This window comes from Cupriavidus sp. 05N40 (genome assembly GCF_056397305.1).
Window position 1 is genome coordinate 1 of record NZ_JBFTND010000002.1, and the last position, 112882, is coordinate 112882.

108 protein-coding genes and 3 pseudogenes are annotated in these 112882 nt (G+C 66.9%); 48 read left to right on the forward strand and 63 right to left on the reverse strand.

The window, feature by feature from the left end; genetic code table 11:
* The 3 genes and pseudogenes from AC1DO7_RS00585 to boxA all read left to right on the forward strand — a co-directional run.
* Positions 1-722 (forward strand): annotated as a pseudogene (locus AC1DO7_RS00585) (2,3-epoxybenzoyl-CoA dihydrolase); the annotation flags it as partial.
* Between the two features lie 103 nt (positions 723-825).
* Entirely contained in the window at positions 826-2253 is a 1428-nt protein-coding gene (gene boxB / locus AC1DO7_RS00590; RefSeq protein WP_441614070.1) for a benzoyl-CoA 2,3-epoxidase subunit BoxB, read from the forward strand.
* A 116-nt stretch (positions 2254-2369) separates the two neighbouring features.
* Positions 2370-3647, forward strand: coding sequence for a benzoyl-CoA 2,3-epoxidase subunit BoxA (boxA, locus tag AC1DO7_RS00595; RefSeq protein WP_441649795.1), 1278 nt, complete (start codon positions 2370-2372; stop codon positions 3645-3647).
* 100 nt (positions 3648-3747) lie between these two features.
* Here boxA and AC1DO7_RS00600 read toward each other — a convergent pair whose 3' ends face one another.
* The 3 genes from AC1DO7_RS00600 to AC1DO7_RS00610 all read right to left on the reverse strand — a co-directional run bounded on the left by AC1DO7_RS00600 (position 3748) and on the right by AC1DO7_RS00610 (position 5851).
* Complete coding sequence (locus AC1DO7_RS00600) at positions 3748-4542, reverse strand: HpcH/HpaI aldolase family protein (protein WP_441613907.1); 795 nt, start codon at positions 4540-4542, stop codon at positions 3748-3750.
* A 149-nt stretch (positions 4543-4691) separates the two neighbouring features.
* A complete protein-coding gene (locus AC1DO7_RS00605; protein ID WP_441649796.1) occupies positions 4692-5387 on the reverse strand; it encodes a fumarylacetoacetate hydrolase family protein in 696 nt (231 codons plus the stop codon).
* 41 nt (positions 5388-5428) lie between these two features.
* Positions 5429-5851: a VOC family protein gene (locus AC1DO7_RS00610; RefSeq protein ID WP_441613909.1), complete on the reverse strand. Its 423-nt coding sequence runs from the start codon at positions 5849-5851 to the stop codon at positions 5429-5431.
* A 143-nt stretch (positions 5852-5994) separates the two neighbouring features.
* Between AC1DO7_RS00610 and AC1DO7_RS00615 the strand changes: the two genes are divergently transcribed.
* On the forward strand, positions 5995-6870 hold the full coding sequence (locus tag AC1DO7_RS00615; RefSeq protein ID WP_477115675.1) for a LysR family transcriptional regulator: 876 nt from the start codon (positions 5995-5997) through the stop codon (positions 6868-6870).
* 227 nt (positions 6871-7097) lie between these two features.
* Here AC1DO7_RS00615 and AC1DO7_RS00620 read toward each other — a convergent pair whose 3' ends face one another.
* On the reverse strand, positions 7098-7823 hold the full coding sequence (locus AC1DO7_RS00620; RefSeq protein WP_441649798.1) for a Coq4 family protein: 726 nt from the start codon (positions 7821-7823) through the stop codon (positions 7098-7100).
* 203 nt (positions 7824-8026) lie between these two features.
* Here AC1DO7_RS00620 and AC1DO7_RS00625 point away from each other — a divergent pair, with 203 nt between their 5' ends.
* Positions 8027-8731 carry a Crp/Fnr family transcriptional regulator gene (locus AC1DO7_RS00625; RefSeq protein WP_441649799.1) on the forward strand — a complete coding sequence of 235 codons (705 nt, stop codon included), beginning with the start codon at positions 8027-8029 and terminating at the stop codon, positions 8729-8731.
* Positions 8732-8743: 12 nt separating this feature from the next.
* Here the strand turns inward: AC1DO7_RS00625 and AC1DO7_RS00630 are convergent, their stop codons facing one another.
* Both AC1DO7_RS00630 and AC1DO7_RS00635 read right to left on the reverse strand, forming a co-directional pair.
* Positions 8744-9112 carry a c-type cytochrome gene (locus AC1DO7_RS00630; protein WP_441613913.1) on the reverse strand — a complete coding sequence of 123 codons (369 nt, stop codon included), beginning with the start codon at positions 9110-9112 and terminating at the stop codon, positions 8744-8746.
* The gene (locus AC1DO7_RS00635; RefSeq protein ID WP_441613914.1) at positions 9109-9651 is read right to left on the reverse strand and encodes a hypothetical protein; all 543 of its coding nucleotides are present in this window, start codon (positions 9649-9651) and stop codon (positions 9109-9111) included. The genes AC1DO7_RS00630 and AC1DO7_RS00635 overlap by 4 nt, the downstream gene beginning before the upstream one ends.
* Positions 9652-9921: 270 nt before the next feature.
* Between AC1DO7_RS00635 and AC1DO7_RS00640 the strand changes: the two genes are divergently transcribed.
* Both AC1DO7_RS00640 and AC1DO7_RS00645 read left to right on the forward strand, forming a co-directional pair.
* Positions 9922-10566 (forward strand): carboxymuconolactone decarboxylase family protein, encoded by a 645-nt coding sequence (locus tag AC1DO7_RS00640; RefSeq protein WP_441613915.1) that lies wholly within the window; start codon positions 9922-9924, stop codon positions 10564-10566.
* Between the two features lie 198 nt (positions 10567-10764).
* Positions 10765-10986, forward strand: coding sequence for a hypothetical protein (locus AC1DO7_RS00645; protein ID WP_441613916.1), 222 nt, complete (start codon positions 10765-10767; stop codon positions 10984-10986).
* A gap of 252 nt (positions 10987-11238) precedes the next feature.
* Here AC1DO7_RS00645 and AC1DO7_RS00650 read toward each other — a convergent pair whose 3' ends face one another.
* The 3 genes from AC1DO7_RS00650 to AC1DO7_RS00660 form a co-directional block, all read right to left on the reverse strand.
* Positions 11239-13476: an NADP-dependent isocitrate dehydrogenase gene (locus tag AC1DO7_RS00650; protein ID WP_441613917.1), complete on the reverse strand. Its 2238-nt coding sequence runs from the start codon at positions 13474-13476 to the stop codon at positions 11239-11241.
* A 957-nt stretch (positions 13477-14433) separates the two neighbouring features.
* Positions 14434-15129: a glutathione S-transferase family protein gene (locus AC1DO7_RS00655; RefSeq protein ID WP_441649800.1), complete on the reverse strand. Its 696-nt coding sequence runs from the start codon at positions 15127-15129 to the stop codon at positions 14434-14436.
* Between the two features lie 48 nt (positions 15130-15177).
* Positions 15178-16419: an MFS transporter gene (locus AC1DO7_RS00660; protein ID WP_477115676.1), complete on the reverse strand. Its 1242-nt coding sequence runs from the start codon at positions 16417-16419 to the stop codon at positions 15178-15180.
* A gap of 254 nt (positions 16420-16673) precedes the next feature.
* Between AC1DO7_RS00660 and AC1DO7_RS00665 the strand changes: the two genes are divergently transcribed.
* Positions 16674-17240, forward strand: a complete 567-nt coding sequence (locus tag AC1DO7_RS00665) for a hypothetical protein (RefSeq protein WP_441613920.1) — start codon at positions 16674-16676, stop codon at positions 17238-17240.
* Positions 17241-17261: 21 nt separating this feature from the next.
* Here the strand turns inward: AC1DO7_RS00665 and AC1DO7_RS00670 are convergent, their stop codons facing one another.
* Together AC1DO7_RS00670 and AC1DO7_RS00675 are read right to left on the reverse strand one after the other, a co-directional pair.
* Positions 17262-18686 (reverse strand): cytochrome-c peroxidase, encoded by a 1425-nt coding sequence (locus tag AC1DO7_RS00670; RefSeq protein WP_441649802.1) that lies wholly within the window; start codon positions 18684-18686, stop codon positions 17262-17264.
* A gap of 62 nt (positions 18687-18748) precedes the next feature.
* Entirely contained in the window at positions 18749-20290 is a 1542-nt protein-coding gene (locus AC1DO7_RS00675; RefSeq protein WP_441613921.1) for a metallophosphoesterase, read from the reverse strand.
* 392 nt (positions 20291-20682) lie between these two features.
* On the opposite strand from AC1DO7_RS00675, the gene AC1DO7_RS00680 reads away from it, so the two are divergent.
* Complete coding sequence (locus AC1DO7_RS00680; RefSeq protein ID WP_441613922.1) at positions 20683-21615, forward strand: fimbrial protein; 933 nt, start codon at positions 20683-20685, stop codon at positions 21613-21615.
* Between the two features lie 36 nt (positions 21616-21651).
* On the opposite strand, the gene fliR is transcribed toward AC1DO7_RS00680, so the two are convergent.
* The 8 genes from fliR to AC1DO7_RS00720 form a co-directional block, all read right to left on the reverse strand.
* Complete coding sequence (gene fliR, locus AC1DO7_RS00685) at positions 21652-22437, reverse strand: flagellar biosynthetic protein FliR (protein ID WP_477115677.1); 786 nt, start codon at positions 22435-22437, stop codon at positions 21652-21654.
* Between the two features lie 37 nt (positions 22438-22474).
* On the reverse strand, positions 22475-22744 hold the full coding sequence (fliQ, locus tag AC1DO7_RS00690; RefSeq protein ID WP_043353410.1) for a flagellar biosynthesis protein FliQ: 270 nt from the start codon (positions 22742-22744) through the stop codon (positions 22475-22477).
* 45 nt (positions 22745-22789) lie between these two features.
* Positions 22790-23629, reverse strand: a complete 840-nt coding sequence (gene fliP, locus AC1DO7_RS00695) for a flagellar type III secretion system pore protein FliP (RefSeq protein WP_477115678.1) — start codon at positions 23627-23629, stop codon at positions 22790-22792.
* Entirely contained in the window at positions 23626-24204 is a 579-nt protein-coding gene (gene fliO / locus AC1DO7_RS00700; RefSeq protein ID WP_441649803.1) for a flagellar biosynthetic protein FliO, read from the reverse strand. Before fliO ends, fliP begins: the two co-directional genes overlap by 4 nt.
* Positions 24201-24653 carry a flagellar motor switch protein FliN gene (gene fliN / locus AC1DO7_RS00705; protein WP_441613926.1) on the reverse strand — a complete coding sequence of 151 codons (453 nt, stop codon included), beginning with the start codon at positions 24651-24653 and terminating at the stop codon, positions 24201-24203. Before fliN ends, fliO begins: the two co-directional genes overlap by 4 nt.
* Positions 24646-25650: a flagellar motor switch protein FliM gene (gene fliM, locus AC1DO7_RS00710; RefSeq protein ID WP_441613927.1), complete on the reverse strand. Its 1005-nt coding sequence runs from the start codon at positions 25648-25650 to the stop codon at positions 24646-24648. Before fliM ends, fliN begins: the two co-directional genes overlap by 8 nt.
* A 149-nt stretch (positions 25651-25799) precedes the next feature.
* Complete coding sequence (fliL, locus tag AC1DO7_RS00715; protein ID WP_441643205.1) at positions 25800-26285, reverse strand: flagellar basal body-associated protein FliL; 486 nt, start codon at positions 26283-26285, stop codon at positions 25800-25802.
* A 315-nt stretch (positions 26286-26600) separates the two neighbouring features.
* Positions 26601-27626 (reverse strand): GlxA family transcriptional regulator, encoded by a 1026-nt coding sequence (locus AC1DO7_RS00720; protein ID WP_477115679.1) that lies wholly within the window; start codon positions 27624-27626, stop codon positions 26601-26603.
* A gap of 256 nt (positions 27627-27882) precedes the next feature.
* Between AC1DO7_RS00720 and AC1DO7_RS00725 the strand changes: the two genes are divergently transcribed.
* The 3 genes from AC1DO7_RS00725 (at position 27883) to AC1DO7_RS00735 (ending at position 31994) form a co-directional block, all read left to right on the forward strand.
* Complete coding sequence (locus tag AC1DO7_RS00725; RefSeq protein WP_441649805.1) at positions 27883-28569, forward strand: M24 family metallopeptidase; 687 nt, start codon at positions 27883-27885, stop codon at positions 28567-28569.
* Between the two features lie 240 nt (positions 28570-28809).
* Positions 28810-31395: a bifunctional aconitate hydratase 2/2-methylisocitrate dehydratase gene (gene acnB / locus AC1DO7_RS00730; RefSeq protein ID WP_477115680.1), complete on the forward strand. Its 2586-nt coding sequence runs from the start codon at positions 28810-28812 to the stop codon at positions 31393-31395.
* A 146-nt stretch (positions 31396-31541) separates the two neighbouring features.
* Positions 31542-31994, forward strand: coding sequence for a thioesterase family protein (locus AC1DO7_RS00735; protein ID WP_441649806.1), 453 nt, complete (start codon positions 31542-31544; stop codon positions 31992-31994).
* A 36-nt stretch (positions 31995-32030) separates the two neighbouring features.
* Here the strand turns inward: AC1DO7_RS00735 and alkB are convergent, their stop codons facing one another.
* From alkB to fliF, 7 genes are all read right to left on the reverse strand, one after another.
* Positions 32031-32687, reverse strand: coding sequence for a DNA oxidative demethylase AlkB (gene alkB / locus AC1DO7_RS00740; RefSeq protein WP_441649807.1), 657 nt, complete (start codon positions 32685-32687; stop codon positions 32031-32033).
* A gap of 154 nt (positions 32688-32841) precedes the next feature.
* The gene (locus AC1DO7_RS00745) at positions 32842-34362 is read right to left on the reverse strand and encodes a flagellar hook-length control protein FliK (RefSeq protein ID WP_477115681.1); all 1521 of its coding nucleotides are present in this window, start codon (positions 34360-34362) and stop codon (positions 32842-32844) included.
* A 20-nt stretch (positions 34363-34382) separates the two neighbouring features.
* Complete coding sequence (gene fliJ, locus AC1DO7_RS00750) at positions 34383-34838, reverse strand: flagellar export protein FliJ (RefSeq protein ID WP_441613935.1); 456 nt, start codon at positions 34836-34838, stop codon at positions 34383-34385.
* Positions 34831-36294, reverse strand: coding sequence for a flagellar protein export ATPase FliI (gene fliI / locus AC1DO7_RS00755; RefSeq protein ID WP_477115682.1), 1464 nt, complete (start codon positions 36292-36294; stop codon positions 34831-34833). The genes fliJ and fliI overlap by 8 nt, the downstream gene beginning before the upstream one ends.
* The gene (fliH, locus tag AC1DO7_RS00760) at positions 36287-37141 is read right to left on the reverse strand and encodes a flagellar assembly protein FliH (RefSeq protein WP_441613937.1); all 855 of its coding nucleotides are present in this window, start codon (positions 37139-37141) and stop codon (positions 36287-36289) included. Before fliH ends, fliI begins: the two co-directional genes overlap by 8 nt.
* Entirely contained in the window at positions 37128-38120 is a 993-nt protein-coding gene (gene fliG, locus AC1DO7_RS00765; RefSeq protein ID WP_441613938.1) for a flagellar motor switch protein FliG, read from the reverse strand. The genes fliH and fliG overlap by 14 nt, the downstream gene beginning before the upstream one ends.
* Positions 38110-39816: a flagellar basal-body MS-ring/collar protein FliF gene (gene fliF, locus AC1DO7_RS00770; RefSeq protein WP_441613939.1), complete on the reverse strand. Its 1707-nt coding sequence runs from the start codon at positions 39814-39816 to the stop codon at positions 38110-38112. Before fliF ends, fliG begins: the two co-directional genes overlap by 11 nt.
* Positions 39817-40316: 500 nt before the next feature.
* On the opposite strand from fliF, the gene fliE reads away from it, so the two are divergent.
* The 14 genes from fliE to AC1DO7_RS00840 all read left to right on the forward strand — a co-directional run bounded on the left by fliE (position 40317) and on the right by AC1DO7_RS00840 (position 53888).
* Positions 40317-40643, forward strand: coding sequence for a flagellar hook-basal body complex protein FliE (fliE, locus tag AC1DO7_RS00775; RefSeq protein WP_441613940.1), 327 nt, complete (start codon positions 40317-40319; stop codon positions 40641-40643).
* Between the two features lie 157 nt (positions 40644-40800).
* Positions 40801-43047 carry an O-linked N-acetylglucosamine transferase, SPINDLY family protein gene (locus tag AC1DO7_RS00780; protein WP_477115683.1) on the forward strand — a complete coding sequence of 749 codons (2247 nt, stop codon included), beginning with the start codon at positions 40801-40803 and terminating at the stop codon, positions 43045-43047.
* Positions 43044-43814 (forward strand): glucose-1-phosphate cytidylyltransferase, encoded by a 771-nt coding sequence (gene rfbF / locus AC1DO7_RS00785; protein WP_441613942.1) that lies wholly within the window; start codon positions 43044-43046, stop codon positions 43812-43814. The genes AC1DO7_RS00780 and rfbF overlap by 4 nt, the downstream gene beginning before the upstream one ends.
* On the forward strand, positions 43805-44887 hold the full coding sequence (gene rfbG, locus AC1DO7_RS00790) for a CDP-glucose 4,6-dehydratase (protein ID WP_441613943.1): 1083 nt from the start codon (positions 43805-43807) through the stop codon (positions 44885-44887). The genes rfbF and rfbG overlap by 10 nt, the downstream gene beginning before the upstream one ends.
* Positions 44884-45435 carry a dTDP-4-dehydrorhamnose 3,5-epimerase family protein gene (locus AC1DO7_RS00795; RefSeq protein ID WP_441613944.1) on the forward strand — a complete coding sequence of 184 codons (552 nt, stop codon included), beginning with the start codon at positions 44884-44886 and terminating at the stop codon, positions 45433-45435. Before rfbG ends, AC1DO7_RS00795 begins: the two co-directional genes overlap by 4 nt.
* Positions 45432-46667, forward strand: a complete 1236-nt coding sequence (locus AC1DO7_RS00800) for a methyltransferase domain-containing protein (protein ID WP_477115684.1) — start codon at positions 45432-45434, stop codon at positions 46665-46667. The genes AC1DO7_RS00795 and AC1DO7_RS00800 overlap by 4 nt, the downstream gene beginning before the upstream one ends.
* A 23-nt stretch (positions 46668-46690) precedes the next feature.
* The gene (locus AC1DO7_RS00805; protein WP_441613946.1) at positions 46691-47449 is read left to right on the forward strand and encodes a WbqC family protein; all 759 of its coding nucleotides are present in this window, start codon (positions 46691-46693) and stop codon (positions 47447-47449) included.
* 19 nt (positions 47450-47468) lie between these two features.
* Entirely contained in the window at positions 47469-48188 is a 720-nt protein-coding gene (locus AC1DO7_RS00810) for a class I SAM-dependent methyltransferase (protein ID WP_441613947.1), read from the forward strand.
* Positions 48185-49168 (forward strand): ATP-grasp domain-containing protein, encoded by a 984-nt coding sequence (locus AC1DO7_RS00815; RefSeq protein ID WP_441613948.1) that lies wholly within the window; start codon positions 48185-48187, stop codon positions 49166-49168. Before AC1DO7_RS00810 ends, AC1DO7_RS00815 begins: the two co-directional genes overlap by 4 nt.
* Positions 49149-49850 carry a metallophosphoesterase family protein gene (locus AC1DO7_RS00820; protein ID WP_441613949.1) on the forward strand — a complete coding sequence of 234 codons (702 nt, stop codon included), beginning with the start codon at positions 49149-49151 and terminating at the stop codon, positions 49848-49850. Before AC1DO7_RS00815 ends, AC1DO7_RS00820 begins: the two co-directional genes overlap by 20 nt.
* 1 nt (position 49851) lies before the next feature.
* Positions 49852-50664, forward strand: coding sequence for a cephalosporin hydroxylase family protein (locus AC1DO7_RS00825; protein ID WP_441613950.1), 813 nt, complete (start codon positions 49852-49854; stop codon positions 50662-50664).
* A gap of 39 nt (positions 50665-50703) precedes the next feature.
* Positions 50704-51546, forward strand: a complete 843-nt coding sequence (locus AC1DO7_RS00830) for a phytanoyl-CoA dioxygenase family protein (RefSeq protein ID WP_441613951.1) — start codon at positions 50704-50706, stop codon at positions 51544-51546.
* Positions 51547-51629: 83 nt separating this feature from the next.
* Positions 51630-52709 (forward strand): class I SAM-dependent methyltransferase, encoded by a 1080-nt coding sequence (locus AC1DO7_RS00835; protein ID WP_441613952.1) that lies wholly within the window; start codon positions 51630-51632, stop codon positions 52707-52709.
* Between the two features lie 48 nt (positions 52710-52757).
* On the forward strand, positions 52758-53888 hold the full coding sequence (locus tag AC1DO7_RS00840) for a DegT/DnrJ/EryC1/StrS family aminotransferase (RefSeq protein ID WP_441613953.1): 1131 nt from the start codon (positions 52758-52760) through the stop codon (positions 53886-53888).
* A gap of 45 nt (positions 53889-53933) precedes the next feature.
* Here AC1DO7_RS00840 and AC1DO7_RS00845 read toward each other — a convergent pair whose 3' ends face one another.
* From AC1DO7_RS00845 to AC1DO7_RS00880, 8 genes are all read right to left on the reverse strand, one after another.
* A complete protein-coding gene (locus AC1DO7_RS00845) occupies positions 53934-54224 on the reverse strand; it encodes an EscU/YscU/HrcU family type III secretion system export apparatus switch protein (RefSeq protein ID WP_441613954.1) in 291 nt (96 codons plus the stop codon).
* Positions 54221-55549, reverse strand: a complete 1329-nt coding sequence (fliK, locus tag AC1DO7_RS00850; RefSeq protein ID WP_441613955.1) for a flagellar hook-length control protein FliK — start codon at positions 55547-55549, stop codon at positions 54221-54223. Before fliK ends, AC1DO7_RS00845 begins: the two co-directional genes overlap by 4 nt.
* 43 nt (positions 55550-55592) lie before the next feature.
* Complete coding sequence (locus AC1DO7_RS00855; protein WP_477115685.1) at positions 55593-55925, reverse strand: flagellar protein FliT; 333 nt, start codon at positions 55923-55925, stop codon at positions 55593-55595.
* A 1-nt stretch (position 55926) separates the two neighbouring features.
* Positions 55927-56361, reverse strand: coding sequence for a flagellar export chaperone FliS (gene fliS, locus AC1DO7_RS00860; RefSeq protein WP_441613957.1), 435 nt, complete (start codon positions 56359-56361; stop codon positions 55927-55929).
* A 22-nt stretch (positions 56362-56383) separates the two neighbouring features.
* The gene (gene fliD, locus AC1DO7_RS00865) at positions 56384-57883 is read right to left on the reverse strand and encodes a flagellar filament capping protein FliD (protein WP_441613958.1); all 1500 of its coding nucleotides are present in this window, start codon (positions 57881-57883) and stop codon (positions 56384-56386) included.
* A 62-nt stretch (positions 57884-57945) separates the two neighbouring features.
* Positions 57946-58320 carry a flagellar protein FlaG gene (locus AC1DO7_RS00870; protein WP_441613959.1) on the reverse strand — a complete coding sequence of 125 codons (375 nt, stop codon included), beginning with the start codon at positions 58318-58320 and terminating at the stop codon, positions 57946-57948.
* Between the two features lie 117 nt (positions 58321-58437).
* Positions 58438-60162: a flagellin N-terminal helical domain-containing protein gene (locus tag AC1DO7_RS00875; RefSeq protein ID WP_441643209.1), complete on the reverse strand. Its 1725-nt coding sequence runs from the start codon at positions 60160-60162 to the stop codon at positions 58438-58440.
* A 235-nt stretch (positions 60163-60397) separates the two neighbouring features.
* On the reverse strand, positions 60398-60721 hold the full coding sequence (locus AC1DO7_RS00880) for an RNA chaperone Hfq (RefSeq protein ID WP_441613961.1): 324 nt from the start codon (positions 60719-60721) through the stop codon (positions 60398-60400).
* 953 nt (positions 60722-61674) lie between these two features.
* Between AC1DO7_RS00880 and AC1DO7_RS00885 the strand changes: the two genes are divergently transcribed.
* Positions 61675-63756 (forward strand): methyl-accepting chemotaxis protein, encoded by a 2082-nt coding sequence (locus tag AC1DO7_RS00885; RefSeq protein WP_441613962.1) that lies wholly within the window; start codon positions 61675-61677, stop codon positions 63754-63756.
* A 368-nt stretch (positions 63757-64124) separates the two neighbouring features.
* Positions 64125-65609 carry an MDR family MFS transporter gene (locus tag AC1DO7_RS00890; RefSeq protein WP_477115686.1) on the forward strand — a complete coding sequence of 495 codons (1485 nt, stop codon included), beginning with the start codon at positions 64125-64127 and terminating at the stop codon, positions 65607-65609.
* A 24-nt stretch (positions 65610-65633) separates the two neighbouring features.
* On the opposite strand, the gene AC1DO7_RS00895 is transcribed toward AC1DO7_RS00890, so the two are convergent.
* Both AC1DO7_RS00895 and AC1DO7_RS00900 read right to left on the reverse strand, forming a co-directional pair.
* Positions 65634-65972, reverse strand: coding sequence for a DUF190 domain-containing protein (locus AC1DO7_RS00895; protein WP_441613964.1), 339 nt, complete (start codon positions 65970-65972; stop codon positions 65634-65636).
* A gap of 306 nt (positions 65973-66278) precedes the next feature.
* A complete protein-coding gene (locus tag AC1DO7_RS00900; RefSeq protein ID WP_477115687.1) occupies positions 66279-66797 on the reverse strand; it encodes a MarR family winged helix-turn-helix transcriptional regulator in 519 nt (172 codons plus the stop codon).
* 136 nt (positions 66798-66933) lie between these two features.
* On the opposite strand from AC1DO7_RS00900, the gene badH reads away from it, so the two are divergent.
* From badH to aliA, 4 genes are all read left to right on the forward strand, one after another.
* Positions 66934-67701, forward strand: a complete 768-nt coding sequence (gene badH, locus AC1DO7_RS00905; RefSeq protein ID WP_441613966.1) for a 2-hydroxycyclohexanecarboxyl-CoA dehydrogenase — start codon at positions 66934-66936, stop codon at positions 67699-67701.
* Between the two features lie 37 nt (positions 67702-67738).
* A complete protein-coding gene (gene badI / locus AC1DO7_RS00910) occupies positions 67739-68521 on the forward strand; it encodes a 2-ketocyclohexanecarboxyl-CoA hydrolase (protein ID WP_441613967.1) in 783 nt (260 codons plus the stop codon).
* Between the two features lie 89 nt (positions 68522-68610).
* Positions 68611-69762, forward strand: a complete 1152-nt coding sequence (gene aliB / locus AC1DO7_RS00915; protein WP_441613968.1) for a cyclohexanecarboxyl-CoA dehydrogenase — start codon at positions 68611-68613, stop codon at positions 69760-69762.
* 48 nt (positions 69763-69810) lie between these two features.
* On the forward strand, positions 69811-71430 hold the full coding sequence (aliA, locus tag AC1DO7_RS00920; RefSeq protein ID WP_441613969.1) for a cyclohexanecarboxylate-CoA ligase: 1620 nt from the start codon (positions 69811-69813) through the stop codon (positions 71428-71430).
* A gap of 35 nt (positions 71431-71465) precedes the next feature.
* Here aliA and AC1DO7_RS00925 read toward each other — a convergent pair whose 3' ends face one another.
* The 5 genes from AC1DO7_RS00925 to AC1DO7_RS00945 all read right to left on the reverse strand — a co-directional run bounded on the left by AC1DO7_RS00925 (position 71466) and on the right by AC1DO7_RS00945 (position 74590).
* Positions 71466-71774, reverse strand: a complete 309-nt coding sequence (locus AC1DO7_RS00925) for a hypothetical protein (RefSeq protein WP_441613970.1) — start codon at positions 71772-71774, stop codon at positions 71466-71468.
* A gap of 128 nt (positions 71775-71902) precedes the next feature.
* Positions 71903-72874, reverse strand: coding sequence for a LysR family transcriptional regulator (locus tag AC1DO7_RS00930; RefSeq protein ID WP_441613971.1), 972 nt, complete (start codon positions 72872-72874; stop codon positions 71903-71905).
* Between the two features lie 43 nt (positions 72875-72917).
* Positions 72918-73343 (reverse strand): cupin domain-containing protein, encoded by a 426-nt coding sequence (locus AC1DO7_RS00935; protein ID WP_441613972.1) that lies wholly within the window; start codon positions 73341-73343, stop codon positions 72918-72920.
* Between the two features lie 4 nt (positions 73344-73347).
* The gene (locus AC1DO7_RS00940) at positions 73348-73827 is read right to left on the reverse strand and encodes a carboxymuconolactone decarboxylase family protein (protein ID WP_477115688.1); all 480 of its coding nucleotides are present in this window, start codon (positions 73825-73827) and stop codon (positions 73348-73350) included.
* A 301-nt stretch (positions 73828-74128) separates the two neighbouring features.
* Positions 74129-74590 carry a carboxymuconolactone decarboxylase family protein gene (locus AC1DO7_RS00945; protein ID WP_441613974.1) on the reverse strand — a complete coding sequence of 154 codons (462 nt, stop codon included), beginning with the start codon at positions 74588-74590 and terminating at the stop codon, positions 74129-74131.
* Positions 74591-74785: 195 nt separating this feature from the next.
* Between AC1DO7_RS00945 and AC1DO7_RS00950 the strand changes: the two genes are divergently transcribed.
* Entirely contained in the window at positions 74786-75658 is an 873-nt protein-coding gene (locus tag AC1DO7_RS00950; RefSeq protein ID WP_477115689.1) for a sigma factor-like helix-turn-helix DNA-binding protein, read from the forward strand.
* A gap of 16 nt (positions 75659-75674) precedes the next feature.
* Here the strand turns inward: AC1DO7_RS00950 and AC1DO7_RS00955 are convergent, their stop codons facing one another.
* The 21 genes and pseudogenes from AC1DO7_RS00955 to AC1DO7_RS01055 form a co-directional block, all read right to left on the reverse strand.
* Positions 75675-76682: a bestrophin family protein gene (locus tag AC1DO7_RS00955; RefSeq protein WP_441613976.1), complete on the reverse strand. Its 1008-nt coding sequence runs from the start codon at positions 76680-76682 to the stop codon at positions 75675-75677.
* A 119-nt stretch (positions 76683-76801) separates the two neighbouring features.
* Positions 76802-77797, reverse strand: a complete 996-nt coding sequence (locus tag AC1DO7_RS00960) for an alpha/beta fold hydrolase (RefSeq protein WP_441649728.1) — start codon at positions 77795-77797, stop codon at positions 76802-76804.
* A 375-nt stretch (positions 77798-78172) separates the two neighbouring features.
* Positions 78173-78799 (reverse strand): FMN-dependent NADH-azoreductase, encoded by a 627-nt coding sequence (locus AC1DO7_RS00965; protein WP_441614072.1) that lies wholly within the window; start codon positions 78797-78799, stop codon positions 78173-78175.
* A complete protein-coding gene (locus tag AC1DO7_RS00970; RefSeq protein ID WP_441643211.1) occupies positions 78799-79251 on the reverse strand; it encodes a GNAT family N-acetyltransferase in 453 nt (150 codons plus the stop codon). The genes AC1DO7_RS00965 and AC1DO7_RS00970 overlap by 1 nt, the downstream gene beginning before the upstream one ends.
* Positions 79252-79354: 103 nt before the next feature.
* Positions 79355-80254 carry an IclR family transcriptional regulator gene (locus tag AC1DO7_RS00975; protein ID WP_441613979.1) on the reverse strand — a complete coding sequence of 300 codons (900 nt, stop codon included), beginning with the start codon at positions 80252-80254 and terminating at the stop codon, positions 79355-79357.
* A 43-nt stretch (positions 80255-80297) separates the two neighbouring features.
* Positions 80298-81425 carry an FAD-dependent monooxygenase gene (locus tag AC1DO7_RS00980; protein ID WP_441613980.1) on the reverse strand — a complete coding sequence of 376 codons (1128 nt, stop codon included), beginning with the start codon at positions 81423-81425 and terminating at the stop codon, positions 80298-80300.
* A gap of 249 nt (positions 81426-81674) precedes the next feature.
* On the reverse strand, positions 81675-82649 hold the full coding sequence (locus AC1DO7_RS00985) for an oxygenase MpaB family protein (RefSeq protein ID WP_441613981.1): 975 nt from the start codon (positions 82647-82649) through the stop codon (positions 81675-81677).
* 62 nt (positions 82650-82711) lie between these two features.
* Positions 82712-83734 (reverse strand): cytochrome d ubiquinol oxidase subunit II, encoded by a 1023-nt coding sequence (locus AC1DO7_RS00990; RefSeq protein ID WP_441613982.1) that lies wholly within the window; start codon positions 83732-83734, stop codon positions 82712-82714.
* Positions 83731-85107, reverse strand: a complete 1377-nt coding sequence (locus tag AC1DO7_RS00995) for a cytochrome ubiquinol oxidase subunit I (protein WP_477115703.1) — start codon at positions 85105-85107, stop codon at positions 83731-83733. Before AC1DO7_RS00995 ends, AC1DO7_RS00990 begins: the two co-directional genes overlap by 4 nt.
* 4 nt (positions 85108-85111) lie before the next feature.
* A complete protein-coding gene (locus tag AC1DO7_RS01000; protein ID WP_441613984.1) occupies positions 85112-85753 on the reverse strand; it encodes a GbsR/MarR family transcriptional regulator in 642 nt (213 codons plus the stop codon).
* A gap of 131 nt (positions 85754-85884) precedes the next feature.
* A pseudogene (locus tag AC1DO7_RS01005) lies at positions 85885-86043 on the reverse strand (MFS transporter); the annotation flags it as partial.
* Positions 86044-86089: 46 nt separating this feature from the next.
* Entirely contained in the window at positions 86090-86854 is a 765-nt protein-coding gene (gene arsH / locus AC1DO7_RS01010) for an arsenical resistance protein ArsH (RefSeq protein ID WP_441613985.1), read from the reverse strand.
* Positions 86851-87273: an arsenate reductase (glutaredoxin) gene (gene arsC / locus AC1DO7_RS01015; RefSeq protein WP_441613986.1), complete on the reverse strand. Its 423-nt coding sequence runs from the start codon at positions 87271-87273 to the stop codon at positions 86851-86853. The genes arsH and arsC overlap by 4 nt, the downstream gene beginning before the upstream one ends.
* A 9-nt stretch (positions 87274-87282) precedes the next feature.
* Complete coding sequence (gene arsB / locus AC1DO7_RS01020; protein ID WP_441613987.1) at positions 87283-88347, reverse strand: ACR3 family arsenite efflux transporter; 1065 nt, start codon at positions 88345-88347, stop codon at positions 87283-87285.
* Positions 88348-88375: 28 nt separating this feature from the next.
* Positions 88376-88705, reverse strand: coding sequence for an ArsR/SmtB family transcription factor (locus AC1DO7_RS01025; protein WP_441614073.1), 330 nt, complete (start codon positions 88703-88705; stop codon positions 88376-88378).
* 141 nt (positions 88706-88846) lie between these two features.
* The gene (locus tag AC1DO7_RS01030) at positions 88847-89188 is read right to left on the reverse strand and encodes a copper-binding protein (RefSeq protein ID WP_441613988.1); all 342 of its coding nucleotides are present in this window, start codon (positions 89186-89188) and stop codon (positions 88847-88849) included.
* Positions 89185-92352 (reverse strand): annotated as a pseudogene (locus AC1DO7_RS01035) (efflux RND transporter permease subunit). Before AC1DO7_RS01035 ends, AC1DO7_RS01030 begins: the two are co-directional and overlap by 4 nt.
* The gene (locus AC1DO7_RS01040) at positions 92349-93878 is read right to left on the reverse strand and encodes an efflux RND transporter periplasmic adaptor subunit (RefSeq protein WP_477115690.1); all 1530 of its coding nucleotides are present in this window, start codon (positions 93876-93878) and stop codon (positions 92349-92351) included. The pseudogene AC1DO7_RS01035 and the gene AC1DO7_RS01040 overlap by 4 nt, the downstream one beginning before the upstream one ends.
* Positions 93875-95176 (reverse strand): TolC family protein, encoded by a 1302-nt coding sequence (locus tag AC1DO7_RS01045; RefSeq protein ID WP_441613991.1) that lies wholly within the window; start codon positions 95174-95176, stop codon positions 93875-93877. Before AC1DO7_RS01045 ends, AC1DO7_RS01040 begins: the two co-directional genes overlap by 4 nt.
* A 72-nt stretch (positions 95177-95248) precedes the next feature.
* The gene (locus tag AC1DO7_RS01050; protein WP_441613992.1) at positions 95249-95521 is read right to left on the reverse strand and encodes a hypothetical protein; all 273 of its coding nucleotides are present in this window, start codon (positions 95519-95521) and stop codon (positions 95249-95251) included.
* A gap of 344 nt (positions 95522-95865) precedes the next feature.
* Positions 95866-96780, reverse strand: a complete 915-nt coding sequence (locus AC1DO7_RS01055) for a LysR family transcriptional regulator (protein WP_441613993.1) — start codon at positions 96778-96780, stop codon at positions 95866-95868.
* 144 nt (positions 96781-96924) lie between these two features.
* Here AC1DO7_RS01055 and AC1DO7_RS01060 point away from each other — a divergent pair, with 144 nt between their 5' ends.
* The 10 genes from AC1DO7_RS01060 to AC1DO7_RS01105 all read left to right on the forward strand — a co-directional run bounded on the left by AC1DO7_RS01060 (position 96925) and on the right by AC1DO7_RS01105 (position 106919).
* A complete protein-coding gene (locus AC1DO7_RS01060) occupies positions 96925-97977 on the forward strand; it encodes a TauD/TfdA family dioxygenase (protein WP_441613994.1) in 1053 nt (350 codons plus the stop codon).
* Positions 97978-98031: 54 nt separating this feature from the next.
* The gene (locus tag AC1DO7_RS01065) at positions 98032-99024 is read left to right on the forward strand and encodes a Bug family tripartite tricarboxylate transporter substrate binding protein (RefSeq protein ID WP_441613995.1); all 993 of its coding nucleotides are present in this window, start codon (positions 98032-98034) and stop codon (positions 99022-99024) included.
* Positions 99025-99038: 14 nt separating this feature from the next.
* Positions 99039-99821: a class II aldolase/adducin family protein gene (locus AC1DO7_RS01070; RefSeq protein ID WP_441613996.1), complete on the forward strand. Its 783-nt coding sequence runs from the start codon at positions 99039-99041 to the stop codon at positions 99819-99821.
* Between the two features lie 111 nt (positions 99822-99932).
* Positions 99933-100727, forward strand: a complete 795-nt coding sequence (locus tag AC1DO7_RS01075; protein ID WP_477115691.1) for an enoyl-CoA hydratase/isomerase family protein — start codon at positions 99933-99935, stop codon at positions 100725-100727.
* Between the two features lie 33 nt (positions 100728-100760).
* Positions 100761-101939, forward strand: a complete 1179-nt coding sequence (locus AC1DO7_RS01080) for a thiolase family protein (RefSeq protein ID WP_441613998.1) — start codon at positions 100761-100763, stop codon at positions 101937-101939.
* 26 nt (positions 101940-101965) lie between these two features.
* On the forward strand, positions 101966-102973 hold the full coding sequence (locus tag AC1DO7_RS01085; RefSeq protein ID WP_441613999.1) for a Bug family tripartite tricarboxylate transporter substrate binding protein: 1008 nt from the start codon (positions 101966-101968) through the stop codon (positions 102971-102973).
* Positions 102974-103100: 127 nt separating this feature from the next.
* Positions 103101-104333, forward strand: coding sequence for a CaiB/BaiF CoA transferase family protein (locus tag AC1DO7_RS01090; protein WP_441614000.1), 1233 nt, complete (start codon positions 103101-103103; stop codon positions 104331-104333).
* Between the two features lie 31 nt (positions 104334-104364).
* Complete coding sequence (locus AC1DO7_RS01095) at positions 104365-105363, forward strand: tripartite tricarboxylate transporter substrate binding protein (RefSeq protein WP_441614001.1); 999 nt, start codon at positions 104365-104367, stop codon at positions 105361-105363.
* A 225-nt stretch (positions 105364-105588) separates the two neighbouring features.
* Positions 105589-106416: an AraC family transcriptional regulator gene (locus tag AC1DO7_RS01100; RefSeq protein ID WP_441614002.1), complete on the forward strand. Its 828-nt coding sequence runs from the start codon at positions 105589-105591 to the stop codon at positions 106414-106416.
* A 77-nt stretch (positions 106417-106493) separates the two neighbouring features.
* On the forward strand, positions 106494-106919 hold the full coding sequence (locus AC1DO7_RS01105) for a cupin domain-containing protein (RefSeq protein WP_441614003.1): 426 nt from the start codon (positions 106494-106496) through the stop codon (positions 106917-106919).
* A 33-nt stretch (positions 106920-106952) separates the two neighbouring features.
* On the opposite strand, the gene AC1DO7_RS01110 is transcribed toward AC1DO7_RS01105, so the two are convergent.
* Positions 106953-107717, reverse strand: coding sequence for an IclR family transcriptional regulator (locus AC1DO7_RS01110; protein ID WP_441614004.1), 765 nt, complete (start codon positions 107715-107717; stop codon positions 106953-106955).
* A gap of 148 nt (positions 107718-107865) precedes the next feature.
* On the opposite strand from AC1DO7_RS01110, the gene AC1DO7_RS01115 reads away from it, so the two are divergent.
* From AC1DO7_RS01115 to AC1DO7_RS01135, 5 genes are read left to right on the forward strand one after another with little or no spacing between them, the layout of a single operon-like run.
* A complete protein-coding gene (locus tag AC1DO7_RS01115) occupies positions 107866-108870 on the forward strand; it encodes a Bug family tripartite tricarboxylate transporter substrate binding protein (RefSeq protein WP_441614005.1) in 1005 nt (334 codons plus the stop codon).
* Between the two features lies 1 nt (position 108871).
* Positions 108872-110440: an AMP-binding protein gene (locus AC1DO7_RS01120; RefSeq protein ID WP_477115692.1), complete on the forward strand. Its 1569-nt coding sequence runs from the start codon at positions 108872-108874 to the stop codon at positions 110438-110440.
* A gap of 11 nt (positions 110441-110451) precedes the next feature.
* Positions 110452-111618, forward strand: coding sequence for a thiolase domain-containing protein (locus AC1DO7_RS01125; RefSeq protein ID WP_477115693.1), 1167 nt, complete (start codon positions 110452-110454; stop codon positions 111616-111618).
* 4 nt (positions 111619-111622) lie between these two features.
* Positions 111623-112024 (forward strand): Zn-ribbon domain-containing OB-fold protein, encoded by a 402-nt coding sequence (locus tag AC1DO7_RS01130; protein WP_441649729.1) that lies wholly within the window; start codon positions 111623-111625, stop codon positions 112022-112024.
* Between the two features lie 32 nt (positions 112025-112056).
* Positions 112057-112875 (forward strand): SDR family NAD(P)-dependent oxidoreductase, encoded by an 819-nt coding sequence (locus AC1DO7_RS01135; RefSeq protein WP_441614009.1) that lies wholly within the window; start codon positions 112057-112059, stop codon positions 112873-112875.
* Positions 112876-112882: the final 7 nt, after the last annotated feature.

Below are 112882 nucleotides of genomic sequence, written 5' to 3' on the forward strand. Positions count from 1 at the left end.
TCCTGTCGATGCGCACCAACGAGCTCGACATCGGCACCTGGCTGATCAAGACCGAAGGCGAGGCCGCCAACGTGCTGGCGATGGACGCCACGCTGCTGGCGCACAAAGACCACTGGCTGGTGCGCGAGACCATCGGCCTGCTGCGCCGCACGCTGTCGCGCCTGGACGTGTCGTCGCGCAGCCTGTTCGCGCTGATCGAGCCGGGCTCGTGCTTTGCCGGCACCTTCCTCGAGCTTGCGCTGGCCTGCGACCGCAGCTACCACCTCGCGCTGCCGGACGATGAAGCCCGCGCGCCGAAGATCACCGTGGCCGAGACCAACTTCGGGCTCTACCCGATGGTGACGGGCCAGAGCCGCCTGGGCCGCCGCTTCTACGACGAGCAGCCCGCGCTGGAAGCGGTGCGCGCCCGCGCCGGCCAGGCGCTCGACGCCGACGCCGCCCATGCGCTGGGCCTGGTCACTGCCAACCCGGACGACATCGACTGGACCGATGAAGTGCGCATCGCGCTGGAAGAGCGCGCGGCCATGTCGCCCGACGCGCTCACCGGCATGGAAGCCAACCTGCGCTTCAACGGCCCGGAGAACATGTTCACCCGCATCTTCGGCCGGCTGACTGCCTGGCAGAACTGGATCTTCCAGCGCCCCAACGCTGTCGGCGAGAAGGGTGCGCTCAAGGTCTACGGCAAGGGCGACAAGGCGGCATTCGACTGGAACCGCGTCTAGACCTCACGCCCCCGCGTCGCGGCGCGTTTCCCGGTGGGGGCGCCGCGACCGACACCGCCCCTGCTCCACCAATGCCAATGCACAGCCAGCCACGGAGACCATGATGTCCGGCATCAACTACAGCGAAAAGATCCCCAACAACGTCAACCTCAGCGAAGACCGCACCCTGCAGCGCGCGCTGGAGCAATGGCAGCCGAACTACCTGAGCTGGTGGAACGACATGGGCCCGGACGGCTCGCAGAATTTCGACATCTACCTGCGCACGGCCATCAGCGTGGACCCGCAGGGCTGGGCCCACTTCGGCCACGTGAAGATGCCGGACTACCGCTGGGGCATCTTCCTCAATCCCGCCGAGGCCAACCGCAAGATCCATTTCGGCGACCACAAGGGCGAGGATGCCTGGCAGGACGTGCCCGGCGAATACCGCGCCAACCTGCGCCGCATCATCGTCACCCAGGGCGATACCGAGCCCGCCTCGGTGGAGCAGCAGCGCCATCTCGGCCTGACCGCGCCGAGCATGTACGACCTGCGCAACCTGTTCCAGGTCAACGTGGAAGAAGGCCGCCACCTGTGGGCCATGGTCTACCTGCTGCACAAGTACTTCGGCCGCGATGGCCGCGAGGAAGGCGAGGCACTGCTGGAGCGCCGCAGCGGCCAGCAGGACAACCCGCGCATCCTGCAGGCGTTCAACGAGGAAACGCCTGACTGGCTGTCCTTCTTCATGTTCACCTACTTCACCGACCGCGACGGCAAGTTCCAGCTGTGCGCGCTGGCGGAGAGCTCGTTCGATCCGCTGGCACGCACCACCAAGTTCATGCTGACCGAGGAAGCGCACCACATGTTCGTGGGCGAGAGCGGCGTGTCGCGCGTGATCCAGCGCACCTGCCAGGTCATGAACGAACTGAAGACCGACGACCCGGCCCGCCTGCGCGCGGCCGGCGTGATCGACCTGCCCACGCTGCAGCGCTACCTGAACTTCCACTACAGCGTCACCATCGACCTGTTCGGCGCGGACGAGTCCAGCAACGCCGCCACCTTCTACAGCACCGGCCTCAAGGGCCGCTACGAAGAAGGCAAGCGCACCGACGACCACGTGCTCAAGGGCCAGAGCTACAAGGTGCTGCAGGCCGTGGGCGGCCAGCTCGTGGAGAAGGAAGTGCCGATGCTCAACGCGCTCAACGAAGTGCTGCGCGACGACTACATCAAGGACAGCGTGGGCGGCGTGGAGCGCTGGAACAAGGTCATCGAGAAGGCCGCGATCCCGTTCCGCCTGAAGGTGCCGCACAAGGCGTTCCACCGCAATATCGGCGCGCTCTCGGGCGTGAAGATCTCGCCGGACGGCCGGGTGATTTCCGAGGCGGAATGGAAGGCCAACGTGGACCACTGGCTGCCGAGCGAAGCCGACCGGCTCTTCGTGGCCAGCCTGATGGGCCGCGTGGTCGAACCGGGCAAGTTCGCCAACTGGATCGCGCCGCCGGTGATGGGCATCAACCGCCAGCCGGTGGACTTCGAATACGTGCGTTTCAACTGAGCGAAGCATCGCCCGCGCGCACGAGCGGTACCCACGACAGGCGCCCGCATGGCGCCTGTCATCGAAAGGAAAGGGGAAGGCCCTGGCTACAGGGGTCGCATCACCCGGAGATCGCCATGGACATGTCCGACATCCAAGTCATCAGGCAGCACCTGATCGACCCCGAGATCTGCATCCGCTGCAATACCTGCGAGGCTACCTGCCCGGTTGCGGCCATCACCCACGACTCGCGCAACTATGTGGTCGATGCGGATAAGTGCAACGGTTGCATGGCCTGCATCTCGCCGTGTCCCACTGGCTCGATCGACAACTGGCGCACCATGCCGCGCGCCAAGGCCTACGGCGTCGGCGAACAACTCGGCTGGGACGAGCTGCCGGCCGAACTCACGCCCGAGCAATTGTCCGCGGCCGGCGTGGCCGCCGGTGCGCAGATGCCGGCCGAACCCGTGGCCGTGTCGCTGCCCGCCGCCGCCAGCGGCGAAGACGCCTTCGACAGCGCGCAGTTCGGCGCCACCGTGCCGCCGTGGTCGGCCGCGCATGCCTACACCAACCTGTATGGCGCCAAGGCCGCCAGGACCGTCACGGCCACCGTGACCGGGAACGTACGCGTCACCGGGGTGGGCCGCGACTACGACACGCACCACATCGTGCTGGACTTCGGCACGGCGCCGTTCCCGGTGCTCGAAGGCCAGTCCATCGGCATCGTGCCGCCCGGCGTGGATGCCAGCGGCCGTGCGCACCACGCGCGCCAGTATTCGCTGGCCAGCGCGCGCAACGGCGAGCGGCCCGGCTACAACAATATCTCGCTGACCATCAAGCGCGTGCTCGAAGACCACCAGGGCAATCCGGTGCGCGGCGTGGCGTCGAACTATATGTGCGACCTGCAGGTGGGCGACAAGGTGGAGGTGATCGGGCCGTTCGGCAGCAGCTTCCTGATGCCCAACCACCCGCGCTCGAATATCGTCATGATCTGCACGGGCACGGGCAGCGCGCCGATGCGCGCGATGACCGAATGGCGCCGCCGGCTGCGCAAGTCGGGCAAGTTCGAGGGCGGCAAGCTGATGCTGTTCTTCGGCGCGCGCACGCGCGAAGAACTGCCTTACTTCGGCCCGCTGCAGAACCTGCCGAAGGATTTCATCGACATCAACATGGTGTTCTCGCGCACGCCCGGCCAGCCCAAGCGCTATGTGCAGGACGCCATGCGGGAGCGCGCCGCCGACCTGGCCGCGCTGCTGGCGGACGCGAACACGTATTTCTACGTGTGCGGGCTCAAGAGCATGGAGGAAGGCGTGGTGCTGGCCCTGCGCGACGTCGCGCAGCAGGCCGGGCTGTCATGGGAGACGGTGGGCGCCGACCTGAAGCGGGAAGGGCGGCTTCATCTCGAGACGTATTAGACGTATTAGACGTATTCGACGTATTCGACGTAATAGACGTATGGAATGAGCGAGGCACGCCGTTGCCGGTGCGAGCCGACGCAAGCGGCCGGCGCTCTGCTCAATAGCCGTGCGACGTGCCGCCTGCCGGCGCCTTGCCGGCCCGCATCTGCGTCACCACCTGCCTGGCCCCGGCTGCCATCAGGCGGGCATCCGAGCCCACCGTGACAAAGCGGAAGCCCTGCTCGATGCGGCGCAATGCCGCCTCCGGCGCGCCGTTGTGGATGCCGGCGACCACGCCGTGCGCCTTGGCGCGCGCCACCACGTGCGCGATCGCGTCCGCCACCGGCTGGTCGACATCGTCGAAGGTGGGCCGGCAGCCAAGCGCGAGCGACAGGTCGGACGGGCCGATGTAGACCGCGTCCAGTCCCGGCACGGAGAGGATCTCGTCGAGGTTGTCCAGGCCTTGCCGGGTTTCGATCATGGCGAAGGTGACGATGGTCTCGTTGGCGCGCTCCGGATAGTCGGCGCCGCCGTAGAGCAGCCCGCGGATGGGGCCGAAGCTGCGCGACCCCTGCGGCGGGTAGTGCGTGGCGGCCACGAAGCGCTGCGCATCCTCGCGCGTGTTGATCATGGGGCAGATCACGCCATACGCGCCTGCATCCAGCACCTTCATCAGGATGCCGGGTTCGTTCCAGGGCACGCGCGCCACGGGCACGGTGTCGGTGGTCGAGACGGCGGTGAACAGCGCCAGCGCATCGCGATAGTCGAGCGCGCCGTGCTGCAGGTCGACGGTGAGGGAGTCCCAGCCCTGGTGGGCCATGGTCTCGGCCGCGAAGCTGCTGGGAATGGAGAGCCAGCCATTGACGACGGCCTGGTCGGCCGCCCACATTTTTCGAATCCGGTTTTCGCGCATGGGCTTTGTCTCCTGTCTTGTCCTCGCCGGGCAGCGTGCCACCTTGGTCTATAGGTTGTCGTACAAGGTTGGGCAAGTATAAGCCCACAAAGCAAAGGCGGGCCCACTTGTGTATCGGGGCCCGCCTTGGTTCCTGCCGTGGTCCGGTACTAGCGCTTGCCGACCGTGAACGCGATCTCGCCGATGCCTTCGATACCCGCGGTCACCGAGTCGCCAGGACGCAGTTCGCCCACGCCGGCCGGCGTACCGGTGAAGATCAGGTCGCCGGGAGCCAGGGTCACACTTTGCGAGACATAGGCAATCACGTCGGCCACCGGCCAGATCAGCTCGTTCAGGTCGCCGTCCTGGCGGGTCTCGCCATTGACCGCCAGCCAGATGCGTCCCTTGGCGGGATGCCCGACGCCGGCCACCGGGTGCAGCGGGCCGCACGGGCCGGAAGCATCGAAGCTCTTCGACCAGTCCCACGGCCGGCTCATCTTCTTGGCCACGTCCTGCAGGTCGCGGCGCGTCATGTCCACGCCCACGCCGTAGCCCCACACCAGGTCCAGCGCCTGTTCGGGCGTGACGTTGGCGCCGCCCTTGCCGATCGCCACCACCATCTCGATCTCGTGGTGGAGGTTTTCGGTCAGCGGGGGATAGGCCACCGTGCCTTCGGCCGGCACCACGGCATCGGCCGGCTTGGTGAAGAAGAAGGGCGGATCGCGGTCCGGGTCATTGCCGAACTCGCGCGCATGCGCCGCGTAGTTGCGGCCCACGCAGAACACGCGGCGGATGGGAAAGCGGGCGTTGCTGCCGGCCACGGCGACGCTCGCCTGCTCGGCGGGCTGGATCACGAAATCGGTCATCTTTGAATCCGTAGTGAGGGGCGTGAAAAATGGCTGCGTGCTTACTTGGCAAAAACCTGGCTCAGATCGCCGAAGGCCTTGAACTCCAGGGCATTGCCCGACGGGTCGAGGAAGAACATGGTGGCCTGCTCGCCCACCTGGCCCTTGAAGCGCACATGCGGCTCGATCACAAAGCGCGTATTGGCCGCGCGCAGCCTGCCGGCCAGCGCTTCCCATTCTTCCATCGGCAGGATCGCGCCGAAGTGCCGTACCGGCACGTCGTCGCCATCCACCGCGCTGGTGGCGCGATGGCCGCATTCCTCGGGCGCCAGGTGCGCCACCACCTGGTGGCCGTAGAAATTGAAATCGATCCAGGCGTCGGAGCTGCGGCCTTCGGGGCAGCCGAGCAGGCCGCCGTAGAAACGGCGCGCCTCTTCCAGGTCATTGACGGGAAAAGCCAGGTGGAAAAGCGGGGTGGCGCTCATGGGAGGGCTCTCTTGGGGGAGGGATTGTCGGACTCAGCCGCGCGCAGGAAAAACCGCGGCGGCGCTGGTGCGTTGATTGTAATCAGCAGAACTCGTAATATGAAACGAATGTTTTACGCGCTAAGCATCAAAAATTAAGATATATGATCCGCTACTTCCAGACCTTCCTCGTCGCCGCGGAGACGGCCTCCTTCTCCGCTGCCGGGGCGCGGCTGGGCCTGACCCAGTCGGCCGTCAGCACACAGATCCGCCGGCTCGAGGAAGACCTTGGCTGCACCCTGTTCGACCRTGCCGGCAAATCCGTCACACTCAGCGAGGAGGGCCGCAAGCTGCTGCCGGAAGCCCGGCGCTTCATCGAACTCTATGCATCGATGAAAGGCCGCGCGCAGTCCGCCTCCGACACCACGCCGCTGGATCTCGGCGCGGTCTCCACGGTGCAGGCCACGCTGCTGCCCAAGGCGATGAAGCGCTTTCGCGAGGGATTTCCAAAGACCCATGTCAACATCATCCCCGGCATGTCCACCCAGCTGCTCACGCAGGTGGACGCCCGCGAGCTAGATATCGCCGTCCTGATCAAGCCGCGCCTGGGCATCCCGCCTGAACTCAAATGGGTCCACCTGATGCGCGAGCGCTTCGTCGGCATCGTCCCCAAGGGCGCCCCGCGCGAACTCAAGGCCGCGCTGGCCGCCTTGCCCTTCATCCGCTACAACCGCCACTCCATGGGCGGCCAGCTGGTGGACCGCTACCTGCGCCGGCACCGGCTCTGGGTCGAAGGCGGCATGGAGCTGGACGAACCCGCGGTCATCCTGCAGATGGTCAGCGAGGGCCTGGGCTGGGCCATCATCCCCGCCGAGCTGGTGCCGCTCAGGCAGACCCGCAACGTGGTGGAGATCCCGTTGCCGGGCGAGCCGATCTTCCGGGAGATCGGCGTGCTGGTGCGGCAGACGGCGCTCAAGCGGGCGCCGGTGGCGGGGCTGATCGAGGCGCTGGTGGGGGAGGCGGCGGGGCGGGAAGGTTAGTACAGGCAGCACAGGCGGCAATCGCTGCCGGTTCGAAGAGGCGCTCTGCGTGGCGTCGCGTCACCACGACGTCTGGTGTCGCCGGCCGTGCTGCGCGTCCGGGCGGACGGGCGGGTGGAAGTGCAACGATGATCATGCCGCGGCGGCATGATCGCAATCGCTGTCGCAATCACCGTCGCAATTCCTCCCGTATGCCGCGGCATCGTCCGGCGCGCGTGGCTTGCGTCCTACCGCTCCCATTTTCCCGTGGGACTTGACGCCAGGTACCTGTCGGGCCTGGCGATGCCCAGCCGGGCGCGCGCCGCATCGAGCGGTTCGTGCAGCAGGGTCTCGTAGTCCTCGCCCAGCAGCCACTTTGCCTTGCGGCCATGCCGGTAGCCCTCGATCACGGCGCGGGCAAAGGCGGTGCTGCGGGTAAGGCGCAGGCTGTGCAAGGTGGCGGAGACCGCGATGAAGCCCCAGCCGAGACCGCCGGTCTGCGCGTAGCTGAACGCAACCAGCGCCGCTTCGCCCAGGGTCTCGTCCGCGCTGTAGCCTGTCAGTACGTGCCAGATGTCGTGGATGTCGCGCGTTCGTCTGCCGAACCAGGCGTAGGGGTCTTCGACCAGCGGCTCGCGGTTGAGGTTCGAGATCTTGGCGAGGTCGGCGGCGCTGTATCCGGTCTCCTCGAGGAACGAGCGATAGGCTGCGCCGAGCGTGCCCGGCGCGAAGCTTGCGACGAATGCCGGGTCGGAGAGGCGCTCCGCCAGCTCCACGCGCAGATAGGCCAGCCGCCGCCCGGCCGGGGTCTTCATGAGCCGGGAGAAATTCCTTGGCGCCGCCGGCCCGTTGAGGGCGCGCATGATGAGAAACACCTGTGTGGTGTCGTCTCCGTTCGCGAGCAGCTTGCGGATCGCGCGGAACGCGGTCGGCAGGTCACGCTTGTACAGATCGGGGGAGGTCGCGATAGCCATTGGCTCGTTCCTGTTGACGAGGTGGTTGTCATGACGGTGGGGACTGGTCAGTCCACGCAGGCCAGCGTCGGAGCCGGGTCGGTCAAGTGCAGCGCCCCGCATACGAGGGTATTCATCTACACCACCGGGCTCCAGGGGAAGATCTTTGCAGCGAACGGCCGATTACAATGTCGTCTTCCCGACATAAGTCCACGATTGACGCTGTGTCTAAGCCATTCACCGCTCAGGACCGCCTGCCTGCCCTGAAATCCAGTGCCTGGTTTGCCGGTCTTGCGCCGGCGCTGCAGGCATGGATTGCGCAAGCCGCGAGGGTCAGGACCCTGGCGGCGGGCCAGCGGCTCTTTGCGCCTGGAGACGTATCCGACGGGCTCTATTTCGTCGTGAAGGGCGCAATCCGGATGACAAGCTCGTCGGCGGACGGCAGGCAGGCGCTGCTGGCGATTGCCGAGACACCGCAGTGGTTCGGCGAAGCCAGCCTGTTCGACGAACTGCCGCGCACCCACGATGCCTGGGTGGAGAGCGACGTGCTCCTCCTCCACTTGCACCAGCATGACCTGATTGAATTCCTCGAGCAGAACCCTTCGCACTGGCGGGCGTTCGGGCTCTTGCTGACGCAGAAGCTTCGCCTGGCATTCGAAGCCATCGAAGGGTCGGTGTTGCTGCCCGTGGCGGTCAGGCTGGCCCGCCGCCTGCTGGCCATCGCCAGCGGCTACGGCGAGCGCAGCGGCAGCAGCAAGCGCGTGATCAGCGTGCAGCAGGAACAGCTCGGCTCGATGCTCTCGATATCCCGGCAGACCGTGAACCAGATTCTCAAGGATTTCGAGGAGCAGGGCTTTCTGCGCCGCACGCGAGGCGCGATCGAGATTCTGGACATCGATCAATTGCGCTCGTTCGCGGCGACCCGCTAGCGAGCCGTGCCGCTACTGGTACGAATGCAAATAGGCCAGCAGGTTCTCGATTTGCTGCTTGTCGCTGATGCCCCAGAAACGCATCCTGGTGCCCGGCACGACCTTGCCGGGCGCTTCGATGAACGCCGCCAGTGTCTGTTGAGACCATACGATGCCCGACTGCTTCATCTGCGCGGAATACTTGTAGTCGCTGGTGGCGCCGGCCACCCTGCCAAAGATGGCATTGAGCTGCGGGCCGAACGCAGCGCGCGCGGAGGGTCCCACGCTGTGGCAGGACGCGCATTTCGAAGCGAACACGGCCTTGCCGGCCTGTACGTCCCCGGCAGCGTGCGCGGCTGCATGGAACGCCGATGCGAGAATCAACAATGCCGCTTTGTTCATGCGCGGCCCGGGAAGGTATCGTCGCGCCGGACGGCTTCGAGCAGGCGCTCCTCTTCATCGGTGTCCGCGTCGATCTGGGTGACCAGCGTCCAGAGCCCGTCGTCCGCGCCGATGGCCGCGAACGCATGGCTTTGTTCGAGGCGCACCATCACGCGGCGCAGGCTTTGCAGGAAGCCCTCTTCGAAGGCGTCGAGCGCGTCGTAGTCGTCGCCGAAGTCTTCCACCTGCTGCACATAGGCGGTCTCCACCGCCGCGTACCCGGCTCTCCAGAGCGCGGCGATCTCGGGCACGTCGCTCTCCACCAATTCGTAGTCCCAGTCGGGCGGATACAGCTTCTGTTCGCGGCGATCCGCCTGGGTAGACAGGCTGAGCAGGACGGAGCCATCTGCCGCGCCCACGTTGAACGCAAAGCAATGGACCGGCTCGTCGCCCAGCGCCGACTGGGCGATCAATGCCAGCGACTGGCGAGTCAGGTCGAAGACGGTCTGTTCCACCTGGTAGTTTTGTTCGAAATCGTTCCAGTACATTTTGCGGTCCATGGTCAGTGCCGGGCGTGCCGCGTCGATCCGTCGTGCCCGCTGCGGGGCGTGGACCAGCGTCACCGCTAGCGGGCGCGCGGCGGGAAAAACGCAGGAATTGTACTTTGCCCGCGGAACCGCCGCCGCAAAAGGGGGCCGGCCCGGGCCTCCCTCGTGAAAGCGGTGCATCCCGCGCCGTTCGATGCTATTTTCCAGCCTCGGCCGGCCGGCGCGTCGCCGGCCTCGAGTCGCATCCGCTTTCCCTATCCGGCTTTCCTTACCCGAACAGAAATGACAATCCAACGCGTATTCATGACCGCGGTGCTCGCCGCGCTGGTCGGCAACGCCATTGCCGCCGACGACCGCATGCCACCGATCCCGGCCGACAAGCTGACCGACGCACAGAAGAAATCGATCGAACTGCTGTCCGAAGGCGCGCCCGCGGGCGGCGCGCCGCGCAATATCGGCGCGGGTCCGTGGGTGCCGCTGATGCGCAGCCCCGAGCTGCTGAACCGGCTGCAGCGCATGGGCTCGTACCTGCGCTACGAGAGCGCCTTCGAGCCGCGCCTGAGCGAGTTCGTGATCCTCCTGACGGCGCGTGACTGGGGCAACCAGTACGAGTGGTACGCGCACCAGAAGCTTGCGCTGAAGGCCGGTGTCGCACCGGCGGTCGCGCAGGCCATCGCCGAGGGGCGCAGGCCGGCGGGCATGAGCGCCGAGGAGGAGATCGTCTACGACTTCATCGACGAGCTGATCCGCAACAAGAGCGTGAGCGACCCGACCTATGCGCGCGTCAAGGACAAGTTCGGCGAGCGCGGCGTCATCGACCTGATTGCGATCAACGGCTATTACAGCATGCTGGCGGCGGTCCTGAACGTGGCGCAATCGCCATTGCCGGGCAACGCGCCGCAGCAGCTCCCGGCACTGCCGCGCTGAAGCAGGGCGAGGCCGCTTCCAGAACCCTCCGTGCGGCCTGGCGGCATCATCGTTTCCACGCGATGGCCGGCCGTTCCCCGCGGTGTCCCGGACGGTACATGCCTGGCCTGCCGGCCGGACAATCGGCATGCAAGCCGGCGCGGCGCTGGACTAGACTAGGTAAACCGGAAGCCCGTCACGACTTGCTTCGGAGGTGACATGAACGCGCCTATTACCAAAGAACGGCGGACACCAAGACGCCCTTCCGAGCGGATGCTGAACGTGCTCGCGGTGCTCGTCGGCCTGCTCACCCTGATACTGGGTATCGCCTGGCTCATCTACACGCACTACGTCGACCGGGAAGTGCCGATGTTCGCGATTCCGCTGGTGCTCTCCATGCCGGTGATCGTCGCTGCGGCGTTCCGATGTCTGTGGGATTGACGGGCTGGCCGGCGCAAAGCCGGATGCCGGCAGCAGCGCAGGCAGGCTGTCTGCGGCGTTCCCCGGAACTGGCGTTCGGGGAGTGGGCGGCGCGTGTCATGGGAAGCACATCGCGGCCGCCTCGATACTGCAGGAATTGCCCGCCGGCAGGGAGCCGGCGGGGACGCGCCCGGACAGGCAGCGCTGGATCAGGCAACGCCCGGACAGCATGAGCGCGGGTGCCGCCCCGACTGGCGGGGCGGCTTGTTCGCCTTAGGCCTGCACTGCATCCAGCGCGGCATTCAGCGTCTTGCTCGGGCGCATCACGCTTTCCAGCTTTGCGAAGTCGGGCCAGTAGTAGCCGCCGATGTCCGCCGGCTTGCCCTGCACGTCCGACAGCTCGCCGACGATGGTCTTCTCGTTGTCGGTCAGCTTCTTGGCCAGCGCCTTGAACTGCTCGGCCAGTGCCGCGTCGCCCGTCTGTGCCGCGAGTTCCTGGGCCCAGTACATGGCCAGGTAGAACTGGCTGCCACGGTTGTCGAGCTGGCCGGTCTTGGGCGACGGGCTCTTGTTGTTGTCGAGCAGCTTGCCGGTGGCGGCATCCAGCGTCGTGGCCAGGATCTTGGCGCGAGCGTTGCCGGTCTTGATGCCCAGGTCTTCCAGCGACACGGCCAGCGCGAGGAACTCACCCAGCGAGTCCCAGCGCAGGTGGTTCTCTTCCACCAGTTGCTTGACGTGCTTGGGAGCCGAGCCGCCCGCACCGGTTTCGTACATGCCGCCGCCGGCCATCAGCGGGACGATCGACAGCATCTTGGCGCTGGTGCCCAGTTCCATGATGGGGAACAGGTCGGTCAGGTAGTCGCGCAGGATGTTGCCGGTCACCGAGATGGTGTCCAGGCCGCGGATCACGCGCTCCAGCGTGTAGCGCATGGCGCGTACCTGCGACATGATCTGGATGTCCAGGCCCTTGGTGTCGTAGTCCTTCAGGTAGGTCTCGACCTTCTTGATCAGCTCGGCTTCGTGCGGACGGTACGGGTCCAGCCAGAACACGGCCGGCATGCCCGAGTTGCGCGCGCGGGCAACGGCCAGCTTGACCCAGTCGCGGATCGGCGCGTCCTTGACCTGGCACATGCGCCAGATATCGCCTTCTTCGACGTTTTGCGTCAGCAGCACTTCACCGGTGGCCAGGTCGACAATGTTGGCCACGCCGTCTTCCGTGATCTCGAAGGTCTTGTCGTGCGAGCCGTATTCCTCGGCCTTCTGGGCCATCAGGCCGACGTTCGGCACCGTGCCCATGGTGGTCGGGTCGAAGTTGCCGTTGGTCTTGCAGAAGTTGATGATCTCCTGGTAGATGCGCGCGAACGTGCTTTCCGGGATCACGGCCTTGGTGTCCTTCGGACGGCCGTCGGCACCCCACATCTTGCCGCCGATACGGATCATGGCCGGCATCGAGGCGTCCACGATCACGTCGTTGGGCGCGTGCAGGTTGGAGATGCCCTTGGCCGAATCCACCATCGCCAGCTCGGGGCGGTGCTCGTGGCAGGCGTGCATGTCGCGGATGATTTCTTCGCGCTTGGAGCTGGGCAGCGTTTCGAGCTTCTCGTACAGGTTGACCAGGCCGTTGTTGACGTTCACGCCCAGTTCGTCGAACAGCGCGCCGTGCTTGGCGAAGGCTTCCTTGTAGAAGATCTTCACGGCGTGGCCGAACACGATGGGGTGCGAGACCTTCATCATGGTGGCCTTGACGTGCAGCGACAGCATCACGCCGGTCGTGCGCGCATCTTCGAACTGCTCTTCATAGAAGTCGCACAGCGCCTTCTTGCTCATGAACATGCTGTCGATGATCTCGCCGTCCAGCAGCGAAACCTTGGGCTTGAGCACGATGGTCTTGCCGCTCTTGGTGACCAGCTCCATCTTCACGTCGCGTGCGCGGTCCAGGGTCATGGACTTTTCGCCGTGGTAGAAGTCACCGTGCTTCATGTGCGCCACATGGGTGCGCGAGGCCATGCTCCACTCGCCCATGCTGTGCGGGTTCTTGCGCGCGTAGTTCTTCACGGCGGCGGGAGCGCGGCGGTCCGAGTTGCCTTCGCGCAGGACCGGGTTCACGGCGCTGCCCAGGCATTTGGAATAGCGCTGGCGGATGGCCTTTTCTTCGTCGGTCTTCGGGTCTTCCGGGTAGTCGGGCACCTTGTAGCCCTTGGCCTGGAGTTCCTTGATCGCGCTGCCCAGCTGGTGCACCGAGGCGCTGATGTTCGGCAGCTTGATGATATTGGTGTCCGGCAGCAGCGTCAGGCGACCCAGCTCGGCCAGGTTGTCCGGCACGCGTTGCTCTTCGGTCAGGAATTCGGGGAATTCGCCCAGGATGCGCCCAGCCACCGAGATATCGCTGGTCGTGACGTTGATACCTGCCGGCGCGGTGAAAGTGCGGATGATGGGCAGGAAGGCACTGGTCGCCAGCAGCGGGGCTTCGTCGGTCAGCGTGTAGATGATGGTGGGTTGCTGGGTACTCATTGCTTACCTCAAGGTCAGAAATAGTAGGGAAACGCTGCCGCCTGGATCGCAAACCGGCAGTAAGGATCGAATTTTGCCTGATTTTGCTTTCATCAGTCTGTCGAGGGCGCGGTTTTCCTGTTCTGTAATCGAATAATTGCCGCTCCCGGAAGCAGGCGGTCGCGCTCCTCGCGCAGGTTTTCATTCCTAACGTCCTGTTTTTTCTGGATTTCCCGTTAATGCTTCGGCTGCGGCTGCCAATTGACCTTCCGGCCATCGGGGGGCGTCAAGCGTGCCCTTGCCGCCGGACAGCCGGCCGGGGTGACCGGCGCGTTCCCAGCCCCGATGCGATATCTCCGGGGCACTTCGCCGCCCGGAGGAGGCCGACGGCGCACTTGGGTCAATCGCGCGCCATGCCGGTGGCGTTCGATCGCCTTGGCAAAAAGTGCGGCATGCGCCTGCTGGCATTGGGTGCGTTCATGGCGGAAGGCGGGGGGGTGCGCCGCGCCGGCAGGATAAAAAAATCGCCCTGCGCAGCGGGAACGGGCGCAGGGCGATTCAGGACCACAGAAGCATGAACAAAAGCACCGGAACGTACTGCCGATGCCGGCGCGGCGCCGGGAGCGCAGTGCAGCTTGTCCTCCCGTGCGGCACGGCGCCGTGCCGGACAGCATTGCGCAATGGATTGCCGGGTGACATTGCAACGGGTTGCATGGCCCGCGGGACTGCAGCGATGCGTGCCGTGCCGCGTTTGCGTTTCGACAGGTACATCGCAATCTTACGCAGCGGCGCTGCGCTTCAAAACGCGGAGGACGGCGGGCAATGCGGCCCAATCCCGGCGTTGAAAAAAATACCGGCGGGCTGGTCGCCAGAGGTATTTTTTGCGACGCGGCAGGCGGCCATCGCGGGGCGGGGCGCGCAGCGCCAGCCAGCCCTTCGGCCTGCCTTGGTCATGTCGCAGCGTATGTCCGGGGCAGCTCAGGCGGGCGGCGGCGTGTTGCTGGTGAAGCGGGCCGGCATCTTGTCCGCCAGCGGGAACAGATGGAAGTAGGGGCGCGCTTCGGCAAGGACGCGCTGCACGCTCGGCCGGCTCAACAGCCGCTCGAAATAGGCGGCGAGGTGCGGGTGCGTATCGGTGAACGGCATCGCGATGCCCGCGTAGAACAGCGCCGGCGTGGCCGCGCAGTCGGCCAGCGTGAAGTCTTGCCCGGCGGCCCAGGTGTGGTCCGCCATGTGCTTGTCGACCAGATCGTAGGCCGTGCGCAGGGTGGCCCGCGCGTCCGCCACGCCGCGCGGGTCGCGCTCGGCCTCGGGCCGCAGGCGGTCGTTGACGATCTTCTGCATCTGCAGGTGCACGTAGAGATCGAAGAGGCGGTCCCACAGGCGCGCTTCGCGTTGCGCGTCCTCGGCGGCGGGCAGCAGCGGCCGGGCACCCGGGTAATGGCGATCCAGATATTCGATGATGGTGGTGCTTTCCGGCACGGTCAGCCCGCGCGTGTCGTCGCGCAGCACCGGGAACTTGCCGAGCGGCCACAGCGCCGCGAAGGCGGCACGGTCGGCGGGGTCGCCAAGGTCGACAATGCGGCCGGTGAAAGGGGTGGCGTTCTCGTAGAGCGCGATCAGCACCTTGTGGCAGAACGAAGACAGGGGATGGTAGTGCAGCGTCAGGGCCATTGATGACTCCTCCTTTTCGTTCAGCGCAGGCGGGGCTTCCGGGCGCCGTTATGTCGCCGCCATCTGCGGCGGGCGCGGCCGCGTGACGACCGCAAAGGTGATCTGTACCAGCCCGGCGGCCAGCCCCAGTGCCACGCCGATCTGCCAGGCCAGGGTGTAGGACCCCAGCCTGTCATAGACCAGCCCGCCGCCGAAGGCCCCCACGAAGCTGCCGATCTGGTGGCTGAAGAAGGCTACGCCGCCCAGCATGGCCTGCCAGCGCAGGCCGAAGGTCTCGGCGATCCAGCCTGCCACCAGCGGCGCCACGCCCAGCCACAGGAAGCCCATCACGGCGGCGAAGACCAGCGTACTGCCTGGCGTGGGCGGCGAGGTGAAGTACCAGGTCAGCGCGAGCGAGCGGATGGTGTAGATGCCGCCGAGCAGCAGCAGCTTGTTGACGCGCCCGCCGGCCCAGCCGAAGAACAGGCTGCCCAGCACGTTGAAACCGCCGATCACGCCCAGCGCCTTGGCGCTGAGCATGGGGTCCATGCCGCAGATGTCCAGGTAGGAAGGCAGGTGCGTGGTGAGGAAGACCAACTGCATGCCGCACACGAAATAGGCCGCGCCCATGACCAGGAACGGCGTATGGTGCAGCGCGGTGCCAAGCGCCTCGCGCGCATTCTGCTGCACGCCGCCGGGCGGCGTGGGCAGCGGCATCCGGTCGACGCGCCCGGCGAACCACGCCGCCGGCAGCATTACCAGGGCGAGCACCACGAAGGCCGCCAGCCCCACGCGCCAGCCATGGGATTGCGCCACCACCTGCCCGATCGGTGCCGCCACCAGTGCGCCCAGCGAACCGGCGCCAGACACGATGCCGAGCACCGTGCTGCGCAGCGCGGCCGGCACCGGCCGCGCCGAGACCGCCATGGCGATGGCGCTGCCGGTGCAGGCCATCGAGGCGCCGATGGCCACGCCCGCGCCGAGCGTGACGCCGACAATGCCTTGCGCGGTAGCCAGCATGACCAGCCCGAGCACGTAGAGCAGCGAGCCGGCCATCATCAGCGGCCGGAAGCCCGTGCGCGCGGCCCACGCGCCCGCGATGGGCTGCAGCAGGCCCCAGGCCAGGTTCTGCACCGCGATGGCGGCCGTGAAATYGGACACCGAGATGCCGATGCCCTTGGTCAGCGGTGGCATGAAGATGCCCAGGCTCTGCCGCAGGCCCATGGCCAGGCTCAGCATGACGGAGGCGCCGAGGAGGATCGGCAGGACCGGGCGAAGTTCGGAAAGGCGGGATGGCGCGGGGGTGCTCACGAGGATTTTGTCTCTGTCTTTGTATTGTTCTTATTGTTTTGTTCTTGTGTCCCGGCGCAGCGCGCCGCGCGCGCCGGAGGCTCAGGCGAGCGTAAGCCCGAACCAGGTTCAAGTCAATGCGGGGGCAAAGCCGCGCCGGCCCCGGGCATCGTCGTGTGCGGTCGGGCGGCGGCGCCCGCTCCGGGTTTTGCCCGGCGGCGCGGCGACCGGCAAGGCGCGTATGCTTTGCAGACTGCCCATTCATCCGCATCCCCATGCCGATCGTCCGCAAATCCACGCTTGTCCTGGGTCTGGCGCTGGCCGTGGTGCTGGCCGGCTGCGTGACCCGCTACCGGGTCGAGACCGGTACGCCAGCCTCGCGCGTGCGACTGGTGACCAATACCGACGACAACACGACCTTCAGCGTGGTGGACGCCGGCAAATGTCCCAAGCCGCCCAAGCCGGCGCTGCTTGCGGCCACCGGGCTCCAGGCCACGGCGATGGGCAAGGAGGCGGATCTGGGCATGTGGGGCATCTCGCCGGAGCCCGCCGGCCGCACGCGCGAACGCTGGCTGGTGGCGAGCCACCGCATCTACCTGACGGCCGCGGCGACCTCGGCGGCGGGCGACGAGCCGTACCGCTGCGCGATCGGCGTGTCCTTCGTGCCGCTGCCGGGCTGGCAGTACGAGTTGCGCTACCAGCGCAACGCGCAGACCAGGAATTGCGCCGCACAGGTCCTGCGCCTGTTGCGCGCACCGTCGGGCGAGATCGTGACCACGCCCGACCCGACACAGCAGACCTTCCGCGGCTTCGAGCCCGATGGCGTGTGCGCGTCGCTGTGAGCCCCGGGGCGGGCCGCGCACTCAGCGTCCGTTGGCCACCGGCATCGCATTCGCCGGCATCGCGTTGACATAGGGCGCATCCGTCAGCGTGCGCAGGAAGACGGTGATGTCGTCGATCTCCGCTTCGGTCAGCGCGGGCGTGCTTCCCGCGCGCAGGTTCATCGGCATCGAGTTGATATTGATATTGCCGCGGTAGGCGGCGGGCACGTCGTCGAATGGCTTGCCGCCGCGGTACCACTTGCCCGGATCGGTCGAGCGCGTGTTGTAGAACGCGACCGCATCGCGCAACGTGGTGAACACCCCGTTGTGCATGAAGCTCTGGCGCACCGCCACGTTGCGCAGGCCGGGGGTGCGCAGGTAGCCGCACCATTGTTCCGGTTCCGGCCAGCGCAGGCGGCGCGCGGTGTCGCACAGGCCGTTGTCGAAATGCCCGGGGTCTCGGTTGGCGGGCAGGGCCCGGTTGCGCGGCACGGCGATGGCGTCGTAGCCGAAGTCCGTAAACAGGGAGCGCTCGGGCCGGCTGGCGGTGTCCGCCAGCGTGTGGCAGCTCATGCAGTTGCCCTTGTCGGGATTCTTGAACAGCGCCAGGCCGCGCGTTTCCTGCGGCGACAGCGGCGTGCGCCGGCGCAGGTAGTCGTCGAAGCGCGAACTGAAGGGTGCCATCTCGTCGCTTTGCAGATAGGCCTCCAGCGCGCGGCCCAGCGCCACCATCATCTGCCCGGGATCGCGCTGCGCCGCCGCGCCGAAGCGCGCGGCCAGCGCGGGCGCCAGCTCCGTGCCCTTTACCTTGCGCAGCAGGCTGGCCGGGCTGCCGTTATTCATCTCGCCGGGATCGAGCAGCGGGCCGCGCACCTGCTCGGCCAGGGTATCGGCACGGCCGTCGGCGAACAGGCCGCCGAACGGCGAGGCATATGGCGCGTCGTCGTCCTGGTAGAAATGCCGGCGCGGGATATAGCGCACGTACAGCAGCGAGGGCGCGTTGCGCAGGCTGAAGTGCCCGGGCCGGCTGCCCTGCGGCACGTGCGGCCCGGCCAGCGCGGCGGGCGAGAGCGTGGGCGCGAACGCACGCGCGGGGTCGTGGCAGCCGGCGCAGGACATGCCGCGCGGCTCGGACAGGCGCGTGTCGAAGAAGATGCGCTTGCCCAGCGCGGCGAGCGCCGGGTCGGGGCGGAAGACGGCGGCGGTGGGGTCGACCTTGGCGGAGACCTTGGGCGTGCCGTTGCCGATGGTATCCACCACGGTGGCGGGCGGCGCGCCCGGCGTCAGCACGGTAGTGGCCACGGTGGCTGGAAGGGCCGGCGGGGCCGGCGGGGCCGCTGGGGCCGGAGGGGCCAATGAGGCGGCCGGCGCTGGCGCGCTGGCGCAGAGGCCGGCGGCCAGGACGGCGCAATGCACGGCGCAAAGTACGGCAAAGCGGGCGGCAATCCGCGCCGCCGCCGGCGCCATGCGGAGGCTTGCCGCGCGCCACCCTGCGAGCCAGGCTGCGCAGGCAGCGGGGAACGCTGCCATCACGGCGTCAGGAAGCCCGTCTTGTCGCAGGCCAGCGTGGTGCCGGTCTGCGCGCAGGAGGCCATCAGCTTGCCGGCCACGCTGTAGGCCTTGAAGGTCCAGCCGGTGGCGGGCGCCGGGCTGCGCTCCATCATCAGGAAGCCGAAGGTGCTGTGATGGGTGATCTTGTCGATGACGGTGCCCGGCGCGGGCACGGCGCCCGGCGTCAGCGGGTCGGGCAGCGCCACGTCCAGGTTGTCGCCGCCGTTGCCGGATACGATGGTGGCCGGGTGGCTGGAGGCGAAGCTGATGGCCTGGAAGTCATGCACGTGGCCGTGCAGCGCGACCTGGATGCCCGGCGGGTAGTAGGCCTGGGCGTTCAGGTTGCTCATCACCGACTGCAGCGCCAGGTTGCCCGGCGCGGGCGCGCTGCCGGCCACCGGGGCGAAGCCCAGCACCGGATGATGGTTGGTGAACATGGTATTGACCATGCCCGGCTTGCCGGCCAGCCAGCCCACCGTCTGGAACTGCTTCTGGTAGGCAATGAACTGCGGGTCGTTGGTGGGCAGCGCGGCCTTGCCGGCCTTGGCCGAGTCGAACACGATGACCTGGGAGCCGGTGCCGAGCGCCACCGTGTAGGGCTCGGAATAGTTGGCGTTGCCGTCGTTGGCCGGATCGTTGCACGAGCGGGCGTCGGCGTACGGGCGCGGGTCGAGGAAGCGGAACCAGCCCTGGCCGGCGCGCGCGCACTCTTCATGATTGCCGCGCACCATCACCCACGGCGCCTTGGCCATCAGGGCGGCGGCGGGCTTGAACAGGTCGGCCTGCCAGGTGTCCCAGCCATAGCCCCACGGCGTGCCCTGGCAGCCGGCGATATCCGGCGGACATGCGTTTTCGCGGTAGTGGTAGTCGCCGATATGCAGCACCAGGTCCGGGTTCATGGCGGCAGCGGTGGCGGCGAGCGTGGCGAACGGCCAGGCGGCGGCGTCGCTGCAGGGCTGGTAGGCGTTGTCGGCTTTCTTCAGGCGGCAGCCGGTATCGGCCAGCACCAGCACGCGCTGGGGATTGGCCTTGGGCAGCGGCAGGGTCTGGCCGGCGACGCTGGCGGCAGCGGCGTTGGCCGGCAGGGTCGTTTCGCACACCGAGACGGGGAAATCCGAGGGCTTGGAATCGGCGGCGGCGCTGGCGGTGGTGCGCAGCGCCATGGTGCCGCTGCCTGCGCGCAGCGCCATGCGTTGCTGCACGCCGTCGACTGTCAGCAGCGGGCACAGGGTATTGGAGGGCAGCGCGCTGCCGGCGGCGGCGGCCGGCGCCACGTAGCCGGTGATCACGCGGGCGATGGCCTGGTTGCTGTCGCCGATCTCGACCCAGGCAGCCTGGATATTGGCGCTGGCGCTGGCGGCGTCGCCTGCCGGCGTGACCGGTGCGGCGGGGGTGGCCGGCGCGGGGGCTGCATCGTTGCCGTCGCTGCCGCAACCGTGCAGCACCGCGGCGGTGGCCAGCACGGCCAGGATGGCGCCCATGCCGAGGCGCACATGGTGATTTCTCTTGCAAGTGCCCATTGTTATCTCCCTGTTGGTGGCGAGCCGGACTATAGGGAGGGGATATTGCGCAGCGATGACGCTTCTATGTCAGCGGGGTGGGTCGGGGGCACGATCCGGGCCATCGGCGCGCCGACCTGGTCGGAGTACAGGCGGCATACCGGGGGGGCGAGCCGATCGGGATAGGGCCATCAAGCGGCGTATCCGGCCAGGATGCCGCCGCCCTGCGGGTCCTGAATCACATACCGGATCATGAGTGCGATGCCTCAATGAATTTGGTACTTGTCCCATATATTGCATCTGATTATTTCCCGATACTGGCGGCATTCATCGCTCGTGGAGAGGCACGAGCCAATTAACAGGGGATCCCGACAATGCAATTCGATAGGCGAGGGCACAGGCGGAGCGGCCCATTGGCGTACACGATCGTGGTTGCCTTTGCCGCCATGTTGCTGTCACCGGCGCACGCCCTGGCAGCACACACCGAGATGACGGCATTCGGATCGGACATGGCCCTTCCGGCCAGCTCGGGCGAGGGGACGGTGCTGGCACGTACCAGTTTCTCGCCGCAGCAGCTTTGCGGTGCGCCCACCTGTCCTTCTCCCGTGGCATCGATATGGGTCTGGGATGGTCAGAATATCCAGCCGGGCCCGGTTACCCGCACAGGTGTAGCGGGCGTTGGCGTCCGTTTCGTGGTCAACGGGTCTCCTCTGCTCAGCGGCATGCAATCCCCGCCGACGATTTCCCAGCCCGTGGAAGTGCAACTGGTACGCACCTCGGGCGCGATGGGTGCTGGCAGTCTTGCGGGAGGTGCCTCGACGTTCCTGAACCTCTGCGCTAGTGTCAACCCGGGCTTCGGTGATTCCTGCTATGACGCCTCGGGCGCCAACTATGCCAAGATCAGGCTCGGGGGCACCATCAAGCCCATCGCCCTCACTTGCCAGACGCCCAACCAGAGCGTCAGCCTGCCGCCGGCGCAGAGGGGAGGGCTGACGGGCGTCGGCAGTTCGACCGGCGAGATCGGTTTCACCGTGCGGCTGAATAACTGCCCGCCCGGCTACAACCGGATCGGCTATACGCTTGATCCGGTCGGCGGCATGGTCGCCAATGCCCCCGGCGCGCTGCCCGCGCGCCCGGGTTCCACCGCGAGCGGGATCAACATCAGGCTGACGGACGATGCCGGCACGCCGGTGACATTCGGGGCGTCGACGCCGGTGGGCGCTTACGACAAGACTACCGGGGGATCGTATTCGATCCCGATGAGGGCGGCCTATCTCCAGACCGGCGCTTCGGTCACGGTGGGCCGCATCATTGGTGCCGCCACCGTGCTGGTCAACTATCAATAGCTACGGCACCCCGGGAGCGCTGAACGAGGGCAAGCCTCACTGCCCCAGCTGCCYCAGCAGCGTGCCAACGGTGGCGAGGCTGTCCTCGACCAGCCGCGCCATATACGTACTCATCTGCGGCATCACCAGCGTCATCATCAGGAAGCCGCCGGCCAGCGTGACCGGGAAGCCGACCGCGAACACCGACAACTGCGGCGACGCGCGGTTGAGGATGCCCATCGCCAGGTTGAGCGTGAGCAGCGCGGCGATCAGCGGCAGCGCCAGCAGCAGCCCCGAGGAAAACACACTGGCGCCGGCCGCCGCCACCGCGGACCAGCCGGCTCCGGAGAGCGGCTGCGGCGAGATCGGCAGTGCGGCAAAGCTGTCGGCCACGGTGGCCAGCAGCATCAGGTGGCCGTCCATGGCCAGGAACATCAGCATGGCGACCACGTTGAGGAAGCGGGCCAGCACCATGGTCTGCCCACCGGAAGAGCGGTCGTAGAAGGACGCGAACGACAGGCCCATCTGCAGGCCGATGGTTTCGCCGGCGAACTGCACGGTGGCGAACGCGAGCCGCATGGTGAAGCCCACCGCCAGGCCGATCCCTACCTCATTGAGGATGATCAGGAAGCCTTCGAAGGAATACACCGGCGCCAGCGGCAGCTTGTCGATGGTGGGCGAGATCACCATTGCGATCAAGGCCGCCAGGCCAACCTTGGCACGACGCGGAATGGTGGATTCGCTGAACAGCGGCGCGGTGCCGATCAGTGCCAGCAGGCGGAACAGCGGCCACAGGAAGGCCGCGATCCAGGCATAAAGCTGGGCGGAGGTGACGGACAGCACGGCTGGCGGGCGCGAGGCGGGCGAGCGCGACGGCGCTTCAGTGCACCAGGGCGGGAATGCCCTGGAAGACTTCGCGCATGTAGTCGACGAAGGTATTGATCATCCACGGGCCGGCCAGCACCATGGTGGCGAACAGGGCCAGCAGCTTGGGGATGAAGGACAGCGTCATTTCGTTGATCTGCGTGGCGGCCTGGAACAGGCTCACCACCAGGCCAGCCACCAGTGCCACCAGCAGCAGCGGCGCCGACAGCATCAGGGTCATCTTCATCGCCTGGGTGGCGATGCTCATTACGGTTTCCGGAGTCATGGCGAAGGCCTAGGTTGGGATGCGCGGGGGATGCGCGGCCCTTGGTCAGTTCAGGAAGCTCTGCGCCAGCGAGCCCAGCAGCAGTTGCCAGCCGTCCACCAGCACGAACAGCATCAGCTTGAACGGCAGCGAGATGGTGGCCGGCGGCACCAYCATCATGCCCATCGCCATCAGCACGCTGGCGACCACCAGGTCGATGATCAGGAAGGGGATAAAGACGGTAAAGCCGATCTGGAATGCGGTCTTGAGCTCGCTGGTGACGAAGGCCGGCACCAGGATGCGCATCTGCACGTCTTCCGGGCCCTGCATCTCGGGGGCCTTGGCCATCTGCGCGAACAGCGCCAGGTCCTTCTCGCGGGTCTGCTTGAGCATGAAGGTCTTGAGCGGCGCGGAGGCCTTCTCGGCGGCGGCCTCCAGGCTGATCTTGTTCTCGGACAGCGGCTTGTAGGCGTCGGTGTAGATGCGGTCGAACACCGGCGACATGACAAAGAAGGTCAGGAACAGCGACAGCCCCACCAGCACCTGGTTGGGCGGCGAGCTGGCCGTGCCCAGCGCGTTGCGCAGCAGGCCCAGCACGATCACGATGCGGGTGAAGCCCGTCATCATCAGCATGGCCGCCGGCAGGAATGACAGCGAGGTCAGCAGCACCAGCGTCTGCACCGACAGCGACCAGGTCTGGCTGCCGCCGGGGCCGGCCTTGCTGGTCAGCCCGGGCAGGGCCTGGGCTTGCGCGATGGCGGGCAGCAGCACCAGCGCCAGGCAGGCGCAGGCCAGCACGGCCGCGAAGGCGAGCCGCGACGGCTGGCCGGCGCAGGCGCGCAAGGCAAGAAGCTGGCGCTGCAGGTGGCGCTGGAGGGCGCGCGAGGCGCCGGGCAGGAAATTCATGACTTCAGGTTGTGTTGCATGGCGCGCAGCAGCTTCTGTCCGAAGCTGCCGGTGCCCGCCGGATTGACCGGGTTTGCCGGAGGCTGCATGCCGCCGCCCGGATTCTGGTCCGGCTTGTGCGCGGCTTGCGCTGGCAAGGTATGGAGCGTACGGATCTCGCCGGCGCTGACGCCGAGCACCAGGCAGGTATCGCCCACCTCCACCATCACCAGGCGCTGGCGCGGGCCGAGCATGGTGCTGCCGACGACCTTCATCGCGCCGGCCTGGCCATGGCGGACCAGCCCGGCGCGGCGCGCCAGCCAGGCCAGCAGGAGGATCAGGGCGACGATGGCGAACAGGCCGAGGCCGGCCTGGGCCAGGCTTGCCGCCCCGCCGGGGCCGACGTGGCCGGGGGCGGTGCTGGTGGCACCGATGGCACCGGTGGCACCGGTGGCATTACCGGCAACCTTGGCGAGCGTGCCGGCGAGAGGACTGCCGGCGGCCACGCTGGCTTGCGCCGCTGCCGGCGCGGCTTGCGCCAGCGCCAGGCCGGCGACGAGCCCGGCGGTGGCCATCCGGCGCAGGCTGGGGTTCATCTGTTGAGCTTCCGGATACGTTCGGACGGCGTGATGATGTCGGTCAGGCGGATGCCGAATTTGTCGTTCACCACCACCACTTCGCCCTGGGCGATCAGGTAGCCGTTGACCAGCACGTCCATCGGCTCGCCGGCCAGGCCGTCGAGTTCCACCACCGAGCCCTGCGCGAGCTGCAGCAGGGTCTTGATGGGCACCTTGGTGCGGCCAAGTTCCACCGTGAGCTGCACCGGGATATCGAGGATCATCTCGATATCATTGTGAAAACCGCTCGGCGTATCCTTCTCCAGCGGCTGGAAGACCTTGGATGCGGCCGGGGTGGCGGTGGCGGCTGCGACCGCCGGGGCCGGCGCGGCAGCGGCGGCGATATCCTCGGCGCTGGTCTGCTCCGCCAGGGCACTGGCCCAGTCGTCCATCGGGTCGGCCGGCTTGTCCTCTTTGCCGTCAGTCATGGTCGGTATCCTTGGAATCGCTTTCTTGGTGATTGATCATGCGTTCTACCCGCAGCGCGTACTGGCCGTTCATGGTGCCGAAGCCGCACTGCATCACGGGCACGCCATCGACCTTGCCGAAGACCTGCTCGGGCAGCTCGATGGGAAGTACATCGCCGGCGCGCAGCGACAGCACTTCGGCCACGGTGCTCTCCAGGTGGGCGAATTCCGCCACCAGGTCGACCTCGGCCGAGCGGATCTGCTGCGACAGCTGGGAGACCCAGCGCTTGTCCACTTCGACCTCGTCCTGCAGCGGGTTCATCAGCAGGTCGCGCACCGGCTCGATCATCGAGTACGGGAAGCAGACATGAAGCTGGCCGCCGACGGCGCCCAGTTCGATATGGAAGGCCGTGGTCACCACCACCTCGTTGAGCATGGCGATGTTGGCGAACTTGGTGTGCATCTCCGAGCGGACGTATTCCAGCTCGATCGGGTGCACGGCATTCCAGGCGTTGCTGTAGCTGTTGAGCGCAAGGTCCAGCAGGCGCCGGATGATGCGCTGCTCGGTCTGGGTGAAATCGCGCCCTTCCACGCGGGTGTGGAAGCGGCCGTCGCCGCCGAACAGGTTGTCGACCACCAGGAACACCAGGTTGGGGTCGATCACGAACAGTGCCGTGCCGCGCAGCGGCTTCATGTGCACCAGGTTCAGGTTGGTCGGCACCGGCAGGTTGCGCACGAAGTCGCCGTACTTCTCGATGCGGATCGAGCCGACCGAGATGTCGGCGCCGCGGCGGATGAAGTTGAACAGCGCAGTGCGCAACTGGCGGGCGAAACGCTCGTTGATGATCTCGAGCGTGTGCAGCCGGCCCCGCACGATGCGTTCCTGCGTGGCCAGGTTGTACGGGCGCACGCCGTCCTCGGCGACCGGCGCGGCGACTTCGGGCACGTCGGTCTCGCCCGACACGCCTTTCAGTAATTCGTCTACCTCGTCCTGCGAGAGGAACTTGTCGTAGGCCATCTAGTGTCCTGCCCCGTGAATGCCGTGATGAATGAAAGCGACCATGTGCCGATCAGCCGGCGCGCTGGCGTAGGCGCGCATGCTGAAGTACGGGCAAGGCAGGCAGGGACGGATTCATGTCGGATTTGCTGGTGGGGCAGGGCTAGCGCTTAYTGCACCACGAAGGATGTGAATAGGACGTCCACGACCTGCTGTGCCGGCAGGCTGGGCGCGAACGGCTGGTTGATGACGCGCAGGATTTCCTGCGCCAGGAGGCGCTTGCCCTCCACCGTCGCCAGCTCGGGCGGCTGCTTGGCCGACAGCAGCAGCAGGATGCGGCTGCGGACTTCCGGCAGGTACTCGGTGATACGCGCCTGGTCCTTCGCGTCCGCCACCTTCAGCGACAAGCCGGTATGCAGGAAGCGGTCGCCGTCCTCGCTCTTCAGGTTGACGGTAAACGGCTCGAGCGGCACGAAGATCGGCGGCGGCACCACCGGCGCGGCGGGTGCCGGCGGCTGGCGGTTGCTCAGGATGTTGCCCAGGAAGAAGCCCCCGGCACCCAGCGCCGCGACGATCACGACGCCGAGAACCAGCAGCAGTCGCCCGCGCTTGCTCTTGTTGCCGTCAGCCTGGGAAGAAGTGAGCGTATTCGCCATGAGATGCCTGTATCGGAATGCCTTGCCATTCTTGGGCGAAGGCAGGGCAAGCAAAGGGCCGAAAAAAAGGGTGAAACCCGCTCAGCTTGGCCATTTGAGCCGAACGGGTGCGTCATCCGAGCGATGCGGATGGTCTTACTGGGGGTTAACGAATGGCGTGCACGGAACTTGAGCCGGAGTTTGAGGAAAACCCGCGCCCCGGGCTGCCGGGCGGGCAGCGGCATGGGGCGCGTGGCGGCCCGCGCACGCGTCCATGGGAAGACTGCCGTGAGGCGCACCTGGCGCGGGTCCGTGCGGCGCCCGCGTGCACAAAGGCTAACTGCTTGATTCCATTGGTTCTTGTGCTTCCCCGGGGCGGCTGAAACTGTGCCGGTATTGTTGCGGCGAGACCCCCAGCCGGCGACGGAACACCGCGCGCATATGATGCGGATCGCGAAACCCGCATTCGTAACATACGGCCTTCAGCGGTACCGTGCCGCGCTCCAGCATCACGCGCGCGGCATCCAGGCGCGCACTTTCCACGAACTCGGYTGGCGTGATTTTTGCGTCGCGTGCAAATATGCGGGAGAAGTTGCGGCTGCTCATCCTGGCCACCGCCGCCAGCTTTTCGAGGGTGAGATCCTCGGTGAGGTGAGCCAACACATACTGCTGAACCTGTGCCACAGGCGACGTCGGCTCCACGAACGGGGTGAGGTAGGGGCTGAACTGGGACTGGCCGCCGGCGCGCCGCACGAACACCACCAGCCGCTTGGCCACATTGAGCGCGACCTCCTCGCCATGGTCCTGGGCCAGCAGGAAGAGCGACAGGTCGATGCCCGCGGTGACGCCGGCCGAGGTGTAGAGGTTGCCATCCTGCGCGTAGATACGGTCCGCTTCCACCTGGGCGCCAGGGCAGCGCGCGGCCAGGGCGGCCACGTCGTTCCAGTGGGTGGTCACGGTGCGCCCGTCGAGCAGGCCCGCGCCGGCCAGCAGGAAGGCGCCGTTGCAGATCGAGCCGAAGCGCCTCGCGCGCTGGCTGGCCTGGCGCAGCCAGGTGTACAGCGCCGCCGGGAACGCCTTGGTCGGGAGCACCGGGCCGCCCGCCGCGAGCAGCAGGTCCCACGCGGGACCACCGGCACCACTGGCATCCGCGGCACCCGCTGCGTCCGTGAAGGTCCGGTGCGGCTGCAGCAGCATGCCGTTGGAGCAGGCAAGGGGGCCGGGCTCGGTGCCGATGATTTCGAGCTGGTAGTGGTCTTCGGGCAGCAGGAAGCGGTTTGCCTCGGCAAACACGTCGAGCGGGCCGCTCACGTCCAGCGCTTGCGCGCCAGGAAAAACGAGGATGGCGACGGATCGGTGCATGGGGCGGGTCGAAGGCGGCAGGATGGGGTAAGTATCCACGGGAGATGGCGCCATGTTATCCGAGCGCCGCCGCCTCGGGCGACGCTTTTGCCCCGCCGGGCGGGCGCTGGCACGAAAGCACCGCCGATTGGCGCCACGGCGCCGCGCGGCGCGGTTCAATCCGGGCCGGCGGCTCTCCATACTGCTTCGTGTCGGCGCGGCACCAGGCAGGCGCCATCAATCCGAAACCGACCCCGACCCCATCCGGAGAGACCCCATGACAATGACCGATGCCACCGCCGCCGAACGAGTCGGCCCCGCCTTTTCCGTTAACGGCATGCTGCTGGCCCGCGACAAGACGCGCCAGGCCATCCGCGATATCGCGGCCCGCGTGGCGCCCGGCATGGTCGAGGAAGACGCGGTGGCGATGGCCCGCTCGGTGCTGCTCGACGCCGGCCTGGCGCTGAGCTGGCATCCCACCCGCGTGCGCTTCGGCAGCAACACCACCAAGCCGATGAAGCTGGCCTCTGCGCCCGGCGTGGTGCTGCAGGAGAACGACATCTTCTTCATCGATATCGCGCCGCGCGTGGATGCCTGGGAAGGCGACGGCGGCGCCAGCTTCACCGTGGGCCACCATGCCGAATATGCCCGCTGCGCGCACGACGCCGAGGCGCTGTTCCACGACGTGCGCGCGGTCTGGTCCAAGCAGCATCTGACCGGCCACGCGCTCTACGACTACGCCGAGCGGGCCGCGCGCAAGATGGGCTGGGAGCTGAACTTCGACCTGCCGGGGCACCGGGTCTCGGATTTCCCGCACGCCACGATCTACACCGGTTCGCTGGCCGACCTGGAGAGCTGCCCCTCGGCCATGCGCTGGATCCTCGAAATCCACCTGCGCGATCCGCAGCGCCGCTTCGGCGCCTTCTTCGAGGACATGCTGCTGGGCGACGCGTACTACGGCTGAGCGGCCTCGGCCGGGCCAGCGCATGCCGTGGCCCGGCTTGGCGGGCGGGCATTGCCCGAGCAAATTGGTCAAGGATTTATGTTGTGATTTTGCGATGCGGGGTAAAGCTATCCCATTGTTTTATATGGGATTCGCAAAATTCACTCTTATATAAGATATAAGACATTTGACCGCAGAGGCACTTCACCTTACAATCGCGGCACAACTGGTCTTTACAACCCTATTACCCCGCAGGAACCCATGCTTGATAACTATCGCGCCCATGTTGCCGAACGCGCCGCGCTTGGCATTCCCCCTCTGCCGCTGACCGCGAAGCAAACTGCGGAGCTGATCGAACTGCTGAAGAACCCGCCCGCCGGCGAAGAGCAGGTGCTGGTCGAGCTGATCACCAACCGCGTGCCGGCCGGCGTGGACGATGCCGCCAAGGTCAAGGCCTCGTACCTGGCCGCCGTGGCGCTGGGCACGGAAGCCTGCCCGCTGATCTCCCGTGCCAAGGCAGCCGAGCTGCTGGGCACCATGCTCGGCGGCTACAACATCTCCCCGCTGATCGAACTGCTGGACGACGCCGAGATCGGCACCGTTGCCGCCGCAGCGCTCAAGAAGACGCTGCTGATGTTCGACGCCTTCCACGACGTCAAGGAAAAGGCCGACAAGGGCAACGCCAACGCCAAGTCCGTGCTGCAAAGCTGGGCCGACGCCGAATGGTTCACCAGCCGTCCCGAAGTCCCGCAAAGCCTGACCGTGACCGTGTTCAAGGTCACCGGCGAAACCAATACCGACGATCTCTCGCCGGCCCCGGACGCCACCACCCGCCCGGACATCCCGCTGCACGCGCTGGCCATGCTGAAGAACGCGCGCCCGGGCATCACCCCGGAAGAAGACGGCAAGCGCGGCCCGGTCAAGTTCATCGAATCGCTGAAGGACAAGGGCAACCTGGTCGCCTACGTCGGCGACGTGGTCGGCACCGGTTCCTCGCGCAAGTCGGCCACCAATTCGGTGCTGTGGTTCACCGGCGAAGACATCCCCTTCGTGCCAAACAAGCGCTTCGGTGGCGTGTGCCTGGGCAGCAAGATCGCCCCGATCTTCTACAACACCATGGAAGACGCCGRCGCGCTGCCGATCGAGCTGGACGTGTCGCAGATGGAAATGGGCGATGTGGTCGAGCTGCGCCCCTATGAAGGCCGCGCCCTGAAGAACGGCCAGGTCATCGCTGAATTCCAGGTCAAGTCCGACGTGCTGTTCGACGAAGTGCGCGCCGGCGGCCGCATTCCCCTGATCGTCGGCCGCGGCCTGACCGCCAAGGCCCGCGAAGCGSTCGGCCTGGCCCCGTCCACGCTGTTCCGCCTGCCGCAGAACCCGGCCGATACGGGCCGCGGTTTCACGCTGGCCCAGAAGATGGTCGGCCGCGCCTGCGGCCTGCCCGAAGGCGAGGGCGTGCGCCCGGGTACCTACTGCGAACCGAAGATGACCTCGGTGGGCTCGCAGGACACCACCGGCCCGATGACCCGCGACGAGCTGAAGGACCTGGCCTGCCTGGGCTTCTCGGCCGACCTGGTGATGCAGTCGTTCTGCCACACCGCCGCGTATCCGAAGCCGGTCGACGTCAAGACCCACCACACGCTGCCGAAGTTCATCAGCACCCGCGGCGGCATCTCGCTGCGCCCCGGCGACGGCGTCATCCACTCGTGGCTGAACCGCATGCTGCTGCCCGATACCGTGGGCACCGGCGGCGACTCGCACACCCGCTTCCCGATCGGCATCAGCTTCCCCGCCGGCTCGGGCCTGGTGGCCTTCGCCGCCGCCACCGGCGTGATGCCGCTGGACATGCCTGAATCCGTGCTGGTGCGCTTCAAGGGCAAGATGCAGCCTGGCGTGACCCTGCGCGACCTGGTCAACGCCATCCCGCTGTACGCCATCAAGTCGGGCGAGCTGACCGTGGCCAAGCAAGGCAAGAAGAACATCTTCTCGGGCCGCATCCTGGAAATCGAAGGCCTGCCCGACCTGAAGGTCGAGCAAGCGTTCGAACTGTCCGATGCCTCGGCAGAGCGTTCGGCCGCCGGTTGCACGGTGCACCTGAACAAGGAACCGATCATCGAATACATCAACAGCAACATCACGCTGCTGAAGTGGATGATCGCCGAAGGCTACGCCGACGCACGCAGCCTGCAGCGCCGCATCAAGGCCATGGAAGCCTGGCTGGCCGACCCGCAGCTGCTGCAGCCGGACGCCGAYGCCGAATACGCTTCGGTCATCGAGATCGACCTGGCGGACATCCACGAACCCATCCTGGCCTGCCCGAACRACCCGGACGACGTCAAGACCCTGTCCGACGTGGCCGGCGCCAAGATCGACGAAGTCTTCATCGGTTCGTGCATGACCAACATCGGCCACTTCCGCGCGGCTTCCAAGCTGCTCGAAGGCAAGCGCGACATCCCGGTCAAGCTGTGGGTTGCCCCGCCGACCAAGATGGACGCCAAGCAACTGACCGAGGAAGGCCACTACGGCGTGTTCGGCACCGCCGGTGCCCGCACCGAAATGCCGGGCTGCTCGCTGTGCATGGGCAACCAGGCACAAGTGCGCGAAGGCGCCACGGTGATGTCGACCAGCACGCGTAACTTCCCCAACCGCCTGGGCAAGAACACCAACGTGTACCTCGGCTCCGCCGAACTGGCCGCCATCTGCTCGCGCCTGGGCCGCATCCCGACCAAGGAAGAGTACATGGCCGACATGGGCGTGCTGAACGCCAATGGCGACAAGATCTACAAGTACATGAACTTCGACCAGATCGAAGACTTCAAGGAAGTGGCGGACACGGTGTCGATGTAAGTCGCGCCGCGCTGCACGCGCAGTACTTTCGGAAAGGCCCCTTGCGGGGCCTTTCTTTTTGCTTCACGCCTTGCCGTCTTCCGTCTTCCGTCTTCCGCCTTCCGTCTTCCGCCTTCCGTCTTCCGCCTTACCGCTCCCATCGCATCATGGCCCGTCTCAAGCTCGACTTCCCCGAAGACCAGTACTACTACTCCACCCACCTCACGGTGCGCGTGACCGACATCAACTCGGCCAACCACCTCGGCAACGATTCGATGATCTCGATGATCTCCGAGGCAAGGGCGCGCTTTCTGTTCGACCTGCGCACCGGCGACGACGCCGAGGCCGACCAGGTCGGCATCATCGTCACCGACCTCGCCACCACTTACCGCAACGAAGCCCATGCGCGCGACCAGCTGCTGTTCGAAGTGGGCGTGATGGACTTCAACCGCTACGGCGGCGATATCACCTTCCGCATCACGCGGCCGCAGGACGGTGCCCTGGTCGCCATGGCCAAGTCCGGCTTTGTCTTCTTCAGCTACGAGCGCAAGGAAGTGATGCCGATGCCGGAATCGTTCGCGCGCAAGTTTCCGAAGGTCAACTGGGTGGATCGCGGCTGAGTGGCCCGCATGGCGCGGCCGATGCGGCGGCGCAGCCTAGCGCGTCTTGCGGAAGGTCAGGTTGATGCGCTCGTGTCCGGTCAGCGCGTGATCGCCGTCGGCCAGCGGTGCGATGCCGTGGAATGCCAGCCGCGACGGTCCGCCCCATACCACCACGTCGCCATGGGCCAGGCGCACGCGCTGCGGACGCTGGGTGCGCAGCGCGCCGCCGAACAGGAAGATCGCCGGCAGGCCGAGCGAAACCGAGACGATCGGCGCGCGCAGGTCGAGTTCGTCGCGGTCCTGGTGCAGTGAAAGCCGCGTGCCGGGGGCATAGCGGTTGAGCAGGCAGGCATCCGGCCTGAAATCGGCATAGCCCGCATCGTCGGCCGCCGCGCGTGCGAGCGAGAGGAGGGCTTCGGGCATGGGCGGCCACGGCTTGCCGCTGAGCGGATCCGCCGGCTCATAGCGGTAGCCGGTGACGTCGGATACCCAGCCGAGCTGACCGCAATTGGTCATGGCCACCGACATGCGCAGGCCGCCCGGGGTGATCAGGTGGCGCCACGGCGCCTGCGCGGCGATGTCCCGCACGGCGCCAAGCAGGGTCTGCTCATGCGCGCGGGCAAAGCCGCGCAGGATCGTCGCGCCGGGCGCGAGCGGCTCGGCGTGGGGCGGGTCTTCCTGCGGGAGGGAGTCGAAAAGGTCGAAGGTCATGACGTTGCGGGAAGCAGGCGATGGACGCCTGTGCGGCGAGCCTGTTCTCAAACGACATGGTATGCGCGATTGCAGCCGGCCGTCGCCGACGTTGCCGGCGTTGCCACCGGCTGGCAAGCGCGGCAGCGCGTTTGCCAGCCGTGCGCGCCCGGGGTCAGGCGAACGTATCGACTTCGCCGCGGGCGAGCGTACGCGCGGGGGCAGCCACGGTGCTGCCTGCGCCGGCCGGGGCGGCCGTGTTGCCCGCCAGCGCGCCAAAGCTGGCTTGCTGGCCGCCCGACTGGCGCTGTTGCTGCGGCTGGCCATTGCCGGGCTGGCCGGCAAAGCTGTCGGCGCCGACCGACGCCTGGCCAAGCTGGATGCCGCTGTCGGCCATGGCGGTACGCAGGTGCGGCAGGGCCGCTTCCACCGCCGCGCGCACGGCGGCGTGCGGGGAGACGAACTGCGCCTGTGCCTGGTCGTTGACCACGTTGAGCACGACCTTCAGCGGGCCGAGATCGGGCGGATTGAGCTGCAGCTCGGCGGTGTGGTTGCCTTGTGTCGACAGGCGCACCATCTGCTGGCTGAGCGCCTGCGGCCACTGGCCGTCGCCCACCGGCGGGGCGACCGGCAGCGAGGTGGCTGGCGAAAGGCCGCTGCTGGTTGGCGCCGGACCGGCGGCCATGGTGCTGGCGGCCATCGCCGCCGTGGCAGCGTTGCCGGACGGGGCCGCGTCGGTGCCGGACGGCTCGGCGGCGCGCATGGCCGCGGCGAACTGGGCTGCACCGGTGGTGGTGGCAGTGGTTGCGGTCGCGGTGGCGGAAGGGCTGGTGGGCGGCAGCGCCCTGGCATCCTTGGCGTCGCCAGCTTGCACCAGCGCCTTGTAAGGCTCGCCGCCGGTGCCCTGCTGGCCGGTGGACTGGCCACCGTTGCTGCCTTGCTGGCCGGACATGGCTACCTTGAGGCTGTTTGCCAGGTCGGGGCCGGTCTTGCCGGCGTCGGCCGCGGTGGTGGTGGCCGGCTTGTCGRTGACCTGGGCGCCGGCCGCGTTCTGCGGCACGGCCTGCAGCGCGGCGCGCTGCGAGGCGATGGTGGCGAGCGTATCGGCCGCGGTCGAGGCGGCCGGCGCCGCCGGGCCGGTCGCGCCGGTGGCGGACGCGGCGGCTGCGAGCGCCGGATCCTTCAGGTCCGGCATGCCGGACTGGCTGCCGAGGGCGGCGGCGGCCGCGCCGGACAAGGCGCTGCCGCTTGCCGGCTGCAGCGCGGGCTGGGCCAGTTGCGCCGGCAGCAGCGCCGCCAGCGCGGCGGCGGCGGCCTGCGCTGCCGGGTTCACGGCAAGTGCGTCGCCCTGTTCGCTGTCCTTGTCGGCATCCTTGTCGCTGTCCTTGTCGCCATCCTTGCCTTGCGGGCGTGCCGGCTTGGCGGCAACGCTGTTTCCTTGCGTGCCTTGCGTACCGTTGCCGGCGGCCGCGTTGTTCTGCGTTGCGCTGTCTTGCGCCGGCGCGTTGCCGTTGCTGCCGGCCTTGCTGCCGTTGTCGGCCTTGCCGGCATTGCTGGCGCTGTTGTTGCGGCTGTCGTCGCGGGCGCGCGCCAGCGCGTCGCCGAATCCCTGCGACGAGGCGTCCGTGCCGCTGCTGCTGCGCGAGGCGGCCGCGCTGCTGGCGGCGTTGCTGACAATCTGGCTGATATCGATCATGGTCGGTGCGTTCTGGCGGCTTAGCGGTGGCGGCCCGCGACTTGCAGGCGGGCGGCGCGCGCGGCGTATTCGTCGGTGTCGCGCTGCTCGCGGCGCGAGATGGCTTGCTGCTCGCGCGTCTGGGCGCGGGTGATCAGGGTGTCGAAGGAGTTCTGGCGACGCTTTTGCTGCTGCCAGTTGGCGCGCCCGGCCAGCAGCTGGGCCTCCGCGCGCGCCAGCGATTCGGTCTGCTGGCGGATGGCGGTGTCGAGGGATGCCAGGAACTGCGCGAAGTCCTGCCAGCGCGTGGAGGTCATGCCGTCCTGCGCGATGGCCTGCATGCGCTCGCGGTATTCCTGCCGGTACTGGGTGAGCGCGGCCAGCTGCTGCTCGGCCTGGTTGCGCAGGCCCTGCAGCCGGCCCAGCTCGCGCGCGGCGGCATCCGTATCGTTCTGGGCCAGGTCGGCCAAGGTATTCAATGCAGATGGCTTAGCCATGTTGACTCCGTTCGAAGAGACTATGCAACTGGCCGATCGAGGCGTCATAGCCGGCGCGCTCGTGGATGTCCTGCTGGAGGAAGGCTTCCATCTGCGGATGCAGGTGGATGGCCAGGTCCAGTTCCGGGTCGTTGCCCGGCACATAGGCACCCACGCTGATCAGGTCGCGATTGCGCTGGTAGCGCGACATCAACTGCTTGAAGCGCCGCACCGAGCCGAACTGCGRCGSMTCGATCAGCGCSGTCATGGCSCGGCTGATMGASGCTTCCACGTCGATGGCCGGATAGTGGCCCGATTCCGCCAGGCTGCGCGACAGCACGATATGGCCGTCGAGAATCGCGCGCGCGGAATCGGCAATGGGATCCTGCTGGTCGTCGCCTTCGGTCAGCACGGTGTAGAAGGCGGTGATGGAGCCGCCGCCATCGGGGCCGTTGCCGGTGCGCTCCACCAGCGTGGGCAGCTTGGCGAACACCGAGGGCGGATAGCCCTTGGTGGCGGGCGGCTCGCCGATGGCCAGGGCGATCTCGCGCTGGGCCATGGCGTAGCGCGTGAGCGAGTCCATGATCAGCAGCACGTGGCGGCCCTGGTCACGGAAATACTCGGCCAGGCGCGTGGCATAGGCGGCGCCCTGCATGCGCAGCAGCGGCGAGGTATCGGCCGGGGCCGCCACCACCACCGAGCGCCTGCGGCCGTCTTCGCCCAGGATGTTCTCGATGAAGTCCTTCACTTCGCGGCCGCGCTCGCCGATCAGGCCGACCACGATGACCTCGGCGCTGGTGTAGCGCGCCATCATGCCCAGCAGCACGCTCTTGCCCACGCCCGAACCGGCGAACAGGCCCATGCGCTGGCCGCGGCCCACCGTGAGCATGCCGTTGATGGCGCGCACGCCGACGTCCAGCACGGTCTCGATGGGGGCGCGTTCGAGCGGGTTGATCTGCGCGCCGCCCAGGGTGACCTCGGTGGCGGCGGTGATGGGGCCGAGCCCGTCCAGCGGTCGGCCGGCAGCGTCGAGCACGCGGCCAAGCAGGCCTTCGCCCACCGGCAGGCGCTTGGACCCCGGCTCGCGCGGGGTGGCGTCGCCGCTGGGGCGCGGCGTGGGTTCGAGCGGATACACGCGCGCGCCGGGCACCAGGCCCACCACGTCGGATTGCGGCATCAGGTAGAGGCGGTCGGCGCCGAAGCCGACCACTTCCGCCTCGGCCATGCGCGGACCGGACGCCTTGCCGCCGGGCGACTGGCCCCCGGGCAGCTCGATCAGGCAATCGCTGCCCACCGGCATGCGCAGGCCGACGGCTTCCAGCACCAGGCCGGCCGCGCGCGTCAGGCGCCCGCAACTGCGCTTGCTGTCGATCTCGGCAATGCCGGCCGAGGCGGTGTTCAGCGCATCGCGCCAGCGCTGGCCATGCAGGCCCGGCACGGTGGGCGCGGCATCGGGCTTGGCAGCGTTGTCAGGCATGGGGCGGCTCCCACGGATCATCGCGGCCGAGCGCCTTGACCACGCGGCTCCAGCGCGTGGACAGCGTGGCGTCGAGCTCGCCGCTGGCGGCGCTCGCCACGCAGCCGCCACGGGCCACCGCGGGGTCGGCGCGCACGCTCCAGCCGGCGGCTTGGAGCTCGCCCGCCAGGTGGGTTTCCACCAGCGTCACGTCTTCGGCGTTGAGCAGCAGGCAGGGCGAGCCGGACAAGGCCGGCTCGGCGGCGAGCAGTTCGCGCACCGCCGGCAGCAGCACGCCGGGGTCGGCAACCACGGTCTGTTGCACGAGCCGGCGCGCCACATCCAGCGCCAGCGAGATCAGGGTCTGCGCCACTTCCTCGTCGACGCGGCCGAGCGCGTGGCTGAAGGTGGCGGCCAGCTCCTGCAGGCGGCCAGCCTCGGCGCGCGCGCCTTCCAGCCCGCGGGCATAGCCTTCACGGTGTCCGTCGCCATAGCCCTGGGTCTGGCCCTGGGTATAGCCCTGGGCGTAGCCTTCCTTGCGCGCGCCGTCGCGCATGGCTTCCAGCGCGGCGAAGTCGATGGGGGGCGGGGCGGGTTCCATCGGCATGAACTCGGCCGGTTCGGGCTCGGCCTTGCGCGGATCGAGCGAGACCATCTGCCAGCGCTGCCAGCCGCTCTTCTGCGGGGCGCGGCCGCCCGGCGGGGCAAAGCTCTCGAACTCGTCCTGCCGCGGGGCAGGACGGCTGCCCGCACGGCGGCCGTCGCCGCCATCGCCGCCGGCGCCACGCCGGTCGCCGCGGGTATTCGTGTAGGCCGGGTCCGCGGCAAAGCCGCGGAACTGGCCAAGGGCACGTTCAGACGTAGGCATCGTCGCCACCACCGATTACAACTTCTCCGGCTTCGGCCAGGCGGCGCACCACCTGGAGGATGTTCTTCTGCTCGGCCTCGACCTGCGAGACCCGTACCGGGCCCAGCGCATCGAGGTCTTCGCGCAGCATTTCGCCGGCGCGGGTAGACATGTTGCGGATGAACTTGTCGCGCAGTTCCGCCGGCGCGCCCTTGAGCGCGACGATAAGCGATTCGGTGGCCACTTCCTTGAGCACGCGCTGGATGCCGCGGTCGTCCACTTCGAGCAGGTTCTCGAACAGGAACATCTCGTCGATGATCTTCTGCGCGAGGTCGCTGTCGTGCAGGCGCACGCCCTCGATCACCGCTTCTTCGTGGGCCGTGCTCATCAGGTTGATGATCTCGGCCGCCGTGCGCACGCCGCCCATGCGGCTGCGCTTGAGGCTCTGGCCTGCCAGCAGCTTGGTCAGCACGTCGGTGAGCTCCTGCAGCGCACCCGGCTGTACGCCGCCGAAGGTGGCAATACGCAGGATCACGTCGTTGCGCAGGCGCTCGGTGAACATGCCGATGATCTCGGACGACTTCTGGCGGTCCAGGTGGATCAGGATGGTGGCGATGATCTGCGGGTGTTCGTCGCGGATCAGCTCGGCCACCGAAGTGGAATCCATCCAGTTCAGCGAGTCGATGCCACTGCCCGGGTCGCGCGACTCGAGGATGTCCTCGATCACGGACAGCGCGCGCTCCTCGCCCAGCGCCTTGTTCAGCACGCTGCGGATGAACGCGCTCGAATCGACGTTGAGCGCCAGGTACTGCTCGGTCTCCCCGCGGAACTCGGCCAGCACTTCGGCCATCTGCTCGCGGGTGACAGAGCTGAGCGTGGCCATGGCCTGGCCCAGGCTCTGTACTTCGCGCGGACCGAGGTGCTTGAATACTTCGGCTGCGGCATCTTCACCGAGCGACATCATCAGGATGGCGCTCTTCTGCAATCCTTCATCGGTCATCGCTAGACATCCAGTTCTTGATCACACTGGCAACCAGGCGCGGGTCGCGTTGCGCGGCGTCGCGCACCAGGGCGAGATCGCTTTCGTATTTGGCGGCGAGCCGCAGGACTTCCGGATTGGCCGGCTCTTCGGGCGGCAGCAGTACGGCCTGCTCCTCGTTCTTGTCTTGCGGCGGCGGCAGCGGCGGCGCGGTGTACTTGCGCAGCACCGGGCGTGCGATCTTGAACCACACGAACAGGGCCAGCAGGGCCAGCATCAGGTAGCCGGCGGCGGTCTTGGCCAGTGCGATCATGTCAGGCTGCTTCCACAGCGGCAGTTCGGGCTTGATCTCGGTGTCGGACGTGAACGGGCTGTTGACCACGTTGAGCGAGTCGCCGCGGTCTGCCGAGAAGCCCATGGCTTCCTTGGTCAGGTTCTCGATCTGCGCCAGCTGCGTGGCGGGCAGGGCCTCGGTCACCATCTTGCCGTTGGCGCCGGCCTTCTGGCGGTAGTTGACCACCACCGCCACCGACAGGCGCTTGACGCCGCCCGGCGCCTGCTGCACATGGCGCACGGTGCGGTCGAGCTCGTAGTTGGTGGTGCTGTCGCGGCGGCTGCTGCTCGGGCCGGACTGGGCGGTCGTGGTGGCGCCGGACTGCGCCGTTTGCGCGGCCTGGCCTTGCTGGCCGGGCTGCTGGCCAGGCTGGTTGGGCTGGCCGGGGCGCGGCGGCTGGGCCGTGGCGATGGGCGCGGTGGCCGGGGCGGGCGGCTGGTTGGACAGCGCGCCAGGCACGCCGCCGACGGGCGCCGCGCCTTGCTGGTTCGATTCGCTCGACTGCTGGCTGCGGATAGCCGCGTGGGTCGGGTCCTGGTTGGGCTTGAACGATTCGTCGGTGTGCTCGACGATGGAGAAGTCCACGTCGGCGGTGACCTGGGCCTTCACATTGTCCTGGCCGACGATCGGCGCCAGGATGGCTTCCACGCGCTGCGCGTAGTTGCGCTCCAGCGCCTGCACGTACTTGATCTGGCTGGCGTCGAGCATGCGCTCGTTGGTGCCGTTGCCGGACAGCAGGTTGCCGTGCTGGTCGACGATGGAAATGGACTTGGGGGTCAGTTCCGGCACGCTGGAGGAGACCAGGTAGCTGATGGCGGCAACCTGGCCGTCGTCGATGGCGCGGCCCGGGTAGAGCTGCAGCACCACCGAGGCGGTCGGCTTCTGGCGTTCGCGCACGAACAGCGTGGGCTTGGGGATGGCCAGGTGCACGCGCGCCGTCTGCACCGCCGCGATCGATTCGATCGAGCGCGCCAGCTCGCCTTCCAGGCCACGCTGGTAGTTGACCTGCTCGGCAAACTGGCTGATGCCGAACTTCTGCGTGTCCATCAGCTCCATGCCGGTGGTGCCGCTCTTGGGCAAGCCCTGGGAGGCCAGTCGTAGGCGGGTTTCGTGGACCTTTTCGGCAGGCACCATGACCGCACCGCCGCCTTCGGCGAACTTGTACGGCACATTCATTTGCTGCAGGGAGGCGATGACGGAACCGCCATCGCGCTCGGACAGATTGCTGTAGAGCACCTTGTAGTCCGGCGCCCGCGACCACAGCACGCCCACCGCGATGGCGGCGGCGAGCGCCGCGCCGCCCAGCATGAGGGGCAGGCGCGGATTGGTCTTGATGCGCTCGAACAGCTCGGATTTGCCCGACAGGGCTGTCACGGCGTTCATGCGCGCGCCCCCGTCACGGCCAGGATCGGCTGGGCCGGATGGCGGGCGCCGCTCTGGCTGCCCTGTCCACCCCGGCCAGCCTGGGCATTCCCGGCTGCGGCATGGCTAAGATCACGCTGCTGACAAAACACGCGTACTCCCCGCGATAGTTGATGAAGGTCGGGGCCGGGAGCGGGRCGCGGCAAGGCAGCGGCACCCCAGCTCCGGCACGGTACAGATCATCGGCCAAGGCGGGTATCGACAATCCTGCGAATAAGCCTCGTTTTCCACCCGATTTCCCGCAATGGCCCGTCCGGCGGGGCGGGTAGGCTTCGGGGGCTGGCAAAAAGGGCGGGTGCGGATGCGGTTTGTGGCATGCGCGGCGCACCGGCAGGCCGGCCGGYAGCGGCGGGGGCAAGCGCCCGCGCCATGTTCAATGACTTGACTCTTTCCGGAACCGGTTTTCCCCCGGGCGGGCTGCGGCCGGCGAAGGGGGCAGGGCGGGTTCCAAGCGGATCGCCATGACTACCATTTCTTCCCTCGACGGCATGCTGCAGCAACTGCGCGGGCTGGCCCAGAGCGCCACCGGCACGGAAAGCCCGGCCACCTCGGCCGCCGCCGCGCCCGGCAGCTTCGCCGGCGAACTGCAACGCTCGCTGGCGCGCGTGAGCGCCGTGCAGGAGCACGCCTACGGCCAGGCAGAATCGTTCGAACTGGGCAAGCCCGGCGTTGCGCTCAACGACGTGATGATCGACATGCAGAAGGCCAATGTGTCGTTCCAGACCGCGGTGCAGGTACGCAACCGGCTGGCGGCGGCTTACCAGGAAATGATGAACATGGCCGTCTGAGGGCCGCCGGCGTTTCCATCCGGTGGGGTCCGCAGTCGACGGGACCCACGACACGGACGCCGGGAACGTCGGGACAGGACGACTACTGCTAGCCGGTTTCCGCTGGCCATGCGCCGTGCCCAAGGTGTGCGCAGGTCGCGATTTTCAAGTCGATGCGATGAACAATTCCCCTACTGCTTCCAAGGGCGGCTCGAGAGCTGCCAGCCATGTTGCCCAGACCCGCGCCAGTTGCTTGGCCGGACGCTATCGCGACGCGCAGCGCCATGCGGACAAGGCCCTGAAGCACCCGGACACGGCTGACCAGGACGCCTATTTCTGGGCAGCCAGTGCCTATATGGGCGCGCAGAACTGGCAGCGGGGCCGCGAGCTGGTCGGCGCCGGGCTGGAGAAATTCCCTGACTCGGCGTTGCTGCTGTCGCTGCAGGGGGGTGTCCTGGCGGAAGACGGCGAATATGACCAGGCCAACGCCATGCTGCGCCGGTGCGTCGAARTCGACCCGCGGCTCGCCATCGGCTGGATCCGGCTCAGCTCGGTGCTCTTCCTGCAGCACCAGTACGTCGCCAGCCGCGACGCCGCGCTCAAGGCGCTGGAACTGGAGCCGGAGGATATCTTTGCGCTGACCACCTATGCCAGCGCCATGAAGGAAATGGGCTACGTACGGGAAGCCGTGGAAGCGCTCGGGAAGATCTCCGAGCTGTATCCCGATACCCCGGTGCACCGTCCCAACCTGCTGTTCACGATGCTCTTCGACGAGAAGAGCACGCCGCAGACCCTGCGCGCCGAGGCGGAGACCTACGCAGGCATGCTGGCCCGCAAGCGCCATGGCAGGAAGCGGCAGGGCCGCCCGCCGGCCTCCGGCCGCATCCGCGTGGGGCTGATCTCCAACGACCTCTACGCGCATGCTTGCGCCTACTTCATCATCCCGTTCCTGACCAACCTGGATCATGAGCGCTTCGAAGTGTCGGTGTTCTCCCTGAACGGGCGCAAGGACAACGTCACCACCAAGATCCGGCTCTATGCGGATCATTTCGTCGACCTGGCGGGCAAGTCGGAAAGCGAGATCGTGTCGACGCTCGACGCGGCGGGCATGGATGTCCTGTTCGACCTGGGCGGCTACACCACCAATTCCCCGCTGGTCTACCTGGCATACAGCCTGGCGCCGGTCCAGGTCACCTGGATGGGCTATCCGAGCACCACGGGCATGGCCCAGGTCCAGTACCGCATCAGCGACTGGATAGGCGATCCCGCAGGCAACGAGGGCAACTATACCGAGCAACTCCTGCGCGCGCCCGTGATCGCCAGCGTGTACTACCCGCTGGTGGCGACGCCGCTGCGGGTGTACGAGCAGCACATGGCAGTGCAGGAAACCCCCGCGCTCAAGAACGGATTCGTCACCTTTGGCTGCTGTATCAACCTCGCCAAGGTCAGCCAACGCACGCTTCGCCTGTGGAGCGCGGTGCTGGCCAGGTGCCCGGACAGCAAGCTGCTGCTGGAGTGCAGCGGGCTGGAGAAGGAGGAGGTCAGGCATCCGCTGCTGCATCGCATGGAGGCGGCCGGCATCGCCGCCGAGCGCGTCATCTGCGTGCCGCGCTCGGGCCTGAATCAGTACCGCCTGTACAACCAGATCGATGTCGTGCTCGATACGGCGCCCATGACGGGCGGCGCGAATACCTGCGACGCCTTGTGGATGGGCGTACCCGTGGTCACGCTGGCCGGCACGGCCTTCCACGAGCGTATTTCGGCGTCCTGCGTTCACGCGATCGGGCTGGACGGGCTGAGCTGCGGGACCGAGGAAGAATATGTCGAGGTTGCCGCCAGCCTGGCGAGCGATCCCGCCGGGCTGAACGCCCTGCGCCTGTCGATGCGGGCGAGGTTCGAGCAAAGCCCGCTGTTCGACGCGCCTGCCTTCACGCGCTGGCTGGAGGCGGAAATGACCGGGCTGGTCGGGCAATACCGGGAAGTGCCGCCGGCCGGCGCGGGCCTGGAGGAGGGGGTCTTCTTCGATGGCCAGTGGCACCCGATGGAGGAGATCGTCCTGGCGGTGGTCTCGCTGCTGCAGGAGCGGAACTACCTGGACCTGAACAGCCTGCTGGAGAACATCTCGGCCAAATGGAGCCGGCACTGGCTGGTGGCCTTTGCGCTGGCGGAGATGGCGCATGAGAGCGGCAACAAGGAGTGGTCACTCGACCTGCTGATCGAGAGCGCCGCCCTGAGGAAATTCTCCCTGCCGCTGTATCGCCTGCTCAGCCAGCGCCTGGACGAGTGCGGACGCGACAAGTCCGTCCTGGACCAGTTCCTGCAGCAATCGTTCGGCCTGGATCTGGCCTACCTGGACCGGCAACCCGTGCCGTCGATCGCCGAGATCGCCGGTGTCAAGGTCCTGCGCGAGGACGCCACGGCATGAAAGCGGTGATCCTGGCTGGTGGGCTTGGCACGCGGATCTCGGAGGAGTCGCACCTGCGTCCGAAGCCCATGATCGAGATCGGCGGCAAGCCGATCCTGTGGCACATCATGAAGACCTACTCCCACTACGGGATCAACGACTTCGTGATCTGCCTGGGCTACAAGGGCTACATCATCAAGGAGTACTTCGCCAACTATTTCCTCCACATGTCGGATGTCACCTTCGACATGAAGCATAACCAGATGGAGGTGCACCAGCGCCATGTCGAGCCATGGCGCGTCACCCTGGTGGATACCGGCGAAAGCACGCTGACCGGCGGGCGCATGAAGCGCGTGCGCGACTATGTGGGCAAGGAGCCCTTCTGCTTCACCTATGGCGATGGCGTGTCCGATATCGACATCGGCGCGCTCGTCGACTTCCACTACCGCCACGGCAAGCCGGCGACGGTGACCGCGATCCAGCCGCCGGGCCGCTACGGCGCGCTCAACCTCAACGGCGACATGGTCGAGAGCTTCCAGGAAAAGCCCGCGGGTGACGGCTCGTGGATCAACGGCGGCTATTTCGTGCTCGACCCTTCGGTGATCGACCGCATCGAGGACGACCGCACGAGCTGGGAGGCCGAGCCGCTGATGCAGATGGCCACCGACGGCGCACTGGCCGCCTACATGCACCGGGGCTTCTGGCAGGCGATGGACACGCTGCGCGACAAGACCTATCTGGAAGACCTGTGGGGTCGGGGTAATCCGCCCTGGAAAGTATGGAAATAGCGCAATTTGGCCACCTCTACCAGGGGCGCCGCGTTCTGCTGACGGGCCACACCGGCTTCAAGGGCAGCTGGCTGGCGCAGTGGCTGACCGGGCTCGGCGCGGAGCTGACCTGCTATGCCCTGCCGCCCCAGGCGGGGCATAGCCACTGGGACCTGCTGCAAGTCTCCGCCGCGGATGTCCGCGGCGATATCCGCGACATGGCGGCGCTGGATTCCGCGTTCGCCGCCTGCCGTCCGGAGATCGTCTTTCACCTTGCCGCCCAGCCGCTGGTGCGGCGCTCCTACAGCGATCCGCTCGAGACCTGGTCCACCAACGTGATGGGCACGGCCAACGTGCTCGAAGCATGCCGCCGCCACGCGGGCGTGCGGGCGGTCGTCCTCGTCACCACCGACAAGGTCTACGCAAACCGCGAGTGGGAGTGGGGCTATCGCGAGAACGACCCGCTCGGCGGCCACGATCCCTATGCGGCGTCGAAGGCCGCGACCGAGCTCCTGGCGGCAAGCTATCGCCAGTCCTTCCTCGGCGCCACGGACACGCTGCTGGCAACCGCGCGCGCCGGCAACGTGATCGGTGGCGGCGACTGGTCCGCGGACCGGTTGATCCCCGACCTGGTGCGTGCGCTGGCGCAGGGCAATCCGCTCGAGATCCGCTCGCCCCGGTCCACCCGTCCCTGGCAGCACGTGCTGGATTGCCTGTCCGGCTACCTGCTGCTGGGGCAGCGCTTGCTGGAGGGCGATGCGGCTTGCGCCGCCGCCTGGAACTTCGGCCCGGCGGCGGAGGGTAACTGTTGCGTCGAATCCGTGCTCGGCCGCCTCAAGGCGCACTGGCCGGAGCTGGCGTGGCGCGTGGCAAGCCAGCCGCAGCCCCATGAGTCGGGGCTGCTCGCGCTGGATTGGTCGAAGGCGCGCGCCCGGCTTGGCTGGACCCCGGTCTGGCAGCTGGACGAGGCGCTGGGCGCCACCGCCGCCTGGTACCGCCAGTTCCAGGCCCGTGGCACGGCAGCGACCCGTTCGCAGCTTGCCGCCTATGTCGAACAGGCGGCCTGCGCCGGACTCGTCTGGGCCGCCGCATGAAAACCGAACCGACAAACATCGAGGGTGTCCGCCTGGTGCGGACCGAGCCGTTCGCCGACCACCGGGGCGCCTTCGCCCGGATGTTCTGCGCGGATGCGCTGGCGGAAGTCATCGGCGCGCGCCAGGTGCTGCAGATCAACCATTCCCGCACGCGCCAGGCAGGCGCGGTGCGCGGCCTGCACTTCCAGCTCGGCGCGCACGCGGAAATGAAGCTGGTGCGCTGCCTGCGGGGGCGGGTCTGGGATGTCGCGCTCGATCTCCGGGCCGGATCTCCCACGTTCCTGCAGTGGCAGGCGTTCGAGCTGAGTGCCGGGAACGCGCTCATGGTGGCGATTCCGGAAGGCTGCGCGCATGGATTCCAGGCACTGGAAGCCGACAGCGAACTGCTCTATCTGCATACCGCGCTCTACACGCCGCAGGCCGAGGGCGGCGTGCGGCACGACGATCCGAGGCTGGGCATCAGGTGGCCGCTGCCGGTCACCGATGTGTCCGCGCGCGATGCGTCTCACCCTCTTCTGAATGCCGGATTCCCGGGGATTTACCCATGAACTGCCGTCACTGCACAACACCGCTCGAGCATGTCTTCCTGGACCTGGGCTTCGCCCCGCCGTCGAATGCCTACCTGGAGGTAGCCGACCTGGCCGCGCCGGAGGTGCATTTCCCGCTCAAGCTCTACGTCTGCAGCCACTGCTGGCTGGTGCAGACGGAGGACTATGCCCGCGAGGACGAGCTGTTCCGCGCCGACTACGCCTACTTCTCGTCGACCTCGAAGACCTGGCTGGAACACGCGGCACGCTATGCCGGCGAGATCACCGCGGACCTGGCGCTCGGTGCGCACAGCCATGTCATCGAAGTGGCGTCCAACGACGGCTACCTGCTGAAGAACTTCGTCGCCGCCGGCATTCCCTGCCTGGGCATCGAGCCGACCGCGGGCACGGCGCAGGCCGCCGAGCGGATCGGCGTGCCCACCTTGCGCGAGTTCTTCGGCGAAGCGCTGGCGCGCCGCCTGGCCGAGGCCGGAAAGCAAGCCGACCTGATCGCGGCCAACAATGTATTCGCCCACGTTCCGGACATCAACGATTTCACCCGGGGCCTCAAAGTGGCGCTCAAGCCCGGCGGCACCATCACGCTCGAGTTCCCGCACCTGCTGCGGCTGATCGAGCAGACCCAGTTCGACACCGTCTATCACGAGCATTTCTCCTACCTCTCGCTCCACACGGTCAGGCAGATCCTCGCCGCCGCGCAGCTGCGCATCATCGACGTACGCGAACTCCCCACCCATGGCGGCAGCCTGCGCGTCTACGCCTGCCACGCCGACGACGGCCGCGCCGAGCAGCCGGCGGTTGGCGCGCTGCTGGGCAAGGAGCAGGACTTCGGCTTGCGTGCGCTGGCCACGTACCAGGGCTTCCAGGACCGCGTCGACCGGCTCAAGGATGCGCTTACCGTGTTCCTGATCGAGCAAAAGCGCGCCGGCAAGCGCCTGGCCGCCTACGGCGCGGCAGCCAAGGGCAATACGCTGCTGAACTACGYGGGCATCCGGCCAGACCTGCTGCCCTACGTATGCGATGCCGCGCCGTCCAAACAGGGCAAGCATCTGCCCGGCAGCCACGTACCGGTGATGCACCCGGACCACTTGCGCGAAGACTGTCCGGATGTGGTCCTGATCCTGCCCTGGAACATCGCGGACGAAGTGGTCCGGCAGCACGGCTATATCGCCGAATGGGGCGGAACGTTCGCGGTCGCGGTCCCCGAAATCCGCTATATCCCTGCCGCGGCATGACGGCGCAGGACCCGATCCCAGACATGACAGATTCCCTCCATGGCACCCGCCTGGTGATATCGCAGCCCATGTACTTCCCGTGGGTGGGCATGCTCGAGCAGGTGCGGCTGGCCGATACCTTTGTCTTCTACGACGACGTGCAGTTCTCGCGCGGAGGATTCGGCAACCGTGTGCAGGTCAAGACGGCGCAGGGCATGCGCTGGATGACCGTGCCGTTGCGCGGGCTCCGCCTGGGCCAGCGCATCGACGCGGTGGAGGTCGACGACGGCACCGGCTGGCGCGCACAGCATCGGGAGCTGCTGCGGCAGGCTTACCGCGATGCGCCGCACGTGCAGGACATGCTGGCCCTGGTGGACGAAGTCCTGGCCTTGCCCACCACGTCGCTTTCCGAGCTGACCCAGGCTTCCATGCTGGCGCTCGCGGACTATTTCGGCGTGGCCGGCGGCAAGCCGTTCGCCCGCTCGTCGGCGCTCGGCATCCCCGGCGAGAAGAGCCAGCGCGTGCTGGATGTGTGCAAGCGGATGGAGGCAGGTCGCTACATCACCGGCCACGGCGCGCGCAACTATCTCGACCACGAACTGTTCGAGCGCAATGCGGTGACCGTCGAATACATGGACTACGCCATGCACCCGTACCCGCAGCGCCACGGTGCCTTCACCCCCTACGTCTCGGGCCTGGACCTGGTCGCCAACTGCGGCCGCGCCGGGGCGAGCCAGATCTGCTCCGGAACGATCGCCTGGCGCGACATGATGCAGCGCCAGGCGTGCGCGCCGGCCCACTGAACCCCAAGACTGAAGAGTCATGAACCATCTTGACGCAGTAGCTACCGAGTATCTGCCGAACTCCGCGACGGAGCTCGAGAACGACCTGGTACTGAACTGGTATCCCGGCCGCATCATCGAGCGGTTCGGACATTGCGAGGCATTGCTCGAACTCGGCCTGGGCCACGGCTTCACCGCGTCCGCGTTCGACCAGCGGTGCGACCGGCATGTCATCGTGGAAGGCTCGCCGCTCGTCATCGAGCTGTTCGGCAAGCGTCATCCGGAGCTGGCCCACACGGTGGTGCTGGATTACTTCGAGACCTTCGAGACCGAACAGCGTTTCGACGTGATCGTCATGGGCTTCATCCTCGAGCACGTCGACGATCCCGGCCTGCTGCTGGCGCGCTATCGCCGTTTCCTCAAGCCCGGCGGCAAGGTCTATGTGGCCGTGCCCAACGCCAAGTCGATGAACCGGCGGCTGGGTCTCGAGCTCGGGCTGATCGACGATATCTACAGCCTGAACGCCAACGACATCGCTCTCGGGCACCAGCGCCAGTACTGCCGCGACACCCTGCGCGCCGTGCTGAACGAGCATGGCTACGCCATCACGCATGAGGAAGGCATCTACCTGAAGCCGCTGCCGCTGAGCGTGCTCAAGACACTGCCGGACATGCGCGCGAACATGCAGGCCATGCTCAAGGTCGGCGTCGGGTTTCCCGACCTGTGCGTGGCCTTGCTGGTGGAAGCGCAGCTGCAATGACCGTGACCGTCATCGTAACCGGCGTCGGCGCCATCATCGGACAGGGTGTGGTGAAGAGCCTGCGCGCCTGTGGCCGGCCGGTGCGCATCGTCGGCGTCGACCGCAACGCCGGATCGATGGGCAGCTACCTGTGCGATGCCTTCCGCGCCAAGCCGCCGTGCGAGGAGTCCGATCCCGCCTATCTCGATTTCTGGCGCGATCTCGTGCAGCGGGAAGGGGCGCAGCTGATCCTGCCGGCGCTCGAGGTCGATGTGTCCCTGATGGACCGGGAGCGCGCCTTCTTCGACAGCCTCGGCGTGGTGCTCGGGCTGAACCAGGCTGCGCTGGTCAGGCTCAGTGCGGACAAGTGGCGCTGCGGCCAGGCCATCGAGGCGCTTGGCCTGCCTTCGATTCCCAGCCGCATCGACGGCAGCTGGGAGGAGCTGGTCGGTGCGCTGGGCCCGGCGCCCCTGTTGATGAAGCCACGCGACGGCAACGGCTCGCGTGGCATCGTGCGGCTGCATGACGAACCGGACTATGACTACTGGCGCCGCAAGCAGGGCGACAGCGCCATGGTCCAGCGCATCGTCGGCACGGACGACGCCGAATACACGGTCGGGTTGTTCGGCTTCGGCGACGGCGGCATGGTGCCGCCCATCGTCTTCAGGCGCAGGTTGTCGGCGGCCGGCAGCACGGGCTATGTGGAGACGGTGCGCGACGCCGACATCGAGTCCGCCACGCAGGTCCTGACCCGGCATTTCCGCCCGCTCGGCCCCACCAATTACCAGTTCCGCAAGGAGGGCAGCGTGCCCTACCTGCTCGAGATCAATCCGCGCTTCTCCAGCAGCACTTCGCTGCGGACCGCGTTCGGCTACAACGAGGCGGGCATGGCGCTCGATTTCTTCCTGCAGGGCAGCAGGCCATCGGCGCCGCTGCTCAGGCATGGGCGGGCGTGGCGATATTCGGAGGACTTCGTTGCCTATGATCGCGATTCTCTCTGATATCCACGGCAACCTGCCGGCGCTGCATGCGGTGGTCGACGCTGCCCGCGCGCTCGGCTGCCAGCGCTTTATCTCGCTCGGGGACGTGGTCGGCTATTACGCGCAGCCGGGCGAATGCATTGACCTGCTGCGCCAGCTCGATGCCATCAATGTCATGGGCAATCACGACCAGTACATGGTCGCCGCGCTGGACTGCCCCCGTTCGCGCACGGTGGCGCAGATCATGGCATACCAGCGCACCGTGGTGAGCGTGGAGCAGGTCGCGTGGCTGGCGCGCTCGGTGTCCATCCATACGGAAGCACTGAACTATTTTGTCCACGGCGGCTGGAACGATCCGCTCGACGAGTATCTGTACCGCGTGGACGCGCACACCGTGCCGCCACAGGCGCGCAATCTCTTCTCGGGCCATACGCATGTGCAGACGCTGGCGGTGTTCGGCGAGAAGACGTACTGCAACCCCGGATCGGTGGGGCAGCCCCGCGACGGCGATCCGCGCGCGGCATTCGCGGTGCTGGACGGGTACGAGATTGCCTTGCACCGCGTTGACTACGACATCGCACAGACGGTTGCGGCAATGGAGCGGGCGGGCTTTCCCCGCCACTACGCCGAATGCCTGTACATGGGCGCCCAGATCGGCGGGCGCATCGACAAGGTATTGGTTGAAAAAGACAATGGAGAGTGAAATGAATCCGATTGAGCAGTTCAAGCAGGAGGTGCAGGGGAACATCCGCCGGCTCGGCAGCGAAGCCAGCCTGCGCGGTGCGTCGCTGGACTGGATGTGCGCCGTGGCGGTGGGCAACTACGCCTACAACTTCACCTGGCTGGGCCGGCCCATCATCCAGTATCCGCAGGATATGGCGGCGATGCAGGAACTGATCTGGAGCGTGCGGCCGGACCTGGTGATCGAGGCCGGCATTGCCCACGGTGGCTCCCTGATACTCAGTGCGTCGATGCTTGCGATGCTGGACTACTGCGATGCGGTGGAGGCCGGCACCAGCTTCGATCCGCGGGCTTCGCGCCGCCGCGTGCTGGGCCTCGATATCGATATCCGCGCGCACAACCGCGCGGCCATCGAAAAGCACCCGATGGCCCACAAGATCGACATGCTGCAGGGCTCGAGCATCGATCCCGCCATTGTCGCCGAGGTGCATCGCCGTGCGGCCGGCTATGAGCGCGTGCTGGTCATTCTCGATTCGAACCATACGCACGACCACGTACTGGCCGAACTGGAAGCCTATGCGCCGCTGACGGCGAAGGGCAGCTATTGCATCGTCTTCGATACCCTGGTGGAAGACCAGCCGGAACACCTCTCGCCCGCGCGTCCGTGGGGCAAGGGCAACAATCCGAAGACCGCGGTCTGGGCCTACCTGGAGCGCCTGCGCAGCGAGACCGTCCTGGGCGCCGACGGCGAACCGCTGAAGTTCGAAATCGACCGGCAGGTCGAAGACAAGCTCCAGATCACGGTGGCGCCGGATGGCTACCTGCGGCGCGTGTAAGCCTGGGGCCGCGGCGAGCGATTGAGACAGGGGCAGACAATGGACTTCGTTCCGACAGATGAGCTGCGCGCGCGCTTTGCGCGCGACGGCATGCTGGTGATACCCGGCTTCTTCGATATCGAGCGGGAGATCCGTCCGATCCAGCGGGCCATCTACGACATTATCGGCCTGGTGGCGGCCCGGCACGGCATTGCGCTGGTGCGCGAGCCCTTCTCGGCGGAGCAGTTCGATGCCGGCTATGCCCAGCTGACAGGCGTGAGCCGCGCCTTCGGCGGCGAGGTCTACGACCAGGTCAAGCAGATCCCGGCGTTCCTGCGGCTGATCTCGTCCGAGAAGGGCGAGGCCCTTTTCAAGTTCCTGCGGGGAACCGATGTGGCGGGCATCGGCACGGCCAGCTATGGCATTCGCATCGATAGTCCGCAGGAAGAGCAGTTCCGCAGCCATTGGCACCAGGAGTTCATCTTCCAGCCGCAGAGTGTCGATGGCATCGTGATGTGGAGCCCGCTGCGCGCGGTGACCAGGGAGATGGGCCCGGTGGAAGTATGCCGCGGCTCGCATCGCGACGGGATCCGCAAGTGCAGCAAGACCGGGGTCGGGGCCGCCAAGTCGGGTGCCTACAAGATCGGCATGGTCGACGACGAGAAAGTGGTTGCCGCCTATGAGCGCTGCGCGCCGCTGACCCGGCCGGGCGACCTGATCGTGCTGGATTTCCTGGTGATCCACCAGTCCGGATACAACGTTTCGGACCGGCCGCGCTGGTCGGTCCAGTCGCGCTTCTTCAATTTCCGCGACCCCTATGGCGCGCGCCTGGGCTGGAAGGCCTCCGTCACCGCGGGGACCGAGGTCGAGGCGCTGTTTGCCGAATATTTTGCCGAGGAATAGCAGTGGCCTGTCAATGCAACGTTTGCGCGAATGCGCTTCCCGCCCCGGTCTACGAGTCGGACGGCGATAGTTCGATCACGACCATGAACACCGTGGTGCCTGGCCGCACCCAGGTCTATCTCTGCCCGCATTGCGGTCATCTGCAGACCAGCGAGCTGCCGGACCTTGCGCATTACTACGCCAATGTGTACGAGATCAACCTCGCAGCGGAAGACGACGACCAGCTCTACAAGATGGTCGACGGACGCCCGCTCTACCGGGCCGACCACCAGGCCGCGGTGCTGCAGTCGAAGCTCGATCTGTTCCCGGGCTGCCGGGTGCTCGACTACGGCTGCGCCAAGGCGCCGACCCTGAGGAAGGTCGTGCAGGGGAACCAGGGCATCGCGCCGTTCCTGTTCGATGTCACCGACAAGTATGTATCGCACTGGGCGCGGTTCCCGGGCCAGCCTGGCTGGGCCACCCACGAGGTGGACCCGGCCTGGGCGGGCAGCATGGACGTGGTCCTGTCCTTCTATGCGCTGGAGCATATCTCCCGGCTCGGGCAGGCGCTGGCCAATATCAAGGCTTTGCTCAAGCCGGGCGGGCACTTCTACTTCATCGTGCCGAACGTGCTGGAGAACGTGGCCGACTTCGTCGTGGCCGACCATGTGAACCACTTCACGGCCGAATCGTTGCACTACATGCTGAGCGCGCAGGGCTTCGACCGCGTGGAAGTCGATGCCGGCGTGCACGATGCCGCGTTCGTGGTGACGGCAAGGCTCGGCGCGGGGGCCGCCTGCGCGGTCCGGCAACCGGATGCCGCCGCGCTGGCGGGGCTGGAGGCTTTCGCGCGCGACACCGCGCAATACTGGCACGGCGTCGTGACAAGGCTGAAGGCCTTCGAGCGGGCACACGCATCGGCGCCCAGCGCGATCTACGGTGCCGGCTTCTATGGGAACTTCATCGCCTCGGCCCTGGATTCGATGGAGCGCGTGGAGTATTTCGTGGACCAGAATGCGCACCTGCAAGGCCGCCTTTGCCAGGCGCGCGAGATCGTCTCGCCGGGGGCACTGCCGGGGCATATCGGCCGCGTCTACGTTGGCATGAATCCGCGCACGGCGCGCGCCGCGATTGCCGCGATCCCCGAATGGCACCAGAAACAGGCGGACTACTTCTTTCTCTGAAAGGCTGCTGTCGCGGTCGAACCGGCTTCCCTGGGAACCCCGATCATCATGAAACGCATATTCGTCTCCGGCCCGTCGATCACCGACAGGGAAATCTCCTATGTCACCGATGCGGTCACCAATGCCTGGTACGCCGACGCCAATCGCTACAACGACCGGTTCGAGCGGGCTTTCGCCGACTACCACGGGGTCCGGCATGCGGTGTCGCTGCCATCGTGCACCTCGGCGATCCATCTCTCGCTGCTGGCGCTGGGCGTCGGGCCCGGCGATGAAGTCATCGTGCCGGACTGCACCTGGATCGCCAGTGCGGCGCCCGTCAGCTACGTAGGCGCGACGCCCGTGTTCGCGGACATCGACCCGTCGAGCTGGTGCCTGAGCGCCGCGTCGTTCGAGGCCTGCATCACGCCGCGCACCAAGGCCGTGATCCCCGTCGACCTGTACGGCAACATGCCCGACTACGATGCGCTGTGCGCCATTGCCAGCCGGCACGGCGTGGCGGTCATCGAGGACGCCGCCGAGTCCGCGGGTTCGCGCTATCGCGGGCGGGCCGCCGGCACGCTCGGCCTGACCGGGACCTTCAGCTTCCATGGCTCGAAGACGCTGACCACCGGCGAAGGCGGCATGCTGATCACCGACGACGACAGCGTCTATCGCCGTGTCATGGTATTGCGCGATCATGGCCGGCAACCGGGCGACACCATGTTCGAGAATCGCGAAGTCGGCTACAAGTACAAGATGAGCAGCATGCAGGCCGCGCTCGGGCTGGCGCAGATCGAGCGTATCGAAGAACTGGTGGCGCGCAAGCGGCAGATTTTCGAGTGGTACCGTGAAGAGTTCTCGCGGTGCCCGGAGATCCTGCTCAACAGCGAGGCACCGGACGTGCGCAATACCTACTGGATGGTGACGGTGCTGCTGCCGGAGCGCATTGGCGGCAAGGTCCCGGCGATCCGCCGGCTGGCGGAGTGCGGCATCGACAGCCGGCCGTTCTTCAATCCCCTGAGCAGCCTGGCGGCCTATGCCGCCACGCCAGGCGCGGCCGCCGCGCGCGCAGCCAACCTGGCCTGCTACCGGATCGCGCCGCATGCACTGAATCTGCCGTCGGGACTTGGCCTGGACCGCGATGACGTGGCGCGCGTCGGCGCCGAGGTGCGGGCCATGCTGGGCGCGGGGCACGACTGAGCATACGCGCGGGCGCGCTCCGCGGCCGCCCGCGCGGCCGGCTTTTCAGCCGGCGCTTTCGCCAGATGTGCTTTCCAGGCGATAGAGCCAGGCAAGCAGCTCCGCCACGGCGACATAGAGCTGGGGCGGGATGTGCGAATCGAGGTCGACCTGCATCAGCAGGCTCACCAGCGCGGGCGAGTCATGCACGTAGACACCCGCCTCCTGCGCACGCGCAATGATCGATTCCGCGGTCACGCCGTAGCCCTTGGCCACCACGCGCGGCGCGGCATCGTCGTTGTCGTAGCGCAGCGCGATCGCGGCGCCGCGCGGGGTGGGTTGATGTGCGTCGTTCATCTGCCTGTTCCTGGCGTGGCCGGCTCGCCGGTGTCGACATCCAGGCGCATCAGCACGATGCCGGAGGCCGCCAGGTTGCCTGACAGTGCCGACCTGTCGGCGTTCATGCGCGAAGCGACGCTTCCGTCAGCGGTGACGATGCGCGCGTCCAGGCCGGTGCTGTTCAAGGTCAGGCGCGCTTCCACCGTTCCCATGTGAGGCAAGTTCAATACCAGTCGTGTGCTCCAGGCGGCCGCGGCGGTGCCGGCACTGCCGTCGTCCGCATGCTCGCGGCGGATTTCCCAGTCCATGGGCGTGCCGGGCCAGGCTTCGCCGGCCCAGCGCAACTGCTGGCCGGCAAGCAGTTCGAGTTGCTGCCGGACCACGCCTTCCGCGCCGGGGTGCAGGACCGTTGCCGGGCCGCTGCTGCGGGCGGCTGCGTGGTCGTCGATGCTGGCCGTGGCCAGCAGGGTGCCGAGGCGCGTTTCCCGATGGCGGGGTGCGTCGGCGCCCTTGGCCGTTGCTTCATAGGCTTGCGCAGCCTGGCTCGCCAGCGCGGCGGCACGGCCCGGATGCGCGGGCTGCTGGAGCGTGGCCGGCGTAGCGTTCGTCTGGGCGGCGGTCTCGGTTGCGGCACCGCCACGCGGGGAGGGAGCGGGGCCGCGCGCGTCGGCCTGCGTCGCTTGTCCGTCTTCCGCAAGGAGCTGCAGGGGGCTGTCCGCCTCGGCCATCGCGCCCCCGGGAGTCAGGGGGGCAGGTGCTCCGGCCGTAGCCGCCGGCGCGGGGAGCAGGAGAAGCGGCGCAGGCGGCGCGCCTGCCTTGTCCGGTGCCGGGGCAGGGCCCTGGGCGGTGCCGGCCCCGGCGCCAGGGGCGCGCAGCATCGCTTGTGGCTCTTTGCGCAGCAGTTCCAGCGGCCGGGCGCCGCTCACCCATTCGGCAAGATGGCTCTCATAGAACAGTCCGCTGCGTCCGATCGCGTCCGCCAGGGCGGCGCGCAGGGCGGGTGCGCCGGCGGCCGTGGGCGGCGATGGCAGCAGGGAAGCGGCTGAACGCTGGGGTTGAACATCGACGCGCTCCAGCAAATCCAGGATGACGCGTGCCGCGGAGCTCAATATTTCGCGGGTGGAACCGCTTTGCGCGGGCTGGCCCGCCTGCGCGGCGGAGGGCAAGGGCAAGACCGTGCGCCCTTGCACGGCGGAGCCGGTGGACGTCTGCGGGTTGCCCTCCGGCAAGGGCGCCGTCGGGAGAAGTGCCGACAGCTTCGATACCGACAGCGCGGTGCGCAGGCTTTGCGGGTTCAGGTCGCGCAGCAGGGATGCGTCCGACGAGACAGGAATGCCAGTCATTGCAGGCCGCTAGGTGATATCGGTGCCGGGAGGTCCGGCCAGGTCAGCCGGCAACGCCATAGGCATGGCCGAGGCTCTGCTGCCRCCTGGCGCTGGCGATCATTCCTCCGAAGCGCGTCAGCTCGGGCATCAGCAGATCGCGGATGGCCGCATCGTAGGCAAGGATGCGCTCCAGGCGGTGGAAGCGGCTGGAACGTTCATGTTCGGGGAACGAGGCTTCGTCCTTGAGCTGGCGCAGGCGGTCGACCTGGGCCATATACACCTTCTGCAGGTCGCTCAGCGCATCCCAGTGGTTGGCCCGGGCCGTCTCGAGCATCTGTTCGGCAAGCAGTTCGAGCTCTTCGTAGCAGCTCAGAACGGGGCTAGGTCTATGCATGTCAGGTCCCTGCCGAAGCGAGTTGGTGAGATTCACCGGGTACCGGCGAGGCCGCGTCTTCGATCTGCGCCCAGGCCGATGCCAGGTTCTCGAGCAAGTGATCGACTTCGTTCAGCAGTGTTTCATCGTTGCGCAGGTTGGCCAGCATCAGCCGGCGCGACATGTAGTCGTAAAGCGCCTCCAGGTCGCCGGCGATCCCRCCGCCGGCATTGTGGTCGAGCGCGGCCCGCAAGCCGTTGTCGATGATGCTGATGGCGTGCGAGATTGCCTTGCCCTTCTCGGCGACGGCACGGGCTTCCATGTGGAACTTGGCGCGGGCGATGGCGCCGCGCGCGCCGTCGTAGAGCATGACGATCAGCTTGTGGGGGCTGGCGCTCATGGCGCCGGTCTGGATCCCGACCTGGGCATAGGCGTTGACGGCATTTCGGGCGAACATGATCGACTCCTGGGCGGGCTTACTACTTGTTCGAGGTGTTGTTCATCGCGTTGAACTGCTGCGTCAGATAGCTGCTGGTGTTGTTCATCTGCGCCATGATCGTGTCGAGCTGCGTGAACTGCGCCTTGTAGTTCGCAATGGTCGCGTCCACCAGGTCCGACTTCGACGTGTACTGGTCGCTCAGGTCCTTCAGCGTCTGGTTGACGTCGTTGGTGGCCGAGGTCAGCGCGCCGTTGGTGCCGGTCAGCGAGGTGACCAGCGCATTGATCTGGTTGCCGTAGCCGCTCTTGCCGTCGGTATTGCCGAACAGGCCGGCGACACCAGCCGCATTCGAGTTCAGTGCGTTGGTCAGCGTGACATTGTCGAGCTGGATGGAGCCATCGGTCTGGAACGATATGCCGGCTTGCGAGAGCGTGTTGATCGCGTTGGCGCCGCTGCCGCTGCCTTGCGGCATGTTCAGGATGCCGCGGATCTGCGACTGGATGATGCGCAGCGTACCGTCGCCGGTCAGCGGCGAGCCGGTCTTGGTGCTGGGATCATAGGCGGTCAGGCTCGCGGCGACGCTCTGGAGATTGTTGTAGGCGGAAACGAAAGACTGCACGCCGGTCTGGATCGTCTTGGTGTCGCGCTGGATGGCGACGCTGGTGTTGCCCGTCTGGGTCAGTGCCAGCGTGACGCCCGGCAGGGCGTCGGTCACGTTGTTGCTGGCGCTCTGGATGGCAATGTTGTTGACGGTCAGCTGCGCGTTCTGGGCGACGATGCTTTGCTGCATGCGTTGTCCGCCGGAGCCGTTGTTCACGTCATAGCTGACCAGGCCGGCCAGCGATGTGCCGCTGCCGGCTTCGTTGTTGACCTTGATGCGCATGCTGCTGGCCGCGCCCGTGTCCTTGGCCGTCAGGACCAGGCGATACGGCGTGCCCGAGCCGTCGTTGACGATACTGGCGGTGACCCCGGTGTTGGCCTTGTTGATGGCGTCGCTCACGCCTTGCAGCGTATTGTTGGTGCTGTCGATCTTGATGTCGATCCCGCTCGAGCCCGCCGTGGCGGCGAACGTGGCGTTGCTGTAGCGGCCGTAGGTGGGGCTGGCGGCATTGTTGTCCAGGCTGCCACCGGCGGCATCGGTGATGGTGCCGAAGTCGATGTGAATGGTGCCGGTCGTGAGCGCCGCGGTCTGGGAAGCCTGGCCGGCGGCGACCAGCGACTGGGCCTGAGCCAGCGCCGAGACGTTGACGGCGTAGGTGCCGGAAGTCGCCTTGCTGCCTCCCGTCGCGGTGAGGACACCGGTGTTGCTGGAGGTCGCGGTCGTCCCGTTGAAGAAGCTCGGGTCGGCCAGTTGCTTGGCAGCGGCCTGGAACGCGCCCAGCACGCTCTGCAGCGTGCCGTAGGCCGAAAGCTTGGTCTGGGAACTGGCTTGCTGCGCCTTGATCGCGTTCAGCGGAGCCTGCTCGGCGGTGGTGAGCTGGTCCAGCAGCGAGCTGAGATCCAGGCCTGAGCCTACGCCGAGGTTCGAAATGCTTGTCATGACTGCTTCTCCAGGTATAGCTTGATTGGGTCGGGTCCGGTCTTGTGCTGTCTTGCGCGGTCTTACGCGGTCTGATGCACGAACAGACCCTGCAATTGCTGCATGGCGTTCGCGATCTTGATGACTTCCTCGGTCGGGATCTGGCGGATCACCTCGCCGCTGGTCTTGTCCACCACCTTCGTGATGATGCGGTGCGAATCGCTATCGATCTCGAACTCTACGCTGACCGATGCCATGCGCAGGACYTGGGTCAGCCGCTTGACGGCTGCATCCAGTCCGCCCGGTTGTTCCTGCGGCGTGCTCGCCGGCGAATCCTCGCTGCCGGCAGTGGCGGCAATGCCGGCCTCTGCGCGCATCGTTTCCCCGCCCGACGCCATGCTGGCCGGCATGGCGGGAATGGCGGGGATGCCGGACGGGATCGGGAAGGATTCGGCCATGTCGGTTCGGAAGTCGGAGGTTGGAATGCTTTCCCAGGGCCGCGGCCCTGGGGAAACACTCGAGGCCCGTTATGCCAAAGCCGGCACGAATGCCGGCTTCAGCGAAGCAGTTACGAATTAACGCAGCAGCGACAGCACGCCTTGGGTCGACTGGTTAGCCTGCGCCAGCACCGAGGTACCAGCTTGTTGCAGGATGTTCGCGCGGGTCATGTTCGACACTTCCGTTGCGTAGTCCGCATCTTGAATGCGCGAGCGCGACGACGACAGGTTCGTCACGGTCGTGCCCAGGTTCGAGATGACGGAGTCCAGGCGGTTCTGTACTGCACCCAGCGAGCTGCGCAGGTTGTCGACGGTCTGCAGCGCCTTGTCCAGCACGGCCAGCGGATCGGTCGTGCCCGAACCCGACGACGAGGTCGTGCTCGTGGTGAATGCGTTGGTCGCTGCGTCGATGTAGGCGGCGCCGCCGATCTTCGCGTTGATGTCCGGATCCGTTGCGGCGGCCGGGCTGGCGCTGTTGTCTGCCACGGTGACGGCACCGGTGGTGGTGTCGACAGCGTAGTTGGTGGTGAAGCTGGCCGTCGTGGTCAGGTTGCCCTTTGCATCAACGTAGCTCGAGGTCGCGCCGTTGGCGCCGTCTGCCTTGCCGGTAGCGCCGTCAAGCTTGATCGTGGACGTCAGGCCGCTGGTCTTGCCCAGGGTGACGGTGGTCGCGTTGCCCGAGCCGCCTGCCAGCACTGCAGCTGCCACGTCGTTCTTGCTGGCTGCTGCGTTGTTGGTGACATTGCCACCAGCAGCGGAGGTGTAGGTGGTGCCGTTGACTTGCACGCTTGCGACACCAGCGGCAGCCGAGCCGGCGTTGGTGAACACGCCACCCAGCGTTGCTTGCGACAGGCCGCCAGTGTTGTTGGTGGTGAGGTTGCCGGCGCCGTCGTCGTACAGGGTGGTGACGCCGTCAGCGGCGGTCAGCTTGCCTGCGCTGTCGACCTTGAACTGGACCGATGCGCCGCTGGCGTTGGTGTACGTGCCGGCTGCCTGGCCGAATGCCGGCAGGTTGGAGCTCGACAGCGAGGCTGCCGAAGCAGCGGTGGTCACCTTGTACGAGAAGTTGCCGGTGCTCGAGTTGTAGGTGTAGGTGTTGCCGCCAGCCACAGCAACCGTGTCGCCGTCTTGCAGCTTGGCCAGGACCTGGTCGGTCGAGGCGAAGGTGTTCTTGGTCGTGACTTGGTACAGGCTCGAGCTGATCTTCGTGGCGGTACCGGCGGTCACTGCGTTGCTCAGGTCGGTAACCGTAGCAGCCTTGTTCGGGGTGCTGGTCACGCTGAAGCTGTCCAGGCCCAGGGTCTTCGAGCTGATTTCCGACAGGTTGACCGAGATGGTCTGGCCGTCGTTCGCGCCAACCTGGATGTTCAGGGCCTTTGCCGACGAGGACAGGACCTTGACGCCGTTGAAGTCGGTTTGTTGCGAAGTACGGTCGATTTCAGCCAGGCGCTGCGTAATTTCATCCTGGATCGACTTCAGGTCGGAGGCGGAGTTCGAACCGTTGGCGGCCTGAACGGCCAGCGTGCGGATACGTTGCAGGTTGTTGTTGACTTCGGTCAGCGCGCCTTCCGTCGTTTGCGCCATCGAGATACCGTCGTTGGCATTGCGCTGCGCTACGGTCAGGCCGTTGATGTTGGCGGTGAAGCGGTTGGCGATGGCCTGGCCGGCGGCATCGTCCTTGGCGCTGTTGATGCGCAGACCCGACGACAGGCGCTGAATCGCGGTGTTCAGTTGCGATTGCGAAGCGTTGAGGTTGTTCTGAGTCATCAGAGACAACGAATTGGTATTGATGATCGACGACATGGTACGACTCCTAGTTGCAGTGATTTACACAGTCCGGCGGCTGCCGTGTAACGTTGGCTGACTGCGTTGCAGTGCGTGTAGTGCCTCCGTTGCTAGGGTTATCGACCAGCGTCGGAAAAGGTTTAGTGTGATCTTGCGGTCGTGCCCTGAAGTTTCTTTGCGCGCTCCGGCTGGCGCGGCGGGGCGCGTGGCCGGGGCCCTGGCGGCGCCACGCCTGGTCATCCTCGCCATATCTCTAGCGCCGCTTGCGCGTGCGGGGCGTATACAGGCTGACGAACTCCGGCGAGCTTTCCGCGCCCGGCACGCTGGCCATGGCTTCCGGTGCGTGGGCGGGCGTAATGACCGCGATGGCGTGCTTGTAGACGACCTGGGGCACCGGATCGTCCGGCGATTCGGCCAGCAGCACCATATAGTTGTCGGCGGCGACGATCACGCCATGCAGGCGGATGCCGCTGGACAGGTGCACGATGACCGGCTTGCGGCTCGCACGGTGGGTGGACAGTTGCTGGTGCTGCAGCTTCCGGCTAGGGCGGTCCACCCTGGTTTCCTTCTTGTTCACAACTTCTCCGGAAGAGCCCGCGCGGGTTCTGGCGGCTGGCAGGGATTCGATAACCAGGCGTGGGCAACTGAGGTATGACGCACTGCTGAGCGCGGGCTGCGGCCCGGCCTGGGCGGAACTGGGGATGAAACATCCGCTCTCGATGCTGGCCGGGGGGCGGGGTGCATGGATCGCGGCCAGCCGCGGTATGTGCGCGGGAGGGGGGTCCAATACCGCCTCGCAATCGGTGGCGAGCGGCGCCGCCAGAAGAGAAGGGGAATACTTCAGGGGCGAGAGTAACAAAATTTTACAAATATGGACGGTTGGGGGGCGCGCCTAGCCTAGAGGTTTACCTCTAAAAAACCGATTGCATCACAATAGGTGAATATATGTCCATGTTCACTTGTGGGGCAAATCCCAACGCCGGCCAGGCCCGCAACCCCTGTGCAGCATGGGGTTGCTGGCGATGACACGGCCCTGGCCTGCTTGCTGAAGCATCCGGTGCCACCCATGCGCCACAAGGAGTGGCAGAGCAGGCACTTTTTCCTATCCGAGATATCCCTGATAGAAATTGGATTTACACCTCATGTAAGCAGGTTTATATTCGCTACTGAACCTTTCGGTTCCTAGCAGTCCTGGAAAGCCTACGAGCACCCCGCGCGTGGGCTTCTTTTTTTGTGCGCCCACTTTTCTTGTCTGGCATGCCGCCGGGCACGAGGCCCGATGGCAGCACATCGAAGTGCCTGCCGCCATTAGACGACAGGACGCACGCTGCCAATTCCCTGAATTGCCGGTCTTTCTCCCCCTATATCTCCGCGTATCTTCGCGTTTTTCGCTTTCTTCGCGCAAAACGCGCAAATGTACTCAAGCTTGTCTGGTCCCCTGCCGTTAAGCCCGCGATGCGGCGTCGATCCGGAAGCCTGTCTGGAGCGAGTGCGCCGCGCGCGATGAAAAAGCAAAAAGGAGCCGGGAAGATGCGTTGGTTGCGAAACTTTGGCATTGGGGCGCGCCTGACGGTGGCGTTTTCGGTGGTGACGCTGACGTTGGTGGCGGTGGCTGTCGTGGGCGTGGTGTCCCTGCGCACCATGAACGAATCGATGCACGTGACGGTGGAAGGGCGGCTGTTCAAGGTCATGGATATCGAGCGCGTCAAACAGGACGCGCTATGGATCGGTATCCTCGTGCGCGACGCCACCTTGAACGAGGACCCGGTCGCGGTGCGGCGCAACGCGGAGAAGATCGGCGCGCTGCGCCAGGATATGGGTTCCACGCTGGACGAACTCGGCAAATGGCTCGCCAAGTCCGCCAGGCCGGAGATCCGGGAAACCTACCGCCGCCTGACCGAAGCGCGCGAGGCGTATAACGGCCAGCTCGACATGGTGCTGCGCCAGCTGCAGGGCGGCGAATTCGACGGCGCGCGCAGCGCGCTGGTGGCGACGCTGCCGGCGGCCCAGGCGCCCTATTTCGACAAGCTCACTGAACTTGCCGAGGGCGGGCGCAAGGTGGCGATCGTCGCCGTGGACGAATCGGAAGCCAGCTACGAGATGGCGCGTGACGTGCTGGTCGGGCTGGCTGCCGCCGCGGTGGCGCTGGCCATCGCGCTCGGTATCGGCATCACGCGTTCGATCACGGGGCCGGCGCGCCAGGCGCTCGAAGCCGCCCAGGCGCTGGCGCAGGGCAACCTGACCTACAGCATCAAGGCGCACAGCAATGACGAGATGGGCCGCATGCTGGGGGCGCTCGAACGCGCCTTCGGTCAACTGGCGGCGCTGGTCCACGGCATCCAGGGCGCTTCGCGCTCGATCGACGGCGCGACACGCGAAATCGCCAGCGGCAACACCGACCTGTCCCAGCGCACGGAGGAGCAGGCGGCTTCCCTGGAGCAGACCGCCGCATCGATGGAGCAGCTGACCTCCACGGTCAGGCAGAACGCCGCCAATGCGCGCCATGCCAACGAACTGGCGGTGAGCGCTTCCGGCGTGGCCACCGAAGGCGGGCGCGCGGTGCGCGGCGTGGTGGAAACCATGCAGAGCATCTCGCAATCGTCGGGCAAGGTGGCCGAGATCGTCGGCGTGATCGAGGGCATTGCCTTCCAGACCAATATCCTGGCGCTCAACGCGGCGGTGGAAGCGGCCCGCGCCGGCGAGCAGGGCCGTGGCTTCAGCGTGGTGGCTGCCGAGGTGCGCAGCCTGGCGCAGCGTTCCGCGTCGGCAGCCAAGGAGATCGGCCAGCTGATCAACGGCTCGGTGGGGCAGGTGGCCCATGGCGCCAGGCAGGTGGAAGATGCGGGCCGCACCATGGACGATATCGTCGGCGCGGTCAAGCGCGTGACCGACATCATGGGCGAGATCGCCGCGGCGAGCGAGGAACAGTCTTCCGGCATCGAACAGGTCAACCGCGCCGTCAGCCAGATGGAGAGCGTGACGCAGCAGAATGCCGCCCTGGTGGAGCAGGCCGCCGCTGCCGCCGAGAGCCTGCAGCAGCAGGCCGCCGGCCTGGTGGGTGAAGTGTCGCGCTTCAAGGTCTCGCCGGAGGACACCAGCGTGGCGCGGCAGGCACCGGCCCGCGCCGGGACGCCGGCTGCCATGCCGGTTATGTCGGTTGCGCCGGTTGCGCCGGTGCGGTCGGCCGCACCTGTTGCGCGCGCCGCGGCGCCAGCCGCCAGGCACCAGCCGGCCGCGCGTGCTGGCGGGGCCAAGAGCCATGCGCCGGCGCGTCTTGCCGCTGTTCCCGCGGCGCGCGACGCCGGGGATTCCGCCGAACGCCATCACGCCGCGCCGGCCCGGGCGGTCGCCCGCGTGACCGCGCCGGCGGCTGCCAAGCTTGCCGCCGCCCCGCGTGCCGCTGCCGAGCGCGTGACSCGCGAGCCGGTGCTGCCGAGCAAGGCCCGCGCCCCGGTAGTGCGCCAGGGCCGCGAGCCGGTGCTGTCGGCCAAGTCGCTGCCGGTGACCCGCCAATCCAGGCCCGCCGCGGCCGCTCCGGTGGCGCGCCGCGTACCGCGTGCCGCCGCAGCCGGCAACCTGGCGGTGGCCAACGGCGACTGGGAATCCTTCTAAGGCCGTGCCCCGCAGGGCGGGGCACGATGCGGGCGGGAAAGACGCGGTGCAGGGCGGGAGGCTTCGGCCTACAATAACGCCCTTGTATCCCAAAACAGACATGAGCGGGGCCGCCTGGTGCCGTCTGCTGCCGTCGGGGGCCCGCGCCCGCGCCGGTGGCGCCGGCCCTGCACTCGATGTCCTTTCCCGCGTTCCTCTCCCCCCGCCCGCCCATGACCGCCGTCTCCCCGCCGTCGTTCCCGCCGTCTCCGCCTCCACTGTTGCCTGCCCTGCAAGCGGCATCGGCCTCCTCCCCGCAAGGCGCGGCAAACGGCGGCCAGCGCGACGGCCGCGCATCCGGTCCGCCCGCGGTGCCGCCGGTGCCCGTCATGCAGGTCATCTTCGGGCTGATGCTGGCGATCCTGCTGGGTGCGCTGGAGCAGTCGATCGTGGCCGTGGTGCTGCCGGAGATCGCGCTGCAGCTCAACGGCTTCGAGGTGATGGCGTGGGTGGTGTCCGCCTATCTGGTGGCGTCCACCGTGGTGACGCCGATCTACGGCAAGCTCTCCGACCTGCTCGGGCGCCGTTCGGTGCTGTCCTTCGCCATCGTGCTGTTCCTGCTGGCCTCGATCGCCTGCGCGCTGGCGCAGACCATGCCCCAGCTGATCATCGCGCGCATCCTGCAGGGACTCGGCGGCGGCGGGCTGATCTCGGTGTCCCAGGCGACCATTGCCGACGTGGTGCCGCTGCGCGACCGCGGCCGCTACCAGGGCTATGTGAGCGGCGTATGGGCCGTGGCCAGCATGGCCGGGCCGGTGATCGGCGGCTACCTGGCGCATTTCCTGTCGTGGCGCTGGATTTTCTGGATCAACCTGCCGCTGGCACTGATCGCGCTGGTGGTGGTGCGCCGCGCGCTCAAGCACCTGCCGGTGGGCGGGCGCCGCCACCGCATCGATTATGTCGGCGCGCTGCTGTTCGGCGGCGGCCTGWCYGGCGTGCTSGTGTTCCTSACCCGCCTGGGGCAGGGCCAGTCGGCGCTGGCGCCGCAGACGCTGGGCCTGCTGCTGGCCGGCCTGGTCGCGCTGGTGCTGTTCGTGTGGCAGGAAAAGCGGGTGGCCGACCCGATGATCCCGCTGGCCATGCTGCGCGTGCCCACGGTGGCGATTTGCTGCATCACGCTGTTCCTGTGCTTCTTCCAGCTCATCGCGATGTCGGTGCTGCTGCCGCTGCGCTTCCAGGTGGTGGGCGGCGCGCAGGCCGACACCGCGGCGCTGCGGCTGGTGCCGCTGACCCTGGCCATCCCGTTCGGCGCCTTTATCTCCGGGCGGCTGATGACCCGGAGCGGGCGCTACAAGCCGCTCCAGCTGGCCGGCTCGCTGATCGCGCCGCTGGCCATCCTGGCGCTGGCCTTCGTCGATCCGCACGCGGTGGTGCTGACCGCCCTGGTGATGATCGCGCTCGGCCTGTCGATCGGGCTGCAACTGCCCAGCGGGCTGGTGGCGACCCAGAACGCGGTGCCCGCGCAGCAGGTCGGCGTGGCCACCGCGCTGACGGCGTTCTCGCGCATGCTGGGCGGCGCGGTGGGCGTGGCGGTGCTGACCACGGTGCTGATCGGGCTGCTGCGCCATGGCGGCATGGGCGTGTCGGACCTGAAGGGCGGCGAGGACATCCTGACGAGCATGTTCCACCGCGCCATGGTGGGCGGCGACGCGGCCGACGCCGGTGCCGTGCGGGCCGCCGCCGAGACGGCGTTCCGCATTCTCTTCGTGCTCAGCGCGGCGGTGTCGCTGGTGGCGCCGTTCCTGGTGATGCGCCTGCCGGAAGCGACGCTGCGCGGCAGCAAGACGACGACCGTCGCGGCCAGCATGGACTGACGTGGCGGGCAGGAGCCGGCAGCTTCACGGGCTGTCGGCCCCCGTCGCGCCTTTGCCGAGAAAGCCGAACTCGACCGGCGTCTTGGCATAGAACACCTGCACGTCTTCCTCCGCCAGCCGCGCGAACAGGCGCTCCACTTCCTCGCCGGTGGCGATGACGGTGATTTCTTCCGGCCGGTCGGCCAGTTCCAGGAAATGCCAGCTATGAAAGCGGCGGTCGTGGCCGATGCCTTCGGCCGCCACCAGGTGCGTGGCGCCGCGGATGCGCAGCTCGCGCAGGACCTGCAGCAGCCAGTGCGACAACTGCTTGCCGTGATGCCGGCGGTTTTCGATGGTGAAGAGTGTCAGCTGGAAGCCTTGCACGATAGCCCCCCTTGCGGGCCCCGCGGCGGCAGGCCCATGGCGCGACCGCGGCACGGATGCCTGGCGCCGGGCTGGGCGCCTGCCTGAAGTCTAGGCCAGCCGTGGGCCGGTCTCAGGTGTTCCTTCTGGCACACCTTGATGAATTTCTGGGGTAACCCTGGTCTCGTCAATACGTGAGACTGGCAGACTGGCCATAGACAAATTCGCGCTGGAAGGCGGCAGACGCCAATCGTTTCTGTATTGAGAACGCGGGGAATATCGCCGCCCATACCGCGCCCGCCACCGCGCCTTCGCATGATCGCGCCTTCAATCCTGCGTGTCCTGCGCGGCGGTCCCTTCGTCATCCAGCGCTTTCATGTTCTCCAGCAGCTTGAGCAAGTAGTGCAGCGTGTGGGTGATATCCCCTGTCGAGAAATCGGTCAGCGCCCGCRCGTAGTAGTCGCGGATCTTGGGCTGGGCCAGGCGTAGCCACACGTCGCGTCCGCTCTCGGTCATGGTGACCAGCCGCGAACGCCGGTCGCGTCCGTCGGGAGCCATGCTCAGGTGCCCGTCGCGCTCCATGCGGCTCACCAGGCCCGACAGGTTCTGCCGGCTCACCATCAGGTAGCGGGCGAGGTCGCCCACGCTCATTCCCGCGGCCGCCTGCGGTCGCGACAGCGCGCCGAGCACCGCCCACTGCTGCGTGGTGAGGCCCTCCGCCTCTACGGCTCTCGATCCCGTTTTATGCAACATATTTGCACATTGGTACAGGCGGAAGAACAACCTGTTCGCCATCTCCGTGCGTGCGGATGGCCCAAGTTCATCGTCAAATTCGGGGTTAACCATGGCTATTTCCTGATGAGGCGGGCTTGCATTGTTCCAGATGTCCTCCTAATATACGTCAACATATTTACCTATTTAAACGGTGCCGCGCGGCGCTTCAGCCGCACGATAGCACCCGGGACCCTGAAAGGAGAACATTGTGCAAAGACTTGAAGGCAAGACGGTCATCGTGACCGGCGGCGGCGGCGGCATCGGCGGGGCAAGCTGCCGGCGCTTCGCTCGCGAGGGCGCCGCGGTGGCGGTGCTGGACCTCAACCCCGAAGCGGCAGACCGGGTGGCGCAGCAGATCCGCGCCGAAGGCGGCCGCGCGGAGGCGTTTCGCTGCGACATCACGGATCGCGCCAGCGTGGACGCCGCGGTAGCCGCGGTCGTCGACAAGTTCGGTCCGGTCGACGTGCTGGTGAACAACGCCGGCTGGGATGTGTTCAAGCCGTTCACCAAGACCGAGCCGGCGCAATGGGACCGCCTGATCGCCATCAACCTGACCGGGGCGCTGCACATGCACCACGCCGTGCTGCCCGGCATGGTGGAGCGCAGGCGCGGGCGCATCGTCAATATCGCCTCCGACGCGGCGCGCGTGGGCTCGTCCGGCGAGGCGGTCTACGCCGCGTGCAAGGGCGGGCTGGTGTCCTTCTCCAAGACCATCGCACGCGAGCACGCGCGCCACGGCATCACCGTCAACGTGGTGTGCCCGGGGCCGACCGACACCGCGCTGTTCGAGGACTACAAGCAGGGCGCGGGCAACCCGGAAAAGCTGATCGAGGCGTTCACGCGTTCGATCCCGCTGGGCCGCATCGGCCAGCCGGACGACCTGCCCGGCGCCATCGTGTTCTTTGCCAGCGACGACGCTGCCTTTGTCACCGGGCAGGTGCTCAGCGTGTCGGGCGGCCTGACCATGAACGGCTGAGCCCGCACTCGCCAACGAAACCCTGGAGACAAGCACCATGAACTACGAAGACATCCTGTATGAAGTGCGCAACGGCGCGGCGTGGATCACCATCAACCGCCCCGAGAAGATGAATGCCTTCCGCGGGCGCACCTGCGACGAGCTGATCCACGCCATCAACCGCGCCGGCTACGACCGTGCCATCGGTGCCATCGTGCTCGCGGGCGCCGGCGAGAAGGCCTTCTGCACCGGCGGCGACCAGTCCGCCCACGAAGGCCAGTACGACGGCCGCGGCACCATCGGCCTGCCGATGGAAGAACTGCACAACGCCATCCGCGACGTGCCCAAGCCAGTCATCGCGCGCGTGCAGGGCTATGCCATCGGCGGCGGCAATGTGCTGTGCACCATCTGCGATCTCACCATCGCCTCGGACAAGGCCGTGTTCGGGCAGGTGGGGCCGAAGGTGGGCTCGGTCGATCCCGGCTACGGCACGGCGTTCCTGGCGCGCGTGGTGGGCGAGAAGAAGGCGCGCGAGATCTGGTACCTGTGCCGGCGCTACCCGGCCGCCGAGGCGCTGGCCATGGGCCTGGTCAACGCAGTCGTGCCGCACGGGCAGCTCGATGCCGAAGTGCAGAAATGGTGCGACGAGATCATGGAGAAGAGCCCCACGGCGCTGGCCATCGCCAAGCGCAGCTTCAACATGGACACTGCCCAGCAGAGTGGCATCGCCGGCATGGGCATGTATGCGCTCAAGCTCTACTACGACACGGAAGAATCGCGCGAAGGCGTGACGGCCTTCCAGGAAAAGCGCAAGCCGGACTTCCGCAGGTACGCGAAGTAAGCCGCGCGCCTCCACGGTACGCGCTGYACGCCCGCACGGCCCGGCCGGCGGGCGCGCGTCAATACAACATTCCGCAGGCCGCAGACATCATGAACCCCTATCTCGACGAAGACCTGGCCGCACTGGCCGACCATGCCCGGCGCTTTGCCACCGACCGCATCGCGCCCGGATTTCTGGAGCGCGACCGGACCCGCGTGCTGGACCGCGCGCTGATGCGCGACATGGGCCAGATGGGCTTCATCGCGCCCGAACTGCCCGAACAGTACGGCGGGCAGGGCCTCGGCTGCCTGGCGGCCGGCGTGATCCACGAAGCGGTGGCGCGCGCGGACCTCAGCATTTCCTACATCAACCTGCTGGCCTCGCTGAACGGGCAGATCCTGGCCCAGCATGCCGCGCCGGAGATCGCACGCCCCTGGCTGCAGCGCCTGACCCGGGGCGAAGCGCTGTTCGCCATTGCGCTGACCGAGCCGCGCGGCGGCTCCGACGCGGCCAGCCTGCGCCTGCGCATGGAGCGCGATGGCGACCACTACGTCCTCAATGGCGAAAAGACCTCCATCTCCGCCGCCGACCAGGCCGACGCCGCCGTCGTGTTCGCGCGCTCCGGCACGGTAGAGGCCGGCGCGCGCGGCGTCTCGGCGCTGCTGGTGCCGATGGACCTGCCGGGCATCACCACCAGCCGCTTCGATTGCCATGGCCAGCGCGCCATCGGCCGCGGCTCGATCTTCTTCGAGAACGTGCGCGTCCCGGTCAGTCACCTGCTCGGCAAGGAGGGCCAGGGCTTCGTGCAGGTGATGCAGGGCTTCGATTTCTCGCGTGCGCTGATCGGCCTGCAGGTGCTGGCGGTGGCCAAGGCGAGCCTCGACGAAACCTGGGAATACGTGGCGCAGCGCGAGGCGTTCGGCAAGCCGCTGTCGGCGTTCCAGGGCGTGTCGCATCCGCTGGCGGATTTCGAGACGCAGGTGACGGCCGCGCGCCTGCTGTGCCTGCAGACGCTGTGGATGAAGGACCGCGAACTGCCGCATACGGCCGAAGCCGCGATGTGCAAGTGGTGGGCGCCCAAGCTCGCCTACGACGTGGTGCACCAGTGCCTGCTGTCGTTCGGCCACGGCGGCTACGACCGCGGCCCGATGGAGCAGCGCCTGCGCGACGTGCTCGGTTTCCAGATCGGCGACGGCACCGCGCAGATCATGAAGACCATCATCGCCCGCACGCGCGCGGGCCGGGACGCGGTGCCGGCCTGACCTGCGCTTGCGCCATCCATGACAACGACAGCAACGAGGAGACACGCCATGGCATTCGACGCCATCCTGCTGCCACCGCGCCGCGCCGCCAGCATCGCGCAGGGCTTGTGGCCGGACCGCACCATCAATGATGCGCTGGACGATTGCGTGTCCCGCTGGCCGGACAAGACTGCGCTGAGCGCGGTGCGCGCGGAAACCGGCGCCACCGTGCGGCTGAGCTACCGCGAGCTTGCCGGCCGCGCGGACCGGATCGCCGCCGGGCTGGCCCGGCTCGGCGTGGGGCGGGACGATGTGGTGTCTTGCCAGCTGCCGAACTGGTGGGAGTTCACCGCGCTGTACCTGGCGTGCTCGCGGCTGGGCGCGGTGCTCAATCCGCTCATGCCGATCCTGCGCGAGCGCGAGCTGTCGTTCATGCTTCGGCACGCCGCCAGCAAGGTGGTGGTGGTGCCCAGGCGCTTCCGCGGGTTTGACCATGAGGGCATGCTCGAAGGCCTGCGCGCGTCGCTGCCGGACCTGCAGCACCTGCTGGTGATCGGCGGCGCCGGCGCCAATGCCTTCGAAGCCCTGCTGCAGGCGGGCGACGATGCGCCTGCGCCGCCAGTGCATCATCGCCCCGGGCCCGATGACATCACTCAACTGATCTACACCTCCGGCACCACCGGCGAGCCCAAGGGCGTGCTGCACTCGGCCAATACGCTGATGGCCAATATCGTGCCCTACGCGCAACGCATGCGCCTGGGCAGCGGCGACGTGATCCTGATGGCCTCGCCCATGGCGCACCAGACCGGCTTCATGTACGGGCTGATGATGCCGCTCATGCTCGGCGCCAGTGTGGTGCTGCTCGATACCTGGGAGCCGCGCAGGGCGCTGGAGCTGATCCGCGGGGAAGGCGTGAGCTTTACCATGGCGTCCACGCCGTTCCTCTCCGACCTGGCCAGGGCCGTAGCCGATACGGGCCTGGCGATCCCGACGTTGCGCACCTTCCTGTGCGCCGGCGCGCCGATTCCCGGCGCCCTGGTCGAGCAGGCGCGCGCAGCGCTCGGGGCCAAGGTGGTGTCGGCGTGGGGCATGACGGAGATGGGCGCGGTCACYACCACGCGCCTGGACGATGACGACGAGCGTGCCGTCAACACCGACGGCTGCCCGCTGCCCGGGGTGGCGGTGCGCGTGGTGGACGCAGCCGGTACGGAGCAGCCCGCCGGCGCAACCGGCAGGCTGCTGGTGCGCTCGTGCTCGAACTTCGGCGGCTACCTGCGGCGCCCGCACCTGAACGACACCGACGCCGACGGCTGGTTCGATACCGGTGACCTGGCCCGGATCGATGCGCACGGCTTCATCCGCATCGACGGGCGCAGCAAGGACGTGATCATCCGCGGTGGCGAGAACATTCCCGTGGTGGAGGTCGAGGCATTGCTGTACCGCCATCCCGCCGTTTCGCAAGTGGCCATCGTGGCCTACCCGGACGAGCGGCTGGGCGAGCGCGCCTGCGCATTCGTGGTGACGCGGCCGGGCTGCGCGTTCGACATGGCCGCCATGGCCGCCTATCTCAAGGCGCACAAGCTGACCCAGCAGTATGTGCCGGAGCGGCTGGTGGTGCGGGAGGCGCTGCCGTGCACGCCGGCCGGGAAAATCCAGAAGTTCCGCTTGCGCGAGGAGTTGCGCGGCTGAGGGCCGGCGGCCGGCAATTGGCTGTCGGCTGTCGGCTATTGGCTCTCGGCAACGGGAGCGGTTTGCCGCGAATCGCGCGGGTCGGCCGCCGGTTGCATCGGCGGCCGGCAAGCCAGCGGCTTCAGAAGCGCGTACGCAGTCCGCACGGCAACGTCGAATGATTTGTCGAGCGCAATCTTGCACCCGTTCACGCTGATCTGCCAGGCGTCCTGGCGCGTGAGCCGGCACGAGATGCTGCGGTCCTCCATGCTGTCGGAGAACCACCTCCACAACCGTGCATCATCCCGCTGGGCTGCTTCCGCAGCACGAAGCCTCGTCATCTCGAGGCGGTCATCTAAAGGCATGCTATCCACATAGTTTCGGGCGGCGCGGGCGCGGCCTTTGCAGGGCGTGCCGGCGTTCCTTGGCAGGCGCGGCGACCCGGCCGGAGCAGGCGCGCACCGCAACACACCCTGTTGTCTCCGGGACACCATCAGGCAAGCGGGATCCGGAGATCGAGCAGCCGCGTCTGCTCCGCGATGTAGTCGACGAACACCCGGACCCGCGCCGGGAGATGCTTGCGGCTGAGATAGCACACGTAGTGGCCGCTGTCGTCGGGTGCATGGCCGGCAAGGCAGTGCACGAGCTGTTCCGTGCGAAGCAGCTCGCGGATCTGGTAGGCCGCCAGCTGCGCAATGCCCTGGCCGCGGAGCACCGCCTGCAGCACCAGGTCCGCATCGTTGAATGTCAGCCGCGAAGGCGGCAGCAGCGTGATGCCAGCGCCGTCGGCCTTGAACTCCCAGCTCCGCACGCGGCCGCCCGCGGTCCGCAGGTTGATGCAAGGATGGCGGGCAATGTCGTCGATGGAGTCCGGCAACCCGTGCATGCGTGCATATGCCGGCGAGGCGCAGACCAGCATCTGCATCGGAATCAGCTGCCGGGCAATCACCTGGCTGTCTTCCATTCTGCCGTCGCGAAATGCGACGTCGATGCGGTCCGCCGCGAAATCGGCGGGGCGGTCGTCGAGCTGAACGTCCAGCGAGATTTCCGGGTACCTGGCGTGGAATCCGCAGAGCAGGGGCGCCACAATCTTGCGTCCGAACCCTGTCGTTGCCCGCACGCGCAGATGACCGCGCGGGGGGCCGTTGCGCAGCTCGCGCATGTCCCCGAGTGCCTGCGCGATGCGCTCGATGGCCGGACGGCAGTTGTCGTAGAACAGCTTCCCTTCGCGCGTCAGCGAGGTACAGCGCGTCGTGCGCACGAACAGCCGCGCGTCGAGTTGCGTCTCAAGCTTCTGCACGTTGCGGCTGACCGCGGAACGGCCGATCCCGAGGCGGACGCCAGCCTTGGCGAAGCTGCCTTCGCTGACGACGGCAATAAAGGCGATCACACCGGCGTAACTCGTTGCGAAACTGGTGGCGAGCGCATCGCCGGGCAAGTCCGGGGCGATAAAAGAAATATCCATGCCCGCAAGACGTTGGATACCGCCCGCGTGTGACAGGCGCCGGCTATTTTTCCGGGACCAGCACCGGTGCGTCCTTGTCCTTGATCAGCAGCACGACGAACTTGGCCGGCTTTGTGTTGCTGGCGTTCCTTCCCACCGTGTGCACGTCGTCCGGGCCTTCATGCCAGGTCTGGCCCGGCGTCAGGGTGACTTCCTTGCCACCCTTGACGGCCATGATGATCTTGCCCTCCAGCACATAGATGAAGGCATGCGCGTTGTGCCGGTGTACGGGATCCTTGCTGCCGGGCGGATAGACCACGGTGATCATCAGCGCCTCCTTGCCGGGGAATTCGGGCAAAGGCTGCGTAAGCACGGGCGTGACGATGGCGTCGTGTGCGTCGTGTGCGTCCTGTGCGGCGTTGGCGGACTGCACGCCCGCGAGCGAGGACAGCAGGAACAGCGCAGCCGTGAATCGCTTGGTGAACTTCATGGCATCACTCCAGGTTGGCMTTGTCCAGACCATACTCCTTGTCGGCCGAGCCAGGGGAGGTACGGAAGGCCACGTTGGCGCGGTTCCAGGCGTTGATCGCCATCACCAGGAACGTCAGGTCGGAAAGCTCCTTCTCCGAGAACTGCGTGAGCACGCGCTCGTAGAGCTCGTCCGGCACCCCATGCTCGGGAATCTTGGTCAGCACTTCCGTCCATGCGAGTGCCGCGCGTTCGCGCGGCGCGAACAACGTCGATTCGCGCCAGATGGCGAGGTGGTGCAGGCGCAGTTCGCGTTCGCCGTGAATGCGCGCTTGCTTGATATGCATGTCGACACAGAAGGCGCAGCCGTTGATCTGCGATGCGCGGATCTCGACCAGGTGGCGGATGTTCGGCTCGATCTTCGAGTCATTCAGCAGCATGCTGACTCCGATAAGCTTCTTGAGGAGCTCGGGGGATTGCTGCATGTAGTTCAGGCGTTGCGTCATGATGTTTTCCTGGCGAACTTGAAGATACGGCCCCGGAGGGCCAGGGCGCCGGCCATATCCGCCGGACACGACGAATCCTAGGTGTCGAAGCCGTGCTGCGCTAGATACGCCGCGGGGATCACATTGTTTCCCGTTCGGCACCAATCGCTTGCGTCCGACCATGCCCTGCGCATGGCGCGCGCGATTGCCGCGACAGCCGGCACCGGACAGGACGCGAGGCGGGCCGATTGGTGCGTGCACGGAAACGCGCCGCGCATGCGCGCAGGGCACCGTGCCAGGGTGGCGTGGACCTGCGGGTCGATCAGAAGCCAGGCGCCGGCACTTCCGGAATCTGGTTGCGCAGGCTCAGGTTCATGACGTTCCAGCCACGGATCGCCGCGATGGTGTACAGCAGTTCGGCAATCTCGGTCTCGCTGAATTGCTCGCGCAGCTCCGGGTAGACCGCATCCGTGTCGTCGCGATGCGGCAGTGCGTTGACGGCTTCCGCCCAGGCCAGCGCGGCGCGCTCGCGGGCGTTGAAGAACGGTGCTTCGCGCCAGCCGGCCACGGCATTGAGATGGCGCGGATCAAGTCCTTGCTTGACCAGGTCGCGCCAGTGCATGTCGATGCACATGCCGCAACCATTGATCTGGGATACGCGCAACTGCACCAGTTCCACCAGGCGGGGCCCGAGCGAGCTCTGCTTGACGGAGCCGGAGAGATTGATCATCGCCTTCAGGTTCGCCGGCGCCAGATTGAAGAAGTCCATACGTGCTGCAGTCATGATATTTACCTTTCGTCTTGTTTGGCAGGAGCCCTCTGCGCCTTGCTTATCCGTAAGACGGCGGGCAGGACACGCTTGTGACAGTCATGGCGAAAACTTCGCTGCATCGCGCCGGCAGGTCCGGTGTCCGCCCGGTGTCACAGGGCAACGCGCTGGCGCGTCTAAGGTGAATGTTCCTCATATGGCCCCTGGCTTATGGATATCGCAGAGACCTTCGCCGCGCTGAAAACCCGCCTGATCGGCATCGCCGATCGCATGCTCGGCATCCGTGCCGAGGCCGAGGCCGAGGACGTGGCCAGGGACGCATGGCTGCGCTGGCAGGAGGCTGACCATGCCCGCATGCCTTCCGCGCAGGCATGGCTGGTCACGGTCACGACAAGGCTGCCGATCGATCGCCCGCGTTCGCGCGGGCAAGAGCAGGCGGAGTACGTCGGCTGGTGGCTGCCGGAGCCGCTGGTCGAGCTTTGCGAAGACACCCCGCAGGCCGAGGCGGCACTGGCGAGCGATTTGTCCGGGGCGCTGTTCTGGGTCCTGGAGCGCCTCTCTCCCGACGAGCGCGCGACGTTTCTGCTGCGCCAGGCGTTCGACCTGGACTACGAGGAAATCGCCGCCRTCCTCGGCAAGACCGGCGCGGCCTGCCGCCTGATCGTGGACCGCGCCGGCGAGCACGTCCGCGCAAGCTGGCTGCGCTATGACGCATCCAGACAGGAACATCGCGCATTGCTGGCGCGCTTCATGGAGGCCGCCAGCGCCGGCGACTGTACGGCGATGCGGTCCATGCTCGAGCCAGACGCCGTCCTGGTTGCCGACGGCGACGGCAAGGGGCCATCGCGCGGGCGCGTCCTGCGCGGCGCGGCCCGGATTGCCGGCGTCTACCGGTCCGCCCTGCGCGCGGTACCGGGCCGGGTGCGCTACCGGGCGGCCCGCATCAACGGCATGCCGGGCCTCCTGCGCTATGTGGACGGCAAGATCGAATCGGCACACGCCTTGAGCATCGACGCGGGGCGCATCGCCACGATCTACGTCGTGCGCAATCCCGACAAGCTTGCGGGGGTCCCGTCCTTCTAGGCTGTTCGTCTAGAGACTAGAGAACGATGTGGCCGTCCGACTCCGGCTCGGGCGACACGGGCTCGTCGCCCAGGAGGTTCATCAGTTCGCATTCGATCTGCCGGCAAATCCGTGTGATGGGCACATCGTTGGCGTTTCCTTCGAACGGGTTCTCCGTGCTTTCGCCCACCTGTTCCAGCGCGAGATACATCCAGGAGATCATCGCGCTGAACGGAATGACCAGCCAGATCATGTTGCCGTGCATGATCCCCGTAACGCGCTCGCTGAGTTTCTCGAACTCCGCGAGGATGCCGAAGGGAAGCAGCAAGCAGAAGGAACGTACAAACAGGACATTGATGACTGCGTATTGCCTGGGATACGGATACTCCTTGATACGCTCCGCCCTGCCTTGTTGCTGGAAGCACTCCCGGAACGTCCGTTGGAATTCCATATAGAAAGGGTGGCTGATCTCGCCGGCGGCCAGGAGTCGCTTGACCGCCGCGGCCTGCGCGCCCAGCAGGCTGGTTGCCTTGTTGTCGGCTTGCAGAAGCGACGCAAGCTCGGCCGGCGGCAGGTACGGCGCAAGCGCCTGTTCCAACGGCATCTCCCACTCGGAAATCCGGTAGTACTTCCGGTACTCCACGTTGAAGATCTTGTCGGCGTTCTCCCAGACCCTGGGGCTTCTCAGTTGGTAGCGCAGCGCCGTCAACCATGCACAATGCCGCAGCACCAGTTCCCGGCCGGCCGTTGGCGTCGCCGGGAAGTCCCGGCAGATGACGGCCAGGAAACGGCTGCCGTTCAGGATGTCAGTCCAGATCTCTTGCGCCTCCAGTGCCCTGTTGTAGGTCTGCACGTTCTTGAAGCCGACGATGAACGACGTGGCCGTGCCCAGCAGCACGACAACCGGCAGCGGGATCGACAGCCATTTCAGCCCGAGGAACTGATAGAGGAAAATGGGCAGCGCACCGCATACGAGCAAGGCATAGATCTGCCTTCTCGACCAGAACACGAACTCGGACAACGTGTACGACTTTCCCAGGTGCATGGTATGCATCTCGCGGCAGTGTGGCAGCGCGCAGGGCCGGGGTGCGGGCCGCCGGCAAGGAATCCGGAGGCAGCCCGGCGGCCACAGGTGCGCCCGCCGATCTGCTCCCGAGGGACCGGTCAGCTACGCAGGAAGGCCAGCAGATCCTGGTTGAGCTGATCCTTGTGCGTCTCGGTCAGGCCGTGCGGCGCGCCTTTGTAGATCTTCAGGATGGCATGCGGGACCAGCGTCTTCGACGCGCGCCCGCCCACATCGACCGGCACGATCTGGTCGTCGTCGCCGTGCACGATCAGCGTCGGCTTGTCGAACTTCTTCAGGTCCGCGGTAAAGTCCGTTTCCGAGAACGCGCGAACCGAGTCGTAGGTGTTCTTGAAGCCGCCCGTCATGCCCTGCAGCCACCATGATTCGATCATCCCTTGGGATGCCTTTGCGCCGGGACGGTTGAAGCCATAGAAGGGCCCGCTCGCGATGTCCCGGAACAGCTGCGAGCGGTCTGCGATCATCGCCGCGCGGATCCCGTCGAAGGCCTCTATCGGCACGCCGCCCGGGTTGGCGGCGGTCTTGACCATCAGCGGCGGCACCGCCGAGATCAGGCCGATCCTTGCCACGCGAGCGCTGCCGTGGCGGCCGATGTACCGGGCGACCTCGCCGCCCCCCGTCGAGAAGCCGATCGCCGTCACGTTCTTCAGGTTCAAGGTATTGATGACCGTGGCCAGGTCGTCGGCGTAGTGGTCCATGTCGTTGCCGTCCCAGGGCTGGCTGGAACGGCCGTGTCCGCGCCGGTCATGCGCGACCACGCGGAAGCCGTTCGACGCAAGGAAGAATGCCTGGCTTTCCCAGCTGTCCGAGCAAAGCGGCCAGCCATGGCTGAGCGTGACTGCCGGGCCGCTCCTGGGGCCCCATTCTTTATAGTAGATGTCGACGCCGTCTTTGGTGGTGATCCTGTCCGCGGACTGGTTTCCGGCCGCGCCACGAACGGGGGCTGACGTGGGCACGCGGCCGGTGGCGGCCGCTGCGGCGGCCGGAAGGACGGTTGCGATCGTTGCCGCGGCGCCGCCGAGCATCAGGTTTCGCCGGCCTGCGCCGTCGGCAGAGAGGAGAGGTTCACGCTTCATGTTTCATGCTCCGGTGGTGATTGGCATCGCGATCGCTGTCGATTCACCGGGCCCTGGCCGGCCGGCCGGGCGAAGGGAGACTGTGCCGTTGACGGGGTAACGGCGCGAATGGAACGATGTACAGCGAGGTGGCCCGTCGCAAAATGCGTTGCGCGGCAAGGAACGCATCGTACGAGTGCCGCCGTCCCGGCGGTAGATACGCACAGGGGCTCATGCTGTTGTCCGGACGGCACCAATCCGTGAGCGCCGCGCACGGCTGCGTGCTTGCGCCGCCGCTTGTCTTTACGCGAAAGGGATGGCCGCGGAAGACGGCTGGTGCGGGCGGGAGCGCCCCCGACGCCCGCCAGCCGCGGCCGCCCGGACCCGGTCAGCGCGCTAGCCGAGCAGGCGCGGCAGCTCGGCCGCGATGTTTGTGCGGGCCGCCGCGAGCGCCTCGGCCACGGCCGTGTCGCCGAAGACGAGTCCCTGCAGCAGCACGAACTTCACGTCGTGGATGCCGATCGCGGCGAGCGCGTGGCGCAGGTATGGCGTCAGGAAATCCGGCTGCCGTGCGCGCTCGCCGGCAATGTGGCCGCCGGAGCCGACCAGCACGAATGTCGGCCGGTCCCGCAGCAGCCCGACCTTGCCGGCCGGCGTCGCGGCGAATGTGCGGTGGATGCGCAGCACGTAGTCGATCCACAGCTTGAGCGAGGCCGGCACGGTGAAGTTGTGCATCGGCGTGCTGATGACCAGCAGGCTGGTTTCCTCGAGCTCGCGGATCAGCCGCTCGGACCACGCCAACGCCGCGGCGTCCGGCTTGCTGCCCGGTGGCATCGTGATGGCGCTTGCGTAGGCCTTGTCGATCGCCGGCGGCGGCTCTTGCGCGAGGTCGCGCACGATCAGCGGGAAGTCCGTCGCGCGCGGGCCGTGCGACTCGCGCAGGCTGGCAATCAGTTCGCCGGCCAGGCGGTGGGCATGGCTCGCGGCGCCATGCGGGCTGGCATTCACGTGCAGTGCGCGCATCATGCCTCGCTCCCTTGCGACAGCGCTTCGACGAAGTGCATGCCGCGTGCCAGCAGGCCCTGGCGGAAATAGAAGCGCTGCGCGAGTGCCATGTGCAGCCCGGTATCGAGCACGAAATGCGTGCAGTCCCGTGCCACGGCCTGTTGCCGCGCCGCGTCCAGCAGCCGCGCGCCGAGGCCGGAGCGCTGCAGCGATGCGGCCACCACGAGGTCGTCGACGTAGACGAAGCGGCCGTAGATCAGGTTTTCCTGCAGGCGGTAGCCGGCCAGGCCGAGAATCTCGCCGTGCTGGCGCGCGGCCAGCAAGCGGTAGCCCTGGGCGTGCTGCCGCTCGAGCTGGCTGGCGAAGGCTTGCGCGTCCCGCAGGTGCGGCCGCAGCGCCTTCATGACGGGGAAGGCGGCCAGCCAGTCTGGCCGGGATTCGAGATGCTGGATGTCGATGGGTGCGTTCATGCTGGTTCCTTTAAGCGCGTACGGCCAATGTAGCGGGGCCGCGGTACACCTTCCAGAGCCAAGAAACGGCAAAACGACTAGGCCATCCGACTAGGCCATCCGACTAGGCGATCTGCCTGCCGCCGCGGGCGCCGCGGGTGGCGCCGGCATGTCCCAGCAGCCCGGACAGGTCGCGCGCCGCGCGCCTGACCTCGCGCTCGGTGCGCTCGCGCAGCGCGGGATCGCGCTCGAAGCGGATATCGGGGCCGGCCACGCTGATCGCGGCGACGGTGGCGCCGCTGGCATCGAACACCGGCGCCGCGCAGGAATCGATGCCGGGCTCGAACCCGGAGAAGCTCCACGCGCAGCCGCGCTCGCGGTCCGCCGCGAGCACGTCGCCCAGGCGCGCGTAGGTGGCCGGGCTCTGCGGCGTCGCCGTGGCGAGCGGCTCGTCGCCGAGGCAGGCGCGCAGGGCGCCGTCGGACAATCCCGCCACCAGCATGCGGCCCGGCGTGGTGAGGTGCGCGGGCACGCGGCTGCCCACCTGGATATTGCTGACCAGCGACGTCTGCGGCATGTCGCGCAGCAGGTAAAGCACATTGCCGTCGTCCAGCACGCACAGGTAGGCGGACAACTGCAGCGACTCGCTCAGGCTGGCCAGCACGCGCCGCGCGAAGACGGTGAGGTCCTTGCCGGCCAGCACGCGGGCGCCGAGCTTGAGGAAATCGAAGCCGGGCTGGTGGCCGCCCTGCGGCAGCCGCTCCAGCATGCCCTCGTGCTCGAGCGTGTCGAGCAGACGCATGACGGTGACGCGGTTGACGTCGATGCGCCGGCCGACTTCGCTGAGGTTCGCGGTGGAGCCGCCCTCGGCCACGAAGCGCAGCAGCCGCAATGCGCGGATCACGGGGCCGACGAGTTGCGGCTTGTCGTCGTCACCGGTGATCTCGGGGGCCGCCGGCGCGGCGGTCTCGGTCTCGGCCGCGGATGGCGCGGCGCTCTGGGCTGGCTTGGATGTCTTGCGCATGGATCCTGGTGGGCGGGTCGCGGTGCGGCCCCGCCGAATCGCTTCAGCCGAGCGCAACCTGCCACGCATTGTAGTCGTACACCCAGTCGGCGTTGCCGCCTTCCTTGAGCCACGCATTGCTGCGCGAGCCGATCTGCACGCGGCTGGTCCGTGCGTGGCGCGCGGCCTGGTAGCGCGCCAGCGCGGCCGGGACGTCACCGTCCTGCGCATCGGCCAGGCAGCGCGCGAGTACCACGCCATCCTCGATGGCCATGCCCGCGCCCTGTGCCATGAACGGCATCATCGGGTGGCACGCATCGCCCAGCAGCGCGATGTGGCCCGCCGACCATCGCGGCAGCGGGTCGCGCACGTACAGCGCGGAGATCAGCACGTCGTCGCAGGCGTCGAGCAGGGCGCGCGCCTCGGGGTGGAAGCCGGCATACGCCGCGCGCACATCTTCCACGCGGCCCGGCGTGGTCCACGATTCATGGCGCCAGGCGTCCTGCGCCACCGTGGCGAAGATGAAGATCTCGCGTCCGCGGTTGAGCGGGAACGTGACGATCTGCGAGGTCGCTTCCGGGCCCCACCACTTGGTGAAGGCCTGCAGGTTGGGCACCGACAGGCGCTCGGCCGGCACCACCGCGCGGTAGGCCACCACGCCGGTGAACACCGGGTGCTCGGGCCCCAGGATGGCGGCGCGCACGGCCGAGTGGATGCCGTCGGCGCCGATCAGCACGTCCACGTCTTCCTGCGTGCCGTCGGCAAAGCGCAGGGTGGCGCCGGCTTCGCGCGGGATGATCTCGGTGGCCTTCTTGCCCAGCTTCACGCACGCGGACGGCAGCGCGCCTTCGAGCGCGGTCATCAGGTCGCCGCGGTGCATGGTGAGCTGCGGCGCGCCGTAGCGGATCTCGGCCTCGTCGCTCATGGCCAGGCGCGAGGTCTCTTCGCCGGTATCCCACTGGCGGCTGATGCGGTGGGTGGGGCGCGCGGCGGTCTCGCGCAGCGCGTCGCCCACGCCTAGCCCGTCCAGCGCCAGCACGGCGTTCGGCGTGAGGTTGATGTCGGCCCCGACGCGCGCGAAGCGCGCCGCCTGCTCGAACACCACCACGTCCTGGCCAAGCTTGCGCAGCGCAATCGCCGCGGCCAGTCCGCCGATGCCGGCGCCGTTGATGCCAATCTTTCGTGAAGCCATGATGCTCTTTCCTTTTCCGGGGCGTCGCGGGATGCGGTCAGTTGCGCGTGGCGCGCTGTCGCCGTGCGATGTCCTGACCTTGTTTATGTTCAAAAATGAACGTAGCGTTCATAAAAGAATATTAAGGTGCGACGGCGAAGTCAATCCGGGGGTTTACGCGTAGATCGTGGGACAGGCGCGAGCGCGTGCAGCGGCGGGCGCACGTGTGCGCCGCCGCAAGACGAGGCCTGCAGGGAGGGATGCTGCCGCTCAGGAGGCCTGGGCCGACGCCACGGGTGCCGCTTTGAGCGCGCGCCGGCGCGCGCGGGCGGCCAGGCCGTTGCCGAGCGCCCAGCGCAGCGTCGGTGCCAGCATGCGCATGCCCGCCAGCGAGACCGGCAGGCGCAGGGCCGCGGCGCCGTGCAGGCCGAGCTCGCGCTGGGCCCAGCGCGGCAGCAGGGCAATGCCCGCGTCGGCCATGATGCGCACCGCCGGCTTGAGCAGCGGGCTGGCCACGGGCATCGCCATGACCAGCCGCACCACTTCATGTGTGCGCTCGCTTACCACCAGTTCGGGGCGCATGCGCTCCAGGTAGGCCGCGATGGCGGCCGCGCTGCGCGGCACGCCGGTGGCGCCGAGCATCTCGGCAATGCGCGCGGTCTCGTCGTAGTAGCGGTCCTGCTCCGCCAGCGGGAGCGGGCCGACATAGCGCAGGTAGGCCCCGAGGAAGCTCGAGACCTCGGCCACGTGGACCCAGGTGAGCAGCGCGGGGTCGTCGGCGGCGTAGGGGCGGCCGTCCGGCGCCGTGCCCTTGACCTGGGTGTGGATGCGCCTGACGCGGTCGATCAGCGCCAGCGCGTCGGCGCGGTTGCCATACGTGGTGCCCGCGATGAACTGCGCGGTGCGGCCCAGCCGGCCCTGCATGTCGGTGCGGAACGTGGAGTGGTCCCACACGCCGGCCAGCGCCAGCGGGTGCAGCGTCTGCAGCAGCAGGGCGCTGACGCCGCCGGCCAGCATCGCGGGAAAGTCCGCGTGCACGCGCCAGCAGACCGCGTCCGGGCCGAACAGGCCGGGGTCGCCGGGCGGGTTGTCGTAGTCCAGGCTGAGACCGGAGTTGCTGCGCGTGAGGCCGCGCACCTGCGCGCCCGCGCGGGCCCGCAGGCGGTTGAGCAGGCGGCGGGGCAGGGGGCCGGCCTCGGGGATGGTGGGGGGCGTGCCGGGTTGTTGGCCTTGCGAGCCGCTCATGAGTTGCTGTCTGTCCTTGTCGATATGGCCGCCTGCCGGGCCGGGCGCCCGGTCCGCATGCTTCAGTAGTAGTGCAGGTCGGTCGCCTTGCCCCAGAATACACGGTACGCGTACAGCGTGTAACCCAGGATGGTCGGCAGCACCACGGCCGCGCCCGCCAGGATCACGCCCAGCGATTCGGGCGCGCTGGCCGCCTGCCAGACGTCGATCTTGTCCACCACGAGGTAGGGGAAGATGCTGTAGGCCAGGCCGTTGAACGCCATCAGGAAGATCACGGCGGTGCCGGCGAAGGGCACGCAGCACCAGCGATCGTTGCCGCGTTCGAGCCAGGCCGGCATGCGCCGCAGCAGCCGGTCGAGGATCACGAACAGCGCCACCGTCACCAGCGGGATCGGCGCCAGCAGGATGATGTTGGGCAGCGAGAACCATTTGTCGAAGATGCGCTGGCTCACCAGCGGCGTCACCACCGAGATCAGGGTCACGCCGGTGCCGGTCAGCCACAGGCTGCGCCGTGCCCAGTACATGGCGCGCCGCTGCAGGCTGCCGCTGGTCTTCATGATCAGCCAGCCCGCGCCCAGCAAGCAATAGCCCGCCACCAGGCACAGCCCCACCACCACCGCGAAGGCGATATCCAGCCAGCCATGCCGGAAGCCGGTGATGTACAGGCCCAGCATCAGCCCCTGCGAGAAGCTGGCCAGCAGCGAGCCCGCGTAGAACGCGCGGTTCCACCACGGCTTGTGGTGCGCGCGCGCCTTCACGCGAAAATCGAACGCCACGCCGCGGATGATCAGCCCGGCCAGCATCAGCGCCACCGGCAGGTAGAGCTGGGTGAGGATCATGCCGTGCGCGATCGGGAAGGCCGTGAGCAGCAAGCCCACGCCCAGCACCAGCCAGGTCTCGTTGGCATCCCAGAACGGGCCGATCGAGGCGATCATGGTGTCCTTGTCGGCATCGTCGGCACGGCGCAGCAGCACGCCCACGCCAAGGTCGTAGCCGTCCAGGATCACGTAGATCAGCATGGAGACGCCCATCAGGGCCAGGAACACCAGCGGCATCCAGCCGGCGGGTTGGGTCAGGTCGTTCATTCTGCGCTCCGCAGTTCGCCGGGCAGCACGGCGCGAGGGGTTTCGAGCCCGGACGCGTCCAGGTCGGGGCTGCCCGCCTTGCGCGCCAGGTAGAACACCACCGAGATGTACGCCGCGATCAGCGCCGCGTAGAGCGCCAGGTACATCGCCAGCGTGGCGCCGATCATCATGGCCGGCACCTTGGAGGCGGCCTGCGCCGTGGTCAGCACGCCGTACACCAGGTAGGGCTGGCGGCCGATCTCGGTGACGTACCAGCCCGCCACCAGCGCCACCCAGCCCGAGAATGTCATCGCCAGCAGCGCGCGCGCCATCCAGCGCGAGGGCTGCCCGTGGCGGCGCAACTGCCAGGCCGCCGTCCACGACACCGCCAGCATCAGCAGGCCCACGCCCACCATGATGCGGAACGCGAAGAACAAGGGCGCCACCGGCGGGTGCGCGCCCTCGAACGCGTCGATGCCCTTGATCTCGCCGTCGGCGCTGTGGGTCAGGTAGACCGAGGCCAGCTTGGGGATGGCGATCTCGAAATCGTTGCGCTGCGTGGTGGCGTTGGGCAGGCCGAACAGCACCGCGGGCGCGCCCTTCTCCGTCTTCCAGATGCCTTCCATGGCGGCGATCTTGGCCGGCTGGTGGTGCAGCGTATTGAGGCCGTGCAGGTCGCCAGCGACGATCTGCAGCGGGATCAGCACCGCCGCGATGACCACGCCCGTGCGCAGCGACGACAGCACCTCAGGCGCGCGGTCGCCGCGCAGCCAGCGGTAGGCCGAAATGCCTGCCAGCAGGAACGCCACGGTCAGGCCAGAGGCCAGCAGCATGTGCACGAGGCGGTAGGGGAACGACGGGTTGAAGATCACCGCCAGCCAGCTCGTCACGTGCGCGCGGCCGTCGATCATCTCGAAGCCGGCCGGGGTTTGCATCCACGAATTCAGCGCCAGGATCCAGAACGCCGACAGCGTGGTGCCGCCGGCAACCAGCAGCGTGGCGACGGTATGCGTGCGGTTGCTCACGCGGCGCATGCCGAACAGCATGATGCCGAGGAAGGTGGCCTCCAGGAAAAACGCGGTCAGCACCTCGTAGGCCAGCAGGGGGCCGGCCACGTTGCCCACGGTCTCCATATAGCCCGGCCAGTTGGTGCCGAACTGGAAGCTCATGGTGATGCCGCTCACCACGCCCAGCGCGAAGGTCAGCGCGAAGATCTTCACCCAGAAACGGTAGGCCGCCATCCAGCGGTCGTCGCYGGTCTTGTTGAAGCGCAGCTTGAAGAACAGCAGCACCCAGGTCAGCGCGATGCTGATGGTGGGAAACAGGATGTGGAAGGTGATGTTGGCGGCAAACTGTACGCGCGCCAGCACCACCGGGTCGAGCGACGAGAACAWGCAATTACTCCTTGCGGGTACGGGCCGGCCTGGCCTTGGGCTTTGCCTCGGGGGCCGGAGTGGCCGTGGTAGCCGGGGTGGCACCGGCGCGCGCCTTGCCGCCGATGGCGCTGCTGAGCTTGTCCTTGACCTCCAGCAGCTTGTTGACCCTGGAGCCCAGCTTCATCAGCTTCTCCAGCGTGGCCACGTCGAGCTTCTGGATATCGCCGAACCAGCTCGTCACCAGCACGATCAGCCCGTACATCTCCTTCATGCGCGCCTGCGCATGGCGGTCGTCGGCCGTGGTCGGCGACTCGAGCTGTACCTCGCGCAGCATCGACAGCGTCGGGTCGATCTCGCGGCGGCGGCGCTCCTCGGCCAGCGTGCGGAAGATGGCCCAGACATCGTCCGGCGCCGAGAAATACTCGCGGCGGTCGCCCGGCTGGTGCGACAGCCGCACCAGGTTCCACGACTCCAGCTCCTTCAGGCCGATGCTGACATTGGAGCGCGAGAACGCCAGCGCCTCGGCGATCTCGTCCGCGTTGAGCGGGCGCGAGGCGGTAAACAGCAGGGCATAGATCTGCCCGACCGTGCGGTTGATGCCCCAGCGGCTGCCCATTTCGCCGAAATGGAGCACGAAGCGCTGGACCAGGGGCGAGAGTTGCATGGCTTGTCTGTTTCGAATTTTTAGAAAGTTGTGAAAGTTTAGTACGAAACAGGGAGGTGGAGACGAGGGATCGGGGAGGGTGCGACAACGGGTCGCTGTTGTCGCTGGCGCTTGTCACGTCCCGAAGCTGGTATTTGCGCCTCCATGAAAGTCGGCAGCGGCCATCCGATGTTGCTGGCAAAGCCTGCAATCAGCGTGATCCCTGCGATGGCACCCGGCGAACGATTGCCGTGCAGCGCGACCAGCGTGGCAGACGCGGCTTCGCAGAGGCTTGCGCCCATGCCGATGCCCGGAGTTACCACCTGCCCGCCATGCTCGCAACGCCAACGGCACTGCTTATTCGACTTCGCCGCTATCGTTGTCGCCCGCCTGGGCTTCGTTCTCGTGGCTCATGGCAGCCGCCGCGAGCGCCGTGGCGGCTGACGGGGCCGCTTCCTTGCGCTCGCTGTACCGGTCGGTCAGGTAGTCGCTGCGATCGCGTATGAGTAGCGTGAACTTGTAGAGTTCCTCCATGACGTCGACCACCCGGTCATAGTAGGAAGATGGCTTCATCCGGCCGTTGTCGTCGAATTCCTGGTATGCCTTGGCGACAGACGACTGATTCGGGATGGTCACCATGCGCATCCAGCGCCCCAGCACGCGCAGCGCGTTGACGGCGTTGAACGACTGCGAGCCGCCGCAGACCTGCATCACGGCCAGCGTACGCCCCTGTGTCGGCCGCAGCCCGCCCAGCTCCAGCGGCAGCCAGTCGATCTGATTCTTGAAGACGGCAGTCAGCGTGCCGTGGCGCTCGGGACTGCACCACACCTGACCCTCCGACCACTCCGAAAGCTCGCGCAGCTCGGCCACCTTGGGGTGATCCGCTGGCACGCTGTCGGCCATCGGCAGGCCGTCCGGGTCGAACACGCGGGTCTGCGCGCCGAAGTGCCGCAGGATCCGTTCGGCTTCCTGCACGAGCATGCGGCTGTACGACGTCTCGCGCAGCGAACCGTAGAGCAAAAGGATGCGCGGCGGGTGGTCGCTGATGCGCGCCGGCTCCAGCTTGCGCAGATCCGGTGTATCGAGCACGGCCGGTACGACATTGGGCAGATCCGGGTTCACTTGACTCTCCGTCCTTGCCCGTCGATCACGACTTCGCCGTCTTCCTTGGTAAAAGGGCCTTGCTGGGGCGAAGGCAGGATGTCGAGCACCGCCTCTGACGGCCGGCACAGGCGCACACCAAGCTCGGTGACGACAAACGGCCGGTTGATCAGGATCGGATGGGCCAGCATGGCATCGAGCAACTGCTCATTGGTCAGCGCCGGATCCGAGAGGCCCAGTTGGGCGTAAGGGGTGCCCTTCTCGCGGATCGCGTCACGCACGGTAAGCCCGGCGTCGCGGATCATCGCCTGCAATGTCTGTCGGTCCGGCGGCGAGCTCAGGTATTCCAGGACGGTTGGTTCAATGCCCGCATTGCGGATCATGGCCAGCGTGTTGCGCGACGTGGCGCAGGCAGGGTTGTGATAGATGGTGACGGACATATTGGTTCCTCAAGGCGATTCGTACCAGCGTTGCGAGCGGTTGACCATGCCCACGACGAACAGCATCACGGGCACCTCGACCAGTACGCCCACGACGGTGGCGAGCGCCGCACCGGACCGGAATCCGAAGAGGCTGATGGCGGTAGCCACGGCCAGCTCGAAGAAGTTGCTCGCGCCGATCAGCGCCGAAGGGCCGGCCACGCAGTGGGCAACACCGAGCTTGCGGTTCAACAGGTAGGTCAGGCCGGAGTTCAGCAGTACCTGGATCAGGATCGGGACGGCCAGCAACAAGATGACCAGCGGCTGGTCCACGATGGCATCGCCCTGGAAGCCGAACAGCATCACGAGCGTCGCGAGCAGTGCGGCAATCGAGTAGGGGCCGAAGGCGCCGGTGACACGCTGGTAGGTGGCTTCGCCGCGCGCCAGCAGCGCCTTGCGGATGACCTGCGCGATCAGCACCGGAATCACGATATAGAGCCCGACCGAAGCGATCAGCGTGTCCCATGGGACGCTGATCGACGACAGGCCCAGCAGCAGGCCAACGACGGGCGCGAACGCCACGACCATGATGGCGTCGTTGAGCGCCACCTGCGAGAGCGTGAAATACGGATCACCCTTGCACAGCTGCGACCAGACGAACACCATGGCCGTGCAGGGCGCGGCGGCCAGCAGGATCAGGCCGGCGATGTAGCTGTCGAGCTGGTCGACCGGTAGCCAGCCCGCAAACAGATGGCGCACGAAGATCCAGCCGAGCAGTGCCATCGAGAACGGCTTGACGAGCCAGTTCACGAAGAGCGTCACGCCGATGCCGCGCCAGTGGCCCGCGACTTGGCCCATGGCGCCAAAATCGATCTTGATCAGCATCGGAATGATCATGACCCAGATCAGCACGCCCACGGGCAGGTTCACCTGGGCGACTTCCATGGCACCGATGGCCTGAAAGACCGCCGGCAGCCATTGGCCGAGCAGGATGCCAGCGACGATACAGAGCGCAACCCAGACGGTCAGGTAGCGCTCGAAGAAGCCGATGGCACTGGCCTGCGTTGCCGCGGCAGTCCGTTGCACTGTGCTCATTGCCCGACTCCGCGGTCTGCTCGCCAATTCAGGACCCCGCGGCAACGGAACAGGAGGGCACCGGCGAACACGGCGCGCCGCCGCAGCAATTCTCGGTGAGGTAGCCAAGCAAGGCATTCATGGTCTCGAAGCGAGCCATGTAGATGATCGACCGGCCTTCCTGCCGGCTTGCCAGCAGGCCCGCCCGGTGCAATTCCTTGAGGTGGAACGACAGCGACGAGGCCGGCGTCTCCATCAATTCAGCAATGCGGCCCGCTGGCAGACCTTCGGGCCCCGCCTGCACGAGCAGGCGGAACACGGCCAGGCGGACGGCGTGAGCGAGCGCGGCTAGCGCTTCCAGGGCGTTATTTGTTTCCATTTTTCGAATATAGTCGAACAATGGAAACCATGCAACCCGCTTAAGCAGCTCGCAGCTCACGGCCCCCCATGCTTCTGCATCTCCAGAGGTCAGGCTGGCTGCATGACTGGCGGCACTGCCAGACCTCTGGATTGCATCGGGTTACTTCTTCAGCTCGATAACCGTTGCCTTGCCGTCCAAGGTGTCGAAGGTTGCCGACACCCTGTCACCTTCCTTCAGGTTCTTCAATGTTCCGGGGTCCTTGACGGGAAATGCCATGGTCATCGCGGACATGCCCAGGTTGGCAATCGGCCCATGCTTGAGCGTGACCTTGCCCGTTGCCGCGTCGATCTTGCGAATCTCGGCCGGGACGGGTTGAGGCGCCTTCGCGGCGCCGGTCGCGGGCTTCATGTCCATGCCATCCATATTCGCGGCAAATGCCGCAGGCACCAGACCGAAAGCGAGCGCGAGCGCAATCGCAACGGCATCGAGGGGCGTCTTCATGTTTCCTCCTTGAGAGTCGGGTGGGTAAGGGCGGGGTATGTGGTCGCCTGGCGACGGCGCATCAGCAGGTACACGGCGGGTACCACGAATAGCGACAGCAGCGGCGCCGTGATCATGCCACCGACCATCGGTGCCGCAATGCGTTGCATGACTTCCGAACCGGTGCCATGCGACCACATGATCGGGATGAGCCCGGCAAGGATGACGGCCACCGTCATGGCCTTGGGGCGCACGCGCTGCACCGCGCCCTCCTGGATGGCGGCAAGCAGTGCAGCGACGTCCGTCTCTCCTCGCTGCTGTCGGTCGTGCCAGGCGTTCTTGAGGTATAGCAGCATGATCACGCCGAACTCGGCCGCCACGCCGGCCAGTGCGATGAAGCCGATCACGCCCGCCACGGACAGGTTGTAGCCGAGCACGTAAAGCAGCCAGAAGCCACCGATCAACGCCAGCGGCAGCGTCCCCATGATCAGCAGCGCCTCGTCGAGGCGGCCGAATACCAGGTAGAGCAGTACGAAGATGATCAGCAGCGTGAATGGCACCACCACCTTGAGCTTCGCACTTGCGCGTTCCAGATACTCGAACTGCCCGGACCAGCTCAGCGAATAGCCGGCCGGCATCGGCACCGCCCTGGCCACTGCGGCTTGCATGTCACGCACGGCCGAGCGCRGGTCGCGCCCGCGGATATCGACGTAGATCCATCCCGACAGCCGGGCATTTTCACTGCGCAGCATCGGCGGCCCCTGCACCACCTGGATGCGCGCCACATCGGACAGGACGATCTGCTGTCCACGATCCGTCACGACCGGAAGGCTGCGCAGTTGCTCGACGGAATCGCGATAGTCGCGTGGATACCGCAGATTGATCGGGAAACGCGCCAACCCGTCCACCACTTCGCCGACGTTGTCGCCACCGATTGCCGAGGACACGATGCTTTGTATGTCGCCGATATTAAGACCATAGCGACCCGAGGCCGCGCGGTCGATATCGATGTCGATGTAGCGTCCCCCGGTCAGCCGCTCCGCCAGTGCGGACGTGACACCGGGGACGGACTTCACGGCTTCCTCGATGCGGGTGGCAAGCCGGTCCATTTCCTTCAGGTCGGTGCCCGCCACCTTGATGCCAACCGGGCTCTTGATACCGGTGGCCAGCATGTCGATGCGGTTGCGGATCGGCGGCACCCAGAGGTTCGACAAGCCCGGCACCTTCACCACGCGATCGAGTTCTTCCACCAGCTTGTCCGGGGTCATGCCGGCACGCCACTGATTGCGCGGCTTGAACTGGATCGTGGTTTCGAACATCTCCAGCGGCGCCGGATCGGTAGCCGAGTCGGCGCGACCAGCCTTGCCATGGACGGTGGCGACTTCCGGAACCGACTTGATCAGGCGGTCTGTCTGCTGCAGCAACTGCGCGGCCTTGCCAGCCGAAAGGCCGGGTAGCGCCGAGGGCATGTAGAGCAGGTCGCCTTCGTCCAGCGGTGGCATGAATTCGCCACCGATCCGCGCGATTGGCCAGGCCGTTGCCGCCAGGGCGATGGCTGCCAGGACGACGGTGGTTCGCGGATAGCGGAGTACCTTCGCCAGGACGGGCTGGTAGGCGCGGATCAGCCAGCGGTTCAGCGGATTGGCGTGCTCGCCGGGGATGCGGCCGCGAATGAGGTAACCCATGAGCACCGGCACCAGCGTGATCGACAGGCCAGCCGCTGCCGCCATCGAGTACGTCTTGGTGAACGCCAGGGGCGAGAACAGCCGACCCTCCTGGGCTTCGAGCGTGAACACCGGCACAAATGACAGCGTGATGATCAGCAGCGAGAAGAACAATGCCGGACCCACCTCCGCAGCGGATTCGCCAATCACGCGCCAGCGCTCTGCCCCGGACATCGGCTGGCCAGGATGGCTGGCATGCCAGTGCTCCAGATGCTTGTGGGCGTTCTCGATCATCACGACGGCCGCATCCACCATCGCGCCAATCGCAATTGCGATGCCGCCCAGCGACATGATGTTGGCATTGACGCCCTGGTACCGCATGACGACGAACGCGGCCAGAATGCCAAGGGGCAGCGACACGATGGCCACCAGGGCGGAGCGCAGGTGAAACAGAAACACCAGGCACACCAGCGCAACGACGATGAATTCTTCGATGAGCTTGTGGGTGAGATTGTCCACTGCACGGTGGATCAGCCCGGAGCGATCGTAGGTGGTGACGATCTCGACGCCGGCAGGCAGGCTTTTCTTGAGCACTTCCAGTCTGGCCTTGACCGCATCGATAGTTTCCAGCGCGTTCTTGCCCGAGCGCATCACAATGACGCCGCCCGTCACCTCGCCCTGGCCGTCGAGCTCGGAGATGCCGCGTCGCGTCTCCGGCCCGAGCTGGATCGTGGCGATATCCCCCAGGCGGACAGGGATGCCCGCGCTGCTGGCCTCGATCGGTACCTGCCTGAAATCGTCGAGCGTCTTCAGGTAGCCCGAGGCCCTGACCATGTACTCGGCCTCCCCAAGCTCCAGTACCGATCCGCCTGCCTCCTGGTTGGCCCCGCGGATCGCGGCGAGCACCTTGGCCTGCGAGAGGTTATAGGCGCGCAGGCGGTCAGGCATCAGCACGATCTGGTACTGCCGGACCATGCCGCCCAGCGACGCTACCTCGGCGACGTTCGGCAAGGATTTCAGCTCGAAGCGCAGGAACCAGTCCTGTAAGGCGCGCAACTAACTCAGGTCGTGGCGGCCAGTCCGGTCGACCAGCGCATACTCATAGATCCAGCCCACGCCGGTTGCGTCGGGCCCCAATGCTGGCTTGGCCGCTGCCGGGAGGCGGGACTGCACCTGGTTCAGGTACTCCAGTACGCGCGAGCGAGCCCAGTACGGGTCGGTCCCGTCCTCGAACAGGACGTAGACAAACGAGTCCCCGAAGAAGGAGTAGCCCCGTACCGTCCTGGCCCCCGGCACCGACAGCATCGTGGTGGTGAGCGGATAGGTAACCTGGTTTTCGACAAGCTGCGGCGCTTGCCCCGGGAACGGTGTGCGGATGATGACTTGTGTGTCGGACAGGTCCGGCAATGCATCGAGCGGCGTGCCGTGGATCGCCCACAGACCCCACGCGGCCAGCATGACTGTGGCCAGCAGCACCAGGAAGCGATTGCGTATCGATGCCAGGATGATGCGCGCAATCATGGCTTGGCTCCTTCGGCGCCAGCCGGCTTTACCGACGATAGCGTGGCCGCGCCGTCCTGTTCCAGGCGGAAACGGAACCGGATACGATCGCCCGGCTTCAATCCCTTGAGCAATGCAGCGTCGCGTGCGGCGAAATCCATGGTCATGGCGCCCCACTGCGCGGCGGGAATCGGGCCATGCGAGATCGTCAGCCCGTCGGCATTGACCGCCTCGATGCGACCGGTGCCTTCGTATTCCTGCACCGCCGCGGCGGGCGGGGATGCACCGGCGGGCGATACCAGCCGCTCCGACGTGCCGCGCAGGCTCGCTTCGGAATCGATCAGGAACTGGCCGGAGGTCACGACCTTCTGACCGGCGCTTAATCCGGAGAGGACTTCGGTCATGCCGTCGGATTCATGACCTGTGCGGATTTCGGTGGCCACATAACCTTGCGGACCTGCATCGACCATGACGATGGTGCGCCGACCCGTACGAATCGCGGCCTCGGATGGAATCTGCAACACGTCCTGCCGGTCGCCGCTGTCGAAACGCACGTTGGCAAACATGCCGGGCGCCAGCCTGTGCTGCCTGTTTGGCAAGACGATGCGGACCTTGATGGTGCGCGTGGCCGGATTGACGTCGGGCAGAATCGCATCGACCTTGCCGGTCACGGGCTCCGGGGCGGCGGCGGCCGACACCGTGACGGCCTGTCCTGGTGCGATGCCACGCGCCTGGGCCTCGGGCACTTCCGCAATCACCCATACCTGGCCGAGATCCGCCAGCCGGAACAGTGTCATGCCCGGGGTCACCGTCATGCCCTCGCGTACCGCGATTTCGGTCACCACGCCATCGAGCGGGCTGGCGATGCCCTGGCCCGTCTGCAGCGTTCCCGACCGGGCGACCGCATCGGCTTGGCCAGGTGTCATGCCGGCTTGCAGCATGCGCGCTTTTGCCGCACCCGCCAGGTCGCCCTGTAGCCCTTGGGGCAGCCGCGCCACGGCCAGGTATTCTTCCTGTGCCGCCACCCAGTCGGGTGCGTAGAGGGTGATCAATGCCTGGCCCTTTCGCACCGGATCGAGTGTGGCCCGCACGCCCACATGCTGCACGAAGCCGGTGGTGCGCGCCTGGATGACCTGGACGCTGCGCTCGTCGATCGCCACATTGCCGGGTGCCTCTAGCACGGAGGCGATACGCGCGGACTTCACCTCTGCCGTGCGGATGCCCAGGTTCTGCGTGACGCGGCCGTCGATGGTGACACCGCTATTGCCGGCACCGTCGCCATCGGCATAGACCGGCACCAGTTGCATATCCATGAAAGGCGATTTGCCCGGCTTGTYGAAGCGCTGCCCCGGCACCATCGGGTCGTGCCAGTAGAGAACCTTCCTTCCAGCTTGTGGTTCGATATCGCCGGCTTTCGCTGTCGCGCCGGTCTCCGGTTTGCCGGGCATGGCAGGCATTCCCTGCGAAACGCCGAAGCGATAGCCCGCATATCCGGCCGCACCGGTCAGAACCAGGCACGCCATGGCGATCTTTAGTCGTGGGCTCATTTGAGATCCTTGGTAGCCGGTTCGGTTTGTGCGGTGGGCAGGGGCGTCAGGAAGGTGAGTTCGGCCCAGAGCCTTGTTGTGCGTCGCTCCAGGGCCAGGCGTTCCAGCGCGGTATCGATGGCGCGGTGATTGGCTTCAGCCACCGCCAGCAGCGAACCCGTGTTGGCGCGGTAGGCCGTCAGCGCGGCATCCGCCTGTGCGTTGGCAAGCGGCAGCGTGGCGTCGTCATAGCGCTTGAGGCGTTCCAGGTTGCGACGCAACTCCGCGAGGCGCGCACCGACTACCGCGTCGGTATCGCGCTGGATGATTTCCGCCTTGGCGCGCGCCTCCGTGGCCTGTGCGAGCCGTGCGGACACTTCACGGTCCTGCCGGTTGGCGCGATCCCACGGCAGCGGGAAGCTCACGTTGATCGACGCCAGGTTGGAGTACGCCGAGCCGCGCTGGCTATACATCAGCTCGACCGCGACGTCGGGCTTGCGCGCTTCGTCCGCCACGCGCACTTCGCTCTCTGCAAGGGTAACGGCGCGCTGGGCCGCGGCAATTTCCGGTACGCCGTCGTAGCGCGTACGGATGAGTTGCCCGATGCGATCCGGTACGGCCAGCGCAGGGCTTTCGCCGAGCGGACGCGCGGCGTCCGCGCCTATCCAGCGCGACAGATTGACGCGGGCGGTGTCGAGCGCCGCCTGGTTCTCGCCTTCACGGTCGAGCAGTTTTTGCACTTCCAGTTGCGCGGACAGCACGTCGGCACGCGTGCCGCGGCCGCTGCGATAGGCCACATTGGCGGCTTCCAGCGCGAGATTCAATGGATGCGCGTGGTGGCCAAGCAGTGCGGCCGCCTGCTCGGCGTACCGGCGGTCGATCCACGCGGCCACGGCGCTGCGCTGGACATTGGTCACGCCGACCATGCGTCGCGCATCGGCGGAAGCGGCTTCTGCCTCGAAGCGCGCGGCGCGCGCCCGTCGCTTGTCAGCGCGCGTGAATTCCTGCAGCACGCTGACCGAACGCGTGGTCATGGAGTCACGACTCAGCGAGAACTTGTCGTGGCCATCGGCAGGCACATCGTTCAGTCCAACCTTGAAGACGGGATCGGGCAACTGGCCTGCAGCAACAGCCTGTTGCACGGCCGCTTCGATGGCACCGTGCGAATCCTCGGCATCGTGCGCATGCGCCGTTGCAAGTGCGGCGGCCTCTTCGATGGATAGAACAGGGGCGGCATGCGGTGGCGCAGCAAGCGACACCGACATGCCGAGGGCGGACGCGCAAAGCAGCGCCCGCCGCAGATAACGCGGGAATGACATAAAGCCTCCGGAAACAACGACCACCACTCCCGAGAGGTCGGGAGCGACAAAGATGTGGCGTAGCTTCGGAGGCTAGGTGCGGAAACAGCAGTGGAGAATGGCGTGCGGCGGTGGCGGCGCACGCGGCTGGGTCTGCGCGCGCACGGCGATCAGCGGCGCGGCATCCAGTACGGGGGGCTCGACGAGGATGCTGACGAGGAGCGGGATATGCGCCGGAATCTGTGGCGCGGAGAGATCGGCGTGCTTTGCATCAGCCTGGCAATGGCTCATGCAAAGCGCTTTCTGGCCATCGTTCTGCGCGGCATCCTGGTCGGCCATGTCCGCGCAAGACACCATGTTCTCCATCGGCGCCTGTCCTGCCGGCTCGCTCAGGCCCATCGTACAGGCGTAAGCGGCCGTTGCCAGCTGGACTGACAGGAACACAAGCAGAAGGAGTCCGGCAATCCACGAATGCCGGCGGACGATATGACGCACGATCTAGGGGTATCTCAAACCAGTGCAAAGCATAACCAGTTTCCAGGCGATTGCAATAGCGGACTCTCAGGCGAACCAGCGGCACTATCGGCCGCCGGCGCCCCCCGCACTTGCGAGATGCGGGTGTGATCAGGCCTGCGATGACACGTCGCTGGCGCGTGCGCCATCGGTGTGCGGATCGCGGTTGAATCCGCAGGCCATTGCCGCCGGCCGGGTCACGCGACTGCGCATTCCCTCTCCCGTGACAGAAACGGAGAAAGCAGCGTTTCCCTGAATTCGACGCAGAACGGCGAAAGATAGGCGTCACCGCGCCAGAACAGCGCGATCCCGGGTTGCCGGAGCAGGCTGGGATCGCCGACCACGCAGAGGTCGCGTCCATCCGCCTGCTGCAACGCGCGCTGCGCCACGACGCCGAGCAGGTCGCTGTTGCGAATCAGCTCGCCAACCGAGCCGCCCGACCCGTTCCACTCCACGGCGACGCGTGGCGGCGGCAGTTTCTGGCGGGCGAGGGCCTCCTGCACGATCTGGTACACGCTGGATGACGGTTGCGGAAGCGCCCAGCGCTCGTCAGCCAGATCAGCCAGCGTCTTCCATGCGCGCAGCCGCGGATGATCGGCACGCGCGACGATCTGCATGGCCAGCGGCTGCAGAGGGGCGTGGAGCAGGCCGTCAGGCACGCCGGGAGGCAATCCTCCGCACGCGAAGTCGACTTCGCCAGACAGCAGCGCCTGCAGTGCGCCTTGCGTCAGGCTCGTGTCGATCGAGAAGCGGGCGAGCGGACGGCTCGCCAGGAACTGCGCGATCACCGGCATCAGGAACGCCGAGACAAGGTGGGGCGTGCCCGCGAGGCGGATATTCCCCGCGCGCGCCGAACGCTGGGCTTCCAGCTCGCCCATGAGATCGTGGCTCGCAAGCACGACCTGTTCGGCACGTGCGAGCAACGACTGCCCTGGCTGCGTGAGCGCCACGCCGCGGGCGGTGCGGTCAAACAGCCGTATCCCGGCTTCCGACTCCAGGCGGGCCAGTGCCTTCGACAGCGCGGATTGCGTCACGCCGGCCTGTGCCGTTGCGCGGTGCAGGCTGCCGTGTCGTGCCACGAGTACGAACGCTCGGAGATCATCTATCCGCATCCAGCTTCCTCCGGACTATGTTGGTTCGGGTTGACCCGGAAGTATTCCGTTTTGGAATCGCCTGGCATATCGGGGGAATCACTGGCACCGGCTGGCTTTCGTAGAGTTGTGTCACCCCGCYGGGCGAGCGAGGGCGGCAGGACGGTGCCGGAATGGCAAAGGGAAGACGAAATGAACGAAAGTCGGATCGCGGTGGCTTCGGAACTGGTCGAGGCATTGGGAAATGGGGTGCGGTGCCATGAGCGCGCGGCGGGGCAGCCGCCGCTCTTCATCGAGCCGTACGGCGACGCATTGCGGGAGAGAACGCGCTTTCGCGCATGGACGCGCAACGCCATGCCCGTGCTCGAGGCGCTCGTCAGCCGCCACGGCGGCATCGTATTGCGGGGCTTTCCGACACCGGATACCGCCGACTTCGCCGACATCATCGACCAGCTTCCCCCGTTCCAGGACGGATACCTCGGCGGACGTGCGCCACGCATGCAGATCGCGGGACGTGTGATGGAAGCGACCCGCCTGGATGCCAGCGTCGGGCTGGGCGTGCATTCGGAGATGGCGTACCGGCGACAGTTTCCAAAGCGGATCGCCTTCTTTTCGCACAGGACGGCGCCGGTGGGCGGCGAGACCGTCGTTGCCGATGCGCGCAATTTCGTGACACAGATGGGCGAGGAGCTGGTCGCGAAGATCGAGTCGCTGGGCGTGCGCTCGGCCCTGACCTACGGACCGAAGACGGATACGGTCGAAGCCTCGTATGTCGACCAGGATCAATACGGCTGGAACCATGCGTTCGGCACCGACAGTGCGGCGGAAGTCGAAGCCCTGTGCGCGGCGCGCAGCCTCGAGCCGCTCTGGCACGACGATGGCTCCCTGACGGTGTTTGCCACGCTTGCCCCTTTTCTTGACCATCCGCAGACCGGGCAGCGTCTGTACCGCTCGGGGCTGCACCGGTCCCACACGGCCACGGAAGTGCTCGATACGGTGATCCGGAAGAACCAGCGCTACCCGACCGGCATGTTTCTCGGTCGCGCGCAACGCCTGGAGACCGCAGAGGTCGACCACATCAATGCCGTATGCGACCGGAACACCCATAGCTGGGCATGGCGCGACGGCGACGTGATGGTCCTGGACAACCTGCAGGTATGGCACGGCCGCAATCCCTACCAGGGCGCGCGGGATGTTCAGGTCGCGCTGCTCGACTGAGCGCGCCGGACCAGCGGCAAACCATTCACGTCCATCCCGCAGGAGACAGGAAACATGCGAGCAGCTTTCGGATTCAGGTGCCTTGCCGGCACGCTTGCGGCACTCGGCCTGATAGGTTGCGCCATCACGGCATCTCAGGCCGCGGAGCCGGCCTATCCCTCGAAGCCGGTCAGGCTCCTGGTGCCCTCGGTGCCCGGCGGGCCCATCGACGCGGTCTCGCGGCTCATTGGCAGCCGTCTGTCGGCGCGGCTTGGCACGAGCTTCTACGTCGAGAACAAGCCGGGCGCCAACGTGCAGGTCGGCGCGAACTACGTCGCCAGGTCCGATCCGGACGGCTACACGTTGCTGGCCACCTCGCCCGCGCACATCTCCAACCCGTTGCTCTACAGCAAGCTTCCCTACGACACGGGCCGCGACCTGACGGGCGTGGCCATGATGGCGCGCGTGCCGCTCCTGCTCGTGGTGAATGCCGACTTGCCGATCCACTCTGTCGCGGATCTGGTGGCCTGGGGCAGGGCTCATCCGGACCGGATTCGCTATGGCAGCTCGGGCTCCGGTTCGACGGCGAACCTCGCCGGCGAGTTGATCTCGATGAATACGGGAATCCGGCTCGAGCACATCCCGTACAAGGGCTCCGCGGCCGCGCTGCCGGACCTGATGGCGGGGAGGTTCGAAGTCATGATCGACACCCTCCAGCTCTTCGCCCCGCACATACGCGCCGGCAAGGTGCGCGCCATCGCCTTCACCGGCACGAAGCGTGTCCCGGCACTGCCTGACGTACCGACCTTCGCGGAGAGCGGCTATCCAGACGTGGTGGCGAATTCCTGGCTCGCCATCGTCGCCCCCGGCAAGACGCCGCCCGGCGTGGTGGAGAAGCTGGGCCATACCGTCACCGATATCCTCGCCGAGCCCGAGGTGCGCAGGCAGATCGCCGAGTTCGGCATGGAGTCCGACGTCATGACCCCGGCGCAACTCAATCGCTACTTCGTCTCGGAGAGCGAGCGCTGGGGCAGGGTCATCAAGGCAGGCAACGTCCGCGTCGAATAGACCTTACAGAGAACATGAACCCTCCTTTCACCATTGCGCGCGAAGCCGTACGAGCCACCGTCAGCGACGCCGAATGGCGGGCCCGCCAGGAACTGGCCGCCTGCTACCGTCTCGTCGACCGCTACGGGATGACTGACCTGATCTACAACCACATCACGCTGCGGATTCCCGGCACCGAGCACCTTCTCATCAATGCCTATGGGTATCTCTACAGCGAGGTCTGCGCGTCGAACCTCGTCAAGATCGACCTCGACGGCAATGTCCTGCTGAACCCGCTGAACGAGCATGACTACCAGGTCAACCGCGCCGGCATGGTGATCCACACCGCCATCCACCGCGCGAGGCCTGACGTGCACTGCGTCATTCATACCCATACCCGCGCCGGCATGGCGCTGTCCGCGCTGCCGTGCGGATTGCTGCCGATGACCCAGACGGCGCTGCGCTTCCACGGCAGGACTGCCTACCACGACTTCGACAGCCCCGTCGTCGAACTCGCGCAGCAGGCGCCGCTGGTCAGCTCGCTCGGCGATCACGACGTAGTGGTGTTGCGCAACCACGGCCTGCTGGCGGTCGGCCCGAGCGCGGCCGAGGCGTTCAGCCGCATCTACTGGCTCGAGATGGCCTGCCGCACGCAGGTCGACGCCATGGCCGCCAGCGCGGAGGTCGTCCTGCCGTCGCAGCAGGCGATCGACGACACCGTCCGGGCGATGGATGCCCGCGCCGGCACCTTCGGCAAGCGCGAATGGCCGGCGTTGCTGCGACTGCTCGACCGGATCGATGCCGGCTACAGGCATTGAGTCGATATCCCGAGGACCTCGAGGAACAGGAAGGAGAGACCCGATGATCGTATATGGCAGCAKGGCTGCGGCAGCGTACAAATGAACCGCTTGAACGGACAAGGAGAAGATATGCCGACGCAGCAAAAGAATGTGGTCGATATGGCCAACGAAGGTGGTGTGTTGTGGTTGACCATGAACAGGCCGGAAGCCCTGAATGCACTCTCGGGCTCGCTGGTCAGCGCGTTGCAGGAGAGATTCGCCGCCGCGGCGCGTGATCCCGAGGTAGGCGTGATTGTCCTGACGGGGGCCGGGCGAGCGTTCTGCGCGGGCGCCGACCTCAAGGAGGCGGAAAGCCGCGGCGCCGGTACCGAGGCAAGCGCTGCCTTCCTGCGCACCATTTCCGGCCTGACGGATGCCATGGAACTCTGTCCCAAGCCGATCATCGCCGCCGTGAACGGTGTGACGGTGGCGGGCGGCCTGGAACTGATGCTCGCCTGCGACTTTGTCGTGGCCGCGGCATCGGCAAGGCTCGGCGACGGCCATTCGAACTACGGCCTGTTTCCCGGCGCGGGTGCCACCGTCCGGCTGCCGAGGATGGTCGGTGTTGCCATGGCGAAGTACCTGATGTTCTCGGGAGAGCTTATCCCTGCCCGCGACGCGCAGGCCATCGGCCTGGTGCAGGCCGTGGCCGAGGATGAGGCGTTCCGCTCCACGGTGGCCGCCCTGGCGCAGCGCCTGGCGGCGAAGAGCCCGCTGCTGCTGGGGCGGATGAAAGAGGCGATCAGCGATGCGCCGACGCAGCCCCACGGTGCGGCCATGCGTCGGGAACGGGACCTGAGCCAGTTGTATTCCGCCTCCTTCGACCGCGCCGAAGGCCTTGCCGCATTCCGCGAAAAGCGCGCACCGCGCTTCCAGGGGCGTTGATTCCCGGCGCTTCCAATCTCACCGGAGCCATAGATGAAACAGGCATGTGCAATTGTCGGGGTCGGCATGACGCCGTTCGGCAAGTTTCCCGATCTCACGGTCCGGCACCTTGCCGAGCAGGCCGCGAGGGCGGCCCTCGGCGATGCCGGAATGCAGCCGGATGACGTGGACGAGGTGTATTTCTCGAATGCGGTCGGGGGCATGATCACCGGGCAGGAAATGATTCGCGGGCAGGCGGCGCTTCGCTTTCTCGGACTGCGGGGGCAGGCGATCTTCAATGTCGAGAATGCCTGCGCATCGGGAAGCACGGCATTCCATCTGGCCTGGAGGGCGGTGTGCAGCGGCAGGGTACAGGCCGCGCTGGTGGTGGGCGCCGAACGCATGACGCATCCGGACAAGCGGGTTTCGCTGGCGGCGCTGGCCACGGCTGTCGATCTCGACGAGAAGCAGCCGGAACACGTCGGCGCGGGAAGCGGGTCCATCTTCATGGATATCTACGCCGCCCGAACCCGCAAGTACATGGCGCAGACCGGCGCCACGCGCGCGGACCTGGCGGGGATCGTGGTCAAGAGCCGCAGGGCCGCCTCGTTGAATCCGAATGCCCAGTTTCGGGCGGAGACGACAGTCCCGGACGTGCTGGCGAGCCGGGTCATCAGCGATCCGCTGACGCTGCAGATGTGCTCGTCGATCGGCGACGGCGCAGCCGCCATCGTCGTCTGCTCTCCCGAACGCGCCGCGCGCCTTTCCGCGCGGCGCCCGGTGTGGGTGGGTGGATCGGTCATCGTCTCCGGAACGCCTGAGGGCAGCGGGAAGCCTGCCGCCGTCCGCGCCACATTCCAGGCGTACGAGGAAGCCGGCGTCGATCCGCGCGACATTCACGTAGCCGAGCTGCACGATGCCTCGGCACCCGCGGAACTGATGTACTACGAGTCGCTAGGACTCTGTGGCCCGGGCGAGGGCCCCGCGCTATTGCGAAGCGGCCAGACGGGAATCAATGGCCGGATATCCGTCAATCCAAGCGGCGGCCTGCTGAGCAAGGGGCATCCCATCGGCGCGACGGGCGTGGCCCAGCTCGTCGAACTGACACAACAGTTGCGGGGCCAGGCGGGGCCACGGCAACGCGACGACGCCAAGGTCGCGCTGGCCGAAAACAACGGCGGCCAGGTTGGTCATGACGCGGCGGTCGCGGCGGCAACGATCCTGCATGTTTGACGGTTCTGCGGAGACTGGAGGCGAGCATGGAAATATTCGGCAATGAGCATTCGGCGGGACGGCGCGCATTCGGCAAGCACGTGCTCGGGCTGGCGGCGATGGGTCTGTGTGCAGGGATCCGTCCGGCGCTTGCCGCGCTCGACCCCGGGCGGCCGGTGTCCATCATCGTGCCGACCGCGCCCGGCGCCACCACCGACATCATGGCTCGCGCTTTCGCGCGGCACCTGACCCGGGCGCGAGGACAGGCCGCCGTGGTGGAGAACAAGACGGGCGCGACCGGCGCGATCGGTGCGCAGTTCGTCGCGCGGGCAGCGCCGGACGGGCATACGCTGCTGATCGGACCGAGCAGCACCATGGTGGTCAACCCGCTCGTCCAGAGCGTGCAGTACAGCACGTTGAACGACTTCCGCATCGTCGGACTGCTGGCGAAGGCCGAGACCCTGATCGTCGCCAACCCCGCAAAGGGATTCCGCAATCTTCAGGACGTGATCCGGTACGCGAAGCAGAATCCCGGAAAGCTGACCTACGGCTCGAGCGGCACCGGCAGCGTCCTCCACATGGCCATGGAGTATCTCCAGCTCTCGGCGGGGATCGAGATGATGCACGTTCCCTACAAGGGGACGGTCCAGGCCGAGGTGGCATTGCTCTCGAACGAGATCGACGTGCTGCTGACCAACACGTCGTCGGTGGAAGTGCATATCCGGGCGGGCAAGCTCGTGCCGCTGGCCATCACCAGTTCCACGGCCGGGAGCGAGCTGCGCGGCGTACCGAGGGCATCCGGGGCGGTGCCGGGCTACTCGGTCGATACCTGGCTGGGAGTCTATGTCCCCGCCCGCGCCGGTGATGACACGGTAGCCACGCTCAACGCCGCCCTGAACGGCTTCCTGGCCGATCCGGCAAGCGCGGGCAGCATGAAGAACTACGGGTTGACAGGGGCGCCGGGAACGCCGGCCGAGGCGCTCCAGTACCAGCGCGCGGAGCTGGGGAAATGGTCGCAGGTCGTGGCCGCCGCCAGGGCTGCCGGCCGCGTGTAGCGCTTGCTCGCGCCGGCGCTGCGCATCCTCCACGGAAAAGCCGGCTACCAGGTGGAGGTGGCGGCCTGCGAGGCTGCACGGATGCCCGGACGCCGGGTCTTCAGGAAATTGACAAGGAGTACATCAGATGAGTGAGCCGGGAATGCGCGACGAAGCCAGCGGCCAGCGACGGGGACCGCTTGCCAGCCTCAAGGTGCTGGACCTGGGGACGATGATTGCCGGACCCGTGGCCGGGACCCTGCTGGCCGACTTCGGTGCGGAAGTCGTGAAAGTCGAACAACCGGGTACCGGCGATCCATTGCGGAAGATCGGTCCCTTTGTCGATAACGAAAGCCTGTACTGGAATGTCGAGGGACGGAACAAGAAGTCGGTCACGCTCGATCTGCGCAAGCCGGAAGGCCAGGCACTGGCCCGCCAGCTGGCGACAAAGGTCGACGTGGTGGTAGAGAATTTCCGTCCCGGAACGCTTGCCGCGTGGGGACTTGACTACGAGGCCTTGTCCGCGCTCAATCCAGGGCTCGTCATGCTGAGCGTGTCCGGCTTCGGGCAGACCGGTCCCTACGCGAAGCGCGCTGCCTTCGATCGCATCGCGCTGGCGTTCAGCGGCGTCCTGCATATTTCCGGGTTCCCGGATCGTCCTCCCGTGAGACCGGGGGTGACGATGGCGGACTACCAGGCCGCGCTATTCGGTGCGTACGCAGTGATGATGGCGCTCTATCATCGCGACGCAAACGGCGGGGCGGGGCAGCACATCGACCTCGGGCTCTATGAATCCGTCTTCCGCTTTACCGATACCCTGGCCCCGGCCTATGACCGGCTCGGCGAGGTCCGGCAACGGCAGGGCAATCTTGCGGCGGCAGCGGCGCCGGGGGACATCTTCGAGACCTGCGATGGCCGTTATCTCGTGCTCACCATGTCCAACGACGCCATGTTCCGGCGCCTGTGCGGCGCGATGGGTACGCCGGCGCTGGCCGACGATCCCCGGTACGCCACCCATCGCCAGCGATGGGAGCATGTCGTCGAGTTGAATGCCATCGTCGGCCGATGGATCAAGGGGCTTGCGGTACCTGAGGTCGAGACCGCCTTGCACGACGCCGGGCTTGCGTACACGCTGACATACTCCATCGAGGACATTTTCTCGGATCGCCACTATCTGGAGCGAGGCAGCATTGAAAGCGTCGAGAATCCCCGCATCGGGACCGTCCGGATGCCTGGCGTGGGCCCACGGCTGTCAGCCACGCCCGCGGGGCCGATCCGTTCAGCGCCAACCCTGGCAGAGCACAACGAAGAAGTCTTCGGGGGATGGCTTGGCTTGAGCGACGCCGTGCAGCGGCAACTTCGGGAGGCGGCCGTCATATGAGGTTCCGCCGATCCCAATACAGGAGACACCCATGACACAGCGATCCCGCATTCGCCTGCTGGCCCTCGCGCTGGCCGCAACGTTGCCCGGCGTTCCAGGCCCGATTTCCGGCATCGGCGCAGCCCATGCCGAGACATGGCCTGCACGCCCGATACGTTTCCTGGTGCCGCTCGGCCCGGGCAGCAGCGCCGACTCCAGCGCGCGGCTGCTCGCCAGGCTTGCGGCGGAGGAACTGGGACAGCCCGTCGTGGTGGAAAACAAGCCGGGCGCGGATTCGCTGGTAGCGGTGCAGGCACTCCTGTCCGCACCGGCGGACGGGTACAGCATGCTGATGATCTCGCCGAGCTCGATGATCATCAACCCGCTGATCAACGCCTCCACGTCCTATGATCCGCAACTCGATCTCCGCCCGGTGGCCGGCATGATGCGACTCGGGGCCCTGCTGGTGACCGGCGGTGCGTCCCGCTTTCATACCCTCGCCGATGTGCTGGCCGAGGCAAGGCGGGCGCCAGGCTCGGTCAGCCTGGGCAGCTACACCGCCTACTATCGGCTCGGGGCGCTGCGCATGCAGCAGATGGCAAGCGTGACGTTCAACCAGGTCTCCTACAAGACCGCCACGCCGCTGCAGACCGACCTGGCCGGCGGCACGGTGGATGTCGCGCTGATCGATGTCGGCGGAGCGATGCCGCTGATCGCCTCCGGCAAGCTGCGCCCCCTGGCGGTGGCCGGCAAGGAACGGCACCGGTTGCTGCCATCCGTGCCGACGATCGCAGAGAGCGGACCGAAGCAGTACGAGATGGCGGGCTGGATCGGCATCGGCATTGCCGGGAAGACCCCCGAGCCTGTCGCGCAGTCAATCGAGACCGCCTTGATCAAGGCGATGAAGCGGCCGGAGTTCGTCAGGTACCTGACGGAAAACGTGGGCGCCGAGACGTTTGCGGTGTCGGGCAAGGAAATCCGGGCACTGGTTGAGTCCGAGACCGCCCACTATCGGCCGCTTGCCGGGCAGTTGCAGGCGGCGCAGCGTTGAGCGGACGGCCCGGCCTCCAGCGTATCCGGGGGCCGGAAGCGGCCGCCGATGGTCTGGCGTTTTTCGCTCAGGGCCAGTCTGGAAATTCCGTGGCCCCGTTGTTCGTCCTGCAACACCGGCGACTGGATCTTCCCGTGCGACAATCCGGGTAGCTGCTGCGCATCGCACCGCGCCCGGGGGCTTGTACCGCAGCGCGACACCCCGGGCCGCCAAAATTCATACATCATGAACCGACCAGCAGCGCTCTCATGCCCCGACTGGGTGAGGTGCGCCGAGCCGATGGAAGGCGTCGAGCGCATCGAAGCGTGGTTTCACGGCAAGGCGTATGCCATGCACCGTCACGACACCTATGCCATTGGCCGCACGCTCGCCGGCGTCCAGAGTTTCAACTATCGGCGCAGCCAGCGAAACAGCCTGCCGGGCAACACGATGGTGCTGCACCCCGACGAGATTCACGATGGCCAGGCGGGCACCGACGAAGGGTTCCGGTACAGGATGATCTACGTTGAACCCGCGCTCTTTCAGGATGTGCTCGGTGGACGCGCGCTGCCGTTCCTCGAAGGCGGCGTGACGACCGATCCGCGTCTTGCAGCGGCAACCGCGACGTTGCTGCAGCACGTCGGCCATACGCTCGAATCGCTCGAACAGAGCGATGCGCTCGCCGAACTGGCGTATGCCCTTGCCGCCGTTACTGGCACGTCCACGCGACGCCCGAAAGGCGACTTCCTCTCGGCGCGGCGCGCACGCGACTATTTGCACGCGAACTGCGCCCGCGTCGTCACGCTCGTCGAACTGGAAGCTGCGACGGGCCGCGATCGCTGGAGCCTGTCGCACGACTTTCGCACGTTCTACGGCACGAGCCCGTACCGCTATCTGACGATGCGGCGCCTCGATGCGGTGCGCCGCATGCTGCTCGCCGGCACCTCGCTCGCCCACGCCGCCGCGGCCGCGGGTTTTGCTGACCAGAGCCACATGACGCGCCACTTCTCGAAAGCATTCGGGCTGACGCCGGGGCGCTGGCTCCAGGCCGCGGGCAGCGTCCACCGCACCTGAAAACAGCCACGATCGTTCAATACGGACGCAAGGAGCATGCGTATCCTCGGCGCATTGACCTTTGAACGGAGAGAACGATGGACCAATCCTCGAACCACACCACCGCGCCGGCCGAACGCGGCCAGTGCCAGGCCATCGACCTGGCCGGCAAGATCGCGCAGATCAACGGTCACTGGCAACCGCGCGTCGTCGCTGAAATGAACGACTATCAGTTCAAGGTCGTGAAGGTCGAAGGCGAGTTCCAGTGGCATCGGCACAACGATACGGATGAAGCGTTCATCGTGCTCGAGGGCGAGCTGCGCATCGATGTCCGCGCGGGCCCTTTGGGCGACAGTTCTATCGTGCTGCGCGCCGGCCAGATGGCGGTGGTGCCCAAGGGCGTCGAGCACAAGCCCTGTGCAGACGCAGAAGTGAAGCTGCTGCTGATCGAGCCGCGAGGTGTGGTGAACACAGGCGACGGTGCGACGGGCGAGCGTACTGTCGAGAACGACCAGTGGATCTGATGCGGCCCCGGCATATAACGTTTGCGGATGCTTCTATAAGCCGGTCGGCAATAGCTTCCCCAGCGCGTCCTGGATCGTCTTGATGATGTAGGTCTGGCGCTGACGCTGCATGCGTGCCAGCGGCGCGGCTACGCTGATGGCGGCCAACGGCACGCCGCCCGTGGCGGGAATGGCAATGCCCACCCCGAGGGTGTCAGTGGCTACATGGTTACCGACGACAGACCAGCCTCGCTCGCGCGTGGCTTTCAGCAATAGCTGCATGCGTTCGGGCGTCATCCCGCCGTAGCTGCCCAAGGTCGCGGCGTTGGCGGCAATCATTGCGGCGGCTTCGTGTTCAGGTAACGAAGCCAGCAGCGCAAGTCCGGCGGCGCCGACCCCCAAAGGCTGGCGGCGGCCAACCTGCACGATCAGCACCTGGACGGGGAACGTGCCGATCTGGCGGGCGATGCAGTGTGACTGAGCGCCATCGCGCACCACCGCGAATGCAGAGTCTTCGGTAATTTCGCTGATGTGCCGCAGCACGGGTTGTAGCCGCGTCGCGAGTTCGTTGACGGGCGCGCCGCCGGAGACGTCCTGGATGCGCGGCCCGGGCACATACCAGTACCTGTCCCGCTTGGCCACGTAGCCCGCGGCGATCAGCGTGCTCAAGAGCCGATAGACCGTAGCCCGTTCCAGCATGCAAAGCCGCATGATCTCCATTACCCGTACGCCGCCCCGGGCGTGTTGCCGCACGCAGTCAAGCACGTCCAGGCCACGCTGCAACGAGCGGTTGCCATCGTCGATGTGCGTTGTCGTCACATTTTAGCCATTTGTTGGTTTGTCCGGCAGGCGGACATTGTAGCCTTCCCAGCGATCGTGATAAGCGGAAAACTTCATCCCAGCCGAGCCCGCACCGGTCACCTGGCGTAGCGGAGACAGACGGCACATAACCAGACTGGAGACAAGCATGACCTTGGCAATGTTGCGCCTGCGGTGGACACAGACCTCATGTGCCCTGATGCTGGCGTTGGCGCTTGGCCCGACGCTGGCCACCGCGCAGGACACCGCGGCAGGTACCTATCCAAGCCGCCCCGTCACCATCATCGTGCCGTTTGCTGCCGGCGGCGGCACGGACATCGTGGCCCGCATGCTTGGCAATGAACTGGGCAAGCGCTGGAAGACCAGCGTCGTGGTGGAAAACAAGCCAGGCGCCAGCGGCCAGATCGGCAATGCACTGGCGGCCCGTGCCAAGCCTGACGGCTACACGCTCCTGCTCTCCACCACCGCGCTGATCCAGGAGCCCGGCCTCTACAAGAAGCTGCCGTACACGGCGGTAAAGGACTTCACTCCGGTAGCCCAGGTGGCCACCTCCACCAACTTCCTCGTGGTTCCCGCATCGTCACCGGCCAACACGCTCAAGGAATTCATCGCCTATGCCAGGGGCCATCAGGGGCGCCTCAGCTACGGCTCGAACGGCAATGGCGGCTCCTCGCACCTGCACGGCTCGCTGTTCAATTCTGCCAACAGGCTCGAGATGGTCCACGTGCCGTTCGCGGGCTCCGCGCCGCTGCTGACGGCGTTGCTGGGCCAGCAGGTCGACGCCGCCTTCGTCGATATCTCGCCGCTACGCGCGCAGCTGGGCGGCGGCAAGCTGAAGGTGCTGGCCGGCACGGGACCGAAGCGCTCGGTGCTGCTGCCGAATGTGCCGACGATGAGCGAGGAAGGCATCGCGGGTTTCGAGCCCGTGGGCTGGTTTGGCATGTTCGTGCCATCCGGCGTTCCCGCGCCGATCCGCAAGACGATCTCCTACGCCGTGGTCGATGCACTGAAGTCCCCGGAGATCGTCAAGCGAATCGAGGAACTGGGGCTGGCGCCCGCGCAGGTGGCCCCGGACGCGTTTGCGGAACGCATGCGCGAAGACACCCCCAAGTGGGAACAGATGATCAAGGCTGGTAACGTAACGGTGGAATGACATGCAACTCTCTCCTGAACTGACGCACGGCGGCACGATTGCGGACCTCGTGATCGGCGCGATCGAGCGCTTTCCCGAGCGCACGGCGTTTGCCAGCGACGATGCCACGATCAGCTACGCGGCACTGGGCCAGCGCATCAGCCAGATCGCGCAGCACTTCGACAGCCTGGGCCTGAAGCCCGGCGACACCGTGGCGCAACTGGCCGTGAACCGCTTCGAGGTGTTTGCGATCGTCGCCGCGGTCTATCTGCGCGGTTTGCGCTCCGTCATGCTGCACGCCATGGGCAGCGAGGCCGACCACGAGTTCGTCCTTGATGACTGCGGTGCCAGCGTGGTGATCGTCGACGCCTATCACCAGGCGCGCGGCCAGGCGCTGCGCAAGCGCTGCGGCAAGGTGCGGGCATGGATGTCGCTGGGTGCAATTCCGGGTTTCGACGCGCTGGACGACGCGATGCAGGCCTACCAGCCGGCGCCGCTCGTGGCCTTTGGCGACGCGGAACTGGTGGTCCGCGTGGCCTATACCGGAGGAACGACCGGTCGCCCCAAGGGCGTGATGCTGTCCAACCGCGCGCTGGCGACCAATGTGGTGCTGGACMTGTCTGCCAAGGAATGGCCGGCCGACGTCAAGTATCTCTGCGTAGCGCCGATCTCGCATGGCGCCGGATCGCTGGTGGTTCCCACGCTGATGCGCGGTGGCTGCATTACGCTGATGCGGGGCTTCTCGGCCGACGGCCTGATCGACACGATCAACAAATACGGCTGCAACGTGACGTGGCTGGTGCCCACCATGCTGTACGCGCTGCTGGATTGCGCGCGCGTGAAAGAGGTCGACTGGTCGAAGTTCCATTCGCTGATCTACAGCGCGGCGCCCACCTCGCCCTCGCGCATCCGCCAGGCGCTGGATCTTCTGGGTCCCATCCTGATCCAGAGCTACGGGCAGACGGAGTCGCCGAACTCGATCCTGATCCTGGGCAAGCACGATCATCCGCGCCTGAGCGATGCGCAACTGGCTTCGGCCGGACGCCCCTATCCGCTGATGCGCGTCTGCCTGCTCGATGCCGACGGTGCCGAGGTGGCGGCCGGCGAGCGTGGCGAGGTCTGCGTGCGCGGGCCGTTGCTGATGTCGGGCTATCTCAACAATCCGGCGGAAACGGCATCGACGCTCAAGGACGGCTGGCTCCACACTGGCGATATTGCGTACAAGGATGCCGATGGCCTGTACTACATCGTCGACCGCAAGAAGGACATGATCATTTCGGGCGGATTCAACGTGTATCCCAAGGAGATCGAGGACACCATCTGCGCGCATCCGTCGGTGGCCTCGGCGGCCGTGATCGGCATTCCCGACGAAAAATGGGGCGAGATGGTCATGGCCTATGTGCAACTGAAGGACGGCTGCCAGGTGTCGGAGGACGAGATTGCCGCAGCGGTGCGCCAGGCCAAGGGCACCGTGGCGACGCCCAAGCGGGTGGAGATCATCGCTGCGTTGCCGCTCACGCCGCTCGGCAAGATCGACAAGAAGGCGCTGCGGTCCCGCCACTGGACCGCGGGTGCGCGGTCCGTCCATTGATGAGGCCGACCATGAACCAGACCCACGCCTATATCTGCGGCGCCTACGAGCACCCGACGCGGCACGCGCCGGACAAGTCGGTCGCCCAGCTCCACGCCGAATGCGCCAGGGGGGCGCTGGCCGATGCGGGGCTCACGCTGGCCGATGTCGACGGCTACTTCTGCGCGGGCGATGTGCCGGGCGGCACGCCGCTGCTGATGGCCGACTACCTGAACCTGCGGCTGCGCTGGCTCGACGGCACGGAGCTTGGCGGATGCTCCTACATTTCGCTGGTGTCGCACGCGGCGGCGGCCATCGCGGCAGGCAAGTGCTCGGTGGCACTGATCACCATGGCGGGGCGCCCGCGCAGCACCGGACAGTCGGTAGGCGTCAAGCCACGCGCGTTGAGCCCGGACCRCCCCGAAGCCGTCTGGGACAGCCCGAGCCAGTGGACCATCGCCACCATCTACGGCATGGCGGCGCAGCGCCACATGCACGAATTCGGCACCACCGCGGAGCAGATGGCGTGGGTCAAGGTGGCCGCTTCGACCCATGCGCAACACAATCCGCATGCGTTCCTGCCCAAGCTTGTCACGGTCGAAGATGTATTGGCGTCGGGCGTCATTGCCGATCCGCTGCACAAGATGGACTGCTGCGTGGTCACCGACGGTGGCGGGGCGCTGGTGGTAACCAGCGCGGCCGTGGCGCGTTCGCTCAAGCGGCCCTTGGTCAAGGTACTGGGCACCGGCGAAACCGTGCACACCAATCAGGGGGGGATGGTGGACCTGACCGTCACGGGCGCCACGAAGGCGGGCACGGAAGCCTTCGCGCAGGCCGGGCTTGGGCCGAAGGACATCCAGTACGCGTCCATTTATGACAATTTCACCATCATGGTCATCATGCAACTGGAAGACCTCAGCTTTTGCAAGAAGGGGCAGGGTGGCGCGTTCGTGGCCGACGGCAACCTGATTTCCGGCAAGGGCCAACTGCCGTGGAACACCGACGGTGGCGGGCTGTGCAACAACCATCCGCAGAATCGCGGCGGCATGACCAAAGTCGTCGAGGCCGTCAGGCAATTGCGAGGCGAAGCCCATCCGCAGGTGCAGGTGCCGGACTGTTCCATCGCGATGGCATCTGGGCCCGGCCTCGTGCTCGGCGGTGGCCATGCGTACTCCGCGCTGGTTCTGGAAAGGGAGTGAAAAAATGACCCCGACATCGTTTCTGGAAGATCCGTACGTGGCGGCCAACCCCGAGAGCCTGCCATTCTGGCGCGCGGCCGAGGAAGGCGTGCTGCTTGGCAAGTCCTGTAGTGACTGCGGCAAGGTGCACTGGTACCCGCGCGAGATCTGCCCGTTCTGCGGCAGCGACCAGACAGAATGGAAGCCGCTCAGCGGGCGCGGCACGGTCTACGCGTTCTCCACGTTGCGGCGCGCCGCGCAACCCTATACGGTGGCCTACGTGCGATTGGCGGAAGGCCCCACGATGCTGACCAACCTGGTCGAGATCGATGATGCCGACATGCGGGTCGGCATGCCGGTCCGGGTGGTCTTCCGGCGCACCGAGGAAGGCCGTATTGCGCCGAAGTTCGCCGCGGAGGTGGTTTGATGAATCATCCGCGCTAAGTGAGGATAAGAGACATGGAAACAGCTTTCCCGATGCCGCTGCGCCTTGACGGCCGGCATGTGTTCGTTGCGGGTGGTGGTTCGGCCGGACCGGGCTGGAGCATCGGACGCGCCGCGTCGGTACTGTACGCCCGGCTCGGCGCCAGCGTATCGGTGGCCGACTGCGACGAAGCGTCTGCCCGCGAGACCTTGCGGCTGATCGAGCAAGAGGGCGGCCGCGCGGTTGCCCTTTTTGGTGACGTGACGCTCGAGCAGGAGGTCGGGCGGCTCTTTGCCGAGGCGCGCGATGCATTCGGGCCGGTGGACGTGCTGCACTACAACGTCGGCATCGGCAAGGTAGGTGGCGCCATGGAAACGAGCGCGGCCGACATGGCGCGCATACACGGCGCCAATGTCGGCGGCCTGCTGTTGTGCGCGCAAGCGGTGCTTCCAGGCATGAAGGAGCAGCGGCGCGGTGCCATCGTCGCCATCTCGTCCATCGCGGGCCATCGCTATCTCGGCTATCCCCACCTCGCGTATGGCGTGACGAAAGCCGCCACCGAGCAATACATCCGGCTGGTGGCACATGAATACGCGGCCGACGGCATCCGCGCCAACACGGTGGTGCCCGGGTTGATCGATACCCCGCGGATCGCCAGCACGGTGGCAAAGATGTACGACGCGGAAGACTTCGATCGAGCCAGGCAGGAGCGTGCGCGTCAGGTGCCCGTGGGCCGCATGGGCACCGCGTGGGACGTGGCGCATGCTTGCGCCTTTCTCGTATCGGACGCCGCGGCGTACATCACGGGGACCGAGTTGATGGTCGATGGTGGTATCACCGGAAAATTCATCTGATACATGG

Bases quoted from the DNA above. Each gene is read 5' to 3' on its own strand.
- AC1DO7_RS00675 (WP_441613921.1), bottom strand. From the start codon at position 20,290: ATGGGCACTTGCAAGAGAAATCACCATGTGCGCCTCGGCATGGGCGCC.
- AC1DO7_RS00925 (WP_441613970.1), bottom strand. From the start codon at position 71,774: ATGCCTTTAGATGACCGCCTCGAGATGACGAGGCTTCGTGCTGCGGAA.
- fliN (WP_441613926.1), bottom strand. From the start codon at position 24,653: ATGACTGACGGCAAAGAGGACAAGCCGGCCGACCCGATGGACGACTGG.
- rfbF (WP_441613942.1), top strand. From the start codon at position 43,044: ATGAAAGCGGTGATCCTGGCTGGTGGGCTTGGCACGCGGATCTCGGAG.
- AC1DO7_RS00970 (WP_441643211.1), bottom strand. From the start codon at position 79,251: ATGAACGCACCCATCGACATCCAGCATCTCGAATCCCGGCCAGACTGG.
- AC1DO7_RS00965 (WP_441614072.1), bottom strand. From the start codon at position 78,799: ATGCGCGCACTGCACGTGAATGCCAGCCCGCATGGCGCCGCGAGCCAT.
- AC1DO7_RS00975 (WP_441613979.1), bottom strand. From the start codon at position 80,254: ATGCGCAAGACATCCAAGCCAGCCCAGAGCGCCGCGCCATCCGCGGCC.
- AC1DO7_RS01105 (WP_441614003.1), top strand. From the start codon at position 106,494: ATGGACCAATCCTCGAACCACACCACCGCGCCGGCCGAACGCGGCCAG.
- AC1DO7_RS01025 (WP_441614073.1), bottom strand. From the start codon at position 88,705: ATGGAAACAAATAACGCCCTGGAAGCGCTAGCCGCGCTCGCTCACGCC.
- AC1DO7_RS01050 (WP_441613992.1), bottom strand. From the start codon at position 95,521: ATGGAGAACATGGTGTCTTGCGCGGACATGGCCGACCAGGATGCCGCG.
- fliM (WP_441613927.1), bottom strand. From the start codon at position 25,650: ATGGCCTACGACAAGTTCCTCTCGCAGGACGAGGTAGACGAATTACTG.
- AC1DO7_RS00875 (WP_441643209.1), bottom strand. From the start codon at position 60,162: ATGTCGTCGATCATCAATACCAATTCGTTGTCTCTGATGACTCAGAAC.
- AC1DO7_RS01095 (WP_441614001.1), top strand. From the start codon at position 104,365: ATGACACAGCGATCCCGCATTCGCCTGCTGGCCCTCGCGCTGGCCGCA.
- AC1DO7_RS00620 (WP_441649798.1), bottom strand. From the start codon at position 7,823: ATGGCTATCGCGACCTCCCCCGATCTGTACAAGCGTGACCTGCCGACC.
- AC1DO7_RS00990 (WP_441613982.1), bottom strand. From the start codon at position 83,734: ATGAACGACCTGACCCAACCCGCCGGCTGGATGCCGCTGGTGTTCCTG.
- fliF (WP_441613939.1), bottom strand. From the start codon at position 39,816: ATGAACGCCGTGACAGCCCTGTCGGGCAAATCCGAGCTGTTCGAGCGC.
- AC1DO7_RS01100 (WP_441614002.1), top strand. From the start codon at position 105,589: ATGAACCGACCAGCAGCGCTCTCATGCCCCGACTGGGTGAGGTGCGCC.
- AC1DO7_RS00635 (WP_441613914.1), bottom strand. From the start codon at position 9,651: ATGGACCGCAAAATGTACTGGAACGATTTCGAACAAAACTACCAGGTG.
- AC1DO7_RS01115 (WP_441614005.1), top strand. From the start codon at position 107,866: ATGACCTTGGCAATGTTGCGCCTGCGGTGGACACAGACCTCATGTGCC.
- AC1DO7_RS00840 (WP_441613953.1), top strand. From the start codon at position 52,758: ATGAAACGCATATTCGTCTCCGGCCCGTCGATCACCGACAGGGAAATC.
- AC1DO7_RS01030 (WP_441613988.1), bottom strand. From the start codon at position 89,188: ATGAAGACGCCCCTCGATGCCGTTGCGATTGCGCTCGCGCTCGCTTTC.
- badI (WP_441613967.1), top strand. From the start codon at position 67,739: ATGAACTACGAAGACATCCTGTATGAAGTGCGCAACGGCGCGGCGTGG.
- fliG (WP_441613938.1), bottom strand. From the start codon at position 38,120: ATGACCGATGAAGGATTGCAGAAGAGCGCCATCCTGATGATGTCGCTC.
- boxA (WP_441649795.1), top strand. From the start codon at position 2,370: ATGGACATGTCCGACATCCAAGTCATCAGGCAGCACCTGATCGACCCC.
- AC1DO7_RS00810 (WP_441613947.1), top strand. From the start codon at position 47,469: ATGAACCATCTTGACGCAGTAGCTACCGAGTATCTGCCGAACTCCGCG.
- AC1DO7_RS00655 (WP_441649800.1), bottom strand. From the start codon at position 15,129: ATGGCCCTGACGCTGCACTACCATCCCCTGTCTTCGTTCTGCCACAAG.
- AC1DO7_RS00725 (WP_441649805.1), top strand. From the start codon at position 27,883: ATGACAATGACCGATGCCACCGCCGCCGAACGAGTCGGCCCCGCCTTT.
- boxB (WP_441614070.1), top strand. From the start codon at position 826: ATGTCCGGCATCAACTACAGCGAAAAGATCCCCAACAACGTCAACCTC.
- AC1DO7_RS01055 (WP_441613993.1), bottom strand. From the start codon at position 96,780: ATGCGGATAGATGATCTCCGAGCGTTCGTACTCGTGGCACGACACGGC.
- AC1DO7_RS00805 (WP_441613946.1), top strand. From the start codon at position 46,691: ATGACAGATTCCCTCCATGGCACCCGCCTGGTGATATCGCAGCCCATG.
- AC1DO7_RS00985 (WP_441613981.1), bottom strand. From the start codon at position 82,649: ATGAGCGGCTCGCAAGGCCAACAACCCGGCACGCCCCCCACCATCCCC.
- rfbG (WP_441613943.1), top strand. From the start codon at position 43,805: ATGGAAATAGCGCAATTTGGCCACCTCTACCAGGGGCGCCGCGTTCTG.
- AC1DO7_RS00945 (WP_441613974.1), bottom strand. From the start codon at position 74,590: ATGACTGCAGCACGTATGGACTTCTTCAATCTGGCGCCGGCGAACCTG.
- arsC (WP_441613986.1), bottom strand. From the start codon at position 87,273: ATGTCCGTCACCATCTATCACAACCCTGCCTGCGCCACGTCGCGCAAC.
- aliB (WP_441613968.1), top strand. From the start codon at position 68,611: ATGAACCCCTATCTCGACGAAGACCTGGCCGCACTGGCCGACCATGCC.
- AC1DO7_RS01075 (WP_477115691.1), top strand. From the start codon at position 99,933: ATGCCGACGCAGCAAAAGAATGTGGTCGATATGGCCAACGAAGGTGGT.
- AC1DO7_RS01080 (WP_441613998.1), top strand. From the start codon at position 100,761: ATGAAACAGGCATGTGCAATTGTCGGGGTCGGCATGACGCCGTTCGGC.
- AC1DO7_RS00600 (WP_441613907.1), bottom strand. From the start codon at position 4,542: ATGCGCGAAAACCGGATTCGAAAAATGTGGGCGGCCGACCAGGCCGTC.
- fliJ (WP_441613935.1), bottom strand. From the start codon at position 34,838: ATGGCTAAGCCATCTGCATTGAATACCTTGGCCGACCTGGCCCAGAAC.
- fliE (WP_441613940.1), top strand. From the start codon at position 40,317: ATGACTACCATTTCTTCCCTCGACGGCATGCTGCAGCAACTGCGCGGG.
- AC1DO7_RS00960 (WP_441649728.1), bottom strand. From the start codon at position 77,797: ATGAAGCGTGAACCTCTCCTCTCTGCCGACGGCGCAGGCCGGCGAAAC.
- AC1DO7_RS00820 (WP_441613949.1), top strand. From the start codon at position 49,149: ATGATCGCGATTCTCTCTGATATCCACGGCAACCTGCCGGCGCTGCAT.
- fliK (WP_441613955.1), bottom strand. From the start codon at position 55,549: ATGACTGGCATTCCTGTCTCGTCGGACGCATCCCTGCTGCGCGACCTG.
- arsB (WP_441613987.1), bottom strand. From the start codon at position 88,347: ATGAGCACAGTGCAACGGACTGCCGCGGCAACGCAGGCCAGTGCCATC.
- AC1DO7_RS00955 (WP_441613976.1), bottom strand. From the start codon at position 76,682: ATGCACCTGGGAAAGTCGTACACGTTGTCCGAGTTCGTGTTCTGGTCG.
- AC1DO7_RS00665 (WP_441613920.1), top strand. From the start codon at position 16,674: ATGCCGATCGTCCGCAAATCCACGCTTGTCCTGGGTCTGGCGCTGGCC.
- fliD (WP_441613958.1), bottom strand. From the start codon at position 57,883: ATGACAAGCATTTCGAACCTCGGCGTAGGCTCAGGCCTGGATCTCAGC.
- AC1DO7_RS00815 (WP_441613948.1), top strand. From the start codon at position 48,185: ATGACCGTGACCGTCATCGTAACCGGCGTCGGCGCCATCATCGGACAG.
- AC1DO7_RS00830 (WP_441613951.1), top strand. From the start codon at position 50,704: ATGGACTTCGTTCCGACAGATGAGCTGCGCGCGCGCTTTGCGCGCGAC.
- AC1DO7_RS01065 (WP_441613995.1), top strand. From the start codon at position 98,032: ATGCGAGCAGCTTTCGGATTCAGGTGCCTTGCCGGCACGCTTGCGGCA.
- AC1DO7_RS01090 (WP_441614000.1), top strand. From the start codon at position 103,101: ATGAGTGAGCCGGGAATGCGCGACGAAGCCAGCGGCCAGCGACGGGGA.
- AC1DO7_RS00980 (WP_441613980.1), bottom strand. From the start codon at position 81,425: ATGGCTTCACGAAAGATTGGCATCAACGGCGCCGGCATCGGCGGACTG.
- AC1DO7_RS00735 (WP_441649806.1), top strand. From the start codon at position 31,542: ATGGCCCGTCTCAAGCTCGACTTCCCCGAAGACCAGTACTACTACTCC.
- AC1DO7_RS00645 (WP_441613916.1), top strand. From the start codon at position 10,765: ATGAACGCGCCTATTACCAAAGAACGGCGGACACCAAGACGCCCTTCC.
- fliO (WP_441649803.1), bottom strand. From the start codon at position 24,204: ATGAACCCCAGCCTGCGCCGGATGGCCACCGCCGGGCTCGTCGCCGGC.
- AC1DO7_RS01085 (WP_441613999.1), top strand. From the start codon at position 101,966: ATGGAAATATTCGGCAATGAGCATTCGGCGGGACGGCGCGCATTCGGC.
- AC1DO7_RS00650 (WP_441613917.1), bottom strand. From the start codon at position 13,476: ATGAGTACCCAGCAACCCACCATCATCTACACGCTGACCGACGAAGCC.
- AC1DO7_RS00610 (WP_441613909.1), bottom strand. From the start codon at position 5,851: ATGAGCGCCACCCCGCTTTTCCACCTGGCTTTTCCCGTCAATGACCTG.
- AC1DO7_RS01070 (WP_441613996.1), top strand. From the start codon at position 99,039: ATGAACCCTCCTTTCACCATTGCGCGCGAAGCCGTACGAGCCACCGTC.
- AC1DO7_RS00835 (WP_441613952.1), top strand. From the start codon at position 51,630: ATGAACACCGTGGTGCCTGGCCGCACCCAGGTCTATCTCTGCCCGCAT.
- AC1DO7_RS00935 (WP_441613972.1), bottom strand. From the start codon at position 73,343: ATGAAGTTCACCAAGCGATTCACGGCTGCGCTGTTCCTGCTGTCCTCG.
- AC1DO7_RS00930 (WP_441613971.1), bottom strand. From the start codon at position 72,874: ATGGATATTTCTTTTATCGCCCCGGACTTGCCCGGCGATGCGCTCGCC.
- AC1DO7_RS00630 (WP_441613913.1), bottom strand. From the start codon at position 9,112: ATGAACAAAGCGGCATTGTTGATTCTCGCATCGGCGTTCCATGCAGCC.
- AC1DO7_RS00670 (WP_441649802.1), bottom strand. From the start codon at position 18,686: ATGGCGCCGGCGGCGGCGCGGATTGCCGCCCGCTTTGCCGTACTTTGC.
- fliH (WP_441613937.1), bottom strand. From the start codon at position 37,141: ATGCCTACGTCTGAACGTGCCCTTGGCCAGTTCCGCGGCTTTGCCGCG.
- AC1DO7_RS01000 (WP_441613984.1), bottom strand. From the start codon at position 85,753: ATGCAACTCTCGCCCCTGGTCCAGCGCTTCGTGCTCCATTTCGGCGAA.
- AC1DO7_RS00640 (WP_441613915.1), top strand. From the start codon at position 9,922: ATGACAATCCAACGCGTATTCATGACCGCGGTGCTCGCCGCGCTGGTC.
- AC1DO7_RS00605 (WP_441649796.1), bottom strand. From the start codon at position 5,387: ATGACCGATTTCGTGATCCAGCCCGCCGAGCAGGCGAGCGTCGCCGTG.
- AC1DO7_RS00795 (WP_441613944.1), top strand. From the start codon at position 44,884: ATGAAAACCGAACCGACAAACATCGAGGGTGTCCGCCTGGTGCGGACC.
- AC1DO7_RS00825 (WP_441613950.1), top strand. From the start codon at position 49,852: ATGAATCCGATTGAGCAGTTCAAGCAGGAGGTGCAGGGGAACATCCGC.
- AC1DO7_RS01045 (WP_441613991.1), bottom strand. From the start codon at position 95,176: ATGTCATTCCCGCGTTATCTGCGGCGGGCGCTGCTTTGCGCGTCCGCC.
- AC1DO7_RS01135 (WP_441614009.1), top strand. From the start codon at position 112,057: ATGGAAACAGCTTTCCCGATGCCGCTGCGCCTTGACGGCCGGCATGTG.
- AC1DO7_RS00845 (WP_441613954.1), bottom strand. From the start codon at position 54,224: ATGAACGACGCACATCAACCCACCCCGCGCGGCGCCGCGATCGCGCTG.
- AC1DO7_RS01130 (WP_441649729.1), top strand. From the start codon at position 111,623: ATGACCCCGACATCGTTTCTGGAAGATCCGTACGTGGCGGCCAACCCC.
- fliQ (WP_043353410.1), bottom strand. From the start codon at position 22,744: ATGACTCCGGAAACCGTAATGAGCATCGCCACCCAGGCGATGAAGATG.
- alkB (WP_441649807.1), bottom strand. From the start codon at position 32,687: ATGACCTTCGACCTTTTCGACTCCCTCCCGCAGGAAGACCCGCCCCAC.